This window comes from Campylobacter sp. 7477a (assembly GCF_014892335.1).
Classification (GTDB): Bacteria; Campylobacterota; Campylobacteria; order Campylobacterales; family Campylobacteraceae; genus Campylobacter_A; species Campylobacter_A californiensis.
On record NZ_JADBJH010000003.1, the window covers coordinates 57,672 to 141,012 of the forward strand.

General features: G+C 38.4%; 93 protein-coding genes, 7 tRNA genes and 1 pseudogene (1 of these 101 running past the window's edge). 41 read left to right on the forward strand and 60 right to left on the reverse strand.

Features of this window, described 5'->3' with window-relative positions; translation table 11 throughout:
* The 3 genes from CCAL5182_RS01775 to CCAL5182_RS01785 all read left to right on the forward strand — a co-directional run.
* Positions 1-28: the end of a D-2-hydroxyacid dehydrogenase gene (locus CCAL5182_RS01775; protein WP_336610106.1), read on the forward strand. It extends 914 nt beyond the left edge of the window; only the last 28 of its 942 coding nucleotides appear in the window; the start codon falls outside the window, past its left edge; it ends in the stop codon at positions 26-28.
* The gene (locus CCAL5182_RS01780; RefSeq protein ID WP_336610107.1) at positions 18-515 is read left to right on the forward strand and encodes a YajQ family cyclic di-GMP-binding protein; all 498 of its coding nucleotides are present in this window, start codon (positions 18-20) and stop codon (positions 513-515) included. The genes CCAL5182_RS01775 and CCAL5182_RS01780 overlap by 11 nt, the downstream gene beginning before the upstream one ends.
* Before the next feature lie 209 nt (positions 516-724).
* Positions 725-2,095 carry a coproporphyrinogen III oxidase family protein gene (locus CCAL5182_RS01785; protein WP_336610108.1) on the forward strand — a complete coding sequence of 457 codons (1,371 nt, stop codon included), beginning with the start codon at positions 725-727 and terminating at the stop codon, positions 2,093-2,095.
* On the opposite strand, the gene CCAL5182_RS01790 is transcribed toward CCAL5182_RS01785, so the two are convergent.
* Positions 2,096-3,097: an AI-2E family transporter gene (locus tag CCAL5182_RS01790; RefSeq protein ID WP_336610109.1), complete on the reverse strand. Its 1,002-nt coding sequence runs from the start codon at positions 3,095-3,097 to the stop codon at positions 2,096-2,098.
* Positions 3,098-3,223: 126 nt separating this feature from the next.
* Between CCAL5182_RS01790 and CCAL5182_RS01795 the strand changes: the two genes are divergently transcribed.
* The 3 genes from CCAL5182_RS01795 to CCAL5182_RS01805 are packed head-to-tail and all read left to right on the forward strand — an operon-like array spanning position 3,224 to position 8,043.
* Complete coding sequence (locus tag CCAL5182_RS01795) at positions 3,224-4,870, forward strand: multidrug ABC transporter permease/ATP-binding protein (RefSeq protein ID WP_336610110.1); 1,647 nt, start codon at positions 3,224-3,226, stop codon at positions 4,868-4,870.
* 59 nt (positions 4,871-4,929) lie between these two features.
* The gene (locus CCAL5182_RS01800; RefSeq protein ID WP_336610111.1) at positions 4,930-5,646 is read left to right on the forward strand and encodes a hypothetical protein; all 717 of its coding nucleotides are present in this window, start codon (positions 4,930-4,932) and stop codon (positions 5,644-5,646) included.
* 24 nt (positions 5,647-5,670) lie between these two features.
* A complete protein-coding gene (locus CCAL5182_RS01805; protein WP_336610112.1) occupies positions 5,671-8,043 on the forward strand; it encodes a tetratricopeptide repeat protein in 2,373 nt (790 codons plus the stop codon).
* Here the strand turns inward: CCAL5182_RS01805 and miaA are convergent.
* Positions 8,035-8,916 carry a tRNA (adenosine(37)-N6)-dimethylallyltransferase MiaA gene (gene miaA / locus CCAL5182_RS01810; RefSeq protein ID WP_169972290.1) on the reverse strand — a complete coding sequence of 294 codons (882 nt, stop codon included), beginning with the start codon at positions 8,914-8,916 and terminating at the stop codon, positions 8,035-8,037. The two genes, CCAL5182_RS01805 and miaA, sit on opposite strands and share 9 nt — an antisense overlap.
* A 99-nt stretch (positions 8,917-9,015) precedes the next feature.
* Between miaA and mqnP the strand changes: the two genes are divergently transcribed.
* The 9 genes from mqnP to CCAL5182_RS01855 all read left to right on the forward strand — a co-directional run bounded on the left by mqnP (position 9,016) and on the right by CCAL5182_RS01855 (position 14,654).
* Positions 9,016-9,885 (forward strand): menaquinone biosynthesis prenyltransferase MqnP, encoded by an 870-nt coding sequence (gene mqnP, locus CCAL5182_RS01815; RefSeq protein ID WP_336610113.1) that lies wholly within the window; start codon positions 9,016-9,018, stop codon positions 9,883-9,885.
* Positions 9,882-10,403, forward strand: coding sequence for a hypothetical protein (locus CCAL5182_RS01820; protein WP_169937966.1), 522 nt, complete (start codon positions 9,882-9,884; stop codon positions 10,401-10,403). The genes mqnP and CCAL5182_RS01820 overlap by 4 nt, the downstream gene beginning before the upstream one ends.
* A 9-nt stretch (positions 10,404-10,412) precedes the next feature.
* Positions 10,413-10,919 carry a DUF6115 domain-containing protein gene (locus CCAL5182_RS01825; RefSeq protein ID WP_336610114.1) on the forward strand — a complete coding sequence of 169 codons (507 nt, stop codon included), beginning with the start codon at positions 10,413-10,415 and terminating at the stop codon, positions 10,917-10,919.
* A 149-nt stretch (positions 10,920-11,068) separates the two neighbouring features.
* Positions 11,069-12,037, forward strand: coding sequence for a GTP 3',8-cyclase MoaA (gene moaA / locus CCAL5182_RS01830; RefSeq protein ID WP_170015319.1), 969 nt, complete (start codon positions 11,069-11,071; stop codon positions 12,035-12,037).
* A complete protein-coding gene (locus CCAL5182_RS01835; protein WP_169972293.1) occupies positions 12,037-12,798 on the forward strand; it encodes a 7-carboxy-7-deazaguanine synthase QueE in 762 nt (253 codons plus the stop codon). Before moaA ends, CCAL5182_RS01835 begins: the two co-directional genes overlap by 1 nt.
* Positions 12,798-13,379, forward strand: a complete 582-nt coding sequence (locus CCAL5182_RS01840) for a 6-pyruvoyl trahydropterin synthase family protein (RefSeq protein WP_336610115.1) — start codon at positions 12,798-12,800, stop codon at positions 13,377-13,379. Before CCAL5182_RS01835 ends, CCAL5182_RS01840 begins: the two co-directional genes overlap by 1 nt.
* Positions 13,379-13,588 (forward strand): hypothetical protein, encoded by a 210-nt coding sequence (locus CCAL5182_RS01845; RefSeq protein WP_336610116.1) that lies wholly within the window; start codon positions 13,379-13,381, stop codon positions 13,586-13,588. The genes CCAL5182_RS01840 and CCAL5182_RS01845 overlap by 1 nt, the downstream gene beginning before the upstream one ends.
* A 10-nt stretch (positions 13,589-13,598) precedes the next feature.
* Entirely contained in the window at positions 13,599-14,000 is a 402-nt protein-coding gene (locus CCAL5182_RS01850) for a hypothetical protein (RefSeq protein ID WP_169937954.1), read from the forward strand.
* Positions 14,001-14,654: a 16S rRNA (uracil(1498)-N(3))-methyltransferase gene (locus tag CCAL5182_RS01855; RefSeq protein ID WP_170015323.1), complete on the forward strand. Its 654-nt coding sequence runs from the start codon at positions 14,001-14,003 to the stop codon at positions 14,652-14,654. It begins immediately after the preceding gene.
* 120 nt (positions 14,655-14,774) lie between these two features.
* On the opposite strand, the gene CCAL5182_RS01860 is transcribed toward CCAL5182_RS01855, so the two are convergent.
* From CCAL5182_RS01860 to tig, 16 genes are all read right to left on the reverse strand, one after another.
* Positions 14,775-14,859: transfer RNA gene (locus CCAL5182_RS01860), tRNA-Leu, on the reverse strand.
* A 48-nt stretch (positions 14,860-14,907) separates the two neighbouring features.
* Positions 14,908-14,984, reverse strand: a tRNA-Arg gene (locus tag CCAL5182_RS01865).
* Positions 14,985-14,997: 13 nt separating this feature from the next.
* Positions 14,998-15,074, reverse strand: a tRNA-Arg gene (locus CCAL5182_RS01870).
* A 6-nt stretch (positions 15,075-15,080) separates the two neighbouring features.
* Positions 15,081-15,157 (reverse strand) — tRNA-His (locus CCAL5182_RS01875).
* A 10-nt stretch (positions 15,158-15,167) separates the two neighbouring features.
* Positions 15,168-15,245: transfer RNA gene (locus tag CCAL5182_RS01880), tRNA-Pro, on the reverse strand.
* Positions 15,236-15,382: a hypothetical protein gene (locus tag CCAL5182_RS01885; protein WP_169937950.1), complete on the reverse strand. Its 147-nt coding sequence runs from the start codon at positions 15,380-15,382 to the stop codon at positions 15,236-15,238. The genes CCAL5182_RS01880 and CCAL5182_RS01885 overlap by 10 nt, the downstream gene beginning before the upstream one ends.
* Before the next feature lie 3 nt (positions 15,383-15,385).
* A complete protein-coding gene (locus CCAL5182_RS01890; RefSeq protein ID WP_336610117.1) occupies positions 15,386-16,720 on the reverse strand; it encodes an MATE family efflux transporter in 1,335 nt (444 codons plus the stop codon).
* Positions 16,721-16,763: 43 nt separating this feature from the next.
* Positions 16,764-17,486, reverse strand: coding sequence for a TerC family protein (locus tag CCAL5182_RS01895; RefSeq protein ID WP_336610118.1), 723 nt, complete (start codon positions 17,484-17,486; stop codon positions 16,764-16,766).
* Positions 17,487-17,540: 54 nt separating this feature from the next.
* Positions 17,541-18,575, reverse strand: coding sequence for a threonine aldolase family protein (locus tag CCAL5182_RS01900; protein ID WP_336610119.1), 1,035 nt, complete (start codon positions 18,573-18,575; stop codon positions 17,541-17,543).
* A 9-nt stretch (positions 18,576-18,584) separates the two neighbouring features.
* On the reverse strand, positions 18,585-19,169 hold the full coding sequence (gene purN / locus CCAL5182_RS01905; RefSeq protein WP_336610120.1) for a phosphoribosylglycinamide formyltransferase: 585 nt from the start codon (positions 19,167-19,169) through the stop codon (positions 18,585-18,587).
* A complete protein-coding gene (locus tag CCAL5182_RS01910) occupies positions 19,151-20,611 on the reverse strand; it encodes an NAD(P)H-hydrate dehydratase (RefSeq protein ID WP_336610121.1) in 1,461 nt (486 codons plus the stop codon). The genes purN and CCAL5182_RS01910 overlap by 19 nt, the downstream gene beginning before the upstream one ends.
* 1 nt (position 20,612) lies before the next feature.
* Entirely contained in the window at positions 20,613-22,124 is a 1,512-nt protein-coding gene (locus CCAL5182_RS01915; RefSeq protein WP_170000498.1) for a YifB family Mg chelatase-like AAA ATPase, read from the reverse strand.
* Positions 22,125-22,189: 65 nt separating this feature from the next.
* Complete coding sequence (gene def / locus CCAL5182_RS01920; protein ID WP_170000499.1) at positions 22,190-22,750, reverse strand: peptide deformylase; 561 nt, start codon at positions 22,748-22,750, stop codon at positions 22,190-22,192.
* Positions 22,751-22,752: 2 nt separating this feature from the next.
* Complete coding sequence (locus CCAL5182_RS01925; protein WP_336610122.1) at positions 22,753-23,784, reverse strand: GGDEF domain-containing protein; 1,032 nt, start codon at positions 23,782-23,784, stop codon at positions 22,753-22,755.
* 9 nt (positions 23,785-23,793) lie between these two features.
* The gene (gene clpP, locus CCAL5182_RS01930) at positions 23,794-24,384 is read right to left on the reverse strand and encodes an ATP-dependent Clp endopeptidase proteolytic subunit ClpP (protein WP_169937932.1); all 591 of its coding nucleotides are present in this window, start codon (positions 24,382-24,384) and stop codon (positions 23,794-23,796) included.
* Positions 24,384-25,706, reverse strand: coding sequence for a trigger factor (gene tig / locus CCAL5182_RS01935; protein ID WP_169937930.1), 1,323 nt, complete (start codon positions 25,704-25,706; stop codon positions 24,384-24,386). The genes clpP and tig overlap by 1 nt, the downstream gene beginning before the upstream one ends.
* Positions 25,707-25,843: 137 nt before the next feature.
* Here tig and folE point away from each other — a divergent pair, with 137 nt between their 5' ends.
* The 3 genes from folE to CCAL5182_RS01950 all read left to right on the forward strand — a co-directional run bounded on the left by folE (position 25,844) and on the right by CCAL5182_RS01950 (position 28,278).
* The gene (folE, locus tag CCAL5182_RS01940; RefSeq protein WP_169937928.1) at positions 25,844-26,416 is read left to right on the forward strand and encodes a GTP cyclohydrolase I FolE; all 573 of its coding nucleotides are present in this window, start codon (positions 25,844-25,846) and stop codon (positions 26,414-26,416) included.
* Entirely contained in the window at positions 26,413-27,723 is a 1,311-nt protein-coding gene (gene fliI, locus CCAL5182_RS01945) for a flagellar protein export ATPase FliI (RefSeq protein ID WP_336610123.1), read from the forward strand. Before folE ends, fliI begins: the two co-directional genes overlap by 4 nt.
* 69 nt (positions 27,724-27,792) lie before the next feature.
* On the forward strand, positions 27,793-28,278 hold the full coding sequence (locus tag CCAL5182_RS01950; RefSeq protein ID WP_169937924.1) for a GNAT family N-acetyltransferase: 486 nt from the start codon (positions 27,793-27,795) through the stop codon (positions 28,276-28,278).
* 8 nt (positions 28,279-28,286) lie between these two features.
* Here CCAL5182_RS01950 and CCAL5182_RS01955 read toward each other — a convergent pair whose 3' ends face one another.
* The 5 genes from CCAL5182_RS01955 to CCAL5182_RS01975 are packed head-to-tail and all read right to left on the reverse strand — an operon-like array spanning position 28,287 to position 34,224.
* Positions 28,287-30,017, reverse strand: coding sequence for an ATP-binding protein (locus CCAL5182_RS01955; protein ID WP_336610124.1), 1,731 nt, complete (start codon positions 30,015-30,017; stop codon positions 28,287-28,289).
* Complete coding sequence (locus CCAL5182_RS01960) at positions 30,017-31,666, reverse strand: fatty acid--CoA ligase (protein ID WP_169937921.1); 1,650 nt, start codon at positions 31,664-31,666, stop codon at positions 30,017-30,019. Before CCAL5182_RS01960 ends, CCAL5182_RS01955 begins: the two co-directional genes overlap by 1 nt.
* A gap of 8 nt (positions 31,667-31,674) precedes the next feature.
* Complete coding sequence (locus CCAL5182_RS01965; protein ID WP_169937919.1) at positions 31,675-32,901, reverse strand: OmpP1/FadL family transporter; 1,227 nt, start codon at positions 32,899-32,901, stop codon at positions 31,675-31,677.
* Positions 32,894-33,748, reverse strand: coding sequence for a deoxyribonuclease IV (gene nfo, locus CCAL5182_RS01970; RefSeq protein WP_169972302.1), 855 nt, complete (start codon positions 33,746-33,748; stop codon positions 32,894-32,896). Before nfo ends, CCAL5182_RS01965 begins: the two co-directional genes overlap by 8 nt.
* Positions 33,745-34,224 (reverse strand): hypothetical protein, encoded by a 480-nt coding sequence (locus tag CCAL5182_RS01975; RefSeq protein ID WP_228026626.1) that lies wholly within the window; start codon positions 34,222-34,224, stop codon positions 33,745-33,747. The genes nfo and CCAL5182_RS01975 overlap by 4 nt, the downstream gene beginning before the upstream one ends.
* A gap of 64 nt (positions 34,225-34,288) precedes the next feature.
* Between CCAL5182_RS01975 and CCAL5182_RS01980 the strand changes: the two genes are divergently transcribed.
* Positions 34,289-34,363, forward strand: a tRNA-Glu gene (locus CCAL5182_RS01980).
* A 52-nt stretch (positions 34,364-34,415) separates the two neighbouring features.
* On the opposite strand, the gene CCAL5182_RS01985 is transcribed toward CCAL5182_RS01980, so the two are convergent.
* Genes CCAL5182_RS01985 through CCAL5182_RS01995 form a run of 3 tightly spaced genes read right to left on the reverse strand, consistent with a single transcriptional unit; the run spans position 34,416 to position 38,475 of the window.
* A complete protein-coding gene (locus CCAL5182_RS01985; protein WP_336610125.1) occupies positions 34,416-36,836 on the reverse strand; it encodes a bifunctional diguanylate cyclase/phosphodiesterase in 2,421 nt (806 codons plus the stop codon).
* Complete coding sequence (locus tag CCAL5182_RS01990; RefSeq protein WP_336610126.1) at positions 36,817-37,719, reverse strand: cytochrome-c peroxidase; 903 nt, start codon at positions 37,717-37,719, stop codon at positions 36,817-36,819. Before CCAL5182_RS01990 ends, CCAL5182_RS01985 begins: the two co-directional genes overlap by 20 nt.
* 33 nt (positions 37,720-37,752) lie before the next feature.
* A complete protein-coding gene (locus tag CCAL5182_RS01995) occupies positions 37,753-38,475 on the reverse strand; it encodes a class I SAM-dependent methyltransferase (RefSeq protein WP_336610127.1) in 723 nt (240 codons plus the stop codon).
* Positions 38,476-38,523: 48 nt separating this feature from the next.
* Here CCAL5182_RS01995 and CCAL5182_RS02000 point away from each other — a divergent pair, with 48 nt between their 5' ends.
* On the forward strand, positions 38,524-38,916 hold the full coding sequence (locus CCAL5182_RS02000) for an acyl-CoA thioesterase (protein WP_169937909.1): 393 nt from the start codon (positions 38,524-38,526) through the stop codon (positions 38,914-38,916).
* On the opposite strand, the gene CCAL5182_RS02005 is transcribed toward CCAL5182_RS02000, so the two are convergent.
* Positions 38,917-39,273, reverse strand: coding sequence for a Fur family transcriptional regulator (locus CCAL5182_RS02005; RefSeq protein ID WP_169938041.1), 357 nt, complete (start codon positions 39,271-39,273; stop codon positions 38,917-38,919).
* A gap of 155 nt (positions 39,274-39,428) precedes the next feature.
* Between CCAL5182_RS02005 and CCAL5182_RS02010 the strand changes: the two genes are divergently transcribed.
* Genes CCAL5182_RS02010 through CCAL5182_RS02025 form a run of 4 tightly spaced genes read left to right on the forward strand, consistent with a single transcriptional unit; the run spans position 39,429 to position 43,367 of the window.
* Positions 39,429-40,289: a metal ABC transporter solute-binding protein, Zn/Mn family gene (locus CCAL5182_RS02010; RefSeq protein ID WP_169972305.1), complete on the forward strand. Its 861-nt coding sequence runs from the start codon at positions 39,429-39,431 to the stop codon at positions 40,287-40,289.
* A complete protein-coding gene (locus CCAL5182_RS02015) occupies positions 40,290-41,747 on the forward strand; it encodes a HoxN/HupN/NixA family nickel/cobalt transporter (protein WP_336610128.1) in 1,458 nt (485 codons plus the stop codon).
* Positions 41,744-42,568 (forward strand): metal ABC transporter ATP-binding protein, encoded by an 825-nt coding sequence (locus CCAL5182_RS02020; protein WP_336610129.1) that lies wholly within the window; start codon positions 41,744-41,746, stop codon positions 42,566-42,568. The genes CCAL5182_RS02015 and CCAL5182_RS02020 overlap by 4 nt, the downstream gene beginning before the upstream one ends.
* Entirely contained in the window at positions 42,561-43,367 is an 807-nt protein-coding gene (locus CCAL5182_RS02025) for a metal ABC transporter permease (RefSeq protein WP_169937901.1), read from the forward strand. The genes CCAL5182_RS02020 and CCAL5182_RS02025 overlap by 8 nt, the downstream gene beginning before the upstream one ends.
* Positions 43,368-43,403: 36 nt before the next feature.
* Here CCAL5182_RS02025 and CCAL5182_RS02030 read toward each other — a convergent pair whose 3' ends face one another.
* The 4 genes from CCAL5182_RS02030 to CCAL5182_RS02045 form a co-directional block, all read right to left on the reverse strand.
* Positions 43,404-43,958 (reverse strand): type II secretion system protein, encoded by a 555-nt coding sequence (locus tag CCAL5182_RS02030; RefSeq protein WP_265575487.1) that lies wholly within the window; start codon positions 43,956-43,958, stop codon positions 43,404-43,406.
* Between the two features lie 76 nt (positions 43,959-44,034).
* On the reverse strand, positions 44,035-44,943 hold the full coding sequence (locus tag CCAL5182_RS02035) for a DMT family transporter (protein ID WP_336610130.1): 909 nt from the start codon (positions 44,941-44,943) through the stop codon (positions 44,035-44,037).
* Positions 44,944-45,076: 133 nt separating this feature from the next.
* A complete protein-coding gene (locus tag CCAL5182_RS02040; RefSeq protein ID WP_169972322.1) occupies positions 45,077-45,979 on the reverse strand; it encodes a DMT family transporter in 903 nt (300 codons plus the stop codon).
* Between the two features lie 32 nt (positions 45,980-46,011).
* Complete coding sequence (locus CCAL5182_RS02045; RefSeq protein WP_336610131.1) at positions 46,012-46,752, reverse strand: DUF4197 domain-containing protein; 741 nt, start codon at positions 46,750-46,752, stop codon at positions 46,012-46,014.
* Between the two features lie 80 nt (positions 46,753-46,832).
* On the opposite strand from CCAL5182_RS02045, the gene CCAL5182_RS02050 reads away from it, so the two are divergent.
* A complete protein-coding gene (locus tag CCAL5182_RS02050; RefSeq protein WP_169972309.1) occupies positions 46,833-47,390 on the forward strand; it encodes a manganese efflux pump MntP in 558 nt (185 codons plus the stop codon).
* 25 nt (positions 47,391-47,415) lie between these two features.
* Here CCAL5182_RS02050 and CCAL5182_RS02055 read toward each other — a convergent pair whose 3' ends face one another.
* On the reverse strand, positions 47,416-48,174 hold the full coding sequence (locus tag CCAL5182_RS02055) for an exodeoxyribonuclease III (RefSeq protein WP_336610132.1): 759 nt from the start codon (positions 48,172-48,174) through the stop codon (positions 47,416-47,418).
* A 124-nt stretch (positions 48,175-48,298) separates the two neighbouring features.
* Here CCAL5182_RS02055 and CCAL5182_RS02060 point away from each other — a divergent pair, with 124 nt between their 5' ends.
* Positions 48,299-48,658 carry a diacylglycerol kinase gene (locus CCAL5182_RS02060; RefSeq protein ID WP_170015353.1) on the forward strand — a complete coding sequence of 120 codons (360 nt, stop codon included), beginning with the start codon at positions 48,299-48,301 and terminating at the stop codon, positions 48,656-48,658.
* Positions 48,659-48,682: 24 nt separating this feature from the next.
* Here CCAL5182_RS02060 and CCAL5182_RS02065 read toward each other — a convergent pair whose 3' ends face one another.
* The 8 genes from CCAL5182_RS02065 to glmM form a co-directional block, all read right to left on the reverse strand.
* A complete protein-coding gene (locus CCAL5182_RS02065) occupies positions 48,683-49,345 on the reverse strand; it encodes a DUF799 domain-containing protein (RefSeq protein ID WP_336610133.1) in 663 nt (220 codons plus the stop codon).
* On the reverse strand, positions 49,342-49,707 hold the full coding sequence (locus CCAL5182_RS02070) for a DUF4810 domain-containing protein (RefSeq protein ID WP_169937887.1): 366 nt from the start codon (positions 49,705-49,707) through the stop codon (positions 49,342-49,344). The genes CCAL5182_RS02065 and CCAL5182_RS02070 overlap by 4 nt, the downstream gene beginning before the upstream one ends.
* A gap of 2 nt (positions 49,708-49,709) precedes the next feature.
* The gene (locus CCAL5182_RS02075) at positions 49,710-50,384 is read right to left on the reverse strand and encodes a CsgG/HfaB family protein (protein WP_336610134.1); all 675 of its coding nucleotides are present in this window, start codon (positions 50,382-50,384) and stop codon (positions 49,710-49,712) included.
* Positions 50,385-50,453: 69 nt separating this feature from the next.
* Positions 50,454-51,491: an LLM class flavin-dependent oxidoreductase gene (locus CCAL5182_RS02080; protein WP_336610135.1), complete on the reverse strand. Its 1,038-nt coding sequence runs from the start codon at positions 51,489-51,491 to the stop codon at positions 50,454-50,456.
* A 128-nt stretch (positions 51,492-51,619) separates the two neighbouring features.
* Entirely contained in the window at positions 51,620-52,054 is a 435-nt protein-coding gene (gene hemJ / locus CCAL5182_RS02085) for a protoporphyrinogen oxidase HemJ (protein WP_169938037.1), read from the reverse strand.
* A gap of 35 nt (positions 52,055-52,089) precedes the next feature.
* The gene (locus tag CCAL5182_RS02090) at positions 52,090-52,449 is read right to left on the reverse strand and encodes an NINE protein (protein WP_336610136.1); all 360 of its coding nucleotides are present in this window, start codon (positions 52,447-52,449) and stop codon (positions 52,090-52,092) included.
* Positions 52,450-52,504: 55 nt separating this feature from the next.
* Positions 52,505-52,957: a signal peptidase II gene (gene lspA, locus CCAL5182_RS02095; protein WP_169937879.1), complete on the reverse strand. Its 453-nt coding sequence runs from the start codon at positions 52,955-52,957 to the stop codon at positions 52,505-52,507.
* A complete protein-coding gene (gene glmM / locus CCAL5182_RS02100) occupies positions 52,950-54,290 on the reverse strand; it encodes a phosphoglucosamine mutase (protein ID WP_170000507.1) in 1,341 nt (446 codons plus the stop codon). The genes lspA and glmM overlap by 8 nt, the downstream gene beginning before the upstream one ends.
* A 265-nt stretch (positions 54,291-54,555) precedes the next feature.
* Between glmM and rpsT the strand changes: the two genes are divergently transcribed.
* Genes rpsT through CCAL5182_RS02115 form a run of 3 tightly spaced genes read left to right on the forward strand, consistent with a single transcriptional unit; the run spans position 54,556 to position 56,328 of the window.
* Positions 54,556-54,825: a 30S ribosomal protein S20 gene (gene rpsT / locus CCAL5182_RS02105; RefSeq protein WP_169972313.1), complete on the forward strand. Its 270-nt coding sequence runs from the start codon at positions 54,556-54,558 to the stop codon at positions 54,823-54,825.
* 10 nt (positions 54,826-54,835) lie between these two features.
* Positions 54,836-55,903 (forward strand): peptide chain release factor 1, encoded by a 1,068-nt coding sequence (prfA, locus tag CCAL5182_RS02110; protein ID WP_336610137.1) that lies wholly within the window; start codon positions 54,836-54,838, stop codon positions 55,901-55,903.
* A gap of 2 nt (positions 55,904-55,905) precedes the next feature.
* On the forward strand, positions 55,906-56,328 hold the full coding sequence (locus CCAL5182_RS02115) for a TOBE domain-containing protein (RefSeq protein ID WP_336610138.1): 423 nt from the start codon (positions 55,906-55,908) through the stop codon (positions 56,326-56,328).
* On the opposite strand, the gene CCAL5182_RS02120 is transcribed toward CCAL5182_RS02115, so the two are convergent.
* The 4 genes from CCAL5182_RS02120 to proB are packed head-to-tail and all read right to left on the reverse strand — an operon-like array spanning position 56,325 to position 59,731.
* A complete protein-coding gene (locus CCAL5182_RS02120) occupies positions 56,325-56,558 on the reverse strand; it encodes a helix-turn-helix domain-containing protein (RefSeq protein ID WP_169937870.1) in 234 nt (77 codons plus the stop codon). The two genes, CCAL5182_RS02115 and CCAL5182_RS02120, sit on opposite strands and share 4 nt — an antisense overlap.
* Positions 56,558-57,343: a pyrroline-5-carboxylate reductase gene (proC, locus tag CCAL5182_RS02125; RefSeq protein WP_228026828.1), complete on the reverse strand. Its 786-nt coding sequence runs from the start codon at positions 57,341-57,343 to the stop codon at positions 56,558-56,560. Before proC ends, CCAL5182_RS02120 begins: the two co-directional genes overlap by 1 nt.
* A gap of 2 nt (positions 57,344-57,345) precedes the next feature.
* Positions 57,346-58,596, reverse strand: coding sequence for a glutamate-5-semialdehyde dehydrogenase (locus CCAL5182_RS02130; RefSeq protein WP_336610139.1), 1,251 nt, complete (start codon positions 58,594-58,596; stop codon positions 57,346-57,348).
* Positions 58,597-58,606: 10 nt separating this feature from the next.
* The gene (gene proB / locus CCAL5182_RS02135; RefSeq protein WP_169937864.1) at positions 58,607-59,731 is read right to left on the reverse strand and encodes a glutamate 5-kinase; all 1,125 of its coding nucleotides are present in this window, start codon (positions 59,729-59,731) and stop codon (positions 58,607-58,609) included.
* Between the two features lie 95 nt (positions 59,732-59,826).
* On the opposite strand from proB, the gene nhaA reads away from it, so the two are divergent.
* Positions 59,827-61,002, forward strand: coding sequence for a Na+/H+ antiporter NhaA (nhaA, locus tag CCAL5182_RS02140; RefSeq protein ID WP_169937862.1), 1,176 nt, complete (start codon positions 59,827-59,829; stop codon positions 61,000-61,002).
* 37 nt (positions 61,003-61,039) lie between these two features.
* Here nhaA and infC read toward each other — a convergent pair whose 3' ends face one another.
* The 3 genes from infC to CCAL5182_RS02155 form a co-directional block, all read right to left on the reverse strand.
* Positions 61,040-61,558, reverse strand: a complete 519-nt coding sequence (gene infC, locus CCAL5182_RS02145; protein ID WP_169937860.1) for a translation initiation factor IF-3 — start codon at positions 61,556-61,558, stop codon at positions 61,040-61,042.
* Positions 61,555-63,375 carry a threonine--tRNA ligase gene (gene thrS / locus CCAL5182_RS02150; protein ID WP_169972319.1) on the reverse strand — a complete coding sequence of 607 codons (1,821 nt, stop codon included), beginning with the start codon at positions 63,373-63,375 and terminating at the stop codon, positions 61,555-61,557. Before thrS ends, infC begins: the two co-directional genes overlap by 4 nt.
* A gap of 348 nt (positions 63,376-63,723) precedes the next feature.
* A tRNA-Val gene (locus CCAL5182_RS02155) sits at positions 63,724-63,799 on the reverse strand.
* A gap of 293 nt (positions 63,800-64,092) precedes the next feature.
* Here CCAL5182_RS02155 and CCAL5182_RS02160 point away from each other — a divergent pair.
* Genes CCAL5182_RS02160 through CCAL5182_RS02175 form a run of 4 tightly spaced genes read left to right on the forward strand, consistent with a single transcriptional unit; the run spans position 64,093 to position 67,470 of the window.
* Positions 64,093-65,634 (forward strand): flavocytochrome c, encoded by a 1,542-nt coding sequence (locus CCAL5182_RS02160; protein WP_169937856.1) that lies wholly within the window; start codon positions 64,093-64,095, stop codon positions 65,632-65,634.
* 50 nt (positions 65,635-65,684) lie between these two features.
* Positions 65,685-66,125 carry a cytochrome c3 family protein gene (locus CCAL5182_RS02165; RefSeq protein WP_336610140.1) on the forward strand — a complete coding sequence of 147 codons (441 nt, stop codon included), beginning with the start codon at positions 65,685-65,687 and terminating at the stop codon, positions 66,123-66,125.
* Positions 66,122-66,808 (forward strand): cytochrome c3 family protein, encoded by a 687-nt coding sequence (locus CCAL5182_RS02170; protein ID WP_172285158.1) that lies wholly within the window; start codon positions 66,122-66,124, stop codon positions 66,806-66,808. Before CCAL5182_RS02165 ends, CCAL5182_RS02170 begins: the two co-directional genes overlap by 4 nt.
* 5 nt (positions 66,809-66,813) lie before the next feature.
* Positions 66,814-67,470: a response regulator transcription factor gene (locus tag CCAL5182_RS02175; protein WP_169938907.1), complete on the forward strand. Its 657-nt coding sequence runs from the start codon at positions 66,814-66,816 to the stop codon at positions 67,468-67,470.
* Positions 67,471-67,790: 320 nt separating this feature from the next.
* On the opposite strand, the gene CCAL5182_RS02180 is transcribed toward CCAL5182_RS02175, so the two are convergent.
* The 6 genes and pseudogenes from CCAL5182_RS02180 to purB all read right to left on the reverse strand — a co-directional run.
* Positions 67,791-68,105, reverse strand: a complete 315-nt coding sequence (locus CCAL5182_RS02180) for a DMT family transporter (protein WP_336610141.1) — start codon at positions 68,103-68,105, stop codon at positions 67,791-67,793.
* Complete coding sequence (locus tag CCAL5182_RS02185; protein WP_336610142.1) at positions 68,102-68,518, reverse strand: DMT family transporter; 417 nt, start codon at positions 68,516-68,518, stop codon at positions 68,102-68,104. Before CCAL5182_RS02185 ends, CCAL5182_RS02180 begins: the two co-directional genes overlap by 4 nt.
* 104 nt (positions 68,519-68,622) lie before the next feature.
* The gene (locus CCAL5182_RS02190) at positions 68,623-69,513 is read right to left on the reverse strand and encodes a methylenetetrahydrofolate reductase (protein WP_336610143.1); all 891 of its coding nucleotides are present in this window, start codon (positions 69,511-69,513) and stop codon (positions 68,623-68,625) included.
* Positions 69,514-69,531: 18 nt separating this feature from the next.
* Positions 69,532-71,802: a 5-methyltetrahydropteroyltriglutamate--homocysteine S-methyltransferase gene (gene metE, locus CCAL5182_RS02195; protein WP_336610144.1), complete on the reverse strand. Its 2,271-nt coding sequence runs from the start codon at positions 71,800-71,802 to the stop codon at positions 69,532-69,534.
* 484 nt (positions 71,803-72,286) lie between these two features.
* Entirely contained in the window at positions 72,287-72,646 is a 360-nt protein-coding gene (locus CCAL5182_RS02200) for a DMT family protein (protein ID WP_169972361.1), read from the reverse strand.
* Between the two features lie 116 nt (positions 72,647-72,762).
* Positions 72,763-74,106, reverse strand: a pseudogene (purB, locus tag CCAL5182_RS02205) (adenylosuccinate lyase); the annotation flags it as partial.
* An 87-nt stretch (positions 74,107-74,193) separates the two neighbouring features.
* Here purB and CCAL5182_RS02210 point away from each other — a divergent pair.
* Positions 74,194-75,099 (forward strand): pseudouridine synthase family protein, encoded by a 906-nt coding sequence (locus CCAL5182_RS02210; RefSeq protein WP_336610145.1) that lies wholly within the window; start codon positions 74,194-74,196, stop codon positions 75,097-75,099.
* Positions 75,100-75,139: 40 nt separating this feature from the next.
* Here CCAL5182_RS02210 and CCAL5182_RS02215 read toward each other — a convergent pair whose 3' ends face one another.
* From CCAL5182_RS02215 to CCAL5182_RS02235, 5 genes are all read right to left on the reverse strand, one after another.
* Positions 75,140-76,348, reverse strand: a complete 1,209-nt coding sequence (locus tag CCAL5182_RS02215; protein ID WP_169972359.1) for a hypothetical protein — start codon at positions 76,346-76,348, stop codon at positions 75,140-75,142.
* A 132-nt stretch (positions 76,349-76,480) separates the two neighbouring features.
* Entirely contained in the window at positions 76,481-77,659 is a 1,179-nt protein-coding gene (gene rlmN, locus CCAL5182_RS02220) for a 23S rRNA (adenine(2503)-C(2))-methyltransferase RlmN (RefSeq protein ID WP_169972358.1), read from the reverse strand.
* Complete coding sequence (locus CCAL5182_RS02225) at positions 77,656-78,327, reverse strand: purine-nucleoside phosphorylase (protein WP_228026638.1); 672 nt, start codon at positions 78,325-78,327, stop codon at positions 77,656-77,658. The genes rlmN and CCAL5182_RS02225 overlap by 4 nt, the downstream gene beginning before the upstream one ends.
* On the reverse strand, positions 78,324-79,082 hold the full coding sequence (gene hisF / locus CCAL5182_RS02230) for an imidazole glycerol phosphate synthase subunit HisF (RefSeq protein WP_169938060.1): 759 nt from the start codon (positions 79,080-79,082) through the stop codon (positions 78,324-78,326). Before hisF ends, CCAL5182_RS02225 begins: the two co-directional genes overlap by 4 nt.
* Before the next feature lie 54 nt (positions 79,083-79,136).
* Complete coding sequence (locus CCAL5182_RS02235) at positions 79,137-79,913, reverse strand: DUF4857 domain-containing protein (protein ID WP_336610146.1); 777 nt, start codon at positions 79,911-79,913, stop codon at positions 79,137-79,139.
* A 106-nt stretch (positions 79,914-80,019) separates the two neighbouring features.
* On the opposite strand from CCAL5182_RS02235, the gene CCAL5182_RS02240 reads away from it, so the two are divergent.
* The 6 genes from CCAL5182_RS02240 to CCAL5182_RS02265 all read left to right on the forward strand — a co-directional run bounded on the left by CCAL5182_RS02240 (position 80,020) and on the right by CCAL5182_RS02265 (position 82,518).
* Positions 80,020-80,388, forward strand: a complete 369-nt coding sequence (locus CCAL5182_RS02240) for a DUF7768 domain-containing protein (RefSeq protein WP_336610147.1) — start codon at positions 80,020-80,022, stop codon at positions 80,386-80,388.
* Between the two features lie 106 nt (positions 80,389-80,494).
* Positions 80,495-80,656 (forward strand): hypothetical protein, encoded by a 162-nt coding sequence (locus CCAL5182_RS02245; protein ID WP_336610148.1) that lies wholly within the window; start codon positions 80,495-80,497, stop codon positions 80,654-80,656.
* Complete coding sequence (locus CCAL5182_RS02250) at positions 80,653-81,063, forward strand: hypothetical protein (protein ID WP_336610149.1); 411 nt, start codon at positions 80,653-80,655, stop codon at positions 81,061-81,063. The genes CCAL5182_RS02245 and CCAL5182_RS02250 overlap by 4 nt, the downstream gene beginning before the upstream one ends.
* Positions 81,064-81,321: 258 nt before the next feature.
* A complete protein-coding gene (locus CCAL5182_RS02255; protein ID WP_336610150.1) occupies positions 81,322-81,774 on the forward strand; it encodes a phage protein GemA/Gp16 family protein in 453 nt (150 codons plus the stop codon).
* Between the two features lie 53 nt (positions 81,775-81,827).
* Positions 81,828-82,037: an NrdR family transcriptional regulator gene (locus tag CCAL5182_RS02260; protein WP_336610151.1), complete on the forward strand. Its 210-nt coding sequence runs from the start codon at positions 81,828-81,830 to the stop codon at positions 82,035-82,037.
* A complete protein-coding gene (locus CCAL5182_RS02265) occupies positions 82,030-82,518 on the forward strand; it encodes a hypothetical protein (protein WP_336610152.1) in 489 nt (162 codons plus the stop codon). Before CCAL5182_RS02260 ends, CCAL5182_RS02265 begins: the two co-directional genes overlap by 8 nt.
* Here CCAL5182_RS02265 and CCAL5182_RS02270 read toward each other — a convergent pair.
* Together CCAL5182_RS02270 and CCAL5182_RS02275 are read right to left on the reverse strand one after the other, a co-directional pair.
* On the reverse strand, positions 82,496-82,654 hold the full coding sequence (locus CCAL5182_RS02270; protein ID WP_336610153.1) for a transposase: 159 nt from the start codon (positions 82,652-82,654) through the stop codon (positions 82,496-82,498). The two genes, CCAL5182_RS02265 and CCAL5182_RS02270, sit on opposite strands and share 23 nt — an antisense overlap.
* A gap of 84 nt (positions 82,655-82,738) precedes the next feature.
* A partial coding sequence (locus tag CCAL5182_RS02275) for a phage portal protein (protein ID WP_336610154.1) occupies positions 82,739-83,341 on the reverse strand: 603 nt, incomplete at its 5' end.

Consider the following 83,341-nt stretch of genomic DNA (forward strand, 5'->3'; position numbering starts at 1 on the left):
ATTCATAAAGGACGAAAATGGCAAGTGAACATAGTTTTGACATAAGTTGTGCAGTCGATATGATGGAGGTTAAAAACACTCTTGAAACATCAAAAAAAGAGCTTGCGGCCAGATATGATTTCAAGGGTGTAACCGCCCAAATAGAGCTAAATGAAAAGGAGAAATTTATAAGCCTTTTAAGCTCAAGCGACAACAAGATAGACGCCTTAAAAGATATCGTTATCTCAAAGCTTATCAAACGCAACATCCTGCCTGTGGCGCTTAGCGAGAGCAAACGCGAAAGTGCCGGCGGAGGTAATATAAAGGCCATTTTAAAGCTAAACGATACTTTAGACAGCGAAAACTCCAAAAAGATCACAAAAGCCATCAAAGATGCAAAGCTAAAAGTAACAGCTAGTATCCGAGGTGAAGAGGTGCGAGTAGTAAGCAAGTCGATCGATGATCTACAAGAGTGTATACGTCTTGTAAAAGGACTAAATTTAGAACTTCCTCTGAGCTTTAAAAATTTAAAATAATCCCCACAACCAAGGCGGCAATGCAATTTTTTGTTGCCTTGGTTGTTTTAATAGCTTAATATAATTTTGTTGCGATTTAATTTCTCTTTAAATTTATAAGCTAAAATGCCGTAAAATTCACGTATCGCTCTTTTATAAAAGTTAAATTTAATTAAAATTTCGATATTCTAACAAATTATTTAAAAAATACTTACTAAAGGTAACTAATCATGATTTTTAAAAATACCGTAGAGAGTTTTGCGGTAAATTATGCACATAAATCTATACAGCGCTCTCTTTATAATGAATTTAATATAAAAATCTTAGACGAAAATCAAAAATACACAAAAACTCCAAAAGAAGGCAAAAAATACATGCTATATGCGCATGTGCCCTTTTGCCATACTTTTTGCCCATACTGCTCGTTTCACAAATACCACTACGAGCAAGAGCTAGCCAAACACTACTTTGAAAATTTACGCGAAGAGATGCGTCAGGTAAAAGCAGCCGGTTTTGACTTTAACTCCCTTTATGTAGGTGGCGGAACAACGCTTATAAATGAGCCTGAACTTGAAAAAACACTACGCCTTGCAAAAGAGCTTTTTAACATAGAGGATATATCGGCAGAAAGCGATCCAAACCACATCTCACCCGAAAGTCTTACTAGATTTGACGGACTTATCGACCGTCTAAGCGTTGGCGTTCAAAGTTTTGATGACTCTATACTAAAAAAAGTCGGCAGATATGAGAAATTCGGTAGCTCGGCTGAAGTTCAAAAAAGACTTGAAAAAGCCGTTGGTATGATACCGGTTATCAGCCTTGATCTTATCTTTAATCTACCAAATCAAACAAAAGAGCAGTTAATAAACGATATAAAAATTTCAAAAGCCATAGCACCTGAACAAATCACGCTCTACCCGTTAATGAAATCAGAACTAACTCGCGATAATATCGCTCGTTCGCTTGGTGTTTCAAACGTAGACAATGAGCGCGAATTTTACGAGATAATCGTAGATGAATTTGCCAAAGGCGGATATCGCCAAAGTAACGCATGGGCGTTTTCAAATCAAAAAAATGCCGATATGCGCGATGAATACGTCGGCTCAAATCACGAATACGTCGGCATCGGTAGCGGTGCGTTTAGCTTTTTAGAAGGAGAACTTGTTATAAACGCTTTTAACCTTCTTGACTACGGTCGCAAGGTCAAAGCGCAAGATAGCACGGTAATAGCAAAATGCGCATTTACCAAAAAAGAGCGCTTAAAGTATATATTTTTAACAGAACTTTTTGACGGATCGGTAGACATCGCAAAATACAATAAAAACAATGGCGCAAACATCCATAAAGATCTATTTGTAGAGCTAAATTTACTAAAACTCGTAAATGCCATATATGAAGAAAACGGCTGCATTAAACCGACGTTTTTTGGTAAGTATATCTGCGTTGTGCTTATGCGTGATTTTTATGCCGGTATGGATAGAGTTCGTGCTTTATTTAAAGATGACGCAAAGATCAAACGAACTAAAAATTTACATGTTATGAGCGAAGATACAGAGGTTAGCTATGAGCAAGCGGTCACAAGACCAAAGGCTGCGATCTAGTTACTCAACTTTATCGCTTAACAAAACAGCTATAAATTTCGTGCTTGGGTTTGCGTCAAGCGCGATTTTTAGGCTCATTGTTAAAGGAACGGCTAAAAACATCCCGCCTACTCCAAACAAAAATCCCCAAAAAAGCAAGCTAAGCAAGACCACAAGAGTGCTTATGCCAAGTCCCTTGCCTAGAAATTTAGGCTCTATGAAATTTCCTATCGCAACATTTACGCAAATATAAAGAGTAGCAACCCACAAACAGGTGCTTATATCATTTAGTAAAAGTGATACCAGTATCGCAGGAAATGCCGCTATTATCGAGCCTATCGTCGGGATAAAATTTAACACACACGCCACTATACCCCAAAGCGAAGCATAAGGAACGCCAAGAAATTCAAGTCCCAACCAGATAATTATACCGGTTGCCCCGGAGGCGATCGACTTTATGGCAAGATAGCGTTTTAAATTTGATATAAAAGTATCTACGATCAAATTTGTTTGCGGATTTTTACTAGCAAAATACTCAACTTTTTGATAAAAAATTTGCGTTTCAAATAGCATGAAAGTAACAAGCAAAAAGATAAAAAACGCTTTTGATGCGATTTGGGTGCCGCTTTTTAAAAAGCCTCCGACACTTGTGAAGATATTATTTGGATCAAACCCGCTAGGTAGGACGCCATTTATCTCAAAGTCGTATTTAACGGCTAGTTTAGTGTATTCATCAGTTAAAATTTTAAATTTAGCCTGAAGTTCCGGCATGTATCCTAGTAGTCCGTTTAAAGTTTTTACGACAGTGTTTGTTATATACCCTAAAGCAAAAAATATCACACCCATAACTAGGATAAAAGCTAAAATTCGCGGCAGTTTTAACTCTTGTAGTTTTTTTATAGCAGGAGAAATAACAATGGCTATAAAAACCGCCAGTAAAAATGGAAAAACAACCGTTCCTGCAGCTTTTAAACCCGATGCTATGATGACAAAACTTGCGATGTAGATCAGTGAAGCTTTCAAGATAGTCCTTTGTCGTGGCTGTTTTGGCAAAATTATATCGTAATATTATAAAATTCGCTGTCAATATAAAATTAAAACTAAATTTATCTTTTTTGCCTAAAATTTAAAAAATTTTCTGGACGGCTTATGATAAAATCCTTAATTAAAAACAATATCCTATCTATCGTGAAAATCGTATTTCTAACGCTTATTTTTAGCGCTCTTGGCATTGGAGTTTTGTCTTTTATCAACGAACGACTACTTGGAGCGCAAAGCTTTGACGCGATAGTAGCGGTACAGTTTATATCGCTTTTATTGCTATTTTTTCTCTCTTCAGTTTATGCAAATATCACACTTACGACCTTTGGCCACGGTCTTGTTTTTGAGATAAGAAAGCGCCTTGTTAAACAGATATTAGACACTTCAAACACGCAAATAGACACCATCGGCAAAGCAAAACTCATAGCAAGTCTAAACAGCGATATAAGGACGATCTCGTTTGCATTTATGAGCGCTCCGGGACTTATCCAAGGGTCTGTTTTCATCATGGCTTCCGGAATTTATATGTTTTACATATCGCCAAAATTATTTATATTTATATTTATCTGGCTTGGTTTTGCTCTTGGCATTAGTGCATTTTTAATGAGAAAAATCCACTATCATTTTTCTATAGCAAGAAAAAATGACGACGAGCTTCAACAAAGCTACAATGACGCCGTTGAAGGACACGCCGAACTTACTCTTAATCGAAGCAGAGCCAAAATTTGCTTTAACGAACTAAATGAAATTTCAGACAAAAAACGAAAAAGCATGGTAAAGGCTGATGTGTTTCATGCAATTTCTGACAATTTTACAAACGTCATGCTTCTTGGCGCGGTTGGCATGTGTGTGCTTTTATGCGTAGGATTTGGCTGGGCGAGTTTGCAAACAGCAGTTACCGTTAGCCTTACGATACTGTTTTTGCGTGGCTCACTGATCGCCATGGTAGGCTCTATCCCAACGGCTCTTAGCGCAAAAGTTAGCATGGATAAAATTTCAAATTTAAATTTAGCTCAATACACTTCGGACAAATTTGACTTTGATGACGAGCTTGGTAAGGAGTGGAAAAAGATAGAATTTAAAAATGTCGGCTTTAGTTATCCTGATAAAAATTTCAGCCTTAAAGATGTAAATTTAAGCATAAAACGTGGTGAAACGGTATTTGTCATCGGCAAAAACGGCAGCGGAAAGAGTACCTTTTCAAACATACTTTGCGGTCTTTTAGCTCCGACGCATGGAGAAATTTTACTTGATGAAGTCGGCATAAACGATCAAAATTTACGCTCATATCAGTCAAACGTAAGTGCGATACTTTCAAATTTCTACCTCTTCTCCCAAACACTTTCAAACACGGACGAATTTGCAGATAAAAAGGAGATGGACGAGCTTTTACGCATGCTTTGCATAGATAAAAAGGTTAAAGTTATAGATGACAAGCTAAGCACTACGGCACTATCTCAAGGGCAAAGAAAACGTCTTGGGCTTTTTATAGCACTGCTTGAAAAAAGATCTTTACTCGTGCTTGATGAGTGGGCGGCCGATCAAGATCCGATATTTAAGCGGGTGTTTTACCGTGAAATTTTGCCGTTTTTAAAGCAAAAAGGCGTAAGTATAGTTGCCATTAGCCATGATGATGCGTATTTTGATGTGGCGGATAGAATTTTACTCGTAAAAGAGGGTAAAATTAGCGAATTAACAGGCGATGAACGCGAAAAGGCAAGTAAAGACGCAGTCGAAAGACTTGAGCGGGATTAATTTTAAACGAAGTTAAAAAGAAAATTTTATAAAATATATAAATCTCAAAAAGGTCAAATATGAAATTTCATAAATTTAAAAAAGCAAAAACATTAAGTCTTGCAAATTTACTAAGTCTTTCAAATCCGACATTGGCAAACGAACTTAAAACCTGTGAATTTAAATACATCTCATGCTTTGAAGATGAGCTACTTGGAAACGAAAATTTAATACGTTGCGAAATAGGCTCTGTAAGCTACGTTCTAGCCCTACTTTGCAAACACGTATCAAATGCGCACAAGGAGTATTTTGACGAGCTTGACGATGGACTTTTAAGCGGGGAGTGTAATGTCGGTGAAGAGGAGATAAAAGAGCTTGTTCTATGGCTAAAAGATGCCAAAAACGTCATAATAGACAGTTCGTTTTTTACAAATCCCGACGCAAAAATGATATTTGAGCTTTTAGAAATATTAAATTTAGATGTTATCTTAGCCGATACACAAGCCACAGAGTATGAAACAAACGGAAATTTAAGCGAATTAAAAGAGCTTTTAAATTTTGACGGAAGCGTTATCTATCTTTATAAAAACGATAGCAGCGACGAGATAGTAGGAACTACTACTTTTAGCATGGCAAGCAAGATAAAAGACGGCGACACGATAACTGTTAGTAGCGACGACTTTAGTTTAACTCGCAAATTTAGGCTTGATAAAAACCTAAAAGGAACAGTGGCACTAGTTGGTGTTAGCGAAGTTGTCGGATACAACTTCAAGCTTGTTAAAGTAAGTAAAATTTAAAAACAAGGCGGCTGTAACACTAAGATGAAAAAAGCTTTTTTGGTTTTATTTTTTCCTATTTTTATCTACGCTTTTAATCTTAGCCTAAACAGCGGTATCGAAAACGGCAAGCCATATAGCGTCCTTCAGCTTAGCGACGAAGAGGAATTCGAGTGCGTTGAGCAACTTTTAGCGTATGACACCAAGCGTTATGTTTGCATGCTTAACGACGGTGTTTTGCCACAGATAGAAGACACTATCTTGCCTCTTATGGATATAAAATACAAAAAACAAGACGGCAAGCTCTTTGTTATCATCTTGCCAAAGGCAAACTCAAGACTACTAAACATCTCAAGCGAACTATATAACGACACTCGTGCCTTTAGTTCGAGCAGTAGCATCTCAAAACACTTTAGTATCATCATCGATCAAAGCTTAAAAGAATTTGATCCGCTAAAACCAAACGGACTAAATTTCGCTCCTGATTTTAGCGAGCTTTTGCGCCCATCCATCGGCGCGCTTGACCTTAACATGGCTCCGATAGAGGGCATGGATAGCAACGACATAGACCTTTATATAAACATAAAGCGAGCCTACGAGAGCGGCAACTATCCAGTTGTTGTAGCAGAAACTAAAATCGCCATACAAAGACACCCGCAAAGCCTTTTTGCAAGTGAATTTTTACTCTACAGACTTCGCGCGCTTGATAAAATTTTTGAAAAAGAGGATAGATTTGAGGACTCCACTCCAAATTCGCTAGTTGCCGAGGGAAGAGCATGGATGAGGAAATTTGCCGCTGACGAAAACTATCCCGAAGTTCTTTACATCATCGCTAGAGCCTACTTAAAAGACGGCATAGCAAGCGATGCTAAATACATGCTTGACACACTTATAAACGAGCATGAAAGGTCTAAATTCACAAGACTTACCATGCTTGATTATGCTGATTATCTTTATAAAAACAGCAGACAAAAAGAGGCTATAAGCTTTTATGAAAACGTCCTTTACAACACCGGCGATGTCGATATCGCAAGCAGAGCGGCACTATCTCTTGTGGACGCAAACATAGACAAAGAGAAATTTGAAGACGCAAAGAATTTCATACTTAAAATTTTAAATGCGAATGAAAAATTTTTCATGAACGATCCTGCTCGAGCGATAAATTTAGCCGGGGTTTTCGTTGATAAAAACATGCCTGACGTAGCGGCTAAAATTTACGAGATCATAGCCGACAACAGCGAACGCAATAGCCCATTTTATGAAGTTGCTTTAAAAAACATAGGCATAAATTTAGCCAAACTAAATGACGTAAATAGAGCTTATGCTTACTTAAAACGCTACGAGAGTGAATTTAAATACAACGGCGAATACTCTGCCGAAGTCACACAAGCCCTTGATGCGCTCTTTTTTGAGTTAAAAGAAAATAACTCAACCAAGCTTCACGAGCATTATAGAAGCTTGATGGACAAATACGACAGCTCTGATATCGGTAAAAAGGCACTTGTAAGCGAAATGGCTCTAAATTTTAACGAGCGAAAATACCGCGACGTGCTTAGCTACACTCAAAAAGCCAGAGACCTCAACCTAACCGAAGCCACAAACTACCTCGACCGCGCCGCATACGAGCTTGCGAGGATTGGATTTATAAACAACGACTGTCAGATTGTGATAAATTTACTTGAAAACTACGATGTCGATAAAATTTCACTTCCTCAGTTTAAACTATACGAGTGCTACTTCCGCACAGCAAGATACAACGACGCGCTTAATCTCTCAAAATTCCACATAAAAGATGAAAACCTAGAAGACCGCGTAGAGTGGCTAGTAAATTTGAGTAAAATTTTATACCAAATGAAAGATTACGAGCAAACCGTTCAAGTTGCAAACGAAGCCTTGGGACTTGGTGCGGGAGTTGAGTACTCAGACCCCACTCCGGTGCTTTTTGATAGATTTTACTCGCTGTTAAATTTAAACCGCATAGAAGAGGCCATAGCTACGCTTAGCGCCATAGAACAGCTTAGAGGGCAAGACTTTAAAATCATCGAGGCATATAATGCAATTAGCGAATACGCCTTTGGCAAAAACAACCATGCTACGGTTACCGTCTATGCCAAAAAGGCTCTTGAGTTACAAACTAGAGTTAAGATAAATGTCTTTTCTCCAAAGCTAAATTTACTTTATGCGACTTCGCATTTGAAGATAGATAGCATAAATGAAGCGCTTGATGAGGCAAAATACATCTTAAACATGAAGCTAGAGCCTCAAGATAGGCTTAGAGCATTAAATTTAATATCTGAAATCTACATCAAACTTAAGCGATATGATCTTGCAAGAGAGCATCTAAATGAGTGCGTTGGTTCAAATTTCAACAGCCCGTGGAAAAGCTCATGCGAAGCACAGCTTCAAATTTTAAACTAAGCCTTCAAGACGTTTTATAAGCACATCTTCAACCGCGTCAGGTTCGCCGATAAATTCTTTTTCAAACTGCGAGCGGTTAAATGTGCGTTGGCGTTTTGCAAGCTGTGTCGTGTGTATCGTTATCAGCTCTTCAAGCTCCGCGACATTTGAAATTTCACCCCTAAAATACTGCGCGCACTCTTTAAAACCGATTGATTTAAGGGCTTTTTGTTCATATCCGTATGTGTCAAATAAAAATTTCGCCTCATCAAGCAAACCTTGCTTGAACATCTGATGTGTTCTTTCTTTTATACGCTCTCTTATTGCTTGGGTTGGCCATAAAATTTCATATATCTCAAGCTCTTTTATGGGCGGTTCACCCGTATTTTCCTTTAACCAAATGCTTGGAATTTCATTGCTAAATTTATAAATTTGATACCATTTTTCAAGTCTATAACTATCGTTTTGACTAAATTTCATAGCAAAATCACCATCTATCTTCTTAGCTAAACTATAAATTTCTTCATTACTTGGAATTTCGCATTTTGGCACATCGGGAGTAAGACCACTAAGCATGGCCTTTAAGTAAAAGCCGCTTCCGCCGGTGATTATCAAAAGGCAGCCATTATCTTGCGCCCACTTTAAGGCATTTTGATAAATTTTAAAAAACATTCCGACGCTAAAGTCTTCATTTACATAAATTTCATTGACCCCAAAATGCTTTACAAGCTCGAGCTCGCTCTTGCTAGGTTTGGCACTTGCAATGTCGATTTGTTTATACAAAGCAAGCGAATCAAGACTTAAGATAACTCCGTTAAATTTACGAGCGATTTGTATAGCTAGCGAACTCTTGCCGCTTGCAGTCGTGCCGATGAGGGCTAGTTGGTGAAACATTTTCCTGCCTTACGCGCTAAAATGGCTTCATTATAACAATATAAATTTAAATTTAAAGCAAAAGAGAGTAAAATGAGAAAATTTAACAATGGAAGATAAATGAAAAAATTTATAAAAATTTTACAAGATATCGGCGAACTAATCGTATTTAAGCACTCGGTTTTCGCTCTACCTTTTATATTTACGGCGATGGTTGTCGCTAGCAAACAAACAAACGACAGTGTTTGGTTTGGATTTGGGCTTTTAGTTTTAGGAATTTTATGTGCCGTAAGTGCTAGAAATTTCGCTATGGCTTACAACCGATATAAGGACGAAGATATCGACAAGCTCAACCCTCGCACAGCAAATCGCCCAAGTGTAGACGGCAGAGTAGGAAGAAGAAATTTAGAGCTTTTTATCATCGCGAATGCAGCTGTTTTTATCATCACGGCTTATTTTATAAACTCACTCGCATTTTGGCTTAGTTTTCCGATACTTGGAATTTTAGCCGGTTACTCTTTATTTAAGAGATTTAGCGAGTTAGCTCATCTTGTTTTAGGGCTTTGCCTTGGTCTTGCGCCTATCGCCGGAGCGGTTGCGGTAAGCGGCGAGATACCGCTTTGGAGCGTGCTTTTGTGTCTTGGAGTTGTGTTTTGGGTTGCAGGGTTTGACCTACTTTACTCACTTCAGGATATAGAATTTGACCAAAAAATGGGACTTTTTAGCATACCTTCGGTATATGGCGAAAAAGCCACAATGTTTATCTCGGCTATATTTCACGTCGTTGCGACACTACTTTGGCTACTTTTTGTATGGGCGGCACAGCTTGGATTTTTAGCATTTTTTGGTATCGTAGTTAGCGGCGTCATACTTTTCATGGAACATCGTATCGTAAGACGAGACTTTAGCAAGATAGATCGTGCGTTTTTCACACTAAACGGTTATCTTGGAATTTTGTTTTTTGTATTTGTTTTATTGAGTGCACTATGAGCAACATACGCATAATACCCGCTTCGCTAGACATTAAATTTGAGCTTGATGAGCTTAGCAATATAGACTTCTTGCAAGAATTTAACTCCATAATCCCAAGCGACGAAGACCCGCTTGGAGCATGGCTAAAGCGTGTAAAGTCGCGTGGCGATACAAAAGAGAGCGACCAAGTCATGCTAACGCTTTTGGTTGAGCTTCACCGCAAATTAGACGAGCTTAGTGATGTGATAAAAAACGAACAAAAGCAATACATCGACCTTGCTCAAAGCGCCAAGATAGACGGTATCGGCTTTGAACATATACGCCTAAGTGAACCGAAATTTGAGCCAAAAAGACGGTATTACGCTAGAATTTTGATGCCGATATTTCCTAAAAGAAATATCGCGATGTATCTAAATGCACTTGACAAAACTACCGCCTATATCACAAATATGCACGAAGAAGACGTTAGCGACTGGGATGCTTACGTAACATCAAGAGAGCGTGTTATGATACGAGAGCTTAGGGCAAATTCTTAAAGGAAAACAATGGATCTTTTCATCATCGGCGGCTTGGTTGTTGTCTTAGTTATCATAATAGCATTTATCCTAATAAAAGAAAATGAAGCCAATAGGCGCTTTACTCGCTACGAAAGAGCCATAGAAGGACTTATGCAAGAAAATTTTAATCTCAAAAAGCAGATTGAAAATTTACCTCTTTCTAAAGATGACGACACAAAGGACAACGAAGAGTTAAAATCAGAGCTTAGCAAAAAGCTTGAAAACGATCTAAATGAAAAAATAGTGCCGATCATAAAAGCGATAAAGAGCATAGAGCGCGTGATAGACGAGTTTGCAAGCGAACAAAAAGACAGGATGTATAACTTAGAAGAGCGCACTCGCGATATAGGCAAGATCACCCCAAGCGCGCAAAATGAAGAAGAGCAGATAGTGCGTATGTTTAACTCCGGCAAAAGTATCGAGATGATAGCAAAGGACCTAAGACTTGGAATTGGGCGAGTAGAATTTGTGCTTAAACTACATCAACTAGCCTAAGTAGGATAAATTTTAGTCTTTGAGTCCAAGCAATGCCTCGCAAATAACGGCAAAATCAACCTTTTGTGTTTTATATTGGTTTAAAAGTTTTAGTTTATAATGATGATATTAAATTTAAAAAGCATTTTATGGCTTTATAAGGTAAAACTATGCTAGTTGATAAGTATGGCAGAACGGTTGATTATTTACGCATATCAGTAACTCAAAGATGTAACTTTCGTTGCAGATACTGCATGCCGACAACCCCGTTTAGCTGGATGCCAAAAGAGAATTTATTAACATTTGAAGAACTATTTTTATTTGTCAAAGTCGCCATTGACCAAGGTGTAACAAAGATACGTATAACAGGCGGCGAACCGCTCGTGCGTAAGGACTTAGACGTATTTATAAAAATGATAAGCGACTATAAACCAGACATCGATCTTGCGCTTACGACAAACGGCTTTATGCTACGCCACTACGCCAAAAGATTAAAAGATGCGGGGCTAAAACGCATAAACATGTCGCTTGATACACTTGATGAAAAAAAGGCGAAATTTATCGCTCAAAAGGGTATTTTACACGAAGTTTTAGCGGGATTTGAAGCGGCTCTTGACGCAGGATTAAAGGTCAAGCTAAACACTGTGGCGCTTAAAGGCATAAACGATAACGAGCTCGTGTCTTTGCTCGAGTTTGCAAAATTTAGAGGCTCTCAAATTCGCTTCATCGAATACATGGAAAATACTCACGCCAAAGATGACTTAAAAGGGCTAAAAAGTGATGAAATTTTAGCCATCATCTCAGAAAAATACAAAATCACAAAAGACGAAAAACTACCAAATTCCCCAGCCTCTATTTACAAACTAGAAGACGGCTATAAATTTGGCATCATAGACCCACACAAACACGACTTTTGCGAGAGTTGCAACCGCATACGCCTAAGCGCGGAGGGACTACTTATACCTTGTCTTTATTTTGAAGATGCGCTTAGTATCAAAGATGCCGTAAGCAAAGGCGACATCGTAGTCGCTAGTGAAATTTTAAGACAGGTTTTAGAAAACAAACCAGAGAAAAACAAATGGGCGGTCGGAACTCAAAACGAAACCTCAAGCCGCGCATTTTATCAAACGGGTGGTTGATGTCACAGAGTGGACTTAGACTTGTCGAGAGCTTTTTGAGCATTCAAGGCGAAGGGAAATTTCAAGGGCGGTTGGCGATATTTTTAAGATTTTTTGGTTGTAACCTAAACTGCGCGGGCTTTAACGTAAAAGTCAAATCACAAAAAACAGGCGAAATTTTAACCGGTTGCGATACGATAAGAGCTGTTTTTACCGGACATTTTGAAGCTAAGACATTTAGTAAAGATGAAATTTTATCCATCGTTGATAGATACTGCAAGGATCTGAAATTTAAGCCTATCATCGTCATGACAGGCGGAGAACCGCTTATACATCATAAAGATGAGAACTTTATAAATTTAACAAGTGAATTTTTGAGGCGAGAATTTGAAGTTCATTTCGAAACCAACGCAACGATAGAGATTGATTTTGATAAATTTCCAGTTTATAGAAGTTGCTACTTTGCACTTGGCATAAAACTATCAAACAGTGGTATAAGCAAAGCTAAGCGCATAAACGAAAGCGCCATAAAGTCAATATGCCAAAACGCAAAAGACAGCTTTTATAAGTTTGTTTTACATAAGCCAACAAGTGATGACTTGGAACAAATTTTGCAAGTTTTAAATATATATAAAAACGAAGTTTGGTGTATGCCCATGGGCGCTGAGCAAGATGAACTATCACGCAATGCTCTTGCGGTGGCAAATTTTGCTATTAAGCATGGGTTTAACTACTCAGAGCGCATACATATAAGAATTTGGGATAAAAAAGAGGGTGTTTAATGATAATACGAAAACTGTTTAAATTTGAAAATGCACATATTGTTAGATTTTGCAGCTCTAAACGTTGCAGAACCAGTATACACGGACATAGCTATGTAGCAGAAATTTTACTTAGCTCAAATTTCTTAGACAACGCTGGCATGGTTTATGACTTTGGACTCATGAAACAAAACATCAAAACTATAATAGACAGCTTCGATCACGCCACAACGATATACGACAAAGATGACCTAGAGTATCAAAACGACCTTAAAAAGCACTCGCAACGCTGGATAAGCATACCGGTAAATCCATCAGCAGAGCAGTTTTGTAGGGTATTTTTCGTCATCATCGATAGGCTTTTAAAAAGCACCGTCATGAGCAACGGAGAGCGCGAAGTAAAACTTCATAGTGTTATCGTGCACGAAACCGACACAGGATATGCACAGTGCTTTTATGATGACGCGTATAACGAGTGCATGGGCGATATAAGCTTAGACAATATTGTATTTTCGCCATCCATCATAGAAGAATGGGAAGATAAAGAGCTATTTGAGAAAATAAAACTAAAAAAACCGATCATAAATCCAAAGGATGTTTGATGAAATTTATGAAATTTTTAGCCTTTTGTGCACTTTTGGTGTTTGGGCTTAGTGGCTGTGAAGAAAAGAAGGTAGAATTTGCCACACAGAACGACACCATGCCTACCGATGTGCCGATATCAGCACTTGACGCAAATGTCACTATAGACGAGACCTTGCCTCCAGAGCCTGCCATCGAAAGCAATCAAAACAACCCACAAAGTAAGTAATGAGCAGAGCATGAACGAACACTTACTAGGGCTTTACGCATACACCTTGCCGCTTCATCAAGGTTTTATGCATGTTTTACTATCACTTGTTTGCATCTATCTTTTTCTTACGCAATTTGGCATAAATAATAAAAACTATTCGCTTAGAATTCGTTACTTTTTACCCATTTATCACGCATTTTTGGCAGCGATATTTTTTACGGGGCTTGTGCTTTTAAGTGTTTTAAATTTCATCGTAAATTTGCATGTTTTAAAGATGGTTCTTGGTATTTTTGCACTCATAGCATTAAGCGCCATAGGCTACAAACGCCTTAAACGATACCAAAGAGAGGGAAATTTGGTCAAATTTAGACGATTTGCGCTTTTTAAGGGCATAGCCGATATTAGTATCTTGATCTTTGCGGGGTTTTAAATGAAATTTTTATACGATGAGCGCGCAGGATGTGAACAACTAAAGGTTGTAAATGAAACTTTTTTACATCTAAAAGCGCGAAGAAATATCAAAGGCGACAGGGTAAGCTTTAGAAATTTAAAAGACGGCAAGGATTATTTATACGAGATCATAGAGTTTGACAGAAGAAGCGCTATTTTAGAGCTTGTGTTTACAAGTAGCGTGCCTAAAGTTGTGTATGACTTTAGCATCGCTTGGGCTGTCGTAGATCCAAAAACGATAGAAAAGGCATTGCCATTTTTAAATGAGCTAGGTGTTGGCAAACTCATCTTTGTTTATACTAAATTTTCTCAAGCAAATTTTAAAATAGATTTTGAGCGTTTAGAATATATTTGCGCCCTATCTTGCGAGCAAAGCGGTAGATCAACGCTAATGGAGTTTGAAATTTATAACAGCTTGGATGAATTTTTAGATGTTTATCAAAACGTTGCAGCTATAAATTTTAACGGCAAAAGTCTAGAAAAATACTCAAACGAGCTACTACTTATAGGACCAGAAGGTGGATTTGCTCCGGAAGAGAGCTTAAAACTTCAAAACCAATACTCACTTAAAACGCAAAATATCTTAAAATCACAAACAGCCATCATCAGTATAGCAAGTAAATTTTTAGTGTAAGTTAATGTTAGATTTATAAAAATTATAGTTTTTATGTTATTTTATAAATCTATATTTTACATTACATATTGTTTTAATAAAAACCTTGTACTTTGTAAGCAAATATTTATAGAATAAAAGTGGTGCGGATGAGAGGACTTGAACCTCCACGCCGTGAAGCACCAGATCCTAAGTCTGGCGTGTCTGCCAATTTCACCACATCCGCAAGAAAGAAATCGTAGTTTATCTAAAATAAACTTAAATAAACCAAAAATGGTACGCCCATCAGGATTCGAACCTGAGGCCTACGGCTTAGAAGGCCGTTGCTCTATCCAGCTGAGCTATGAGCGCATATGAAATAACGTGGCGCGCCCGATAGGAGTCGAACCCATAACCTACAGATCCGAAGTCTGTCGCTCTATCCAATTGAGCTACGAGCGCCCAAAATGGGGTGAGTGATGGGAATCGAACCCACGACCCTCAGGACCACAATCTGATGCTCTAACCGACTGAGCTACACTCACCATTTCAAAGTGGTCGGGGTGAAAGGATTCGAACCTTCGACCCTCTGGTCCCAAACCAGATGCGCTAACCAGACTGCGCTACACCCCGCCTGAGTTGTGAGCATTTGCCACTACCTCATTAAAAAGTGCTATTTTAGCTAAAAAGTATTTTAATGTCAATAAATTTACGCTTAAAGTAATCAAAATATTTTTATCAAATTTTCTACTTTGAGCATTATAACTCAAATTTCAATAGCCATCACCTTGCATTTTACGTTTTAACACATAAACACTAACACAAGCAAAGCACAAGGCCGTAAAATAGACATTTATAAACATCGCTATCCAGATATGCTCTATCGTGCCTTTTAAAACATAAATAACCGTACTATAGGCAACGCTTTGCAAGATCAGTTGCCTTGTTGCGTTTAATACAAAAACCATTTTTGGCTTTTTAACCGCTTGAAGAACGCTTCCTGAGATATTCATAACGCCATAGCCTAAAAAGCTAAAAGCGCTAATTAGCAAGTAACCCTTAGCAATTGCCGTGGCGCTGTCATTTATGTCAAAAAATGAAATAACCCTAGGTGCGACAAATATCAAAAACATTGCCGCAAATACAAAAAGTAAAAGCAAAATTTTAATCGCATTTTTATAACAAAGCAAAACGCGATCGTGCTTTCTTGCTCCGTAGTTACGAGAAACGATACTCAAAACTGCCGCAGCGATACCGATAGTAGGAAGAGTGGTAAGCTGCTCGATACGAAGTGCTACACCATATCCTGCAACAGCATCAGTGCCGTAGTAGCTTATAAATTTAAGCAAAACAAGACCGCCAAGCGACATTGAAAGATAGTTTAGGCAAGCAGGAAATGCTTGATTTAAAATTTTTTTATAAATTCTAATATCAGGCAAGAAATTTCTCATATTTTCAAAATTTATCATGCCACTTTTATATATCTTCTTAAATAAAAAAATACACCCCATAAACTGCACAAACGCGGTAGAAAAAGCAATGCTTGCAACGCCCAAATTTAACATCTTCACAAAAACGAAACAAAGCCCAATATTTATAAAAATACCAAAAAACAGCCAATTTCTAAGGCTTTTTGTATCGCCAAGAGCGATCAAAATACCGTTAAGAGCCTTTATAGATAAGAAAAACGGCGAAGCGACAAATATCACTCGTATATACTCAAGTGCCTCTGTTAAAAACTCCTCATTTGCTCCTAAAAACACAAGAAATTTAGGCGCTACCGTATAACCCAAACTCCCCATAAAAATAGCAAATATCAATACAAAAACCGCCCCTTTTTGGGCGTAAATTTTAGCCAAGAAGAGCTTGTTGGCCCCAAGTGCATTGCCGATAAGCGCCGATAATGCCGAACCAAAACCAAGCCCCATACCGACAACGCTAAGATAGAGCAAAAAGCTCATGGAAAGCCCCGCCGTAGCTGAAGTTGAAATTTTAGCAGCAAAAAATGTCCCGGTGGCATTATAGATAGTATTAAAAAGCATAGCTAAAGCCGCTGGAGTAGCAAGAGAAACGATGAGTTTGTTTATAGGGTCTTTTGTGAGGTTCATGGTTTAATTTTAAAGGCGGAAAAACCGCCTTTTACTATAAATTTTAATGTTTAATTTGCTCTTGTTTTTTTCTAGCATATATATTGATAAGCTCAACCGATAACGAAAATGCCATCGCAAAATAAATATAGCCTTTTGGCACGTGAAGTCCAAGTCCTTCTCCAACTAGCGTAAAACCGATAAGGATCAAAAATGCTAGAGCCAAAATTTTAATAGTCGGGTTATTATCAACAAAGTCAGAAATAGACTTTGAGGCAAACATCATCACTCCAACAGCTATAATAACAGCTAAGATCATGATCTCGATATGATTTGCCATGCCAACCGCAGTAATAACACTATCAAGAGAAAATACAATATCCAAAATACCAATCTCAATAATAGTTAAAGTAAATCCCGCCGCTTTGACGATCTTTTCTTCATGCTGCTCACCTACGACATTTGAGTGAATTTCAAGGGTTGATTTGGCTATTAAAAACAAGCCGCCGATAATTAGCACCAAGTCTCGCCCCGTTATCGTAAAGTCAAACATGCTAAAGAGCGGCTTTGTAAGCTTCATGATCCAAAATAACGAAAGAAGAAGCAAAATTCTAGTAATCATCGCAAATGCAAGACCTATAATACGCGCCTTATCTCGCTGATGCGCGGGCAACTTGCCTACAAGGATCGCTATAAAAATGATATTATCTATACCCAAAACTATCTCAAGCCCCGTAAGCGTCAAAAGCGCTATCCACGCCTCGGGTGAACTCATCCATTCAAACATCTTTTTCCTTATGGTTTAAATTTAAAAACGCGATTATACATCAAACAAGTAAATTTATAGCGATCTGATGTCTTCTATAAGACTTAAAACTTCCTCTTCTTTACTAGCCCAACTCGTGCAAATTCTAATAAAATTTCGTCCATCAGGCAATTTGTAGAAAAATGCAAAGACGTATTTTTTACTTAAAATTTCAAGCCACTCGTCGCTTATCGCGAAAAATTGCTGATTTGTCGTGGAATTTGCCATGACCTCTACACCCTTTTCTTCAAAGGCTTTTCTTATCATAAGCGCGTATTTGACGGCATCTTTGCAAATTTTAAAATAAAGTTCATCAGTAAATAACGCATCAAACTGAACACCTAGCATCCTGCCTTTAGCCAAAAGTGCGCCACGTTGCTTCATGATATAGCGAAAGTCACGCTTTAAAGCGTCGTTAACGATAACAACTGCCTCGCCAAATAACGAACCGCACTTAGTTCCTCCTATGTAAAACACATCGCATAAATTTGCGATATCTTTTAAGCTAACATCACAGTACTGGCTCATCAAACCATAACCAAGTCTTGCTCCGTCGATAAAAAGCGGTAAATTTAACTCTTTGCAAACTTCATAAAGTCTTGTTAGCTCCTCTTTTGTATACAGTGTGCCGCTTTCAGTTGGAAATGATATATAAACCATGCCCGGCTGGACAGTGTGACCTCTTGACGGATCGATCTTGTGTTGCATGTAACACTCTTTTACCTGCTCGGCTGTGATCTTGCCATCTATCGCATCCAGTGTTAATACCTTGTGCCCACCAGCCTCTATCGCCCCTGTTTCATGTACCGCGATATGACCGCTATGGGCCGAGATAACACCTTGATGTGGGCGAAGTATGGATGTAATAACGGTTGAGTTGGTTTGCGTACCGCCGATTAAAAAATGAATCTGTGCATTTGGTTGCGCGCATGCCTCTTTTATCTTTTGCGCTGCGCTTTGACAGTATTTATCATCCCCGTATCCTAACGTCTGGTCTTCATTTGTAACGATCAAGCTTTCTACAACCTTTGGATGTGCTCCACTTGCGTAATCACACTGAAAATACGTCATCTACTTCCTTTATTTTTCATTTTTAGATAAAATTTTTATTATACTTTCGGGTAAAATTTCATGCTCTAAAGCGTGAATTTTACCCTCCCAGGCTTCAAAACTCATTTGATTTTCGCGTTCAAAGGCTCTTTGCGCGATGATCTTACCACCGTCTAACTCCTCGCTAACCCAATGCACGCTAACACCGCCTACTTGCATATCGCTCTCAAAGCTCTCTTTGATGGCGTGAGCACCCTTAAATAATGGCAAAAGCGATGGGTGAAGGTTGATAGCTTTGATCTTAGAAGTAAAAACACTTGTTAAAATTCGCATAAATCCAGCCAAAACAACCAGATCAACATCGTATTTTTCAATCTCCTTTACAAGAGCGGTGTCGAATTCTTCACGGGAGTTAAAATTTTTATTTTCTATAATGACGCTTTCAAGCCCGTATTTTCTTGCTCTTTGTACGCCATAAGCGTCGGCTTTATTTGATAAAGTAAGCACGACCTCAAGCTTAACGCCGTTAAAAATTTTCCCATGAACCTTGCTTAAAATCGCCTCTAAATTTGACCCTGATCCACTAAAAAGTATGGCTATTTTTTTCGTAAGCATTTTACCCCCTTTATGATATCTTTTGGACTTAGCGCGTAGTTGGCAGCCTTAAATTTGCGAGCAGATAAAGCATGAGCCAAGCTAGCCGTTATCGCCGCATCAAGCGGAGTGTAGCCTTGCGCCAAAAGCCCTACTATAAGACCCGAAAGCACATCTCCACTACCGCCCTTTGCTAGTGCGCTCGTGCCGTATCTCATGACGTAAATTTTACCATCTTGCGCGATTATCGTATTTGCACCTTTAAGTAAGAGGACACATTTAAACTCAAGGCTAAATTTCCTAGCCAAACAAAAGCGATCCTCTTGTATCTTGCCAACCTCAAGCTCCCCAAATCCAGCCAAATTTAAAAGCGAGCTAAACTCTTTGGGATGAGGCGTGATAACTATATTTTTGTTTGCCCTTAAAAGCTCTATCGTGCGAGGCTCGTGGCACATATCAGCGTCTAAAACAAGCGACTTGCGCTTAAGCACTTCAAAATCAAGCTTTTGTATCCCTTGTTTGCCAAGTCCCATGCCAACGGCTCCGGCATTCATTTTCTCGCTTACATCCTTGCTTTGCATTAGCTTATCATCAAGCGTTAAAATCTTCTCATCGCTTATCACACTAACAAGCCCTGCGCCCATCGCACTAGCGGCTAGTGCCGACATCCTAGCCGCACCCTCATGCTCGCCTACCATAACAAAAATATGGCCGAAATTTCCTTTATTTACATTTTTATCATCCCTAAATGGAAGTTTCATATCGGATTTTTCAAGTAAGAAATTTTGTGTTTGCGTTTGGAAAATTTTATCACTAACGCCAAGCCTGGCAACTTTGATCTTACCGGTGAAATTCTTTGCCGCATCAGAGTAGAGCCCTAGCTTTCTAGCTCCCATGGTTACGGTAACATCCGCCCTAAAACATGCCCCTAAAATTTTACCGTTTTTATCTAGTCCGCTTGGCACGTCGCAGGCTATTTTATAAGATTTTATATCATTTAAAGCATTGATTATCTCAATATACCCATCGTCTAGCTCCCTGCTTAGTCCCGAGCCGAATATTCCATCTATCACGCATTTTATATTTTGCTTTTTTGTCGGTATAAATTTGTCGTCTTTTATCAAATGAGTGCCGCTTTTAAAGCCTTCTATCTCGTAAATTCTTTTAACGCCGACCTTTTGCGCGGCTAAAAATTGCTTTTTGGCTAGCTCTCCAAGCTCCTCTTTGCAAAGAAAAATTTCCGTATCATAATCTCCGTAAAGCATTCTAAGCGCGGCTATCACATCGGCACCGTTATTGCCGCTACCTGCTACGCCTAAGATTTTAGAGCCTTTTTTAAATTTCTTTCTTATTAAATTTGCTATCTTACTAGCAGCATTTTCCATTAAAATTTCGCCACTAAGTCCTAGCTCCAGCGTCGCTCGTTCATCAAGTTCGTTTGTTTGGACAAATAGCTTTTTCACTCTAACTCCTTGCTCTAAAGCTTAAAGCCTCTAAGATATGTGCTTTTTGTATAAGTTTACTTTGCTCTAAGTCAGCAATACTTCTAGCCACTTTTAAAACCTTTTTTATGGCACGTTGCGAGAGATGATATCTTGATACAGCAGTGTTTAAAATCTCTTTTGCTACATCATCGCAAAGACAAAACTTAGCAATATCAGCGTCGCTTAGTTTGCCATTTAGCTCCGCTTGCCCGCGCATTTTTTGAAATTTAAATGCCTTTAAGACAAGATCGCTCATCTGTTTTGAGGTGATATCACTGCGGTCGTCTTTACTAACTTCTTCCATTTGCACGTATAAATCCATGCGGTCAAGTATAGGCTCTGAGAGTCTAGATTTATAGTTTTTTATCTCGTTTTCACTACATCTGCAGTTTAACTCCTGTGAGAGTAAATTTCCGCAAGGGCATGGATTAAGAGCAGCCGCAAATAAAAATTTAGTATCGTAAGTTATCTTAGAATTTACGCGCGAGATATGAATTTTATGATCTTCTAGTGGTTCGCGAAGACTTTCGATGATCTGTTTTGGAAAGTGAACAAACTCATCAAAAAAAAGCACTCCGGCATTTGCAAGAGCTGCTTCTCCGATCTTTGCAACACTAGATCCTCCGCCAAATATCGAGCTTTTGGTGCTTGTGTGATGAGGCGCTCTAAAAACCCTAAGAGCGCTAAATTCGCTATCTTGTAAACTTAACGAACGATATGCGGCAGTGTTTAAAATTTCACTTAAACTTTGCGGTGGAAGTATGTAAACAAGTCGTTTTGCACACATACTTTTGCCACATCCGGGGCTTCCTTCAAAGATGATGTTGTGCATGCCGACTGCCGCGATCAAGCAAGCTCTCTTTGCTCTACTTTGCCCCAAAACATCACTAAAATCAAGCTCAAAATTTTGATTAGGAACATAGCTTTCGCCGTTTATATCAATTACGTTTTGAAAGAGAGGATGTGAGTTTTTAAAAACACAACTACTTGCAAACTCGTCATCTTGAAAAAAATTTATAGCTTCTTTTAAATTTGATACGCCGTAAATTTCAAGATTTGGTATCATTGAGGCTTTTTGCGCTATCTCGTGTGGCACAAGCACTTTTGCCCTGCTAACGCTTGTACTTAAAAACAATAAAATGGAAAATAAATTTGCGGTATTTTTAATACTTCCGTCAAGTCCAAGCTCTCCAAAAACAAAAATTTTATCAAGATTTGGCGATTTTTGAAGGGCTATCAAAAGAGCGATGGCAAGGTCAAAATGCGAGCCAGACTTAGGAAGGTCTGACGGAGATAAATTTATGGTGATTTTTTGTGCGGGAAAGCTAAAATTTAACGCAAGAAGTGCGGCTTTAACTCGCTCTGCACTCTCTTTTATGCTAGCACCCGCAAGTCCCACTATGCTAAATCCAGGAAGCCCTCTTGAAAATGTTGATTCTACTTCAATTATCTTTAGACCGTCGCTATATGCGGCGCATTTTAGAGATTTCAACATCTTCCTTTCTTGGTAAATTTCAAAGTCCGCCTTAAAATATCTAAAATTTAGATATTTTAAGGCTATTTGTCATCTTGATGGCGAATTTTTCGCTCGGATTTATTTTTGGTAGATGAAGTTTTTTGCGCTTCTTTGTATTCTTTATCAAATCTCTTTCGCTTATTAAAGCCTATTTTCTCGATAAAAAGATGACCTTCAAGATGGTCGTTTTCGTGTTGAAGCGCGATCGCTAAAAGCCCGTCAGCTTCGATGCTTTGAGCATTGCCAAAACGATCTTGATACGATACTTTTACAAATTCCGCTCTCTTTACATCCTCGTAAAAACCAGGAACGCTAAGACAACCCTCTTGATAGACGCATTCGCCCTGCTTTAGCTCAAATTTGGGATTTATCACTTCAAGTAGATCTGTCTTATCCTGGATACCCTCTTCATTTACTAAATTTATGATCAAAACACGCTTTGCAACGCCCACTTGTATAGCAGCTAGACCTATACCCTCTTTTGCTATCATGGTTTCATACATATCATCAAGTAGCTCATGTAACTTCTCGTCAAATTCAACTACTTCAGAAGAGACTTCGTAAAGTTTTTTGTTTGGATAAGATAAAATTTCTAAGATCAAAATTACTCCGATTCGTTAGTTAAAAATACAGGCTGTTCATCTGTGCTGTTTTCGTATAATTTATCTAATGCTCTTGATACGGTTTCTTCTATGGTTTTGTTTTTTGAAAGCAAGCTGGCCACGATCTGAACATCGAGTTTATACTCGCTATCACCTAGCCTACAAGGAACATTTGAAAGCATAGAAGCTATCCTGCTACACGCAAGCTTTGCGCCGTTTTCGTCTGTGTATTTCATAACCATAGCAAAACAGCCATCTCCGTAATGAGCCACTATATCGCTTCTTCTTGATGTTCTTAGCAAAAGTTGAGCGATGGTTTTAAAGATATTATTTTGCTCTTTTAGGCTTTTTACTTGGCCTAAAAATTCGTCCCTAACCTTTAAAAACAAGAATGATGAGTTATATCCGTATCTTTTAACCGCATCTATCTCATCTTGAAGCGTTGATATAAAGAATTTTTTATTATAAACATCATAGGCTATGTCGTGTATCGATCTTTCTTCGATGACTTTAAACATCTTGCCGATCTCTTCGTAGTTAGCCTTTATAACCTCAATATGCTTATCCATTAGGTTGTTTAACTTTGAGAGATCGGAGTTAAAGCCATTTAAGACATTTTGGACGGCAAGTAAATTTACGTTATTATCAAGGCTATCGACATGCCTACGCATGATGCCTTTCATAACGTTTAAATTTTTATATATGAGAACTATAGACTGAAGCATGCCTTTTATCTGCATAAGACTTTGTCTAACTTCTTTTTCTATGCGAAAGTTACTCTCGATATCTTTTGCTACGCCTTCGTGTTGCGACTGTATAGCCTCGCCGACATGTTTTTTAAATTCTTCCGGCTGATCATCAAGCATCTTTTCAAAATATATAAGATAATTGCTTGGGATAGAGGGGACATTATCGGCGGCTAATCCTCGCAAAACGCTTTCTGAAAATTCGTTTATATCGTTTTTCTTTTTCAGCCCCGGTCTTCTAATGGCCATTTTATTTTCAGGGGCGGGAGCACTATCTATCTTTATCATAGCCTTTTCCTATTTAAAGCTTTTCTCCAAAATTTTATCGATAAGACCATAATCTTTAGCTTCTTGTGCGCTCATAAAAAGATCTCGTTCGGTATCTTTTGCTATTTTTGATAACTTTTGACCGGTATTTTTAGCCAAAGTATCGTTTAAAATTTCTTTCAAGCGTAAAATTTCACGCGCGTGAATTTCTATATCGGTTGCCTGACCTCTAGCACCGCCTAAAGGCTGATGTATCATTATACGTGAATTTGGTAAAGCATATCTTTTTCCTGGAGCACCGCAACTTAACAAAAACGCACCCATAGATGCTGCTTGACCGATACAAATCGTGCAAACGTCAGGCTTTATATAGTTCATCGTATCATATATACTAAATCCGCTAGTTATAACACCACCGGGTGAATTTATATATAGGTATATATCTTTTTCAGGATCTTCTGCTTCTAAAAACAAAAGCTGAGCGACGATAGAAGCAGCCATGCCGTCTTCTATCTCTCCGCTTAGCATAACGATCCTATCTTTTAACAAGCGAGAGTAGATGTCATAACTTCTCTCACCCCTGCTTGTTCTCTCAACTACGACAGGAACATAATAGCTCATTACTCAGCCTTCTCTTTTTTGGCTTTTTTATCCTCTTTATTAAACATTTCGTTAAATAATTTCTCTTCGATCATTGACATTTTTATAGCAGGAAGCATACCTTGCGCTCTATACATCTCAAGGTGTTGTTTAGGATCACGTCCACTTCTATAAGCTTCAAAATACACAGCTTGAACAACTTCTTGGTCGCTGATTTTTACATTTCTAACACGAGCTAGCTCATCAATAATAAATGTCAAGCGAACACTTTTTTGAGCATCTTCGCGGTATTCGTCACGCTTTTTAACAACTGCATCACGATCTTCTCTAAATGTTTTCATCTCTTCTTCGCTAAAACCAGCCCATGCGTTTCTAAACTGCATATCTATCTCTTGCTCAACGATATTTTTTGGTATATCAAAATGGAATTTCTCAACTACCGCTTCTGCAAATTTAGGCTTTAACTCTTCGCTTATAAGGTTAAAAATTTTCTCTTGGCGAATTTGGTCTTTTATACGCTCTTCAAGTAGCTCTTCGGTTGGATTTTCCTCGTTTGGCATTATAGCTTTTAGTGTTTGCTCATCTATATTTTCAGGCACTTTGCGCTCTTGGATCTCAAGTAGTTTTACTTTAAACACCGCAGGTTTGCCGGCTAAATGAGCAGCACCGTAATTATCAGGGAATTTTACCTCAACATCGCGCTCTTGTCCTACTTTTAGACCCACCATGCCATCTTCAAAACCAGGGATGAACTGACCAGAGCCTATCTCAAGCACGTAGCCTTCGGCCTTACCGCCGTCAAACGCTTCACCGTCAACAAAGCCCTCAAAGTCAAATTTAGCAAAATCCCCATTTGCAAGCTCTCTATCAGCTTCTACTTTTTCAAGTGGAGCCATCATCTTTAAAAGCTCGTTTTTCTTCTCGTCGATATCTTTTTTAAGCACGCGTGGAGTTGCAAAATCAGGTATAAGCTCCTCATATCCACTTACATCTACATTTGGTTTGAAAGAAACAGTCATCTCTACATCAAGGCTATCGTCGTTTTTATCAAATTTAGAAACACTTGGCTCGCCGATGATATCGTCTGCTTTTTTACCAGCTTGCTTTACTGCTTCATTTACTATATCTCTTAAAATCTCTTGCTCAGCGTCGCCTGTTAGTTCTTTTTCATAGCGTTTTAATACAACAGCGGTAGGAACATGTCCTTTTCTAAAACCATCCACTTTCATGCTTTTAGACGCTTGTTTAGCTAGTTTTTCAACCTTAGCTTTAACTTCGTCGTTTGATACTTTTGCGTTTACTTCTACGTTAACGCTATCAAGTTGTTTTGAGTCGATTTGCATTTATTTCCTTTTATTTACAAAAATTTAGTCTAAAATATATCAAATTTTTCCTTATTTATAGTATAAATTACTAAATTTTATAGATCACAAAGGCGTTTTTATATAAAATGATCTTTTTAAAAATTTTGGAGAATTTTATGCAAGAAAGTTTTGAAAACTCAGTAAAAAATATACTACAAATCATCGGAGAAGATACAAATCGCGAGGGGTTACTTAAGACCCCTGAACGCGTCTATAAGGCGTTTAAATTTCTAACCAGCGGCTACGAACAAGACCCAAAAACAGTATTAAACGATGCGCTTTTTACAAGTTCAAACAATGAAATGGTACTTATTAGAAATATCGAATTTTACAGCCTTTGCGAACATCACCTACTTCCTATAATCGGCCGCGTACATGTGGCATATATACCAAACGGTAAGGTTGTGGGGCTTTCTAAAATTCCTCGCATGGTAAATATCTATGCCAGAAGACTTCAGATCCAAGAACAAATGACCGAGCAAATAGCTCAGGCTCTTGAGGAAGTTATCGCGCCAAAAGGCGTGGGTGTAGTTGTCGAGGCTAGACACATGTGTGTTGAAATGAGGGGCGTGCAAAAGATAAATTCAACCACTACCACGTCGGCTCTTCGCGGATGTTTTATCAAAAACGAGGGCACTAGACGGGAATTTTTCTCGCTTATAAACTCACCAAGGGAAACTCACTTTTGAGCTTAGAACGCCTAAAATCAAAGCTAAAAAACGACAATATCTCTCTTTCTAACACCTTTGGCGTTATAACAAAGATAACTGCTACAACCATACAAATAACCGGACTTCGCCCAAGTATCGGAGATATCGTCCGTATCGTTGCAAAAGATAAAAGCAAAAGCGAAATCGGCATGGTTACACAGATAAAAACCGGCGAGGCTTACGTTAGCCCGTTTGGTTTTGTTGAGGGTTTTAAGATAGGCGACTTTGTCTATGGCAGCGATCAGGGTATGAATATCACGGTTGGCAAAGCACTGCTTGGGCGCGTAGTAGATCCGTTTATGCGTCCCATAGACGGCAAAGGAGCTCTTGATATGAGCGAATTTGCACCCATAATGAAATCCCCTATAGACGCTATGAAGCGAGGGCTTATAAACGAACCTTTTAGTGTTGGGATAAAGAGTATAGACGGTCTTTTAACATGCGGTAAAGGGCAAAAACTTGGAATTTTTGCAGGTTCTGGGGTTGGCAAAAGCACGCTAATGGGTATGATAGTAAAAAATACTCAAGCGCCCATAAAAGTAGTAGCACTTATCGGAGAGCGCGGACGCGAAGTGCCTGAATTTATAGAAAAAAACCTAGGTGGAGATCTAAGCGGAACAGTTATCGTCGTGGCAACCAGCGATGATAGCTCACTTATGCGAAAATACGGTGCATTTTGCGCAATGAGCGTGGCTGAGTATTTTAAAGAGCAAGGCAACGATGTGCTTTTTATCATGGATAGCGTAACCCGTTTTGCCATGGCACAACGAGAGATCGGGCTAAGCCTTGGCGAACCGCCAACCTCAAAAGGATATCCACCAAGCTCGCTTACGCTACTTCCTCAACTCATGGAGCGCGCAGGCAAAGAGGAGGGCAAGGGCTCGATCACGGCATTTTTTACAGTGCTAGTTGAGGGCGATGATATGAGCGACCCTATAGCCGATCAAAGTCGTTCGATACTTGACGGACATATCGTGCTTAGCCGCGAGCTAACAGACTTTGGAATTTATCCGCCAATAAATATCCAAAACTCTGCCTCTCGCGTCATGGGCGATGTCATAACCAAAGAACATCGTCAAAATGCCATGAAATTTAAACGTCTTTATTCACTCCTAAAAGAAAATGAAGTCCTGCTTCGTATCGGCGCATATCAAAGAGGTAGCGACAAGGAGCTTGACCTTGCTATATCTAAAAAAGAATACATGGAAAATTTCTTAAAACAAGACTCTGACGAGGCTTTTGAATTTGAAAAAACACAGGAAATTTTAGCACAGATAAATAGTTAAAAAGCCTTTAAATTTCGACTTTTTACAAATTTTACTTGGCTAAAAACAATTGCCGTTAAAGGAAAAAATATGGAAATTTTGCACGCAACACAAGATGACTTGGCAAAGATAACGGAAATTTACAACCAAAATATAGCCACCAAAAATGCAACTGCCGACCTAACTCCCGTTAGTATAGCTTCGCGCCAAGAGTGGTTTGACGCGCACTCTAAAACTCGTCCGATATTTGTCCTAAAGCTTGAAAACAGCGTTGTTGCGTGGGGAAGCTTTAGCGACTTTTACAAGAGGTCTGCCTATGATATAACCGCGGAAATTAGCATTTATGTTGACAAAAATGCTAGGCAATCAGGAATTGGCTCAAAGCTACTTGCTTTTATGCTTGATATCGCTCCAAGCCTTGGCATAAAAACTATCTTAGCCCTTATCTTCGCTCACAATAAACCAAGCATCTCGCTTTTTAATAAATTTGGCTTTGAAAAATTTGGACTACTGCCACAAGTTTGCGACATGCAAGAATTTATCGCCGATGTTTTGATAATGGGCAAAAGAGTATAAAAGTAAGGCTATAAAAGTCCTACTTTTTTATCTTCGCCAAATGCCGAACTTAGCTCACGATCAATTGTTGTTTTAAAGTCGTTAAAGGTAAAAATTCCATCATCTCTAGCTGCGACTTTTAGTGCTGTGTTTTTTAATACTAGAACGATTTGCGCGCCGCTTAAATTAAACTCCGCTAATTTTTCTATATCAAAATTCTCTTCAAAGCTTGCATTTTCGGGTAAAATTTTACGCCAAATGGTAAGTCTAGCTTTAAAATCAGGCTTTTTAAATTCTATCTTATAGTCAAATCTTCTTGAAAACGCACTATCAAAGCTTTGCAAAAAATTTGTCGTAGCTATCAAAACACCTTCAAATCTCTCAATCTGCTCTAAAAATATATTTTGCATTTGGTTATACATTTTTTCGGTTCCGCTACCGCTTTCTACACGTGCGCTTAAAAACTGGTCAGCCTCATTTAAAAGCAACACGGGCTCACTCTTGCTTTTTTTGCAAATTTCTTTGTATGTGTCAAAAATTTTTCTAACATTTTGTTCGCTTTCGCCAACATATTTACTTAAAATTTTAGAGCAGTCAAAACTTAAGATCTGCTTCTTAAGGCTTTTTGCAAGCCCCATCGCACTCATGGTTTTACCGGTGCCGGGCTCTCCGTAAAATACGATCTTAGCGTCTATGCCGCGACGAGTTTTTATGCCCCAACTAGAAAGCCTTGCAAGGACTTTTTTATCAAGTTGTTTTAGTATAGCACTAAGAAGCTCTTTGGTATTGTCACTTAACACAACATCGTCTATGCTTGAGCTTGGCTCTATGAGTTCAAAAATTTCTTGCTCTTTTACAAGACTTTCAAGCTTAAGTTTTTTGCTTACTTTTTCGCTTTGCGGGTGCATTATGCTTTGCAAAATCTCTTCGTTGATAAAGAAATTTCTACTAACATTGCCAAAGGCGTTTAATACCTCATCATACTCTATCAAGCCGTTTTCGATAAGCCTTGCGCCCTCTTCGAGCAAAGATCTGTTTTTTATACGTTCAAATTCATTGTCACTTACGAGATTCATGAGTGTATTTAGGTCGCGACCGTTTTCAAAATCCCCTGCATACTCCTCTTTTAAAAGAGCTAAAAATATCAACTGTTCTTTTGGTTCAAGTGCATTTTCTTTAAAAATTTGCTCTATTTTTATAGGTGTTTTGCTAAGTTCCATGCGCTCTTTTATACGGATCTCAAGCTCGCCTATCTGCTGTTTTATGCGGATTTTTGCATCTTTGGCTTCGTTTTGAAACATTGAAATTTTAGCATAAAGCTCTATACGCAAGAACTGATCTTTTAGATATTCTAAATGATCTTCATACGCACTTTGACTTGGAAGTTCTATGCTGATATTTCCATCTTGTAAAATTTTTAAAAACGACGGCGAAAGTGAAATTTCACAGTGAAGCAAAGATAGCAAATTTATGTGATTTGTTTTTGTTATATTTTCCGAGCTTTTAAATATACTATAACTTTGTGCTATCCAACCATAATCCAGTAGTGACTTTATATCTTTAAGATGTTCGAGATGTTTAAAACTCTCAGACGTATAAACAGCGCAAAGCACGTCATATACGCTAATGCTAGCTATACCGTCTATATAAATTCTACTTAAATGTCTTAGAATTTTAGCTTCGTCGATATTACACTTTATAAGAGTATAAATTTTACTTTTTTTAATGTCGGAATTAAGAAAATCAAGCAAATACTGCACTAAATTTTATCCTTTATCTGCTCTTTTAAAACGCGTTTTAACACCTTGCCAGTAGCATTTCTAGGAAGCTCTTCGGCAAAGTAGATGTTCTTAGGTATTTTAAAATTCGCAAGGTGTTTTTTAAGATACGCTCGAACCGCTTTTTCATCAAGGTCCATGCCATCTTTTAACTGGATAAATGCCACAACTTCCTCATCTGCATGAGTGTCTCTAACGCCTATAACAGCTGCCGCCTCAACTTCGTCTAGTTTATAAAGCACCTCTTCGATCTCACGTGGATAGATATTTATACCCTTTGATATGATAAGATCTTTTTTGCGATCGACTATATAGATAAAGCCCTCGTCATCAACCTTACCAAGATCTCCAGTGCGCAACCAGCCGTTTAGTATCGTCTCATCATTTGCTGTTGGCAACCCAAGATATCCTTGCATAACACAATCACCCCTAACAATGATCTCGCCGATCTCGCCCACAGGAAGCTCCATCATCTCGTCATTTACGATCTTTACCTCATACCCATCAAGCGGCAGACCAACGCTCATAGGCTTTTGTTTATCAAATAAATTTGCCGCAACTATCGGAGAACACTCGCTAAGACCGTATCCTTCAACCAGTGTTGCGCGAGGGAATTTTAACTTAAAGTCGTCGATAGTTTGTTTTGCAAGAGGAGCTGCTCCGCTAACAAATAGACGAATGCGGTTAAACCAGCGAAAATACCAAGGGATTTTAGCCTTGCCGATGGCGGTATAGATGGCAGGAATTCCCAAAAACACGCTAACTCTTTTAAATAATGTCTGTTTAAGCACATTTGAAAACGGAAAAACTGACTTTACAAGCACCATAGATGCGCCGGTATATAGAGGTAAAAGTATCGTAGCTGTTAGCGTAAAGCTATGAAACATCGGTAAAAATACAATAAATCTATCGTTTTTCTTAACGACAAAACGACTATGGGCGCCCTCTAAATTTGAAAATATATTTCTATAATTTATCATCGCACCCTTTGGCTTGCCAGTAGTTCCGGAAGTGTAGATGATATGGACTATATCGTTTAATGTCGGGGACTTTGGTATACTTAGGAGGTATTTGTGATCTAGCATATCGTTAAATTTAACATTTCTTGTGCTTTTAGAGTAAAGGCTAGGGCTTGTGCTAGGATGGAGATTTACATCAAGATATACACTCTCGCCAAGCTCCTCATCCATGCCCTCATAACTGCTTGTATTTTGCAGAGCCTTTGGTATCTCGCCTATCCAAATTATCTTTTTAAGGCTTTCAAGCTCGTTTAGTTTGATAAGCTCTTTGCTTAAAGAACTTGAAGCGATAAGTATTTTAGCATCACAATCTTTTAAAATATAGCTAAATTCTTCATTTTTTAAGAATGTATTCATAGGCACGGCAACCGCACCGATAGCAGTGATAGCCAAATACGAGATGATAAATTCTTGCGAGTTGCTCACACACATCGCTACTCTATCTCCAAAACCGATCCCTACGGCTTGCAAATATGCTCCGACTTTATCCACACAGGCTTTAAGCTCACCGTATCTTAGCTTATCCTTATCATCAAATATCGCCACCGCTCTTGGATAATCCTTTGCGGCATCAATTAAAATTTTATAAAGATTTTGATACTTATACATCATGGTTGCACCTAGAATTTATATTTTAAACTTGTTCCTACGATCTGAACATCGGCTCTATCGATCTTACCCGAAGCCGTAGTTCCAAGACCTGTTGGCACTCCTACGACATTTTTTGAGCTTCTATCTTGATAAACATAGCCAAGTGCTATCTCGCAGTTATCTGATATTTTATAATTTATACCAAACGAATACGCCCTTGAGGTTGTGTTTGGCAGCTCAAGTCCTGTTTCTTGCGGTTTTGCAACATCTTGATCGTGAGCAAAACCAAACATTAGTCTTATTTTATCGGTTGCGTCATAAGCCACGCCAACGCGGTAAGTATTAGTATCTCTATACTTTCTTGTGCTTGGTCTGTCCATTAAATTTGCAAAAAATGGATTACTTTTATAGGCTCCGTCGGGATAATTAAAGTCATAACCCTTAAAACTTGACCAATAAGTCCTCTCAAGAGCTAGAAGTAATGTAAGGTCTTCGTGTTTATACGCCGTAGCTAAAACAAGTTGCGCAGGCAGTGGAATTTCCACCTTTACATAACCATTATAATTTGCGGCAGGGTTTGCAAATTTACCGTCGGCATCACCGTTTATAGTAAGATCTACTTTTGAGCGGTAAGTCGCGGCAAATGATAAATTCGGGATAGGTCTATATGTTATCGCGGCATTATAACCACCATCTATACTATCGCCCGTAAGCTCCCTTTTTCCAAGAGCACCATAGTCGTTTGCTACTCTGCCTTTACTATAAACAGCTCTTAAGCCCACTGCAACAGCTAACTGATCATTTATACGATGAGCAACGGTCGGATTTAGCTCAACAACTTGAAGTTTAAACCTATGCGCGCTAAATGCGGTAGCAGGATCATCCCAGCCCATGCCAAGAGCCGCAGGAACGGCAAGAGCTAAACCAAAACGCCAGTTTTCATAATATTCCGGCGATACGAAGTTAAAAGTGGTTGCAAGAGAGTCAAAATTTCTTGAGCGATATGATTTTCCATCGTTTGTATTAAGCCCTACTTCGCCGGTATGAAACCAGCCAACCGTGTTTTCAAAATTATGTCTAGGGTCTAAAAACATCATATTTGCCGGGTTAAAATACGCGGCATCCGCACCAAAACTCATCGCAACGTTACTAGCTAAAAGGCCAAGTGAGTCAGAACTTTGCTCGGGAATTTTATATGCTCCGCCGTAAAGCAAAGTACTAGCTACAACAACGCCTAACGCACCTTTTTTAAACATTTCTATCCTTTTGTAAATTTCTTAAAATTTCTATCTCGTCTTTCCAAATACTCTCATCAATAGTTTCAAGAATAAGCGGAATATCCTCTATGCGCTCATCATTTATGATATTATCAAAAGCGCTCATGCCTAAAAAGCCCTTTCCAAGGCTTTCATGGCGGTCTTTTTTGCACGCAAGGTCAAATTTAGAGTCGTTTAAATGCATGGCTGATAAAAAATCATATCCAACGATATTATCAAACTCATCCATTGTTTTTTTATATGCCTCGGGCGTTCTTAGATCATAGCCTGCGGCAAATGTGTGACAGGTATCAAGACAAACCCCAACCCTGCTTTTATCATTTATACGCTCTATCAAAAACGCCAAATGTTCAAATTTATAACCCAAATTTGAACCCTGACCGGCGGTGTTTTCTATGACAAGTTTGACATTTTTACTGCGTCTTATAGCCTCATTCATACACTCTGCGATAAGACTTAAGCACTCGTTTTCACTTATCTCTTTTAGATGAGAGCCTGGATGAAAATTTAAAAGCTCAAGGCCAAGTTGCTCGACACGTTCGATCTCGTCCATGAAGGCATTAAAACTCTGCTCTCTTTTTGTATCATCAAAATGACCTAAATTTATAAGGTAACTATCGTGAGGTAGGATGTGCTTGGGTAAAATTCCGGCGTCGATACAATTTTGCTTAAAGGCTTTTATGCTTTTGTCTTCAAGTGGTTTTGCACTCCATTGGCGCTGATTTTTAACAAAAAGTGCAAAAGCGTTTGCACCGATCTTTGCTGCATTTAGAGGCGCATTTTCAACTCCTCCGCTACTGCTGACATGCGCTCCGATATATCTCATTTTAACTCTTTGATTATGATTTTTACCTTATTTTGTGTATCTATAAATTTAACATAGTTGTCACAAACTTCATATTTTATTGAATTATTGCTTATATTTTGGTCAAATCCACATGAAGTCTGTATTACACCTTTGGAATTATAAATATGCTTTTTTTGCAAGATATCACTAAGAAAATTTTCATAATGCTCTTGCAAAAAGAATTTTCTATTAAATTCCAACTTATCATAGCAAGCACGATTTACACAAATTTGAGAGTTTATTTTGATGTTTGCGCTATTAACTCCAATACTATAAATTTGCAAATTTAAGCTATTTTTATATGCATGCAAAAATCCTGTGTCATTTATCTTCAACATGGGTGAGATTATGGTAACTTGTAATGCGTCCGATCTTTGCGGATTTAAGGTAGCACAGCCAAAAAAGACGATGCAAAAAATAGACAAAAATAGAAATTTTAAATAAATTTTATTCAAAAATAATCCTTTTATTTTATTTTAAGTAAATTTGATATATAATCCCAACTTCAAACCGACGGATGGCCCATTCGTCTAGCGGTTAGGACATCGCCCTTTCACGGCGGTAACACGAGTTCGAGTCTCGTATGGGTCACCACTTCTTAACTTTACTTCCAAATTTTAAATATCTTTATAAAACTTTATTTCAATTAAAAGTCCATAGGCTTTGGTTTTCCTAAGAAAAATCCCTGTCCATACTTGATGCCAAAAAATTTAACTTGTTCTAAAATTTCAGGCGTGCTTACAAATTCAGCTACTATTTTATAGCCTTGTTTGCTTGCAAAGCTCACGATAGTTTCGACCAAAACCCTTGCATTTTGATCAAACGGAAGTTTTTTGATGATAGAGCCGTCGATTTTGATATTATCTATATCAAGCTCTAAAATTCGGTAGTAGTTTGAGTATCCTGAGCCAAAGTCGTCGATAGAAATTTTACAACCATAACTTTTTACGCGCTTGATAAATAAATTTACCGTCGCATAGTCGCTAATCTCTTCACTCTCAAGCATCTCAAAGCAAATGTGGCTAGGGTTAGAGCAAAGTTTTAACTTCTCTTCAAGTAGCTCGCGCACTGATACATCGGCGATATCCGAGCTTGATAAATTCACGGAGAACGTATACTCCGGGTAACGCTCGACAAGCGAAAATGCGTGGAGTATAACTTTTTTTGTGATTTGCACATAAAGTTGCGTCTGCATAGCAACTTCCAAAAACTCTCCCGGATAGCGAATTTTACCGCTTTGATCCACTATACGAACCAAGACTTCATAAAATTTCGGCTCTTTTTCATCTTGTGATATATCATATATGCCTTGACATTCTACTATAACCATGTTATTTTCAAGTGCATACTCGATAAATTGAGTTATCAACTGGTTTTTATAGTATTGTATCTCGATCGCGTCGTTTTCTTGATAGTAATAAACATCAGTTCCTAGATTAAGCGCTTGTTGGTTGGCTAGCACGGCTTGCATCAAGCGGTTTGTCTGCACCGTATCGGCGGCGAGCGAAACACCTATGACGATTTTTGGTCCTGGCAAGGTTTCGGTTTTGCCGTCTACTACGACATCGATCTTGTTAAAATCAAAATAATCCTTTATAAGCTCGATATCTCTAACAATAGTATCGCCGTAGTACCAAATATAAAACGCATCATCTTGAAAGCGGAACAACTCTGCGTTTATCTTGGAAGTATCAACGCAAAGCTTAAGCGTGTTAGCAAGAGCTTTAAGCATTGCGTCTATGATCTTTGTTTGGTAAAAAAACCTCAGCATTTTAAAGTTTCTAACGCTGATGCAAACGAGCATTCCGTCTTTACCTGCTTCTAGTTTTTCCGTTAGTGCGAAATAGTTACCAAAGCCTGTTAATTTATCCACGGCAGACTGTGCCTTTACCTGCTCATTTTTTATCGTAAGTTCATTTAAGACTCTAGTTTCACGCGTTCTATCAAGCTTTATAGCAATAAAACCTTCGTGCTTAGACTTAAAGAAAAACGGTATAAATTTAGCCTTTTCATACACAAGCGAACCGTCTTTACATCTGCTTATCAGCTCTTCGGTCTCCCAAGGAAGTGCCTTTGTGACCGAATTTTTAATCGAGTCGTAAATTTCTGGTGTGTGCATGTATGATTTTAGTAAATTTGGATCCTTGCCTTTAACCTCTTTAAAGGCATAACCGGTCGTATCTTCAAATGTTTTATTTACGTAAAGTATGCGGTTGTTATGGTCGGTATGAACGATAGAGCTGTGATCGTTATCGATAGTTGTTTTTAAAATTCTTATACTTCTTTCGTCGTTTTCGATACGCCTTAATTGACGTATGATAAATCCCAAAAGGATAAAAAACATTATAAACGTAGCAACCTGAAGTCTTTCAAAGCGCTCTAGCGAGCTTTGTCTCCACTCGATATGCTCTTTTTCAAAATCATCTATAAATTTATTTAGCTTTAGCTCATTGTTTTTATTTAAAATTTCATCTAGTTCGTAAGATAGGTTAAGTGCGTATTTGGCACTATTTATCATTTTGAGTATGTTTTGATCTTTTGGGAACATGCTAAAAAATAGATCAATATCAGCCTCTATCGACTTTGGCTTTTCGGCATTAAATGCGATTATACTTCTTAGTTTTAAAAACAATGAGTTAAAGTCTTGAAGTTCGTATTTTTTAGCCTCATGCTCGCCGATATAGATAAAAGACATTATGCTTGAGCTGATATAGTTTGACTTATCTATCAAAAGTTGTTTTTGCAAATAAAGCTCATCAAGCCCCTCTATCTTTGCCGAAAGATCGTAAAAACCTGTTGAAAGAGTTTTTGTATTTATCTCTTTTAGTGCTGTAAGTGCGGTGCTAAATTTCTTGATATCGTCGTTTAGTTTATCCAGACTTGACGAGAAGATATTATGCTCCAAGCCATTGTCTATGTCTTTATTTATAAGCTTTAAATTTAAAATTTCAGAGCTTATTTTATCATTTACAACAGAAACTTGGTTTAGTTTATATAGGTTAAACGAGCATATTAAAAATATTATTGTTATTAAAGATGTTAAAAATTTAATTAGATGCGGAGTCATTGATTATCCTTGGGACTTCCCCATCCAACGATAACAAAAAGCTATATATACTATCTAACTCTTCCTTGTTTATCGTGTATTGTAGTTGATGATGGCTTACCATCCTTATAACATCACGCAGATCTTCTATACTTCCGTCATATAGATACGGAGCGGTTCTAGCGATATTTCTTAGAGAAGGCACTTTATGAAGTCTTTTGTTTGATTTTTCATCCGCGTTTATGACACACGAGTTAGCATGTTTATGAAAATCCGTATCCTGAAGTAAATTTGAACCTAAATTTTTACCGTTATGGCATGCCATGCAACCTATCTTTTGAAAAAGCTCAAATCCCCGTTTTTCTTCGCTATTAAGCGCCCTGCTATCACCTAACAGATATTTATCAAATCTTGAATTTACGTTTGAGACGGATTTTTCAAATTCGACTATTGAGTCTACGATGTATTTAAATTTTATATCATCTTCATAGACTTTTCTAAATAAAATTCTATACTCCGGTATAGAGTCTAAGACATTCATTATCTGGTCTTCATCTGAATTTAGTTCTGATCTCGAAGTGATAGACTCAACGACTTGATCGTATATATCTCGCTTTCGTCCATCACTGTAAAATATATAAGTAAAGGCTGCGTTTAAAACGCTTATAGGATTTAGCATGCCCTTTTGCGGACGCTCCCTGCTCGTGCCGCTTAGATCCCAGTAGAGGTTATGGCAACTTTCGCAAGACAAAGTTCCGCTTCTGCTTATGCGCTTGTCGAAAAATAACTTTTTGCCAAGCATGGCTTTTTCTTTGTCGTATTCTACTTTTACAAGTGGCGAAAATGATAGGCTATCTGCAAAAATAGACACCATAAAAAACATTAGTAAAAAAATTTTTCTCATGCTTTCTCCAAAAAGTTAGCCGCCATTATACCTTTAAAATACAAAAACACTCATTAAAGAGTCGATTTTTTCATTTATTTCACCGTTTTTGCACATTTTTTCAAGCATAACGTAAACTTCGTTTTTATCATACACAAGTTCATTTATCTCAAGATGCCAGCAGATATTTTCAAAAGCTTGATCAAATTTTCTAGTTACAAGTCTGGTTTCACTTAAAATTTCATGTTTAAATTTTATATTTTGTGCTTCAAGCCATGACTTGAGCTTATTTGCAACTATAAAATTTGTGGTTTTTCTTCCATATTTTTCAAAAAACGGCTCAAGCAAATCAGAGCTTCTAGGTTTTGCCCAACCAAGATAAATTTTTTCATTACCAAGGGTGTTAAATTTGGCAAAATCAGCCTCGCTTTGTATCGCAGGACTCATCGTGCAAAATACGATGTCATAGCTCTTATCACTTTTAAACTCACTCCAAGGCTTACAAATGAGGCTAAGGTTTTTGATGTCAAATTTATCCGCATCCTCTTTTAAAATTTCAAGCATACCCCGTGAGTTATCAACCCCTGTTATGTGAGCACATTTTGTAGCTAAGTAAAGCGTATAAACTCCCGTTCCGCAACCTATATCAACAAGTGTTTTATCTGTGAAATTTATACCGTAATTATGCAAAACTTCAAAAAATTTAGCTTGAAATTCACCGAGTTTCCCATTATATCGTTGATAATTATTCGCTTTTTTATCCCACATGTTTTTCATGTCATACTCCAAATTTTTGATATAATTTTAGCAAAAAAGGGCGACAAAATGAAAGAATTTATATATAAAACCACAGTTCCCCCGCAAGCCATCGACATGCACGGACACATGAACAACACGTATTATTTCATACTTATGCAAGAGGCGGCTTTTGCACACTCAAACACGGTCGGCGATACGATAGAGGCGCAAAAAGAGCGAAACGGGGTTTGGCTTATCACGACAAACGAGGCCTCATATATCGCTCCTGTCAAGCTTGGTGATAAGATAGAAATTTATACCTGGACGCAGGCTTTAAAGCGTGCGAGTTCGGTTAGATTTTTCGAATTTAAAAAAGACGGCGAAATTTTTGCTACGGCAAAGACTTGTTTTGTTTATTTTGATCCGCAAAAGAGCCGTCCAAAAGCCATACCGCAAGAAATTTTAAAACTTTATGAGTGATTAAGCCTCACACTCGCCGCAAATCCCCTTTATAACGGCGCTTTTTACCACCTTTGCCTCTTTTGGCATAGGCACTTCGATATTTGTTACTTTGTGGCAAATATCGCATATAAAATACGCTTTCGCACCGTCTGCTAATTCATAATAGCTTTTGTGGTTATTTTCAGTTCTAATTATAAGCCCGTGCTCTTCAAAAAGTTGCATACTGCGATAAAAAGTGGTTTTATTTGCGTCTAAATTTTGTAGTATCTCATCATAACTAAGCGGAGTTTGGCTTGCTTTTAAAATTTCTACTATCCTAACGCGAAGAACGGTCGGTTTTACTCCGTGTTCTTGTAAAATATTTTCTGCTTGCACGATTAGCCTTTTAAATTTTGCTTTCATATTACGCCAAAAAGAGTAAATTTAATATAAATTTCAAAAGTTAAGATAAAATTCGCGCTATTTTGGCATTTAAGTTGCAACTTAGTTGCATTTTGCTAGACTTTGCGAATTATTTTTTAGGAGATGACATGAAAAAGATTTTCACTTTCTTAATGTTAAGTGCAATCGCACTGTTTGCAAAACCGATAGTTACGGCAAGTATTTTACCTACAAAATACTTCATCGAACAAATCGCTCAAGATACCGTTACGGTAAATGTCATGGTTAGTAAAGGAGCCGATCCACACACTTACGAGCCAAAACCAAAGCAGATGCAAGAGCTTGAAAAAAGCGAAATTTATTTTGCCGTCGGAACGGAATTTGAAGAAGTTTGGCTAAAAAGATTTACTAAAACATTTAAAAATTTAAAGATAGCCCACACCGATGAAGGTATCAAAAAGATCTCCATGGTAAACGAACACGAGCACCATCACGAACATGGTCCACACTGCGACCACGATCACGGCGGACTTGACCCGCATATCTGGCTTGATCCCGTGCTTGTAAAGGCGCAAGCTAACAATATAGCAAAAGTTCTATTGGAAACTTTCCCGCAAAACAAAGAGCTTTATGAGCAAAATTTAGCCAAATTTCAAGCTAAGCTAGACGCGCTTGATAAGAAAATTTCAGACCTTTTAAAAGATACTAAAAACCGTAAATTTATAGTCTATCATCCATCTTGGGGATACTTTGCACACCGATATGACCTAGAGCAAATCGCCATAGAGATCGAGGGCAAGGAGCCAAAGCCGGCTCAGATCGCAGAACTTATCGAGGAAGCAAAAGAGCATAACGTAAAAGTTATCTTTGTTGCGCCACAATTTTCGCAAAAAGCCGCAAAGCTTATAGCAAGTCAAATAAACGCTAATGTCGTTTCTATCGATCAACTACCGCTTGAATGGGAAGAAGAGATGAAAAAAACGGCTGAAATTTTAGCCAAAAGTCTGTAAATGATGACGCGCATCTTAGTGCTTATACTTTTTAGCATTAACGCATTTGGGTGCGCTCTTTGCTCCCTTTACTCGCCGACTGCGCATGTTAGCACAAAATTTGATACAAACTCGACAAATATCACAGGCGTAAATTTTACATGGAGTTTTTCTGAAAATTTCTCAGAGCTGATGAGACAAAATTTTGATATAAACTCCGACAAAATTATCGATAAAAAAGAGATAAGAGAGATAAGACTGCTTTTACTTGACTATCTAGTTCCAAGACACTATCTCACAAACGTCGAATACTACGAAAAAGATACTGATGCCGTTAAATTTGAGCTTTATTTGAAAGATTATGAGCTTTATTTTGATGAAGGAAGGCTAAAATTTGACCTATCTTTTAAGAGTGAACTACCGCTTAAAGAGGGATTTGTGCTATCTGTTGAGATACTAGATAAAGAGGAGTATTTTCATTTTAAATTTATAGATAGCGATGCTTACGAGATAAATGACGGCTTTTGGGTCATACCCAACCTAAATTCAAACATCGCATTTTACACTCTCTCAAATAAACACGAGGCAAAAGCGCACAACGACAAGCCGACCTTAAAATCCATAGTAACAAACCAAAACGAACACGAAGAGATCGACCGTATAGACGAAGAGAAATTTAACTTCATCGCAAAAGCGGGACTAAGTTATCTTGATAGACTTAAAGAGCTTATCAAAAACAACAACGAAACACGCACAAGCGCGGGGTTATTTTTTATGCTGTTTTGCTCGTTTGTTTACGGCTTTTTACATGCGGCTGGAGCAGGACATGGCAAAATGCTTACAAGTTCGTATTTTGCCGCAACCGGCGGTAGCTACACAAAAGCGGCGATATTTTCTTTAAAGATCGGCTTCATGCATGTTCTTGGGGCGTTTTTGTTTGTATTTATAATGTTTTTTAGCATCTCGCAAATAAGCCCGACATATACCAAAGATGCCACACGACTTACTACGATAGCTTCGGCGATTATTATCATTGCTATTTCACTTTATATGATATATAATAAACTCAAATTTTACACCAAAAGCAAAAATGCTCACGACTATAAATTTAGTCCACATAAGCCGGGTTGCGGTTGCCATGTCTGCAGTGCGTTAACAAAAGATGATAAAAAATCCTACGAAGAGTGGCTGATCTCGGCGGCGGTTGCGCTAGTTCCTTGCCCTGGGACTATACTTGTTTTTATCCTAGCTTATGAGCTTGGAAGCTATCTTCTAGGGTTTTTAAGTGGGGTTTTCATGGCTCTTGGCATGAGTGCGGTGATATTTATAGCGGCAGTTTTTGGAGCGACCGTAAACAAAGGTGCGTTTAAAAAGCTGGAAAAATTTAAAATTTATCCAGAACTCATCGCGCTTTTGTTTATGTTTAGTCTTGGGCTTTTTATGCTTTTTACATCGGTGTTACAAGTGAGTGTATTTTGAGTTATACGATAGAAATTTCGAATTTAAATTTCAACTACGACGATCAAGTAGTCCTTGAAAATATCAACCTAACCTACAACAGTAACGACTTTTTAGCTATCATCGGGCCAAACGGAGGAGGCAAAAGCACCCTGCTTAAACTTATGCTAGGGCTTTTAAAGCCTCAAAGCGGCGAGATAAAGCTCTTTGGCAAAGCTCCGCATGAAGTAAGCAAGCTTATCGGCTATGTTCCACAAAATTTAATATCCAACCCAAACTTCCCGATGTGCGTTATAGAGGTCGTTTTGATGGGGCTTATCGATAAAAAAATTTTTGGTTTTTACACAAAAGCCCAAAAAGAAAGTGCCATGCAAGCCCTTACAAAAGTTGGCATGCAAGACTTCGCCTATCGCCGTATCGGAGAGCTTAGCGGAGGACAAAGGCAACGTGCTTATATAGCGCGAGCGCTTTGCGCAAATGCTAAAATTTTAATGCTTGACGAACCGACTGCAAGTATCGATACAAAAGGGCAAACTGAAATTTATAATATATTAAAAAACATAAACTCCCAAGGAACCGGCATAGTTTTGATCAGCCACGACCTAAATATCACGCTAAATTTTGCCACAAAAGTCGCTTACGTAAGTAAAAATTTATATATCCACGATATCGATAAAAGCGCTAAAAAACAAGAATTTATAAACCACCTAAGCAGCTCTCATAGCCATTTTTGCGATGTTGAGATAGCCCTTGGTGAGTGCGAATGCAAAGACCCACTACATGCAAGCGCTATTAAATTCACTCCTGCAAAACATAAAATTTTAGGCGGTTTTCATGCTTGAGGTATTAAATTTAAATTTTATGCAAAATGCTTTGATGGCTGGAATTTTAGTAAGTATTATATGTGGTCTTATCGGCTCTCTTATCGTGATAAATCGCATGACTTTTATCGCAGGAGGCATAGCCCATGGAGCGTATGGCGGTATAGGCATAGCGTTTTTCTTCTCGCTTGAGCCGCTTTTAGGAGCAGGGGTTTTCTCGCTCTTGCTTGCTCTCATAATCGCAACCATCACCCTAAACGACAAGGCTCGTATCGACTCCGTCATAGGGGCTATATGGGCATTTGGCATGGCGATAGGTATTATATTTATAGACCTTACTCCTGGATATAGCTCTGATTTGATGAGTTATCTTTTTGGCTCGATACTAGCCGTAAGTGATACGGATATTTACTTTATGAGTGTTATCTGTGTGGTTTTTACCGCCGTTATCGTTCTTTTTTACCGTCAGTTTGTGGCGGTTAGTTTTGATAGTGAATTTGCAAGCTTGCGCGGAGTAAATACAAAGCTTTTTTACTATATCCTAGTTTGCATGACTGCACTTTGCGTGGTAGCCACCATACGAGTAGTAGGTCTTATACTTGTTATCGCTCTTCTTACTATACCGCCTTATATAGCGCAAGGTCTTGCTAGCAGACTTGGCTCTATGATGCTTATCTCCGCACTCTTTTCGGCTGTATTTTGCGTTGTAGGGCTATTTTTGAGCTTTTGGTTAAATTTAACTAGCGGAGCTAGTATTATACTTGTGGCTTCGGTTTGTTTTTTTGTATTTAGTATATTTTTTAGACGCTTTAGAGGATAGAAAAATAGTAGAAGAAAGCCCCAAAAGGGGCTTGGATTAGAATTTTACACCTGCACCGGTTATCATGTGTTGTTTTTTAGTTGAAGTATCATATGCTCCGTTATTGTTTTGATTATGAGCAAGCCTTTGGAAAGACTCCGCATTACGGATAGCTTGACATATTGTTCCTGTATTACCAGTAACAGGAGCTAAGGTTAGGGCATAACCTGTAGTTCTTGTAGTAGACTGACCACCAGGAGTAGTTGCGGCGATTGTTTCAGTTACGGCCTCTATCGCTATTGTTACACAAGCTGAATTGGTGCCAGATGCGTTTCTTGTATCATAAGTAACAGAGCCGCCTGGAACATTATTATCGTTAGTAAAAGCACCTGTTAAACGCACGTTTGTCATCTCAGATATATTTGTGCTTATAGCACCTCTAGCTACATAATACTGTGTGATATCGCCAACAGCCATTGAAATTTCATTTAAGCTTTTTGCCACTTCGGCATCATCTCTAGTCGCAGCAAGTCTTGGCACCGCTACCGCAGCCAATATACCAAGTATAACGATCACGAAGATCAACTCGATCATAGTAAAACCTCTTTTCATCGGTTTCCTCCTATTTGTTTAATTTGAACATAAGTTTGGATTATATCTAAAAAACAATATTTTAACAATAAATCCATTACACGTGTACGGCTTGCATCTTAGCGCAAGAGTTTTTTTGTAAAATAGTTCCTATCTCGCTGATTAAAATTCCTGCAAGTATGATAAGCGCACCCAAAATTTGCCACACACCAAACATCTCTCCACCCGCAAAATACCCCAAAACTCCCGCAGAAACAGGCTCAAGCGTAAAGATAAGAGCGGCCTTTACAGGTGTCGTTAGCTTTAGCATGGTTGCTTGCATGATGAAGCCAAAAATGGTTGCAAACAAGATAGATATCACCATCGCTTTGTAAAAAGCATAGTCTAAATTCGGCGTTATACCATCTTCAAAAGCAAATGCAAAAATCGCACTTAACACGATGATGACACCAAACTGTGTCGCAAGAAGAATAAATAGTTCGCATTTTTTAGCATAAAAGCTAGTAAATACGATGTGAAAAGCCCAGGCAAACGCACAAACTATACTTAAAGCCTCTCCCTTGCCAAAGCTAACACTAGGATCGCTCAAAAAGTAAAGCCCTATACATCCTAAAGCAACGCCGATATAGGCATATATGCTTATCCTTTCGCGAAAAAAAACATAAACCACAAATGGAACGATGACTACGTTTAGTCCACTAATAAACGCTACATTTGCACTTTGGGCAAATTTAAAAGCAAAGGTTTGTGAGGCAAATCCAAAAAATAGTATCACGCCAAGGATAAGTCCGTATTTAATGCTATTTATGTCAAATTTCTTATCAAATTTAAAGGCTATAAACGCCATGATAAAACAAGCTATCAAAAAGCGCCAAAAAAGTAGCGTGAAAACACCATTTGTCTGCGTGGCGGTAGCCATAGGTAAAAACGTCGCACCCCAAACAATAGCCGTAGCAATAAGAGCAAGGTCCGCGTAAGTCTCTTTTGTAGATAAATTTCTAAGCATATCTCCTCCTAATCTCACTAAAATCACATTTTTGTAAAGATGAAATGATAATTTAATTATGCTTTAAAATATTTTAACCAAGTGCATGAAAAGCCCATAAAGACGAACTTTACATAAAATTTATCAAATTTAACTACTCGTCAAAGCCTCTTTTGCGTCTTATCTTTGGAGTTATGTATGAACCAAGTTCGCTAGCTAAAATACCCACAAGTATGACAAATGCACCTAAAATTTGCCATGAACTTAAAATTTCCGCACCGAAAAAATACCCCACAAAGCCTGCCACAACCGGCTCAAGAGTTAAGATAAGCACGGTTTTAACGGGTGTTGTATAGCGTTGTGCTATATTTTGTGCAAAAAATGCAAAAACCGTAGCCAAAGTAGCCGTTACTCCGACAGCAACGACAAATTCTCTATCAAGCACGGGCACAGGCGTATCTTCAAAAATTACGGCGCATATCAAAGATAGGGCGCAAACTACTAAAAATTCCGTCGCAACCATGACAAAAATTTCGCATTTTTTAACAAAATATCCGGCAAGCATGATTTCAAACGCATAAGCAAAAGCACAAAACAAACTTAAAAGCTCACCAAGTCCAAATCCAAGCTCACCGTCACAAAGCATATAAAGCCCAACCGTAGCCAAACTAGCTCCTATATATGTGTAGGCTCGAATTTTGGTTCTAAAAAATACAAACATCAAAAACGGAACAAATATGACGATAAGCCCCGTTATAAAGGCAACTGTGGAGCTTAGAGTGTATTTAAGAGCAAAGGTTTGCAGGGCAAATCCCGCAAATAAAAACACACCCACTATCGCGCCGTATTTTATGCTTTTTGGATCGATCCTCTTTATAAATTTTAATGATATAAGCGAAAGTAACGCAAATGCGATAAGAAATCGCCAAAAAAGTATAGTAAAAACGCCGTTTGTATCAAGAGCCTTTGCCATTGGCAAAAAGGTAACTCCCCACACGATACCCACAATAACAAGGGTAAAATCGGCGTAAAATTCCTTTCTTCTATCTGCTTTTATTGCGCTTGCGGTAGTCAAATTTTGCCTTTAATTTATTTTAGTAGTCCATCAAGTAGCTTTTTACCCCCGTTTAATGGGTTGGCTCTAAGTGCGCTCTCTTTTTCGCGCATAACTGCAAACAAGCCCTCAAGCGTCTTTTTGCTGATGTATTCGTTTAAATTTTCGCCATCTTGCGGTATGTACTTATCGGCTCCTAAATTTGAGGCTAAGCTTTTTAGCTCCTTTGCGGTTTGAGAATTTGAAGCCGTATTTGAGATGAAGGAATTTAGTCCGTTATACGCGTTTGCAAAGCTGTTTTGACTCATTATTTTTTCGATAATAGGAGTAAAAACTTTTTCTAATTTGGCGCTTGAGCTCTTTTCAAGATAGGCTGTCATGGCGTCATCTCCGCCTTGTATAAGCGTTTTAACATCATTTTGGCTCATGTTTTTGATACTATCCGTAAAAATCTGTGCCGCACCTGCGACGGCTTGAGTGGCGGCTTCGTTTATGCTCGTTTGCATATCTTTAGCCCACTTTTCTCCGCCAACGCTTTTAGCTAAATTTGCAGCCGTTTTAAGAGTCGGAGGTAGGTCGATCTTGGCTGTAGCGTTATTTATAAAACCGCCCTTTAGCTCATCTACAGCTTTTGAGATCGCTACATTTAAAAGGCTTTTATAGTCTTGTGAATTTGAATTATTTAGTATCTCTCCGCCTTGTTTTAAGACATTTGTTATATCAAACGCATTAAGGTTTAGCGCAACGCAAAGCGCGAGTATAAGTTTGCTTTTCATTTGTGTCCTTGTTAAAATTTTTAATTTTACCCAAAAGCTTTTTAAGATACAATAAGCCCTTTTAAATTTAGAGGTGTAAAATGATATTTCTTCTAGCCATTGCCCTTGCTATGGACGCTGTTGCCCTTTCTATCATTAACGGCGCCAAAAACCCGCAAATATCCATTTCTCATATACTTAGAATTTCTGCGGTATTTGGAGTATTTCAGGCATTAATGCCTTTGATAGGATTTACTTTAGGGCTTAGTTTCATCTCTTTTATCGCCGGCATAGATCACTTTATAGCATTTGGAATTTTGCTGTTTTTAGGCATAAAAATGATAAAAGAAAGCCGTGAAGAGTGCGATGAAAATTTAGAAAAACTTAGCCTAAAAGAGCTACTTTTAGGTGCCATAGCAACCAGTATAGACGCACTAGCCGTTGGCGTAACTTTTAGTTTTGAACAAACCAACATCTTAAGTGCCTGTCTTATCATCGGGATATTTTGCTTTGCGCTTTGTATCATAGCTTGCTATATTGGAAAATTTATAGGCTCATATCTACACTCAAAAGCTCTGGTGCTAGGCGGAGCGATACTTATTTTTCTAGGCTGTGAAATTTTGATAACACACTTACTTGATCATGGATTTAACTTTTAATAAGTCCATGCTCGTAGCTAAAACCTTACATTTGTATCTCGATGCCAACTGGGCAATGGTCGCTGCCTGCTATATCACTTAATATAAAAGCGTCTTTTAGTCTATCTTTAAGGCTTTGTGAAATAAAGAAATAATCAATCCTCCAACCGACATTTTTAGCTCTTGCGTTAAATCTATAACTCCACCACGAATAAGCCCCTTCTTTATCGCCATGAATTTGTCGATAAGTGTCGATAAAGCCGCTTTTTATAACCTCATCTATCCAAGCTCTTTCTATAGGTAAAAAGCCAGAGGTTTTGGAATTTGACTTTGGATTTTTAAGATCTATCTCTTTGTGTGCGGTATTAACATCGCCAAAAAATATCACATCATATCCGGCCGCCGTAAGCTCGTTTATATACTTTAAAAATTTGCTATAAAAGTCCATTTTATAAGCAAGGCGGATTTCATCTTTTTGCCCGTTTGGAAAGTAAATATTAAAGATCACTAAATTACCGAGGCGATGTTCCAAAACTCGCCCCTCACTATCTTCGAAAAATTGCGACTTAAAAGTGCTTGTATCAAATTTGGACATACTCATCACGCCCGAGTATCCGGCACGCTGGGCAGAGTTTATATTTATCTCATTAAAGCCTAAGGCATATATCTCTTTTGGTATATCAGTCTCTTTTACCTTAACCTCTTGAAGCCCTAGAAAATCAGGATCATGCTCGTTAAGCCACGAAAAACCGTCCTTTGCAGTTACGGCACGAAGTCCGTTTACATTCCAACTAATAAGTTTCAAATTTTATCCTTTTTAAAAGAAGTATAGCAAAAAAATTTTAGCTTTTAACGCTTATCAGGCGGCGGGTTTAATTTATTTTATAGTATTATTGTGTTTTATTTATTTATAAAACAAGAGGCCTGGCATGAGAAATCAACCAAAATATAAATTTTTTAAAAACTGGAGCTATGCTATAGATGGATTTAAAGATATTTACGCAAACGAAAGTAGCTTTCGCTTAGAGCTTGTCGTATTTACGGCACTTGGATTAAGTCTTTTTTATTGGAAATTTGACTTGATTTTAAATTTAGCCATTATCTTTTCAATGACCTTGGTTTTGGTATGCGAGTGTTTAAACTCAGCCATCGAACGAGTAGTTGATCTTGCAAGTCCAAACATCCATCCTCTAGCAAAATGCGCAAAAGATGCCGCTAGTAGTGCTGTTATGATATGTAATTTTTTATGTGGTGGGTTTTTTATATATGCGTTGGTAACTAAAATTTAAGCCGAGCGAGAACTCGGCTTAGTCTTAGCGCGTTAGCTGCTTGTCTTGCATGTATTTTGCAGAGTATTGTCCGCGTAATAAACAATCATAACAATCGGGTGCATAAAGTATCATCATGGCTTGCGCCGACATATCATATCCTGCGTCACCGACACTGTTTACTATCTGATTTACAACAGCCGAAACCAGTATGCCTAGCAAACCGCCGCTACCTCCACCTGAGTCTTGTTGTGCTAAAACCGTTCTTTCCCAAAGGGTATTTGCTGTATTTATATCAACAAGCTTTGCCTCTACGGCAACGGCTGTTTTGCTGTTTATTAGCTGATAAGAGGTGCCGTATTGTGATACATTTAAGTAAAGCACCGCATCTGCGTTAAAAATTTGCTTTAATTTACTAAGAGGAATTTGAGCGATCTCACTTGGCTCTGTTATACCGTTATGCTTAAAAGTGTCATTTACTAAAGCCGGTGAAAATACATAGTATCCAGCCTCTGACAACGGCGCAAGAGAGTGTGCTAAAACAGCTGCTGAAGCTTTGATCTCCGCTGTTTCATTCGTAGGCATAGGCACCAAGATAGAGCGCGGCTTCGTCTGTAAGAAATTCGAGTAGTCATAACCTTTTGAAGCAGCACAAGCACTAAAAAATAGCGCAATAAACGCTAGAAATAATATATTTAAAAATTTCATTTTTTAGCCTTTGTGGTTTTGTCTTGAGTTAGCAAGAACTCGATGTAGCTTTTAGACTCAGGGAAAAGCTCTACTTCTTTTTGAAAATACGCCTTAGCTTGAGGCATATTGCCTAAATTTGAATAAAGCAAACCAAGATGAGCATAAAACCCCGGAGGAACTTTTAAGCCTTTCTCATACGCTCTTTGCTCGCTATCTCTTAACATAGAGATTTGCTCATTTAAGTCATACTCATCGCTTAGATACTTGTAGTTGGCACTTGTATATGAGCCATCCCAGTAGTAAAGCGCGCTTGACTTATCTCCAGCACAACCAGCAAATATAAAAGCGCAAAGCGCAACTAATAAAATTTTATATCTCATGCTTATCTGATGCTCCAGCTGCCACTTTCAAGTCCTGTCACCAAGTTGTCTACCGCCTCTCTTATGGCTAAACTTAAAACTTTGCCGTTTAGTGTCGCATCATATCCTGAACTACCGCCAAATCCAATAATCTCTCTACTGCTTAGCTCATACTCGCCTGCACCTTGTGATGAGTATACTACTTCTGAAGTGCTTGTATCTACGACATTTAAATTTACTTTTGCATAAGCGGTTTGTTTTTTACCTTTACCAAGTATGCCAAAAAGCTGATGATCGCCGGTAGTTTTTCTGCCAAATTCCGTTACATCACCGGTAACAACATATCTTGCGCCTTTAAAATTTGCCTGTGTTTTGTTAAATTTATTCTCTTGCTCAAGAGCTTTCATATTTGTGCGCTCAAGCACGTTAAATCTACCGCTATCGCGTAAATTGGTCACAAGTATAGTTGCGGCTTGATTGCCTAGTCTATCCTCGCCGTCGCTAAAAATTCCGTTTTGGTATGAGGATTGGTTGTTAAATCTACCTACCGATACGGTATGTTTTTCACCGTGATAAACAGTGCTAGCAGCCCTTACTTTTGGCGTTTCAAGCGTTCTTGAACTTTCGCTTACACAACCAGCAAATAGCATACCCAGTGCTGCAACAGTTGCGATTTTAACGATGTGTTTTAAGTCCATCTTCTCTCCTTAATGAAATTTGATCTCAATAATACCAAAGAACAACTAAAACAGTGTTAAAAATTTTCGCTAAATTTCATCAACGATCTCTTTTAATAAAGCATAAGATCGTTGCTGTTTTTGCTCGTCAAATATATAACTAACAGCCATTATCTCGTCTGCCTTGACCTCTTGAGCAAAGCTTTGAAGTTGAAATTTAACACTCTCTTTACTGCCGATTAAAGAGCATGCGGTCATTTGTCTAACTACCGCTCGCTCTTGATTTATCAAATTTGTATTTTTAAAATCAACCGGACCAAAATGTGGAGCCTGCGTTGCCTTTTGGTAATTTCGCCATACAGCCTCATCGTCTTTTACAGGAGGCATTAAATTTTGATTGCCGCCGCTTACGACATTTATGAAAAACATGGTTTGAGAGGTAGCAAGACTCATCGCCTCTTCATCGCTGTCACCAACATAAGCATTTACACCGATGATAACATAGGGCTTATCCAAAAATTTAGATGGCTTGAAATTTCTTCTATAAATTTCTACCGCATCATATAAATCCCTTGGAGCAAAATGAGACGCAAACGCATAAGTAAGCCCTAGCTCTGCCGCTAAATACGCACTATGCAGGCTTGAGCCGAGTATATAAAATGGTAAATTTAAACCCTTTGCAGGATATGCTTGCACGTTATTTGTTCCCTCAAAATACCCTCTAAGCTCTGCAAGATCGTCTCTAAAGTCAACCTCGCTACGCCCCCTTCTTAGAGCTCTTGCCGTCGGAGTATCAGTGCCGGGAGCTCTACCAAGCCCTAACTCGACACGACCGGGATAAAGCCTTTCTAAGGTAGCATATTGTTCGGCCACAACATATGGGCTATGGTTTGGCAGCATCACTCCCCCGGATCCAACTCGCAATGTATTTGTATGCGAAAGTGTATGCTCTATAAGCAAGGCAGTAGCCGAACTTGCGATATGCGGCATGTTGTGGTGCTCTGCTATCCAGTAGCGCTCTATGCCTAAATTTTCAGCAAATTTGGCTAAATTTAGCATAGAATTTACGGCTTCTTTGTAAGTTTGTCCCTCGCGGATCGGAACTAAATTTAGTATGGAAAGTTTCATTTTTATCCTTGTAATTTAAATTTTATAAATTCTATCCATTAACAATTAACAAAATTTCAAGGTAAAAATAATAACAAAGTGTATTTGGCGTCTAAATTTAGATAAAATTTGACGCCTTTAGAGGGTTATTAAAACGGTTTAAATACTATCATCCAGATGATAATTAGCATAGCCACAGTCGGTACCTCGTTATAAGCACGGAAGAACATGCCTGATTTATTACAGCGCTTTTCGCGAAGCAACTTCATGTATCTGCCAAGATCAAGATGGTATATCGCCATTAGCACAACCACGGTCAGCTTTACATGTATATAACCTGATCTTAGCAAGTCAGGCATCGAAAGGATGATCAAAATTCCCGTTGCGAATGAGCCTATTAACGCGATCCAGCCGATATAATGATACATTTTGTATTCCATAACCTCAACTACTTTTACATAGTCTGGTTTATCCATATTTTCCGCATGATAGACATAAAGTCGTGGCTGATAGAACAATACCGCCATCCACGATACGAAAAATATATAGTGTGCAAATCTGAAGTAATTATAATACTCCGCCAAAATATCTGACATATTATCTCCTTTGAATTGTTTTGTTATCTAAATAAAATTTCTTTTCTGGCTTCAAATTCGGCTTTACTGATCTCACCTTTTTCATAAAGCTCGTAAAGACGTTTTAGGTCATTTGCGATATCTTGATTTTTAAGATCTCGCTTAAGCCCTTCTTTTAGGATATTTTCATCGACATACTTACCTGTAAAAAATACATCCGCTATCCACCAAATGCCCCAGATCAAGAGAAAAACATATCCCACAAGCACAACTTGAAGCATGGTCCCCATAAAAAACAGCCCCATCATTAAAAAGCCTGTTATAAATTTACCAAGATAGAGCCTATGTGCACCAAGCCAGCCCAAGAAAAACCAAAGCGCGTAAGCTACATATATGTTATTCATTGCTCTTCCTTTTGATCTTAAATATTAATTCTAAATTAAAAATTATTAAATTATTTTAAATTTTACTCTTTTTAGCAAAAAAACTATGCCAAAGTATTAAAACAACGCCAAGATCTATCATCACGTCGGCAAGATTAAACACCGCGAACTCAAACCACTTATGCCAAAATACATAATCCACTACACCGCCATGAACAAATCTATCAAGGATATTTGAGCATCCTGCACCAAAGATCAGACCGACCGCGGTTGTGTTTGAGCTTAAAATTTCCCTCTCTTTTAAAAGATACATAAAAGCAGCCACAAGAAGTGCTAGCTGAATAAATTTTAAATTCTCCCCCAAAAAAGAAAACATAGAAAATGCCACGCCAAAATTATAAGTAAGTATGAGAGAGAAAAACTCCCCCTCATATCTACCGTATCCTGCGACATAGGCTAGTTTTATCGCCTGGTCAAGTAAAAATACAAAAACAAAAACAACTAAAAATTTAAATAAAATTTTATGCATTTAAGGCTTTTATGAAGAATTTTTCAACCTCTGCCATACGCTTTTCAACCAAGGCTTGATTTTTACCTTCGAGCAAAAGGCGGATGAGATTTTCTGTCCCGGAGTAACGAAATAACGCCCTTATGCCGTCTTTTTTAAGACTTGCCTCAAGCTCTTTAAGCCCATCTATCTTGTCAAGAGGTTTTTTCTCGCTTATCTTTAAATTTAATAAAATTTGCGGGTAAGGTTTTATCGCGCTAAAAATTTCACTTACTTTTTTACCTTTTTTAAGTATCATCGCAACTATTTGCATGGATGTTACAAGCCCATCGCCCGTCTTTGCAAAGTCGTTAAATATCACATGTCCGCTTTGCTCTCCGCCAAAATTTATACCATGTTTTTTCATAAGCTCAAGAACGTATTTATCACCGACATTAGCCCTAATGAGCTTTAAATCGTGTGAAGCTAAATGATCCTCAAGAGCCGCATTGCTCATAACAGTAGCAACTACGCCGCCGCCTTTTAGCATATTTTGCTCGTTTAAAAACGTGGCTAAAACGCCAATTAGCGCGTCGCCGTGCACCACTTCGCCACGCTCATCAACAACCACTATCCTATCTGCATCGCCGTCAAAGGCAAATCCTATATCCGCACGAAGTCTCTTAACCTCGCTTGCTAGCTCCTCAGGATGAAGCGCGCCACACCCTTGGTTGATGTTACTGCCGTTTGGCTCATCGTTTATAACGATAACATCGGCTCCAAGTTCGCTAAAAACAGTCGGAGCGACTTTATATGCAGCACCGTTTGCCACATCAAGAACAACTCGTAAATTTTTAAGAGTTAACTCTTTTGGGAAAGAATTTTTTATCTGCACGATATATCTTCCAATAACGTCATCTATACGTTTGTTTGCACCAATTTCAGTCATTGTCTTTTGCGCATTTGCTATCAACTCATCGTTAAAATAAATTTTTTCTATCTCGGCTTCGATATCCTCTTCAAGTTTATCGCCCTTTCCGTCGAAAAATTTAATGCCGTTATCATAAAAAGGATTATGTGAGGCACTTATCATGATACCAGCGTCACATCGCATATTTTCAGTCAAAAACGCTACCGCAGGAGTTGGCATAGGTCCTATTTGCAAGACATTATAGCCAACAGCCGTAAGACCCGCAACAATGGCCGTTTCTATCATATAACCGCTTTTTCTTGTATCTTTTCCAAGCAAAATCGTATTTGTAACCGAATACTTTCTAAAATAAATTCCCGCTGCCATTGCTAGGCGCATAGCCGTTTGTGCGGATAGTTTTTCTCCCGCTTTGCCACGAACTCCGTCGGTACCAAATAGTTTCATAATTGTTCCTTATTCTAAGACTTTACTTCCTAGTAAATTTATGCATATAAAATAATTCATACGCAAATTTTGCTATTTTATCAAAAAAATATAAATTTATATAAAAACCAAAAACACTAAAATATTATAAAAAGATGGCAGTTATCGCTTTTATGGCCGATAAAATTTACAGCGATCTAAAAAATTTTAAATTTTACTTAAATTAAGCAATATTTAAATAAAAATTACATATAATCACGGACTAAAATTATCAAAAAGGTAAATTATGGCAAATCACAAATCTGCTGAAAAAAGAGCAAGACAAACTATAAAAAGAACTGAGAGAAATAGATTTTACCGCACAAGACTTAAAAACATAACAAAAGCTGTGCGCGTAGCTGTTGAAGCTAAAGATCTAAACGCTGCTAACGAGGCTTTAAAAGTTGCAAACAAAAGTATTCATAGCTTTGTGAGCAAGGGCGTAATCAAAAAAGAGACAGCTGCACGCCGTGTTAGTCGTCTTGCAAAACTTGTAAATACATTAAAAGCTGCGTAATTAACCCTTAATGTTTGCCGATAAACTCCAACCGTTTTTGGATCGCTATAATGAAATTTCTCTACTTCTAAGCGATCCAAACATAATCAACGATATAGAAAAGATGACTAAGCTCTCAAAAGAGCAGTCATCTTTAGAAGATATCAAAAATGTGGCAAGTGAGTATCTGCAAACACTTAACGATATAGAAGAAAACAAATCCCTTCTTGACGATCCAGAACTTGGCGAACTAGCCAAAGAGGAGTTAAAAAACGCTCAATCTCGTATCGTTAAGCTTGAGGACGATATAAAAATTCTACTCTTACCGAAAGATCCTAATGACGATAGAAATATCTTTTTAGAGATCCGTGCCGGAACAGGCGGCGATGAGGCAGCTCTGTTTGTCGGCGATCTTTTTAATGCATACATAAGATACGCCGAACTTCACGGATGGAAATTTGAGATAGTAAGTCAAAGTGAGGGAAGTGCGGGTGGTTTTAAAGAGATCATCGTGCTTATCAAAGGCGCTAGTGCATACTCAAGGCTCAAATTTGAAGGTGGAACACACCGTGTTCAACGTGTGCCCGAAACCGAAAGCCAAGGTCGCGTGCACACATCAGCCGTTACTGTAGCCATCATGCCGGAAGTTGAAGACAGCCAAGTGCAGATAAACCCCAACGACCTTCGTATAGATGTTATGCGTAGCTCCGGACATGGCGGACAAAGCGTAAACACAACCGACTCGGCCGTCCGTATCACACACATCCCAACAGGTCTAGTCGTAACCAACCAAGACGGCAAATCGCAACACAAAAACAAAGAAGCTGCGATGAAAGTACTAAAAGCACGCCTTTACGAAATGCAAGAGGCTGAGCGTCTTGAAAAAGAGATGAGTGAACGTAAATCACAAGTAGGAACCGGCGATAGAAGCGGTCGTATACGCACTTACAACTTCCCGCAAAACCGTATAAGCGATCATCGCATAAACCTGACCCTTTACCGTTTGGACGCTATCATGATGGCTGGGTTGTTTGACGAGATCATAGAACCGCTTATCGCCCACTATCAAGCCGAGGCATTAACAGCTGCCGGCTTATAAAAATGTCGATTAGTGCTAGAAACCGACTTGATGTTGAAATTTCAAACGTTAAAACAGGTGCTATAAATTCATTAATAACCGCTAAACTAAAAAACGGTGAAATTTTAAAAGCAACCATTAGTGTTAGTAGCGAGAAAAATTTAGAGTTAAAAATCGGCAAAAAAGCGGTATTTTTATTTGAAGCTTCAAATGTTGTCGTTGCAAAAGACGGAAATTTAAAGCTAAGTGCAACAAATCAAATTTCAGGAACAATCAGCAAGATCATAGACACCGCAACAAATTCCAAGATCATCATCGATATAAAAGACGATCAAATTTCAGCCCTTATAACAAAGAGCTCTTGTAAGAAGCTAGCCTTAAAGACGGGCGATAAAGTAACGGCTATCATTAAAACTTCTCAAATAATAGTAGGTGTAAAAGTTTAAATACAAAATTTATAAACACCGTTTTTTACGCGCTCTATTACGCCTTTTTCTTTTAATAAATTTAGCGTATTTATAACAGTAGGCTTGCTTGCATTTGCCAACTCACAAAGTTTTTCGATACTTGCAAAAGCAAATCCTCTCTCATCACGCAGCCTGCAAAGCTCGCTTATCACCACCATCTTCTTCTCGCCAACGATCGCAGCAAAAACAGATCGCTCAAAAGCATCCATTACGACTTTGCTTTCTTACTGCAAGCCTTTACCGCCTCTATCACGGCATTTCTAAAACCATTTTTCTCAAGTGCCGCGATCGCTTCTATAGTAGTCCCCATGGGCGAGCAGACGGCATCTTTTAGCTGCGCTGGATGCTTGCCGGTTTGTGAGATTAAATTTGCAGAGCTGGCAACCGCGCGAGATGCGATCTCATAAGCCTTAAGGCGTGGCATACCCTCTAAAACCGCTCCATCCGCCAAAGCCTCGATAAAGACAAAAACATAAGCAGGAAGACTTCCGGCTATCGCTACAAAAGCAGCAAACAGCTTCTCTTCTATCTCATGAGCAGAGCCAAAACTCTCTATAAATTTCATCACAATTTTACGATCCTCATGTGTAAAATTTTCACCAAAACATATGGCGGTTACACTTTGAGAGATAGCGGCTGCGACATTTGGCATACTGCGAACTATTTTGACATTTTTATTTAGCCTTTCGCTCATGAAATTTATGCTAATCCCGCTTGCAACGCTTAAGATTATCACACCGTCTTTAGTGTCGTCTTTTATTGCTTTTAGCAACTCTTCAAATCCTGCAGGCTTAATAGCGATAATTAACAAGTCGGCATTTTTAGCCACTTCGTGCTCATTGTCACATACATTTATGCCAAATTTATCTTTTAACGCGCTGTTTTTACTTCTTGCAAAGGCAAAAATTTCTTGCTCTTTTACAAATTCCTGTTTTATAACCGCGCCAAGTATCGCCTCGCCCATATTTCCAACGCCTATAAACCCAACCTTCATCATTACCCCCTAATCTGCCCGTTTCCTCTTACGACATATTTGTAAGTCGTAAGCTCTCTAACACCCATCGGACCTCTTGCATGAAGTTTTTGTGTCGAAATTCCTATCTCTCCACCAAAGCCAAATTCCCCACCGTCGCTAAATCTAGTCGAAGCGTTTGCATACACGACGGCACTATTTACCGAGTTTAAAAACAGCTCTATATTGGCGTAGTTTTGGCTTAGTATCGCGTCTGAGTGTCCGCTTGAGTGCTCATTTATATACCTTATAGCATCGGTTGTATTTTTAACGCTTTTAACAACCAAGATAAGATCTAAAAATTCTGCTCCAAAGTCCGTATCTTTAGCTTTTACAACATTTTTTTCATTCATAAATTTAGTATAAATTTCATCATCTAGTCTTAACTCTACTTCACTTAACTCTTTGATAAGAGCAGGTATAAATTTATCCGTGATATTTTCATGCACAAGCACACATTCAACCGCATTACATACGCTTGGTCGCTGTGTTTTTGCGTTTTTTACGATATTTACGGCTTCATTTATATTGGTACTTTCATCGATAAAAATTTGGCAAACACCAGAACCTGTCTCAACCACAGGGATAGTTGCGTTTTTGATTATAAATTCTTTTAAATTTTTACCACCGCGAGGGATTAAAACGTCGATAAATTCATGCATTTTTATCATCTGCTCTACCACACTTCGATCCGTGCTTTGCACTAGTTGCACGGCATTTTTTACAAGCCCTGCTTTAGATCCTGCCTCGTTAAATAAATTTACAAGAAATTTGTTGGAATTTATCGCACTTGCCGACCCCCTAAGAATGATAGCGTTTGAGCTTTTTAATGCAAGTGCCGCCGCATCTATACTAACGTTTGGTCTTGACTCATATATCATGCCGATAACGCCCAGAGGAACACGTGTTTTTGTTATTTGCATGCCATTTTTATGCCGCCATCCATCTAAAATTTCACCAATAGGATCGGCAAAGTCAGCCACTTCAAGCAATCCATTAGCCATCGCCTCTATCCTGGCGTCACTTAGTCTCAAACGATCAAGCAAAGCAACACTAAGACCTGACGCTTCTCCGTTTTTTATATCTATCTCGTTTACAGCTTTTATTTGCTCTTTTTTTGCTAAAATTTCAGCAGATACGGCTCGTAAAATTTCATTTTTCGTCTCACTTTTTAATGCTACAAGCTCGCCAGTTGCCTCTTTTGCCAGTTTTGCAATATCTAAAATTTCATTCATTTCATACCTTTTAGTTTTGATCTTTAGAGGCTAAGTTATCTGCATGTATAACGTCATTATCACTTTTGTGACCTAAAATTTGCTCTATCTCATCACTTTTATGACCCTTTATAAGAGAAATTTCACTACTTGAGTAATTGCTTATGCCTTTGGCGACGACCTTGCCTTCGCGACTTTTTACGCTTATCATATCACCTCTCTCAAACTCCGATATAACATCTAAAATTCCAACACTAAGCAGGCTTTTACCTTGCGCTAAAGCCTTTATCGCTCCATCATCAACCACTATCTCACCTTTTTGCGTAGCGCCGTAAGCAAGCCAATACTTCCTTGAACTTAGCCTCTTTTGATTTGCCAAAAAGAGAGTTCCTATCTTTTCTTCATTTAAAATTTTAAACAACACATTTGGCATTTTGCCATTTGCAATGATTAAATTTGTGCCGATCTTATTTGCCATTTTGGCTGCGCTGATCTTAGTAGTCATACCCCCTGTGCCAAATTTACCCCCGTCACCGTCAGCCATTTTTTCTATATTTTCGTCGATTTCTTCAACGGTGTTTATTAGTTTTGCGTCCAAATTTGTATTTGGATTTTTATCATAAAGCCCATCGATATCGCTTAGTATAATAAGCAAATCAGCATCAACTAAGCCTGCTACAAGTGCACTTAGAGTATCGTTGTCGCCCACCTTGATCTCATCAGCAACCACCGGGTCATTTTCATTTATGATAGGCACGATACCCAAACTTAAAAGCTTTAAGCAAACATTTCTAACACTCAAATATCTTTTGCGATCACTAAAGTCGCCTCTTGTAAGTAGAAGTTGGGCGATATTTTTAGAATGTGCCCAAAAAATTCGCTCATAAAGATGCATTAAAGCCACTTGACCTACCGCCGCTAGAGCTTGTTTTTCATTTATATTACTCGGTTTTTTATCAAGCCCAAGCAACCCCATGCCTGCACCTACAGCGCCAGAACTCACTAAAATCACCTCAAAGCCGCGATTTTTAAAATCGCAAATTTGAGCTACTATGGATTTTATAAGCGTTTCATTAAGAGAGCCATCGGAATTTGTAAGAGTTGAAGTGCCGACTTTTATTACGATTTTCTTGATGTTTTTAAAATCACGATGCATTGTATGTAGCCTTAAAAATTTTACGTAAGATTATAACTAAAATTTGGTATATTTTTAATTTTTTGCTAAGATAGAAAAAATTTTAAAGGAAAAAAATGTCAAATATCAAAGAGTTCTTAAGGCACGAGGCTAGCGGTGGTGTCTTGCTGATGATAGCAACTATTTTGGCTTTAGTTTGCCAAAATACATTTTTAAGCGAATTTTATAATGAATTTTTAAAGACGAAATTCACTATAAGTTTCGGAGATATCGGACTTAGCAAGGCTCTTATATTATGGGTAAATGACGGCTTGATGGCGGTTTTTTTCTTTTTAGTCGGTCTTGAACTAAAACGTGAGGTCTTAGAAGGTGAGCTTAGAAATCCATCGCAAATAGCTCTTCCTGCGATCGCGGCTGCCGGTGGCGTTATAGTTCCTGCGCTGATCTTTTACATCTTTGCCGCAGATGATAGTTTTGCACTTAAGGGCTGGGCTATACCAACGGCTACCGACATAGCATTTGCCCTAGGCATACTTAGCCTGCTTGGCTCACGCGTGCCAACTAGTCTTAAAATTTTTCTTATGACGTTAGCGATCATCGATGACTTATGTGCCATTATAATCATCGCACTATTTTATACAAGCGAGCTTAGCGTCTTATCACTTGGCATATCGTCTCTTTGCCTTATAGCTCTTTTTGCACTAAATCGCTACGGAGTAAAAAGTAAGGCAGCATATCTACTAGTGGGTGCTATCATGTGGGTTGCAGTACTAAAATCAGGTGTCCATGCCACTCTTGCAGGCGTTGTGGCGGCATTTTTTATACCTTTAAGCTTTAAAAATAGTCCAAAATCAATGCTAAAAGAGATAGAGCACGACCTGCACGCCTGGGTTGCTTTTGCGATACTTCCGATATTTGCTTTCGTAAATGCGGGTATTGCCTTAAAAGGTGTTGGACTAAATGAAATTTTATCTCCTGTTGCTCTTGGAACCGCTCTTGGTCTTTTTATAGGCAAACAACTTGGTGTATTTGGATTTAGCTTTGTGGCTATAAAATTTAAGATGGCAAAACTTCCAGACGGCGTAAATTGGGCGCAACTTTACGGAGTAGCGATACTTTGCGGAGTTGGTTTTACAATGAGTCTTTTTGTAAACGGTTTAGCCTATAACGACACAGATGCCTTTGCCTACACTGATAAGTTAGCTATCTTGATAGGCTCTGTTATATCAGGGGTTATAGGTTTTGTTATATTAAGAGTATTTAGTAGCGAAAGAAAAGAAAATTTGGATTAATAATAAAAGAGTGGATAGCTCCACTCTTTGAGTCTTCTTAGCCTTTTTTAGGGGTTACTAGCATATTGACATAGCGACCTTCCAAGAGTGGTTCTTTGTCACGGTCTGCAACATCTTTAACCAACTCCCAGACTTTATTTAACATGATAATACCGGCTTCCGGCGTGCTCATCTCGCGACCTTTTAAAAATACACGAAATTTAACATGTTTTCCGTCTTCTAAAAACTCCAAAGCATGTTTTACTTTGTAGTTTATGTCGTTTTGTGCGATTTTAACAGAGAGTTTTATCTCTTTTACCTCAATGACTTTTTGCTTCTTTTTAGCCTCTTTTTGCCTTTTTTCTTGTTGATAACGGAATTTTCCATAGTCCATTATCTTACAAACAGGCGGTTTTGCATCAGGCGCTATAAGCACCAAATCAAGCCCTTGTTTTTCAGCTATCTTTAAAGCCTCGTCTCTTGAAATAACACCGTAAGCAGTGCCGTCATCTCCGACACATCTTACTTCGCGCGCCCTAATATCTTCATTGAGCAATACTTCTTGTTCTTTACTCAAAAATGCACCTCACTAAGTTTCTCCTTTGTTAAATTTACAAATTCCGCTAAGCTCATTTCGCTTTGCGTTCTAGCCTGTCTATCGCGTAGAGCTACAGTTTGGTTTTCTACCTCGCTATCACCCAACACAAGTATCATAGGCACTCTTTGTTTCTCAGCCGTTCTTATTCTTTTATTTAAGCTCTCATTTTTACTTGAAATTTCAACATCAACACCTACCTTCATAAGCTCTTTTGAAACATGTTTTGCGTATTCAAGATGAGCGTCATTTATCGGCACGACAACAACTTGCGTTGGAGCGATAAAGAACGGTAGCTCACCTGCTGTGTGTTCGAGTAAAATTCCTATAAATCTCTCAAAACTTCCAAGTAATGCACGGTGTAACATAACCGGACGTTGGCGTTCGTTGTTGCTATCTATATATCCAAGATCAAATCTCTCAGGTAAGTTAAAGTCTACTTGGATAGTGCCACACTGCCACTTTCTTCTTAATGCGTCAGTGATTTTTATGTCGATCTTTGGTCCGTAAAACGCTCCGCCACCCTCGTCTATGCCGTATTTAAAACCATTTTCGTCAAGAGCCTCTTTTAGTGCTTTTGTTGCTGTTTCCCAAATTTCATCATCACCGATAGCTTTAGCCGGTTTTGTAGAAATTTCCATTTCGTATTCAAAACCAAAACTTTTCATGATAGCGCCGGCAAAACTTAAAATTTCAAGTATGTTTTCCTTTATTTGGCTTGGCATACAAAATATATGCGAGTCATCTTGAGCAAATTCGCGAACCCTAAAAAGTCCATGAAGAACACCGCTTTTTTCATGGCGATGCACTACACCATACTCAAAAAATTTAAGTGGTAGGTCACGGTAGCTTCTAATATCTGTTTGATATACCTTAATGTGACCAACGCAGTTCATCGGCTTTATACCATACTCTTGCTCGTCTATGGTCGTAAAATACATATTTTCTTTATAATTTGCGTAGTGTCCCGACTTCTTCCAAACATCTGCTTTTAAAAGCTCCGGACCTCTAACAGGCTCATATCCGCGCACGCGGTGAGCTTTATAAAGCAATTGCTCTAGCTTACTTCTTAAGCGTCCGCCGTTTGGTAGCCACAGAGCAAGACCGCCGCCAACCTCTTCATCAAAGCTAAAGAGTTTCATCTCTACGCCAAGTTTTCTATGGTCGCGCTTTTTTGCCTCTTCGATAACACGAATATGCTCTTTTAAGCTCTCTTTATCGGCATAGGCTGTGCCATAAATTCTATTTATCATCTCGCGATTTTCATCGCCTGCCAGATAAGCTCCGGCTACGCGAGTTAGCTTAAAGAATTTTAGAAATTTTGTATTTGGAAGGTGTGGTCCGCGACACAAGTCTTCAAATTCTCCTTGTGTATAGCTACTAACTTCACCATCTGGTATGCGTTTTAGCACCTCTTGTTTTAGCTCGTCATTTTTAAATTTATCGCTCATAAAAGCTTTTGTAGAGCTTGTTTTGACTATATCTTGCTTTTTTTCCGCAAGATCTTTCATCTTTTTTTCTATTGCCGCTAGATCATCTTCAGTAAGTTTGGTATTTGCCTCATCTACTTTAAAGTCGTAGTAAAAACCATCATCTACATTTGGTCCGACAAAAAATTTAGCCCCAGGGTAGATCTCTTTTATGGCTTGTGCCATGAGGTGAGCACAGGAGTGACGAATGACATTTAATGCTTCCGGTGAGTTGTCGAAATATATAGGAGAAGCTTCGCTTTCACGTCCTGCGATGCTTTGAGTGTCGACTATCTCGCCGTTTAGTTTGTATGCGATTATATCGCTCATTTTGATTTCCTTTGTTTTACTGGATTGTCTTTTTTACATTAAAAGAACTAGGTTTTGATTGTATCCAAATGGACTTTAAGCTAAACTTAATATTTTAATAAAATTTAAATAGCTTTTAATAGTATATTTAAATATATTTTATCTATATAATTAATTATATTTTAAGAGAAAAGGCGTTAGTATTTTCACAAATGTTTTGTCTTTGCATTACTCAAAAACATTTTCTCCTTCTCCAAGGATCGTGCGGGGAGATTACCTCGCACATTTTATTATCAAACAATAATACAAACATGCACAGATATTTAAATTTAAAATATAAATCAAAATTATGGGGAGATAAAGCATAAATGGTGGCCCCGAATGGACTCGAACCATCGACCACTACCATGTCAAGGTAGTGCTCTACCAACTGAGCTACGGGACCAAAAATATTTTGGGATTATATTAAAAATTTCATTTTTCTTTGCTTAAAAATTTATTTTTTATAAATTTACACTAGTTTATCAAAAAATGTCACTTCTCTTATATTTAATAATTTCTTAAAAAAATCAAGCTTATATTTAAAAAAAATCTCATAATACCTATTTATTATGTCAAAATATACTTGTATATGCCCAAAATACGGTATTTTTAATTTTTTAATATTTCTCATGTTTTTCTCATAGTAAATAATATATAATTTCACTAACCAAAAACCAATTTCTAAAAGGAGACAATATGGAAAACATGTCAAGACGAAATTTCGTTAAGATGAGTATGGTTGGTGCTGGTGCTCTTGCACTTAGCAGCGTAAATGCTAGCGCTTCTGCAGTTGACGCAAAAGATGTTAAATTTGATGAAGAGTGGGATGTTGTAATTATCGGTTCAGGCTTTTCAGGACTAGCAGCTGGTCTTGTAGCAGCTAAAAAAGGAAACAAAGTTCTAATCCTTGAAAAAATGGGTCGTATCGGCGGTAACTCAGTTATTAACGGTGGCGGCATGAGCGTTCCTGTGAATCCTGTCCAAGCAAAAGACGGTATCAAAGATAGTAAAGAGCTATTTATGGCTGACTGCTTAAAAGCGGGTCTTGGTATTAACCACCCTGAACTACTTCAAACGCTAGCTGATCGCGGAACAGACGCTTACAAATTCCTAGTAGACAATGGTGTTCAGTTTAAAGATCACTGCGCACACTTCGGCGGACACTCAGTTCCTCGCTCAATGCTAACTACAAACGACTCTGGCTCAGGCTATATCCAGCCTATGCTTGAAAAATTTGAAGCATTAAAAGACCAAGGTTGCGAACTAAGAAGAAGAGCTAAATTTGACGACTTCGTAATGGAAGGCGATAGAGTTGTTGGTGTAACTATCCGCGAAGAGTATAAATTTGACGCTAACCTATACAGCGACGACCTAGAAAACACAAGCGGAACTAAAAAAACTATCAAGGCTAAAAAAGGTGTTGTTTTAGCATCTGGCGGTTTTGGACGCGATAGAGCATTTAGAAAACTTCAAGACCCAAGAATTCCTGATGATGTTGATAGCACAAACCACGCAGGTGCAACAGCTGGTGCTTTACTAAAAGCATTTGAGATCGGTGCATATCCTGTTCAAATCGACTGGATCCAATTTGGCCCATGGGCAAGCCCTGATGAAAAAGGCTTTGGTACAGCCCCTATCCTTACTCAACAAGGAACATTTAAATACGGTATCGCTGTTGATATTCGCAACGGCAAACGCTTCATGAACGAACTAGCAGACAGAAAAACAAGAGCTGATGCAGAGTTTAAAATTCTAAGAGAAACTCCGGGCGCATACCCTATAACATTTGGCGATGACAAATGCTTTAGAGATCTTAGCGAAGAGATCATACAAAAAGGTATGGCTGGCGGTAAGCTAGTTGGTGTTTGCAAAAGCTTAGATGAAATAGCTAGCAAATACGGCGTTCCTGCAGCAGCTTTAAAAGAAACCGTTAAAAAATACAACGAGGGCGTAAAAGCTAAAAAAGATGAATTTGGCAAACAAGAAAACGCACTAAGCGAGATCAACGAAGCTGGTCCATTCTATGTAGTTCGCCTTTCACCAAAACCACACCACACAATGGGCGGTCTAAAAATTAATGAGAAAGCAGAAGTTATCTCTTCTAAAACAAACAAACCAATCCCTGGTCTTTATGCTGCGGGCGAGGTTACAGGCGGAACACATGGTGCTAGCCGTCTAGGTACAGTTGCTATTACTGATTGTATCGTATTTGGTATGATTGCTGGCGAAGCAATGTAATACAAAAGGGGGCTCTTGGCCCTCTTCTTATTTAAATCCAAAGGTCTTAAATGAAACGTCTAACTTTAACAGCACTACTATTATTATGCTGTTTTTTCACGCCTATCTCTGCGAATGATAATGGGAAAAAATCAGACCTTAACATTCAAAAGATAACAGTTTCTGACGAGCTACGAGCAAAACACACTCTAAAGCCTCATCATGAACATTTGGCGTTTGACTGTATAGATTGTCATACAAATCAAGGTGACGATCCTAGTAAATTTAAAAACATAAAAGATGAAGGCTGTCTAAGCTGCCACGGCACTAAAAAGCTACTAGCGCAAAGACTTAAATTTATGGATACGCTAAAAGCTAATCCACACAACTCGGTTCACGACGGTCCTACATTATACTGTGACGAGTGCCACTTCGAGCACAAGCCGTCTATAAATATGTGTAGCGAATGCCACGAGCATGAGGTTCCACAATGGATGGGAGTAACACCATGAAAATTTCAAAGAAATTATTAGCTCTTATTGTAGTGATAAGTGGCATTGTTGGATTTTTCGTTGTTTTACCGGTTCATTATGTGCTTGAAGAGACCAGCACGGATAGATTTTGTGGAGTCTGCCACGAGATGGATCCTATGGTTATATCATATCAAAAAGATATCCATGCAGGCAGTGGGGCAATAGGCGTAAAGGCTAAATGTGTTGATTGCCATTTACCTCACGACAACCTAGCCAAATACGTATATCAAAAAGCAGTTAATGGCATAGTAGAGGGCTATATCCACTTCTTTGGCGATCCTGATAGTATAAACTGGGTGGCTAATCTAAAAAATAAAGAGCACTATGTGTTTGACAACGGCTGTATGAGCTGTCATACTAACATCTTAGACACAACAGCTTCATCACAGCAAGCTCAAAAGATGCACGCCCACTACGTTAAACTTCAAGGAAGCGACAAAGAGCTTAAATGTGTAAGTTGCCACGTAGGAGTAGGACATGCTCATGATATGAGAAACCAGCTTGAATACTGGAAGCCTTCGTATAAAATTTACGAGAACAAAATGCTAGAACAAAAGATAAAATCAAAGCAAGAGTTCTTTAAAGATGAGTATGAGCCAACCAAACAAGAGAGGGAGTTTTTGGAGAAAAAATCCGCCAAAGCTACCCCTTCACACGGATAAAATCCATGAAGCACATACTTTTGCTCTCAAAAGATTTTGATCTAAACGTAAGTCTGAGCGCGGCTCTTTATAGGTTTAACTTTAGGATCATTCGTTTTGAGAGCGAACAAGATGTGATGGATGATTTTGACAACGGCAACAGATACGACCTATATGTTTTTGACATAAAAGCAAAACAGGGCGATCTTAGCCTTGTCAAATTTATACGTGACAACAAAAACACAACTCCTATCCTACTTATACTTGATGAGTCTATCCCGACGCTATTTAAGAAAATTTATTACGCTAGGGTTGATGACTTTATAATCAGACCATTTCCTCCGGATGAGTTTATATTTCATGTATTTAAGCTCTGTAAAGTGCTACTTGGATCTAAATTTGAGTTTGCTAACGGACTTGTTTTTGACAAAGAGTCCCTTTATGTAACAGACAAAGACAAGAGGATCGAGCTTGGCAAAAAAGAAGCTCTTTTGCTAGAAACTCTAGCCAAAAATGCACCTCATGTCGTGACCTATCAAGAGCTTGACCACCTAATATACAAAGGTGAGAGTTCATCTCAAGATAGACTAAGGTCGCTTCTTAGAGAGATAAGACAAAAGATACCAAATTTAGAGATAAAGACGGTTAGAGGTATTGGATATAAGATAGACGTTGTGCTATGAATAGTCAATTTATCTCCAAAATCTAAAGTAAATTTTAGAGCAAATCATAATAAATTATGTCCATTTTGAATATAGAGCATTAAAAGATATCATCAAGAAGCTCTTTTGCTCTATCTTTGTAAAGTTCTATTATTAGCCCATACACGCAAGATGAATTAAAAGTTGCATTTTACAACCTTAAGCTGACAATACCATACGAAGCAATTTAACAAGCATTAAGCTTGCTTGCTGCTTGTTATTTCTCGTCGGTAAAATTTAACCTTTTCCAAAATCAACACAAGCTTTTGGCGCAAATACTGCATAATAAATATCTTAAAATTTCAAGATATGATCTTTAGTCCGATACTCGAGGCTAAAATAAGTGTTATAAAAAATATCTTCTTAAAGTTTCCGCTCTCTTTAAAAAACAAAATTCCAACCGCGACACATCCACCTGCACCTATACCGGTCCATATAGCATAGGCTGTGCCCATTGAAATTTCCTCCATAGCGATACCAAGAAACGAAAAACTTATCATAAACAAAACAGCGATAAGAAGTATAAATTTCTTCTTGCCGCTTAGCACAAATTTCTTCATAGCAATAACGCCAAATATCTCCAAAATCCCAGCCGTTATCAAAGCAAGCCAGCTCATATTTTACCGCCTCCAAGCTCGTTTAAGTCCTCTTCTATCTCATCTATGCCAAGATCTTTTGAAAGAGTTTTTACCGTTTTTTCATCTTGTTCGTTACTTGTAAATTTGAGCCCTACAACGCCAACCATAAGTAAGGCGATAAGAGAAATTTTAATCATAGATACAGGCTCATTAAAAAACATCATCTCGCCAAGTACCACTCCGCCTGCACCAATCCCCACAAACACACTATATGCAACACTAACTTCGATACTTTTGCAAGCCATTATCATGGCTGAAAATGAAAACATCACACCAAGTATCGTTAATGTATATAAAAACAAGCTATCGGCATACTTTAAACCAGCCACCCAACACACCTCAACAATACCTCCAAGTATTACCAAAAGCCAGGCTAAATTTGTCCTACTCATAAATTCTCCTAAACAAAAGCGCGATTTTAGCGTAAAAATTAAAAAACTTTGAATAAAATGTGAAATTTAAGAAGAGCGAAAGACCAAAATCGGTCTATCGCTAGCTATATCATCGTTTTTAGGCTGCTAAAAAGCGTAACAGCGGCGGCGATATCAGTCTTGTTCTTAGCAACGCTTTCGACGTTTGCACCTATTGAAATTCCAAGCCTCTTTCCATACTCATATAACTCCCCAAAAAGCTTTGCACTATGTTTCATCGAGTGAGCCAACATATCTTGCGCACCCAAAAGCTCTTGCTCGGTTTTGGGTGAAATTTCTATACCAAGCCACTTCATAAACTCAAGACTTCTTGCACTTCCGCACGGCGTAAATGTAAAGATTATCGGCACTTTTGGCGCGTCAAGCTTAGCGTAGTCGTCTAAAAATTTCTTTGCATTTTTATCGTCATAAACTGCTTGTGTGATGAAAAATTTACATCCTTGCTGTATCTTTTGAGCAACTCTTAGATGTTCATCGCCTTTAGTGATGTGACGCTCCGGTATACAAATACCGCCATATACTATATCTGTGCGGCTTTTTGCTATCTCGTATGCTTCATTTAGGTGAATTTTTACCTGCTTGCTTGATGAACTAGCACCCACAAAAACGCATATCGAATTTGGCGAAAGCTCGTTTATAAATTTCTCAAATTCCGCTCTATCATACTTGCCCACAACCTTATAAATCACCGCAGGAACGCTTGTCCTCATCCAGTCGCGATAATAAATTTCAGGCACGATCGGCTCGATAAGCCCGAAAACTCGATCACTTTCGTTCCTATCGCTCTCGTCTTGTATGTCATAAAGCACAACACCGTCACAACCGATACTTTGCACTCGTTCGCGATGAAGCGTTCCTAGACGCTCCTTCTCGCTTAACTCTACGTTATCACGCGGTGGAGTCATGCCATAAAGCATGATCCCTTGCTTGTTTTGTAAAATTTTATCAACCAGCATAAAATCTCCGCATGAAATTTATAACGCTCTTGCGATTTTTACCGCTTCGACCATATTTTTTAGGCTTGGCTCGACCTCTTCCCACTTGCGAGTTTTTAGTCCGCAGTCAGGGTTTATCCAAAGTTGCTCTTTTGGAAGCACCTCTAGTAGCGCTTTTATCTGCTCTACCTGCTCCTCTACGCTTGGGATTCTTGGGCTGTGTATGTCGTAAATGCCAGGTCCTACCTCTTGTTTGTAGCCAACAGCTTTGAAAATTTTAAGCAGTTCGTTGCCACTTCTTGCTGTTTCTATCGAAATAACGTCCGCATCCATCGCTTCGATAGTTTTTATGATGTCGTTAAACTCAGAGTAGCACATATGCGTATGGATCTGCGTTTCAGGACGTGCTGAGCTAACTGAAAGCTTAAAGCAGTCCACTGAGAATTTCTCATACGCACCGATATTTTTAGCACGTAGTGGATAGCCCTCTTTAAACGCCGCCTCATCAACTTGTATGATTTTTATACCCGCATCTTGAAGGTCAGCTATCTCATCATTTATACAAAGTGCAAGCTGTTTTGCGATTTGGGCTCTTGGTTTATCATCACGCACAAAAGACCAGTTTAGGATAGTAACAGGGCCAGTTAGCATACCTTTCATTATCTTGCTTGTCTTGCTTTGCGCGTAGCTTATCCACTCCACAGTCATCGGATTTGGACGGCTCACGTCACCAAATAGAAGTGGTGGCTTAACACAACGGCTACCGTAGCTTTGCACCCAGCCATTTTGGCTAAACGCATAGCCCTTTATCTGCTCGCCAAAGTACTCGACCATATCGTTTCTCTCAGGCTCACCGTGAACTAGCACGTCAAGACCGCAATCCTCTTGGAATTTCACGCACTCATCTATATATTTTTTGATACCGTCGTTGTAAGTTGCCTCATTTATCTCGCCCTTTTTGAAATTTTGGCGAAGCACACGAAGCTCAACAGTTTGTGGGAAAGAGCCTATCGTAGTGGTTGGCAGGATACCGTAGTTTAAGGCTTTATGCTGCACTTTTATACGCTCTTCAAAGCTCATCTCACGCTCAAATTTTGTTAGTTTTGACACGCGCTCTTGCACCGCTTTATCGTGGATTAGGCTTGAGTTTGCACGTGAGTTTGCACTAGCTTTGTTCTCAGCATAAATTTTCGCGCCCACTTCGCATAACTCTTTGCCGTTTGCAAGTGCTGTGATGATTGAGATTTCGCTTAGTTTTTCAACCGCGAAGCTTAGCCAGCTCTTTATCTCTGGGTTTAGTTTTTCCTCATATTTTAGAGTAAATGGCACGTGTAGAAGCGAGCAAGATGAGCCTACGTAGAAGTCCTTGCCACCTAGTTTTGCCTCGATCTCTTTTACAAATTTTACTCTCTCATCGATGTTGGTTTTCCATATGTTTCTACCATTTACCACACCGGCAAATAGCTTAACGTTGCTATTTTTGATGATTTCAAGAGCTTCAATATTTCTTTCGCCATAAACAAAGTCAAGACCAAGACCGTAAATTTTAGTTTTTACTACTTCATTTACCGCTTTTAGCGCGTGCTCAAAATATGTCATAAATACGATTTTAACGTTATTTGCCACACTTGTTAGCTTCTCATACACAGGCACGATTTTAGGAGCTAATTTTTCATCTTTATCGGTTACAAATATCGGCTCATCAAACTGAACGATAACCTCATCATCAAGCTTTGAAATTTGCTCTAGAAGCTCGCTGTACTTTGCTACCACAGTGTCTAGGTGGCAAAACGCGCAACTATCATCAGTCGTCTTTGAAAGCGCTAGAAAGGTGATAGGCCCGATTAGGTTTATCTTAGTTTTTACGCCGTTTTCTTTAGCCTCTTTATATTCAGCGATGATTTTGTCAGCATTTAGTGCGAATTTGCTATCTTTGTTTAGCTCAGGCACGATGTAGTGGTAGTTTGTGTTAAACCACTTTGTCATCTCCATAGCCACAGCAGTGTCAGCACCTCTAGCCATCGCAAAGTATAGCTCCTGACCGCTAAATTTCGCAAAACGAGTTGGAATAACACCAAGTGCGAAAATCGTATCAAGCATAAGATCATAAAATGAGAAGTCGTTGCTAGAGATTAGCTCTATGCCAGCATCTTTTTGATACGCCCAGTGTCTAGCGCGAAGCGTCTTTGCTGTGGTTTGAAGGCGATCGTTATCAAAGCCCTCTTTTTTACTCCAAAAGCCCTCTAATGCACGCTTTAACTCTCTTTGTTCACCGATTCTTGGAAACCCTGTTACATAACTTTTTATCATAATAATTCCTTTAAAATTTATATTTTTATTATTTTATTTAAAATTTTATAATCGTGTTATCTTGAGATGAGTTTAAATGTTTTTGCAGTTTTCAAGGCTGCAGATAAGGCATGTAGCCTATCAAGGAAGAAAAAACAAAAATCATTTAAAATCGCTCAAGAGAATATGATTAGAAAGGTGGGTGACAACCGGATTTTCGTAAACTAAAATGAAATTTATAATACTCCTGCCCGATAAGATAGGCAACGAGTTTGATGAGATTTGCAACCATGCAAAATACAAACATTAATATCAAGTTTTTAACGTTTTTTATAAAGCCTTTTTTGCATGGGATATCTCATTATAATCCTTGTATAATGTAAATTTTGCGTTGATTATAAAATTTTTTGATAAATTTGTAAAGATTTTGTAGCACTAAGCAGTTATTTTGTGCTCATGTGAGTAAATTTAAAACACATTGGCGCAAAACCTTATCAAAAACGTATTATTTTTTAAAAATAAAATAAACAGCTAAAATAAGAAAAATAAAACCTATAATGTGGTTTAGTCGCAAAGTTTCGCCCTTAAAAACTAGCAATGTAAATACGCAAAAGACGCTTAATGAGATCACCTCTTGAATGACCTTTAACTGCCATAAATTAAAAGCACCTCCGTTGCCGCTAAAGCCTATGCGATTTGCCGGAACTTGCAAGCAATACTCAAAAAAAGCTATCCCCCAGCTAATGATAATGATCCAAAACAAAGCCAAATTTTGCGTGCCAAATTTAAGATGGCCATACCAAGCAAGCGTCATAAATACATTTGAACCGATCAATAAAGTGATAGTATAAGTTGCATTTAGCATCAAAGTCCTTGTGTCAGGAGATATAAGAATTTAAAAATTTAAAACACACACACGATAAATTTCGGCGTGTAAGTTTTCCTAAATTTATCGTGTCTTTTATTTGCTAAGAGTTTAGACTACTCTGCAAAAACCCTTTTAAAAATTCTATCGACATTTTTTGTGTAGTAATTGTAATCAAAGCAGTCCTTGATCTCGGCTTCGCTTAAATTTGCTCTTAGTTCTGCGTCGGCTAGTAAATTTTGCAGATATAAGCTCTCGCCGTTTTCGTTTATCGCCTTTTTTCCTTCTTGCAAGTCGGCCCAGACCTTCATAGCGTTTCTTTGAACTATCTTATATGCGTCCTCACGCGAAATTCCGCGTTTTGGAAGCTCCAAAAGCACACGCTGAGAGAAAACAAGACCTCCTGTTAGGTTTAAATTTTTCATCATATTTTCAGGATAAACAACTAAATTTTGGATAAGTCCCGTTAAGCGTGACAGCATAAAGTCTGCCGTTATAAACGCGTCAGGCAGAACAAATCTCTCAACCGAACTATGGCTGATATCGCGCTCATGCCAAAGTGCGACATTTTCCATTGCAGGTAGGGCATATGCACGTAACATCCTGCAAAGTCCTGTGACATTTTCGCTTAGCACAGGGTTTCTCTTGTGCGGCATTGCACTTGATCCTTTTTGTCCAGGGCTAAAATACTCCTCGCACTCATAAACTTCGGTGCGTTGATAGTGGCGAACGGCAACAGCGATCTTCTCACAGCTTGAAGCAAGTATGGCGATCGCATTTAAAACTTGTGCATATCTGTCACGCTGGATGACTTGGTTGGAAGCAGGCGCTACACCAAGACCAAGCTGAGCACAAGTAAACTCTTCTAGTTCAAGTGGCGCATGAGCAAAATTTCCCATAGCTCCGCTTATCATGCCAACACTTATGACTTTTTTGGCGTGCTGCAAAAGCTCTAATGCACGTTTTATCTCATCATGCCAGATAGCTACGACTAAGCCAAAAGTTATAGGCTCACCATGGATACCGTGACTTCTGCCGACCATTAATGTGTTTTTGTGTTCTAAAGCGCGAGTTTTTAAAGCGCCTAAAAGCTCATTAACATCAGCCTCTATAAGCTCTAAACTATCGCGTATCTGCAACGCAACAGCCGTATCTATACAGTCAGAGCTGGTCATACCAAAATGCACAAAACGGCTCTCTTCTCCAAGGCTCTCACTTACACTCGTAAGAAATGCTATAACATCGTGCTTTGTCGTGCGCTCGATCTCATCTATCCTAGCGACATCAAATTTAGCATTTTTGCAGATCTTTTCGCAGTCTGTATCGCTTATAAAGCCTAGTTTGTTCCACGCTTTAACAGCAGCTAGCTCAACCTTTAGCCAAGCGTCGTATTTTGCTTGTATACTCCACTTATCGCTCATGACTTTTCTTGAATATCGCTCTACCATTTTGTCCTCTTTTTGTGTATAATTTTTGGAGAAATATTATATAAAATTTGGGCTAAAATAGCGGTTAAATAATTTTAGCTAGATGATATGGGATAAATTTTGGCTTACATAAACAAATTTATAAAAAATGTAAACGGCGAAAAAGCATATGAAATTTTACTCTCGTTGGGATACAAAATGGGAGAGGCTCAACGCCTGATAGATAGGGCAAGGTTGGCTTGTGACGGGGAAGTTGTGCGAGAGAAAAATGCCGTTTTATTTGGCAATGTAAGTTTGATAGAGTATGAGTGCAACCCACGCGGGCTCATGCCGATATTTGAAACGCAAGAATTTGCGGTATTTGACAAACCAAGTGGTGTGCTTAGTCATCCAAACGGCAGACACTGCAAATACTCACTAAATGATGAAATTTGGCATCTTTTTGGCAAAAAAGCCGCGGTTGCACATAGGCTTGACCGCGAAACGAGCGGGCTTATAGTTGTCGCTAAAAATCTAAAAACACAGGTAGAACTTAAAAGGCTATTTGAAGAAAGAGCAGTAAAAAAGTCCTATCTTGCAATGGTTGTGGGGCAAACAGCTAAAAATTTTACGGTCGATAAAGCTATGGATCTAGCTGATAACTACGATGATGTCAAGACTCGCATGAAAATTTGCGATGACGGCAAAAGTGCGATAACTAAATTTGAGTTAGTAAAATACTTTAAAGATATTAGTGCAAGCTTACTTAGATGTTATCCTTTAACAGGTCGCCAGCACCAGATAAGATTGCATTTGTTTCACGAGAAACATAAAATTTTAGGTGAGTCTCTTTATGGGCTAAGTCGCGATGAAGTGATAAAGATACTGGATAACGAGATGAGTGAGGCGGAGCGTTTTGCCTTAACTGGAGCTAATCGACTTTTACTTCATGCTGATGAAATTTCATTTGAATTTAACAGCAAAATTTATAATTTGAAGAGTACATTTAACACGTGTGAAGAGTTTTATAGATTAGCTAAAATTTAAATCACACACAAAATTCTTTACTGTGCTTGACGAGTTATTTTTAGATTGTTTTGTCAACTTTTTGCTCGGCTTTTTCCATTAGTTTTATAACTCTTATGCTATTTTCCCTATCGGCCTTTAAAAGCTCTTTGAAAAAATGCTCTTTAAATTTATCTTCATATGTGTAAGTTTGTGTATTTTTACTTTCGCCTTTTATGGGCTTAAATTTTTTATCGTCTTCTTTTTGCTCTCCCACTTGATCGCTTATAAAAGCAAAGGTATCTCTGCCTCCAAAACCCTCTAATGTATCACCTAGTCCATTTAAAGCACCTAGTTCAAGTAAATCATTTTCATCTCGCTTAGCAAAATCTATTTGTGCGATAGCTCCTGCGCGACCATTTTCAAAAAGGAATAAACCCGTGCTCCTTAGTTTTGCCATTTCAGTATTTATATCATTTTTAAAGCTGAAATTTCCTTGCGCGCTTCCTAAGAATATCGCACCCACACCAACCTCTCCAAGAGCCAACAACCTTTTACCGTCATCATTGTTTTGCCAAATTCGAAGCTTGTTAAAAATTTCATCATTTTCATCTATCCAGCCATTGCCGTCATCATCAAATTTAGCCAGATCGACAAAACCATCTCCGCTTCGTGTGCCAAAAAGCTCCGATCCGTCATCGATAGCACCGTTTTCGTTTAGGTCAAGAGCTAAAAAACCGGAATTTGCTCCAAGACGCGATATCTGATCTACCTCTCCATCTGCATCTATATCAAAAGCTATCCTATCGTTTTTTATACTCGGCATACCTCCATCAAGAGCGATGACAAGCGGATCGTAAAATTTTGATACAACATCAAAAAGAGTTATGCTTCGCAAAAAGCTTCTTTGTAACATTAGATCAAGATCGACTTCCAACTGTTTGCCGTCAGCCATTACAACAGCTTTTGTTTTTATCTTTAGCTCTTCTGTTTCGCTACTTTCATAAATGGTCGTATCTAGCATATTTGTTGTGGAAAGCTCTTTCGTTTCATCCCTTGCGTCCCGCAACACCTTTATTATATTTGAGCTTATTTTAGCTAACATATACTCTTGGTTAGCATTTGTGTTAGTAGAAATTTTATTTGATATTTCTGGTTTTTTGGTATTAATGTTAGTTTCATTTGTGAAATTATCTTGTGTTGTGTTAGTAGTTTTTAAAGAGACGCCCAGCTCGTTTTTTGAGCTGAGATAGTTAGAATACATATCCACAATATAGCTATCTATTCTCATTTTACACCTCAATCAAATTTATAATAATATCGGCAAAAATGATATAAATTTTAGCGCTCTTCCTTGATAACTTTTAGCATAAAAACAAGCCCCACTAGCACCACTGCTACTATAAATACTAGCTGAGCTATATCAAGCAAGCTCATTTTTACCTCTTGGGTTGTTAGTGTTAGTTGATTTGCTGGTAGTAGTTTGGGCTTTAAATTTAGCAGAGTTATCACTAGCGTTAGTTGATTTTTCGTTAGCTTTTACATCTTCTTTGCTTCTCTCTTTTAGTTGACCGCAAGCAGCAGAGATGTCAAGCCCTTTGCTTTGTCTTATAGTGCAAGTTACACCGTGTGCTGCCATGTAGTCTTGAAATTTGATCATAGTTTCGCGCTCAGGACGTCCATACTGACTTCCCTCGTGAGGGTTAAAATATATGAGGTTTACTTTAGCTTTTATACCGTGAAGCAGTTTTACAAGGGTTTTAGCATCATTTATACTATCGTTTAGATCTTTTATGACAAGATACTCAAAAAGCACCCGCTTTCTCATATCTATAGGAAATTCTCTTACCGCCTGCATAACAGCTTCTATGTTATATGCTTTGTTTATCGGCATGAGCTTCGTGCGCAGCTCGTCTGTAGTCGCGTGAAGCGAGATGGCCAGAAGCACGCCTAAATTTAAATCACCCAGCTTTTTTATCTGGCTTGCAAGACCGCTAGTTGATATCGTTTGGCGACGTGGAGCGATAGCTAAACCGTCGTTTTCTTTTAGGATATGCACGGCTTTTGCAACGTTAGTTAGATTATCTAGCGGCTCACCCATACCCATGTAAACTACGTTTATACGACGCTCGTAAGGTATGTTATTTGCCTTTTTTATCCATAAAATTTGACCTACTATCTCACCAGCGCTTAGGTTTCTTGTCAGTCCACTCTTTGCCGTAAGACAGAAGCTACAGCCCATGCGACAACCAACTTGAGAACTAACACAGATCGTATATCTAGCATGACGCTTTATGCCGCCGTCTTCGTGCGTTAGCTCCTCTTTCATAGGAAGCAAGACACTCTCTATGCGCGACCCGTCAGCTGCTTCAAAGAGATATTTAACGCTTTTGTCCGAGCTTGTTTCAGATCTTACACACTTCAGTGGCTCAACAACAAATTCGCTTTTTAGCTTTTCTCTCATTTCTTGTGGCAAATTTGTCATTTCATCAAACGAATTTGCACCCTTTTTATATATCCATTCATAAATTTGCTTAGCTCGAAATTTGGGAGAGACAACTTCTTCTAGCTCTTTTAGCGTATAGTCAAGTATATTTTTCAAATCAAACCTTTGTGTTCTAAATATTCGCAAAGCATATCTTTGGCAAGCGAGTGGTTATGCATAAAGTCCTTATGCGCATTTGCGTTACAAAAATTTGTCGCGATAAAAATGCCTTTTGCTGGGATGTTAAATTTCTTTGCGACTGCCATAATAGAGTAAAATTCCATATTTTCAGCATATGCGCCAAGCTTAAAAAGCTTTTTGGCACTTAAAGTATCTTTGGTGATAAAATTTGAAGAATTTATAAATGTTTCGCGTGAAACATCATTAAAAACCTCTTGTGGAACAGGCACATAAGACTTATCGTCAAGTAGTGAAATTTCAATATTTGCAGCATTTTGACTTTCGAAAATTTCAAACAGTTCACCATTTTTATAAAGTCCTGCCGAGCCTATGAAGATGATCTCGTTTGGCAAGAAATTCTTTTGCTTCTTTACATTTGGCTCTAAAAATTTGGCTAAAATTTCACACTTGCTATACTCCACAGCAAGCAAATCATGAAGAATTTCATCTGAAACCTTTAAACTTTTTAATTCGTCAAATAGCGTAAGTTGAGCCAAAATTTCACTTAGTCTTACTGCGCTATCTACAAGCCCTATCCCAACAGGGACGGCAAAGTCAAAGCTCTCGCTTTCTCCAGCACAGACAAACAAGCACCCCTCTTTCAAAGTCTAACCTCTACTCCATTTTGCGACAAATAACGCTTTAGCTCTAAAATTTCTATCTGTCTAAAGTGAAATATCGAGGCAGCCAATGCGGCATCAGCGCCGTTTAAAAATGCCTCTTTTATATGCTCCATTGTTCCTGCTCCGCCACTTGCGATGATAGGGATTTGTAGCTCGCTACTCATCTTGCTGGTAGGATATATGTCATAACCATCTTTTGTGCCATCTTTGTCCATCGACGTTAGCAGTATCTCCCCTGCTCCACGCCTTTCTACTTCTCTAGCCCACTCAAACGCATCTTTACACGTGTCTATACGACCGCCGTTTATAAAGACGTTGTAAGAGTTTCCGACATTTTTGATATCAATAGCAACAACAACACATTGCGAGCCAAATTTCTTAGCAGCTTCGTTGATCAAATTTGGCTCATGCACTGCAGCCGAATTCAAGCTAACCTTATCGCATCCGACATTTAAAAGACGTGATATGTCATCAACCGTGCGTATCCCGCCCCCTACGGTAAGTGGTATAAAAAGCTCTTTAGCGATCTTTGCCACCACATCAACCATGGTGTTTCGTCCTTGATGTGTGGCAGATATATCCAAAAAACAAAGCTCGTCGGCACCCTCGTCATTATAACGTTTAGCAACCTCAAGAGGATCGCCTGCGTCAACAAGTCCTACGAAATTTACACCCTTTACCACGCGCCCGTCTTTAACGTCAAGACAAGGAATAATACGTTTTGCAAAATGTTGCATGAGACACCTTATTTAAGTTTTAGTGATTTTATCCAAATTTCGCTTAATAAGCTTTTACCGTTTTAACTGCGCTTCTCCCAGCTTTTCAAGGTTAAATTTATCAAAAACAAAAGCCTTATAACTATCGCCGTCATCAAGCCTTATCTGTATAAATTTAGGATCAAAGCCGACTCTAAGCCTCATTTTGCCAAGCTCAAAACCATCAACACTTGTGTCTAAAGTAACATAATTTTTATCAAAAAAGTATATCTTGCCATCTTTAAAAGCAAGACCTAAAAAGTCGGTATTATCATTTTCTACGATGTGTAAATACTCGTAGTTTTTTAAGCTAGAAACAGCTTTAAAACTTAGCTTATTATTATACATTTTGATATTATAAAAATCACCTTTCGCATCTTTAAAGAATAAACCCTCGTCAAATATCTTTAAATTTGTAAAACGCCCAAAAACACCTTGAACGGGAAATTTCACATCAAGTTCTTTTGCTTTTTGATTAAAAACATGCGTAAGCTCTTCATCTTTTTCGCCGTCGTGATGATAAAGCGTTAAAGCATTTTTACCAAAGTAAAGCATATCTTCAGCTGAGGGTATGTTTGAAATTTTAGGATTTGGGTTAAAGAGTGGATACAGAGGGATCTTTGGCGGATTTGCCTCATTTTGACTTAATGTCATAGACATCCTGGAGGCTCTTATTTCATTTTCGCTATATGTTTTTCCATCTATAGTTACAGGTAGTTTTCCCTGCTGTTTTAAGTCCATAAAGTAGTTAAATGCTAGCTCATTTTTATAATCTAGTTCGTTTTGAAACACCTTACCGCTTGTAAAAAACATACAAGAGCGGTGCGATGAAGTAACGGCTTATAAAGCTAGTTTAAATTGATTTTTCGGGAGCTCTGCGGAGCTTCCTATAAAGTTAAATTTTAAGAAAGGAGGAGCGATGAACGAGCGAATAAGAGTTTATGTGGCGTCGCCTTACGCGGCCATTAGATGCAGCGACGAGATAAGGCGTCATTTAGCGATAAAAATCGCGCTTGACGAGTGCGCAAAGATAATGAACGCCGGCTTTACGGCGGTTAGTCCCGTGCTTAGGCTTGACGGCAAATTTGATGAAAAAACGCAAAGACGTCAAGCGTTAGAAGCCGGCTTAGAGATGTTAAAGCAGTGCGATTATTACTATGAAAGCACCCATCCAGACACCGCAAATTCTAAAGGAGTTAAAAGCGAGCGAGAATTTGCTATGGCAAATGACATCCCAAAAATAGAATTTGACAAAAAAGGAGAGGCGCAAGTTTGCCTATGGCTTTAAAATTTAAGGTGGTAAAGGCTAGGAAAAATTTAGCCGTTTGCCTAAGATACGGGTATGTGTTAAAAGCAAGACACATCAAGAAATTTAATGTAGAAAGGGAGGTAAAATGGCGAGCTTAGATAAAAAACTAGTGAGCAAGGTGCAAAGCAGGACAAGCACTGCTGCTTGTCCGAGCCGAAGCGAAAAGGCGGAGTATGTCGCCGAGCGACACGTAGCCGCTAAAAAGCCTAAAAAAGGCAAAAAATCTAATAAAGGAGATAAAAAATGATAGTAAAAATAGGTAGAAACGAACAAGAATTTAACAATATGCTTTTAGAGCGTGCGGTAAATGAGTTTTGCAATGTAAAAGCACAAATAGAGGAGTTAAACGAAAGACTTAGCGACCTTAAAGACGAAATAGCCATAATAGCTAAAGATATGCTTGAGGGCAACGAAAATACAACCATAAGCTTTTTGACGACGACAAAAGGGGTAAAAATAAGTTTTGGTTGGAAAATAGAAGTAAAGGATGGTGAGAAACTAAAAGCACTGCTTGGTGACGATTTTGACCTACTCGTAACAACAGATACCGTCTATAAGCCAGAAAAGAAATTAAAAGAGCTTGCGTTAAACGATGACGGGCTTAAAGAGTGTTTGGAGATAAAAGAGAAAGCGCCGTCAGTGAGCGTGATATAATCTTTAACGAAAGCCGTATTTTACGGCTTTTAATTAAGGATTAAAAAGGCATAAAATGACAACTAAACAAAAAATTCATATAGATAATTTAGCCACTAATAAAAAAGCTTTGTACCAAGCAAGGCTTAATGACATAATAAATTATGACTTAAGCTTCTACCGATTCAAAAACGGAAAGCTAAATATCTCAAAGATGGCACGCTGCATAGGGGTAAGTCGCACTTGTTTAACTAAATATCTATGGTTTAGAGGTATATAATGACAAAAGCTCAAGAGATTTATAGAAAGCAGCTACTAGCCCGCATACATACTCATCCGCAATATAAAATCATTAAAGATAACGACGCTTGGAGCGAGTGGCTAAGCTTGCGCTTTGGCGTGGATAGCTCAAAGGAGCTAAGCATAAAAGAGCTAAACGCCATCCTTGACATACTAAACGGCAAAGTGTGCGATGAGTTAAATTTTAAGCCCGATCATGCCGGGCGAAACATACTAAATCCGGCTAAAATAACCGCCAAACAGATAGAAAAAATCAAAGTCTTAGCCGGCAAGCTAGGCTGGGATGAGATAAAGCTTATGAGATTTGTAAATAGACAATGCAATACTTTACTAATTTATATCTCATATCTAAGCAAGCTTAGCAAAAAACAAGCCACAAGCGTGATAACGGGATTAAATGCCGTCCTAAAAGATAAAACGAGAAAAACATAGAGTGTGAAAAATTTTAAAAAAGTGGTAGAATTGGCGAAAAAACAGGAGTAAAGATGTTTTGTCCTTACTGCGGATATGAGAAAACAAAAGTTACTACTACGATAAAAAATTTACACAATAAACGTTATAGAGTATGCGAAAAATGCCTTAAAAGCTTCCCGACTATCGAAGCTGTTTATAACGATCCGTATTGGGAGCAATATATGAGCGATACTAAGCATCTGCTGCCAAACAGAGGGGAGCGAGGGCTGTTCGATGAATAAAGATGTCTTACTAAAAGAGCTACTAAAGTCAAAAGCCAATAATACCAAAAGCGTAGATGAGATTATAGATGAATTTATAGCGCAAAATGCAAAATTAGCCGGCAAGGAACTTGAGGCGCAACTTGCAAATTTGCTAATATTTATCAATGAAAACCATAGCATGGATATAAAAGAGCTAAAAGAGTTTGTGGAGTCTAAGATAAAGGGTATGGGCTTAAGCGTAAATCCGCACAATTTAGAGGAGACCTACAAAAAGCTGGCGCTTAGCAGCGGGCTTGGCGTAAGCGTAGTATTTGATAAGCTTGATATAAGAGCGATAGAAGCGATGAGAAATAATTTCTACTGGGTAAATCAAGAGTATAACGCTAAATTTCAAGACAGGCTAAAAGACACCATAGAGCGCGTATTTAGCGGAGAAATTCCAAGGGCGCAAATGGCACAGGCGCTAAAAGATGAGTTTAAAGATGAGCTAAAATATTAAATTCATCCCTAAGCTCTTTTTGCCATTTTAGTAGCGTTGGGCGCGATACGCCCGTTTGCTTTGAAACAAGCACGGAGTTTATGCCGCTGTTTATTAAATTTATACACTCTTTTTTAAATTCTTTAGAATAAGCCACTTTAAGCCTTTATATATATCTTTGTATTACCTTTAACCTTTTAAACGTTTTTAAAGGGGGTTTAAACGTTTTTAAACGCTATTTTTATATGTTCTTTTGCCAGCCAAGTATACTTCTTGCTTCAGTAACAGAGATAATGCCTCTTTCAACAAGCTGTGTTACTATCTCGCCATCATCTTTAAAATTTGTTACGTCGATAGCTTTTAGCACCACTTTTATACCGATACTTTCAAAAAAGCCTTCAATAAGCTCAATTTTTGGTTTAATCTCTATCTCGTTAAATTGCTGCAGCTGCCCTATAAGCTCACCGCCACCGCCTAGTTGGGCTGATTGCATAATACCGAGCAAACGAGGCGGCACGCCGTGAGCGGCTGCTATCTCATCACGGCTAACTTCTTTTAATGCCTTAAAGCTTATATCCTCTACTCCGCCAAGCTTTTCAAACCTTATCTTTGCCTCTTTATCGCCCACTGAATTTGTATAAGCCAAAAGGGTTTTATGGGCGTTATTTGAGCCTTTAAAATGGTCTGAAAAGAAATTTCTATAAGTGTTTATTTGCTCTTCGCTTGGCTCGTTATTTTTATGCACGATAGCAAGATCGGGTCTTGCTCCGTTTTTAAAGAACGAGAAGTTGTAGCTATCGGCTTCTTGATTGATTAAAATTTGAAGTAGCGTAGCTTGTAAATT

Excerpts from the sequence above, each read along its gene's own strand:
- CCAL5182_RS01840 (WP_336610115.1), top strand. The coding sequence starts at position 12,798 with ATGATAATACGAAAACTGTTTAAATTTGAAAATGCACATATTGTTAGA.
- CCAL5182_RS02185 (WP_336610142.1), bottom strand. The coding sequence starts at position 68,518 with ATGAGTAGGACAAATTTAGCCTGGCTTTTGGTAATACTTGGAGGTATT.
- CCAL5182_RS02015 (WP_336610128.1), top strand. The coding sequence starts at position 40,290 with ATGATGACGCGCATCTTAGTGCTTATACTTTTTAGCATTAACGCATTT.
- CCAL5182_RS01825 (WP_336610114.1), top strand. The coding sequence starts at position 10,413 with ATGGATCTTTTCATCATCGGCGGCTTGGTTGTTGTCTTAGTTATCATA.
- CCAL5182_RS02260 (WP_336610151.1), top strand. The coding sequence starts at position 81,828 with ATGTTTTGTCCTTACTGCGGATATGAGAAAACAAAAGTTACTACTACG.
- lspA (WP_169937879.1), bottom strand. The coding sequence starts at position 52,957 with ATGCATAAAATTTTATTTAAATTTTTAGTTGTTTTTGTTTTTGTATTT.
- CCAL5182_RS02215 (WP_169972359.1), bottom strand. The coding sequence starts at position 76,348 with ATGAGAATAGATAGCTATATTGTGGATATGTATTCTAACTATCTCAGC.
- CCAL5182_RS02235 (WP_336610146.1), bottom strand. The coding sequence starts at position 79,913 with ATGTTTTTTACAAGCGGTAAGGTGTTTCAAAACGAACTAGATTATAAA.
- CCAL5182_RS02160 (WP_169937856.1), top strand. The coding sequence starts at position 64,093 with ATGGAAAACATGTCAAGACGAAATTTCGTTAAGATGAGTATGGTTGGT.
- proB (WP_169937864.1), bottom strand. The coding sequence starts at position 59,731 with ATGCATCGTGATTTTAAAAACATCAAGAAAATCGTAATAAAAGTCGGC.
- CCAL5182_RS01950 (WP_169937924.1), top strand. The coding sequence starts at position 27,793 with ATGGAAATTTTGCACGCAACACAAGATGACTTGGCAAAGATAACGGAA.
- CCAL5182_RS02000 (WP_169937909.1), top strand. The coding sequence starts at position 38,524 with ATGAAAGAATTTATATATAAAACCACAGTTCCCCCGCAAGCCATCGAC.
- folE (WP_169937928.1), top strand. The coding sequence starts at position 25,844 with ATGCAAGAAAGTTTTGAAAACTCAGTAAAAAATATACTACAAATCATC.
- CCAL5182_RS02165 (WP_336610140.1), top strand. The coding sequence starts at position 65,685 with ATGAAACGTCTAACTTTAACAGCACTACTATTATTATGCTGTTTTTTC.
- CCAL5182_RS02045 (WP_336610131.1), bottom strand. The coding sequence starts at position 46,752 with ATGAAAAGCAAACTTATACTCGCGCTTTGCGTTGCGCTAAACCTTAAT.
- CCAL5182_RS02180 (WP_336610141.1), bottom strand. The coding sequence starts at position 68,105 with ATGAGCTGGCTTGCTTTGATAACGGCTGGGATTTTGGAGATATTTGGC.
- metE (WP_336610144.1), bottom strand. The coding sequence starts at position 71,802 with ATGATAAAAAGTTATGTAACAGGGTTTCCAAGAATCGGTGAACAAAGA.
- CCAL5182_RS01780 (WP_336610107.1), top strand. The coding sequence starts at position 18 with ATGGCAAGTGAACATAGTTTTGACATAAGTTGTGCAGTCGATATGATG.
- CCAL5182_RS01845 (WP_336610116.1), top strand. The coding sequence starts at position 13,379 with ATGAAATTTATGAAATTTTTAGCCTTTTGTGCACTTTTGGTGTTTGGG.
- CCAL5182_RS01785 (WP_336610108.1), top strand. The coding sequence starts at position 725 with ATGATTTTTAAAAATACCGTAGAGAGTTTTGCGGTAAATTATGCACAT.
- hisF (WP_169938060.1), bottom strand. The coding sequence starts at position 79,082 with ATGCAACATTTTGCAAAACGTATTATTCCTTGTCTTGACGTTAAAGAC.
- nhaA (WP_169937862.1), top strand. The coding sequence starts at position 59,827 with ATGTCAAATATCAAAGAGTTCTTAAGGCACGAGGCTAGCGGTGGTGTC.
- CCAL5182_RS02080 (WP_336610135.1), bottom strand. The coding sequence starts at position 51,491 with ATGAAACTTTCCATACTAAATTTAGTTCCGATCCGCGAGGGACAAACT.
- moaA (WP_170015319.1), top strand. The coding sequence starts at position 11,069 with ATGCTAGTTGATAAGTATGGCAGAACGGTTGATTATTTACGCATATCA.
- CCAL5182_RS02120 (WP_169937870.1), bottom strand. The coding sequence starts at position 56,558 with ATGGATGCTTTTGAGCGATCTGTTTTTGCTGCGATCGTTGGCGAGAAG.
- glmM (WP_170000507.1), bottom strand. The coding sequence starts at position 54,290 with ATGAAACTATTTGGTACCGACGGAGTTCGTGGCAAAGCGGGAGAAAAA.
- CCAL5182_RS02250 (WP_336610149.1), top strand. The coding sequence starts at position 80,653 with ATGATAGTAAAAATAGGTAGAAACGAACAAGAATTTAACAATATGCTT.
- proC (WP_228026828.1), bottom strand. The coding sequence starts at position 57,343 with ATGAAGGTTGGGTTTATAGGCGTTGGAAATATGGGCGAGGCGATACTT.
- CCAL5182_RS02200 (WP_169972361.1), bottom strand. The coding sequence starts at position 72,646 with ATGCTAAATGCAACTTATACTATCACTTTATTGATCGGTTCAAATGTA.
- CCAL5182_RS01895 (WP_336610118.1), bottom strand. The coding sequence starts at position 17,486 with ATGTTTGAATGGATGAGTTCACCCGAGGCGTGGATAGCGCTTTTGACG.
- CCAL5182_RS02070 (WP_169937887.1), bottom strand. The coding sequence starts at position 49,707 with ATGAGATATAAAATTTTATTAGTTGCGCTTTGCGCTTTTATATTTGCT.
- CCAL5182_RS01995 (WP_336610127.1), bottom strand. The coding sequence starts at position 38,475 with ATGAAAAACATGTGGGATAAAAAAGCGAATAATTATCAACGATATAAT.
- CCAL5182_RS02035 (WP_336610130.1), bottom strand. The coding sequence starts at position 44,943 with ATGCTTAGAAATTTATCTACAAAAGAGACTTACGCGGACCTTGCTCTT.
- prfA (WP_336610137.1), top strand. The coding sequence starts at position 54,836 with ATGTTTGCCGATAAACTCCAACCGTTTTTGGATCGCTATAATGAAATT.
- CCAL5182_RS02075 (WP_336610134.1), bottom strand. The coding sequence starts at position 50,384 with ATGGACTTAAAACACATCGTTAAAATCGCAACTGTTGCAGCACTGGGT.
- CCAL5182_RS01805 (WP_336610112.1), top strand. The coding sequence starts at position 5,671 with ATGAAAAAAGCTTTTTTGGTTTTATTTTTTCCTATTTTTATCTACGCT.
- CCAL5182_RS01900 (WP_336610119.1), bottom strand. The coding sequence starts at position 18,575 with ATGACGTATTTTCAGTGTGATTACGCAAGTGGAGCACATCCAAAGGTT.
- CCAL5182_RS02240 (WP_336610147.1), top strand. The coding sequence starts at position 80,020 with ATGAACGAGCGAATAAGAGTTTATGTGGCGTCGCCTTACGCGGCCATT.
- CCAL5182_RS01990 (WP_336610126.1), bottom strand. The coding sequence starts at position 37,719 with ATGAGAAAAATTTTTTTACTAATGTTTTTTATGGTGTCTATTTTTGCA.
- CCAL5182_RS01985 (WP_336610125.1), bottom strand. The coding sequence starts at position 36,836 with ATGACTCCGCATCTAATTAAATTTTTAACATCTTTAATAACAATAATA.
- CCAL5182_RS02190 (WP_336610143.1), bottom strand. The coding sequence starts at position 69,513 with ATGCTGGTTGATAAAATTTTACAAAACAAGCAAGGGATCATGCTTTAT.
- thrS (WP_169972319.1), bottom strand. The coding sequence starts at position 63,375 with ATGAGCGATATAATCGCATACAAACTAAACGGCGAGATAGTCGACACT.
- CCAL5182_RS02030 (WP_265575487.1), bottom strand. The coding sequence starts at position 43,958 with ATGAAAAGAGGTTTTACTATGATCGAGTTGATCTTCGTGATCGTTATA.
- CCAL5182_RS01820 (WP_169937966.1), top strand. The coding sequence starts at position 9,882 with ATGAGCAACATACGCATAATACCCGCTTCGCTAGACATTAAATTTGAG.
- CCAL5182_RS01855 (WP_170015323.1), top strand. The coding sequence starts at position 14,001 with ATGAAATTTTTATACGATGAGCGCGCAGGATGTGAACAACTAAAGGTT.
- CCAL5182_RS02130 (WP_336610139.1), bottom strand. The coding sequence starts at position 58,596 with ATGAATGAAATTTTAGATATTGCAAAACTGGCAAAAGAGGCAACTGGC.
- nfo (WP_169972302.1), bottom strand. The coding sequence starts at position 33,748 with ATGAGATATATCGGAGCGCATGTCAGCAGTAGCGGAGGAGTTGAAAAT.
- CCAL5182_RS01890 (WP_336610117.1), bottom strand. The coding sequence starts at position 16,720 with ATGAACCTCACAAAAGACCCTATAAACAAACTCATCGTTTCTCTTGCT.
- purN (WP_336610120.1), bottom strand. The coding sequence starts at position 19,169 with ATGCTTACGAAAAAAATAGCCATACTTTTTAGTGGATCAGGGTCAAAT.
- CCAL5182_RS02010 (WP_169972305.1), top strand. The coding sequence starts at position 39,429 with ATGAAAAAGATTTTCACTTTCTTAATGTTAAGTGCAATCGCACTGTTT.
- CCAL5182_RS01850 (WP_169937954.1), top strand. The coding sequence starts at position 13,599 with ATGAACGAACACTTACTAGGGCTTTACGCATACACCTTGCCGCTTCAT.
- tig (WP_169937930.1), bottom strand. The coding sequence starts at position 25,706 with ATGCAAATCGACTCAAAACAACTTGATAGCGTTAACGTAGAAGTAAAC.
- CCAL5182_RS01965 (WP_169937919.1), bottom strand. The coding sequence starts at position 32,901 with ATGTTTAAAAAAGGTGCGTTAGGCGTTGTTGTAGCTAGTACTTTGCTT.
- CCAL5182_RS02090 (WP_336610136.1), bottom strand. The coding sequence starts at position 52,449 with ATGAATAACATATATGTAGCTTACGCGCTTTGGTTTTTCTTGGGCTGG.
- clpP (WP_169937932.1), bottom strand. The coding sequence starts at position 24,384 with ATGAGCTATTATGTTCCTGTCGTAGTTGAGAGAACAAGCAGGGGTGAG.
- CCAL5182_RS02050 (WP_169972309.1), top strand. The coding sequence starts at position 46,833 with ATGATATTTCTTCTAGCCATTGCCCTTGCTATGGACGCTGTTGCCCTT.
- CCAL5182_RS02115 (WP_336610138.1), top strand. The coding sequence starts at position 55,906 with ATGTCGATTAGTGCTAGAAACCGACTTGATGTTGAAATTTCAAACGTT.
- mqnP (WP_336610113.1), top strand. The coding sequence starts at position 9,016 with ATGAAAAAATTTATAAAAATTTTACAAGATATCGGCGAACTAATCGTA.
- CCAL5182_RS01925 (WP_336610122.1), bottom strand. The coding sequence starts at position 23,784 with ATGATAAAGATAGATAGTGCTCCCGCCCCTGAAAATAAAATGGCCATT.
- miaA (WP_169972290.1), bottom strand. The coding sequence starts at position 8,916 with ATGTTTCACCAACTAGCCCTCATCGGCACGACTGCAAGCGGCAAGAGT.
- CCAL5182_RS01960 (WP_169937921.1), bottom strand. The coding sequence starts at position 31,666 with ATGATGTATAAGTATCAAAATCTTTATAAAATTTTAATTGATGCCGCA.
- CCAL5182_RS02245 (WP_336610148.1), top strand. The coding sequence starts at position 80,495 with ATGGCGAGCTTAGATAAAAAACTAGTGAGCAAGGTGCAAAGCAGGACA.
- CCAL5182_RS01835 (WP_169972293.1), top strand. The coding sequence starts at position 12,037 with ATGTCACAGAGTGGACTTAGACTTGTCGAGAGCTTTTTGAGCATTCAA.
- CCAL5182_RS02060 (WP_170015353.1), top strand. The coding sequence starts at position 48,299 with ATGAGAAATCAACCAAAATATAAATTTTTTAAAAACTGGAGCTATGCT.
- CCAL5182_RS02255 (WP_336610150.1), top strand. The coding sequence starts at position 81,322 with ATGACAAAAGCTCAAGAGATTTATAGAAAGCAGCTACTAGCCCGCATA.
- CCAL5182_RS02265 (WP_336610152.1), top strand. The coding sequence starts at position 82,030 with ATGAATAAAGATGTCTTACTAAAAGAGCTACTAAAGTCAAAAGCCAAT.
- CCAL5182_RS02175 (WP_169938907.1), top strand. The coding sequence starts at position 66,814 with ATGAAGCACATACTTTTGCTCTCAAAAGATTTTGATCTAAACGTAAGT.
- CCAL5182_RS01800 (WP_336610111.1), top strand. The coding sequence starts at position 4,930 with ATGAAATTTCATAAATTTAAAAAAGCAAAAACATTAAGTCTTGCAAAT.
- CCAL5182_RS01795 (WP_336610110.1), top strand. The coding sequence starts at position 3,224 with ATGATAAAATCCTTAATTAAAAACAATATCCTATCTATCGTGAAAATC.
- rpsT (WP_169972313.1), top strand. The coding sequence starts at position 54,556 with ATGGCAAATCACAAATCTGCTGAAAAAAGAGCAAGACAAACTATAAAA.
- CCAL5182_RS02170 (WP_172285158.1), top strand. The coding sequence starts at position 66,122 with ATGAAAATTTCAAAGAAATTATTAGCTCTTATTGTAGTGATAAGTGGC.
- CCAL5182_RS02065 (WP_336610133.1), bottom strand. The coding sequence starts at position 49,345 with ATGAAATTTTTAAATATATTATTTCTAGCGTTTATTGCGCTATTTTTT.
- CCAL5182_RS02025 (WP_169937901.1), top strand. The coding sequence starts at position 42,561 with ATGCTTGAGGTATTAAATTTAAATTTTATGCAAAATGCTTTGATGGCT.